Origin of the sequence: Allobranchiibius sp. GilTou38, assembly GCF_017565325.1 — a bacterium.
Taxonomy (GTDB): Bacteria; Actinomycetota; Actinomycetes; order Actinomycetales; family Dermatophilaceae; genus Allobranchiibius; species Allobranchiibius huperziae.
Genome location: NZ_JAGEKN010000007.1, coordinates 280,032 through 392,703 on the forward strand (window position 1 = coordinate 280,032; position 112,672 = coordinate 392,703).

110 protein-coding genes and 1 pseudogene (2 of these 111 only partly in view) are annotated in these 112,672 nt (G+C 69.4%); 57 read left to right on the forward strand and 54 right to left on the reverse strand.

Translation table 11 applies throughout. The features are described 5' to 3' along the window. From JOB34_RS10615 to JOB34_RS10625, 3 genes are all read right to left on the reverse strand, one after another. Nucleotides 1–228, reverse strand: partial view of a class I SAM-dependent methyltransferase gene (locus JOB34_RS10615; RefSeq protein ID WP_208052688.1) — the 5' end (the start) only. 483 nt of this gene lie to the left of the window's left edge; 228 of the gene's 711 nt are visible here — the first part of the coding sequence; the start codon lies at nucleotides 226–228; its stop codon lies beyond the left edge, outside the window. Continuing rightward, entirely contained in the window at nucleotides 225–1,475 is a 1,251-nt protein-coding gene (locus JOB34_RS10620; protein WP_208052689.1) for a glycosyltransferase family 4 protein, read from the reverse strand. Before JOB34_RS10620 ends, JOB34_RS10615 begins: the two co-directional genes overlap by 4 nt. 90 nt (nucleotides 1,476–1,565) lie before the next feature. Next, nucleotides 1,566–3,068, reverse strand: a complete 1,503-nt coding sequence (locus JOB34_RS10625) for an NAD(P)/FAD-dependent oxidoreductase (protein ID WP_279538908.1) — start codon at nucleotides 3,066–3,068, stop codon at nucleotides 1,566–1,568. A gap of 187 nt (nucleotides 3,069–3,255) precedes the next feature. Between JOB34_RS10625 and JOB34_RS10630 the strand changes: the two genes are divergently transcribed. Continuing rightward, on the forward strand, nucleotides 3,256–4,383 hold the full coding sequence (locus JOB34_RS10630; RefSeq protein WP_208052690.1) for a geranylgeranyl reductase family protein: 1,128 nt from the start codon (nucleotides 3,256–3,258) through the stop codon (nucleotides 4,381–4,383). A gap of 16 nt (nucleotides 4,384–4,399) precedes the next feature. Here JOB34_RS10630 and JOB34_RS10635 read toward each other — a convergent pair whose 3' ends face one another. After that, complete coding sequence (locus JOB34_RS10635) at nucleotides 4,400–5,077, reverse strand: alpha/beta fold hydrolase (protein ID WP_208052691.1); 678 nt, start codon at nucleotides 5,075–5,077, stop codon at nucleotides 4,400–4,402. Between the two features lie 113 nt (nucleotides 5,078–5,190). Between JOB34_RS10635 and JOB34_RS10640 the strand changes: the two genes are divergently transcribed. The 6 genes from JOB34_RS10640 (at nucleotide 5,191) to JOB34_RS10665 (ending at nucleotide 12,581) form a co-directional block, all read left to right on the forward strand. Next, the gene (locus JOB34_RS10640; protein WP_208052692.1) at nucleotides 5,191–5,871 is read left to right on the forward strand and encodes an NAD(P)-binding domain-containing protein; all 681 of its coding nucleotides are present in this window, start codon (nucleotides 5,191–5,193) and stop codon (nucleotides 5,869–5,871) included. A gap of 85 nt (nucleotides 5,872–5,956) precedes the next feature. Then, nucleotides 5,957–6,445, forward strand: coding sequence for a GNAT family N-acetyltransferase (locus JOB34_RS10645; RefSeq protein ID WP_208052693.1), 489 nt, complete (start codon nucleotides 5,957–5,959; stop codon nucleotides 6,443–6,445). Between the two features lie 153 nt (nucleotides 6,446–6,598). Beyond that, entirely contained in the window at nucleotides 6,599–8,086 is a 1,488-nt protein-coding gene (locus JOB34_RS10650; RefSeq protein ID WP_208052694.1) for an FAD-linked oxidase C-terminal domain-containing protein, read from the forward strand. Between the two features lie 6 nt (nucleotides 8,087–8,092). Beyond that, nucleotides 8,093–9,292 (forward strand): FAD-binding oxidoreductase, encoded by a 1,200-nt coding sequence (locus JOB34_RS10655; protein WP_208052695.1) that lies wholly within the window; start codon nucleotides 8,093–8,095, stop codon nucleotides 9,290–9,292. Between the two features lie 66 nt (nucleotides 9,293–9,358). Next, nucleotides 9,359–10,741, forward strand: coding sequence for a heterodisulfide reductase-related iron-sulfur binding cluster (locus tag JOB34_RS10660; protein ID WP_208052696.1), 1,383 nt, complete (start codon nucleotides 9,359–9,361; stop codon nucleotides 10,739–10,741). 58 nt (nucleotides 10,742–10,799) lie between these two features. Then, nucleotides 10,800–12,581, forward strand: coding sequence for an L-lactate permease (locus JOB34_RS10665; RefSeq protein ID WP_347813827.1), 1,782 nt, complete (start codon nucleotides 10,800–10,802; stop codon nucleotides 12,579–12,581). A 69-nt stretch (nucleotides 12,582–12,650) separates the two neighbouring features. Here the strand turns inward: JOB34_RS10665 and JOB34_RS10670 are convergent, their stop codons facing one another. Next, nucleotides 12,651–13,163, reverse strand: coding sequence for a GNAT family N-acetyltransferase (locus tag JOB34_RS10670; protein WP_208052698.1), 513 nt, complete (start codon nucleotides 13,161–13,163; stop codon nucleotides 12,651–12,653). 164 nt (nucleotides 13,164–13,327) lie between these two features. Between JOB34_RS10670 and JOB34_RS10675 the strand changes: the two genes are divergently transcribed. Then, the gene (locus JOB34_RS10675; RefSeq protein WP_208052699.1) at nucleotides 13,328–14,341 is read left to right on the forward strand and encodes a hypothetical protein; all 1,014 of its coding nucleotides are present in this window, start codon (nucleotides 13,328–13,330) and stop codon (nucleotides 14,339–14,341) included. Nucleotides 14,342–14,361: 20 nt separating this feature from the next. Here the strand turns inward: JOB34_RS10675 and JOB34_RS10680 are convergent, their stop codons facing one another. Beyond that, nucleotides 14,362–15,021: a Type 1 glutamine amidotransferase-like domain-containing protein gene (locus JOB34_RS10680; protein WP_208052700.1), complete on the reverse strand. Its 660-nt coding sequence runs from the start codon at nucleotides 15,019–15,021 to the stop codon at nucleotides 14,362–14,364. A gap of 155 nt (nucleotides 15,022–15,176) precedes the next feature. Then, on the reverse strand, nucleotides 15,177–16,115 hold the full coding sequence (locus tag JOB34_RS10685; RefSeq protein ID WP_243757985.1) for a zinc-binding dehydrogenase: 939 nt from the start codon (nucleotides 16,113–16,115) through the stop codon (nucleotides 15,177–15,179). A gap of 250 nt (nucleotides 16,116–16,365) precedes the next feature. Here JOB34_RS10685 and JOB34_RS10690 point away from each other — a divergent pair, with 250 nt between their 5' ends. Both JOB34_RS10690 and JOB34_RS10695 read left to right on the forward strand, forming a co-directional pair. Continuing rightward, nucleotides 16,366–16,764 (forward strand): MerR family transcriptional regulator, encoded by a 399-nt coding sequence (locus JOB34_RS10690; protein WP_347813828.1) that lies wholly within the window; start codon nucleotides 16,366–16,368, stop codon nucleotides 16,762–16,764. 60 nt (nucleotides 16,765–16,824) lie between these two features. Continuing rightward, a complete protein-coding gene (locus JOB34_RS10695; protein WP_208052703.1) occupies nucleotides 16,825–17,649 on the forward strand; it encodes an SDR family oxidoreductase in 825 nt (274 codons plus the stop codon). Between the two features lie 82 nt (nucleotides 17,650–17,731). Here the strand turns inward: JOB34_RS10695 and JOB34_RS10700 are convergent, their stop codons facing one another. Both JOB34_RS10700 and JOB34_RS10705 read right to left on the reverse strand, forming a co-directional pair. Next, on the reverse strand, nucleotides 17,732–19,129 hold the full coding sequence (locus tag JOB34_RS10700; protein WP_208052704.1) for a glucose-6-phosphate dehydrogenase: 1,398 nt from the start codon (nucleotides 19,127–19,129) through the stop codon (nucleotides 17,732–17,734). Between the two features lie 75 nt (nucleotides 19,130–19,204). Then, nucleotides 19,205–20,020: an alpha/beta hydrolase gene (locus JOB34_RS10705; protein ID WP_208052705.1), complete on the reverse strand. Its 816-nt coding sequence runs from the start codon at nucleotides 20,018–20,020 to the stop codon at nucleotides 19,205–19,207. 157 nt (nucleotides 20,021–20,177) lie between these two features. On the opposite strand from JOB34_RS10705, the gene JOB34_RS10710 reads away from it, so the two are divergent. The 4 genes from JOB34_RS10710 (at nucleotide 20,178) to JOB34_RS10725 (ending at nucleotide 24,807) form a co-directional block, all read left to right on the forward strand. Continuing rightward, nucleotides 20,178–21,200 (forward strand): ATP-dependent 6-phosphofructokinase, encoded by a 1,023-nt coding sequence (locus JOB34_RS10710; protein ID WP_208052706.1) that lies wholly within the window; start codon nucleotides 20,178–20,180, stop codon nucleotides 21,198–21,200. A 175-nt stretch (nucleotides 21,201–21,375) separates the two neighbouring features. Continuing rightward, complete coding sequence (locus tag JOB34_RS10715) at nucleotides 21,376–23,346, forward strand: S53 family peptidase (protein WP_208052707.1); 1,971 nt, start codon at nucleotides 21,376–21,378, stop codon at nucleotides 23,344–23,346. A 131-nt stretch (nucleotides 23,347–23,477) separates the two neighbouring features. Continuing rightward, nucleotides 23,478–24,047, forward strand: coding sequence for a dienelactone hydrolase family protein (locus tag JOB34_RS10720; RefSeq protein ID WP_208052708.1), 570 nt, complete (start codon nucleotides 23,478–23,480; stop codon nucleotides 24,045–24,047). A 73-nt stretch (nucleotides 24,048–24,120) separates the two neighbouring features. Beyond that, complete coding sequence (locus tag JOB34_RS10725; protein ID WP_208052709.1) at nucleotides 24,121–24,807, forward strand: hypothetical protein; 687 nt, start codon at nucleotides 24,121–24,123, stop codon at nucleotides 24,805–24,807. A gap of 94 nt (nucleotides 24,808–24,901) precedes the next feature. Here the strand turns inward: JOB34_RS10725 and JOB34_RS10730 are convergent, their stop codons facing one another. Then, nucleotides 24,902–25,501, reverse strand: a complete 600-nt coding sequence (locus JOB34_RS10730; RefSeq protein ID WP_208052710.1) for a GNAT family N-acetyltransferase — start codon at nucleotides 25,499–25,501, stop codon at nucleotides 24,902–24,904. 29 nt (nucleotides 25,502–25,530) lie between these two features. Further along, nucleotides 25,531–26,907 (reverse strand): FAD-dependent oxidoreductase, encoded by a 1,377-nt coding sequence (locus tag JOB34_RS10735; protein WP_208052711.1) that lies wholly within the window; start codon nucleotides 26,905–26,907, stop codon nucleotides 25,531–25,533. A 100-nt stretch (nucleotides 26,908–27,007) separates the two neighbouring features. On the opposite strand from JOB34_RS10735, the gene JOB34_RS10740 reads away from it, so the two are divergent. After that, complete coding sequence (locus tag JOB34_RS10740; protein WP_208052712.1) at nucleotides 27,008–27,331, forward strand: Lsr2 family protein; 324 nt, start codon at nucleotides 27,008–27,010, stop codon at nucleotides 27,329–27,331. 18 nt (nucleotides 27,332–27,349) lie between these two features. Here JOB34_RS10740 and JOB34_RS10745 read toward each other — a convergent pair whose 3' ends face one another. Then, nucleotides 27,350–27,946: a LysE/ArgO family amino acid transporter gene (locus JOB34_RS10745; RefSeq protein WP_208052713.1), complete on the reverse strand. Its 597-nt coding sequence runs from the start codon at nucleotides 27,944–27,946 to the stop codon at nucleotides 27,350–27,352. A 57-nt stretch (nucleotides 27,947–28,003) separates the two neighbouring features. Here JOB34_RS10745 and JOB34_RS10750 point away from each other — a divergent pair, with 57 nt between their 5' ends. Beyond that, nucleotides 28,004–28,642 carry a nucleoside/nucleotide kinase family protein gene (locus JOB34_RS10750; RefSeq protein ID WP_347813829.1) on the forward strand — a complete coding sequence of 213 codons (639 nt, stop codon included), beginning with the start codon at nucleotides 28,004–28,006 and terminating at the stop codon, nucleotides 28,640–28,642. 2 nt (nucleotides 28,643–28,644) lie between these two features. On the opposite strand, the gene JOB34_RS10755 is transcribed toward JOB34_RS10750, so the two are convergent. Next, the gene (locus JOB34_RS10755) at nucleotides 28,645–29,124 is read right to left on the reverse strand and encodes a nucleoside deaminase (RefSeq protein ID WP_208052714.1); all 480 of its coding nucleotides are present in this window, start codon (nucleotides 29,122–29,124) and stop codon (nucleotides 28,645–28,647) included. A gap of 1 nt (nucleotide 29,125) precedes the next feature. Further along, a complete protein-coding gene (locus JOB34_RS10760) occupies nucleotides 29,126–30,592 on the reverse strand; it encodes a cytosine permease (RefSeq protein ID WP_208052715.1) in 1,467 nt (488 codons plus the stop codon). A gap of 76 nt (nucleotides 30,593–30,668) precedes the next feature. Between JOB34_RS10760 and JOB34_RS10765 the strand changes: the two genes are divergently transcribed. Together JOB34_RS10765 and JOB34_RS10770 are read left to right on the forward strand one after the other, a co-directional pair. Next, the gene (locus JOB34_RS10765; protein ID WP_208052716.1) at nucleotides 30,669–31,451 is read left to right on the forward strand and encodes a PIG-L family deacetylase; all 783 of its coding nucleotides are present in this window, start codon (nucleotides 30,669–30,671) and stop codon (nucleotides 31,449–31,451) included. 142 nt (nucleotides 31,452–31,593) lie between these two features. Further along, the gene (locus tag JOB34_RS10770) at nucleotides 31,594–31,743 is read left to right on the forward strand and encodes a GPGG-motif small membrane protein (protein WP_179483287.1); all 150 of its coding nucleotides are present in this window, start codon (nucleotides 31,594–31,596) and stop codon (nucleotides 31,741–31,743) included. Nucleotides 31,744–31,831: 88 nt separating this feature from the next. Here the strand turns inward: JOB34_RS10770 and JOB34_RS10775 are convergent, their stop codons facing one another. Both JOB34_RS10775 and JOB34_RS10780 read right to left on the reverse strand, forming a co-directional pair. Next, a complete protein-coding gene (locus JOB34_RS10775) occupies nucleotides 31,832–32,656 on the reverse strand; it encodes a transglutaminase family protein (protein WP_208052717.1) in 825 nt (274 codons plus the stop codon). A gap of 126 nt (nucleotides 32,657–32,782) precedes the next feature. Beyond that, complete coding sequence (locus JOB34_RS10780; RefSeq protein WP_208052718.1) at nucleotides 32,783–34,372, reverse strand: MFS transporter; 1,590 nt, start codon at nucleotides 34,370–34,372, stop codon at nucleotides 32,783–32,785. Nucleotides 34,373–34,497: 125 nt separating this feature from the next. Here JOB34_RS10780 and JOB34_RS10785 point away from each other — a divergent pair, with 125 nt between their 5' ends. Then, nucleotides 34,498–35,076, forward strand: a complete 579-nt coding sequence (locus tag JOB34_RS10785) for a TetR/AcrR family transcriptional regulator (protein WP_208052719.1) — start codon at nucleotides 34,498–34,500, stop codon at nucleotides 35,074–35,076. Nucleotides 35,077–35,096: 20 nt separating this feature from the next. Beyond that, on the forward strand, nucleotides 35,097–35,825 hold the full coding sequence (locus tag JOB34_RS10790) for a peptidase E (RefSeq protein ID WP_208052720.1): 729 nt from the start codon (nucleotides 35,097–35,099) through the stop codon (nucleotides 35,823–35,825). A 121-nt stretch (nucleotides 35,826–35,946) separates the two neighbouring features. On the opposite strand, the gene JOB34_RS10795 is transcribed toward JOB34_RS10790, so the two are convergent. Together JOB34_RS10795 and JOB34_RS10800 are read right to left on the reverse strand one after the other, a co-directional pair. Next, entirely contained in the window at nucleotides 35,947–36,525 is a 579-nt protein-coding gene (locus JOB34_RS10795) for a HutD family protein (protein WP_208052721.1), read from the reverse strand. Nucleotides 36,526–36,601: 76 nt separating this feature from the next. Continuing rightward, nucleotides 36,602–37,183 (reverse strand): TetR/AcrR family transcriptional regulator, encoded by a 582-nt coding sequence (locus JOB34_RS10800; protein WP_208052722.1) that lies wholly within the window; start codon nucleotides 37,181–37,183, stop codon nucleotides 36,602–36,604. A 105-nt stretch (nucleotides 37,184–37,288) separates the two neighbouring features. Here JOB34_RS10800 and JOB34_RS10805 point away from each other — a divergent pair, with 105 nt between their 5' ends. Then, a complete protein-coding gene (locus tag JOB34_RS10805) occupies nucleotides 37,289–37,471 on the forward strand; it encodes a hypothetical protein (RefSeq protein WP_208052723.1) in 183 nt (60 codons plus the stop codon). Then, nucleotides 37,471–38,391, forward strand: a complete 921-nt coding sequence (locus JOB34_RS10810; protein ID WP_208052724.1) for an LLM class flavin-dependent oxidoreductase — start codon at nucleotides 37,471–37,473, stop codon at nucleotides 38,389–38,391. Before JOB34_RS10805 ends, JOB34_RS10810 begins: the two co-directional genes overlap by 1 nt. A gap of 11 nt (nucleotides 38,392–38,402) precedes the next feature. Here JOB34_RS10810 and JOB34_RS17880 read toward each other — a convergent pair whose 3' ends face one another. Continuing rightward, nucleotides 38,403–38,525, reverse strand: a complete 123-nt coding sequence (locus JOB34_RS17880) for a hypothetical protein (RefSeq protein WP_279538930.1) — start codon at nucleotides 38,523–38,525, stop codon at nucleotides 38,403–38,405. A gap of 79 nt (nucleotides 38,526–38,604) precedes the next feature. Then, nucleotides 38,605–38,904 (reverse strand): annotated as a pseudogene (locus tag JOB34_RS18125) (hypothetical protein); the annotation flags it as partial. A 77-nt stretch (nucleotides 38,905–38,981) separates the two neighbouring features. Here JOB34_RS18125 and JOB34_RS10820 point away from each other — a divergent pair. After that, nucleotides 38,982–39,938 carry an NADP-dependent oxidoreductase gene (locus JOB34_RS10820; RefSeq protein WP_208052725.1) on the forward strand — a complete coding sequence of 319 codons (957 nt, stop codon included), beginning with the start codon at nucleotides 38,982–38,984 and terminating at the stop codon, nucleotides 39,936–39,938. A 76-nt stretch (nucleotides 39,939–40,014) separates the two neighbouring features. Here the strand turns inward: JOB34_RS10820 and JOB34_RS10825 are convergent, their stop codons facing one another. Further along, complete coding sequence (locus JOB34_RS10825) at nucleotides 40,015–40,977, reverse strand: GDSL-type esterase/lipase family protein (protein ID WP_208052726.1); 963 nt, start codon at nucleotides 40,975–40,977, stop codon at nucleotides 40,015–40,017. 157 nt (nucleotides 40,978–41,134) lie between these two features. On the opposite strand from JOB34_RS10825, the gene JOB34_RS10830 reads away from it, so the two are divergent. After that, complete coding sequence (locus JOB34_RS10830) at nucleotides 41,135–41,641, forward strand: DUF1203 domain-containing protein (RefSeq protein ID WP_208052727.1); 507 nt, start codon at nucleotides 41,135–41,137, stop codon at nucleotides 41,639–41,641. After that, a complete protein-coding gene (locus JOB34_RS10835; RefSeq protein ID WP_243757920.1) occupies nucleotides 41,628–42,029 on the forward strand; it encodes a maleylpyruvate isomerase N-terminal domain-containing protein in 402 nt (133 codons plus the stop codon). Before JOB34_RS10830 ends, JOB34_RS10835 begins: the two co-directional genes overlap by 14 nt. Here JOB34_RS10835 and JOB34_RS10840 read toward each other — a convergent pair. Continuing rightward, on the reverse strand, nucleotides 42,022–42,357 hold the full coding sequence (locus JOB34_RS10840; protein ID WP_208052729.1) for a hypothetical protein: 336 nt from the start codon (nucleotides 42,355–42,357) through the stop codon (nucleotides 42,022–42,024). The genes JOB34_RS10835 and JOB34_RS10840 overlap by 8 nt on opposite strands. 91 nt (nucleotides 42,358–42,448) lie before the next feature. Here JOB34_RS10840 and JOB34_RS10845 point away from each other — a divergent pair, with 91 nt between their 5' ends. After that, entirely contained in the window at nucleotides 42,449–43,435 is a 987-nt protein-coding gene (locus JOB34_RS10845; RefSeq protein ID WP_208052730.1) for an aldo/keto reductase, read from the forward strand. Between the two features lie 141 nt (nucleotides 43,436–43,576). After that, a complete protein-coding gene (locus JOB34_RS10850) occupies nucleotides 43,577–44,983 on the forward strand; it encodes a hypothetical protein (RefSeq protein WP_208052731.1) in 1,407 nt (468 codons plus the stop codon). Between the two features lie 78 nt (nucleotides 44,984–45,061). Here JOB34_RS10850 and JOB34_RS10855 read toward each other — a convergent pair whose 3' ends face one another. Further along, nucleotides 45,062–45,967, reverse strand: a complete 906-nt coding sequence (locus JOB34_RS10855; protein ID WP_208052732.1) for an LLM class F420-dependent oxidoreductase — start codon at nucleotides 45,965–45,967, stop codon at nucleotides 45,062–45,064. 233 nt (nucleotides 45,968–46,200) lie between these two features. Between JOB34_RS10855 and JOB34_RS10860 the strand changes: the two genes are divergently transcribed. The 5 genes from JOB34_RS10860 to JOB34_RS10880 all read left to right on the forward strand — a co-directional run bounded on the left by JOB34_RS10860 (nucleotide 46,201) and on the right by JOB34_RS10880 (nucleotide 51,457). Beyond that, nucleotides 46,201–47,448 carry a GAF domain-containing protein gene (locus JOB34_RS10860; RefSeq protein ID WP_208052733.1) on the forward strand — a complete coding sequence of 416 codons (1,248 nt, stop codon included), beginning with the start codon at nucleotides 46,201–46,203 and terminating at the stop codon, nucleotides 47,446–47,448. Nucleotides 47,449–47,584: 136 nt separating this feature from the next. After that, nucleotides 47,585–49,108 carry an aldehyde dehydrogenase gene (gene adh / locus JOB34_RS10865; protein ID WP_179483304.1) on the forward strand — a complete coding sequence of 508 codons (1,524 nt, stop codon included), beginning with the start codon at nucleotides 47,585–47,587 and terminating at the stop codon, nucleotides 49,106–49,108. A 162-nt stretch (nucleotides 49,109–49,270) separates the two neighbouring features. Beyond that, nucleotides 49,271–49,606 carry a DUF779 domain-containing protein gene (locus tag JOB34_RS10870; protein WP_208052860.1) on the forward strand — a complete coding sequence of 112 codons (336 nt, stop codon included), beginning with the start codon at nucleotides 49,271–49,273 and terminating at the stop codon, nucleotides 49,604–49,606. Between the two features lie 45 nt (nucleotides 49,607–49,651). Further along, a complete protein-coding gene (locus JOB34_RS10875; RefSeq protein ID WP_208052734.1) occupies nucleotides 49,652–50,272 on the forward strand; it encodes a class I SAM-dependent methyltransferase in 621 nt (206 codons plus the stop codon). A 69-nt stretch (nucleotides 50,273–50,341) separates the two neighbouring features. Continuing rightward, on the forward strand, nucleotides 50,342–51,457 hold the full coding sequence (locus tag JOB34_RS10880; protein WP_347813830.1) for a YihY/virulence factor BrkB family protein: 1,116 nt from the start codon (nucleotides 50,342–50,344) through the stop codon (nucleotides 51,455–51,457). A gap of 59 nt (nucleotides 51,458–51,516) precedes the next feature. Here the strand turns inward: JOB34_RS10880 and JOB34_RS10885 are convergent, their stop codons facing one another. Next, the gene (locus JOB34_RS10885; RefSeq protein WP_208052736.1) at nucleotides 51,517–52,509 is read right to left on the reverse strand and encodes a TIGR03557 family F420-dependent LLM class oxidoreductase; all 993 of its coding nucleotides are present in this window, start codon (nucleotides 52,507–52,509) and stop codon (nucleotides 51,517–51,519) included. Nucleotides 52,510–52,640: 131 nt separating this feature from the next. On the opposite strand from JOB34_RS10885, the gene JOB34_RS10890 reads away from it, so the two are divergent. Further along, complete coding sequence (locus tag JOB34_RS10890) at nucleotides 52,641–53,078, forward strand: SRPBCC family protein (protein WP_208052737.1); 438 nt, start codon at nucleotides 52,641–52,643, stop codon at nucleotides 53,076–53,078. Nucleotides 53,079–53,131: 53 nt separating this feature from the next. Here the strand turns inward: JOB34_RS10890 and JOB34_RS10895 are convergent, their stop codons facing one another. The 4 genes from JOB34_RS10895 to JOB34_RS10910 form a co-directional block, all read right to left on the reverse strand. Beyond that, the gene (locus tag JOB34_RS10895) at nucleotides 53,132–53,704 is read right to left on the reverse strand and encodes a TIGR00730 family Rossman fold protein (protein WP_208052738.1); all 573 of its coding nucleotides are present in this window, start codon (nucleotides 53,702–53,704) and stop codon (nucleotides 53,132–53,134) included. An 82-nt stretch (nucleotides 53,705–53,786) separates the two neighbouring features. Beyond that, complete coding sequence (locus tag JOB34_RS10900) at nucleotides 53,787–54,689, reverse strand: oxidoreductase (protein ID WP_208052739.1); 903 nt, start codon at nucleotides 54,687–54,689, stop codon at nucleotides 53,787–53,789. Nucleotides 54,690–54,702: 13 nt separating this feature from the next. After that, the gene (locus JOB34_RS10905; protein WP_208052740.1) at nucleotides 54,703–55,461 is read right to left on the reverse strand and encodes a cupin domain-containing protein; all 759 of its coding nucleotides are present in this window, start codon (nucleotides 55,459–55,461) and stop codon (nucleotides 54,703–54,705) included. Nucleotides 55,462–55,658: 197 nt separating this feature from the next. Continuing rightward, entirely contained in the window at nucleotides 55,659–56,756 is a 1,098-nt protein-coding gene (locus JOB34_RS10910; protein WP_208052741.1) for a transferase, read from the reverse strand. A gap of 43 nt (nucleotides 56,757–56,799) precedes the next feature. Between JOB34_RS10910 and rfbC the strand changes: the two genes are divergently transcribed. Next, nucleotides 56,800–57,354: a dTDP-4-dehydrorhamnose 3,5-epimerase gene (rfbC, locus tag JOB34_RS10915; protein WP_208052742.1), complete on the forward strand. Its 555-nt coding sequence runs from the start codon at nucleotides 56,800–56,802 to the stop codon at nucleotides 57,352–57,354. A 19-nt stretch (nucleotides 57,355–57,373) separates the two neighbouring features. On the opposite strand, the gene JOB34_RS10920 is transcribed toward rfbC, so the two are convergent. The 4 genes from JOB34_RS10920 to JOB34_RS10935 are packed head-to-tail and all read right to left on the reverse strand — an operon-like array spanning nucleotide 57,374 to nucleotide 61,212. Beyond that, a complete protein-coding gene (locus tag JOB34_RS10920; RefSeq protein WP_208052743.1) occupies nucleotides 57,374–58,393 on the reverse strand; it encodes an SDR family oxidoreductase in 1,020 nt (339 codons plus the stop codon). Between the two features lie 43 nt (nucleotides 58,394–58,436). After that, nucleotides 58,437–59,090, reverse strand: a complete 654-nt coding sequence (locus tag JOB34_RS10925; protein WP_208052744.1) for a PIG-L family deacetylase — start codon at nucleotides 59,088–59,090, stop codon at nucleotides 58,437–58,439. Next, nucleotides 59,090–59,902, reverse strand: coding sequence for a glucose-1-phosphate cytidylyltransferase (locus JOB34_RS10930; protein ID WP_208052745.1), 813 nt, complete (start codon nucleotides 59,900–59,902; stop codon nucleotides 59,090–59,092). The genes JOB34_RS10925 and JOB34_RS10930 overlap by 1 nt, the downstream gene beginning before the upstream one ends. Continuing rightward, complete coding sequence (locus JOB34_RS10935; protein WP_208052746.1) at nucleotides 59,899–61,212, reverse strand: class I SAM-dependent methyltransferase; 1,314 nt, start codon at nucleotides 61,210–61,212, stop codon at nucleotides 59,899–59,901. Before JOB34_RS10935 ends, JOB34_RS10930 begins: the two co-directional genes overlap by 4 nt. Before the next feature lie 411 nt (nucleotides 61,213–61,623). Here JOB34_RS10935 and JOB34_RS10940 point away from each other — a divergent pair, with 411 nt between their 5' ends. Further along, nucleotides 61,624–62,502 carry a glycosyltransferase family 2 protein gene (locus JOB34_RS10940; protein WP_208052747.1) on the forward strand — a complete coding sequence of 293 codons (879 nt, stop codon included), beginning with the start codon at nucleotides 61,624–61,626 and terminating at the stop codon, nucleotides 62,500–62,502. Beyond that, nucleotides 62,499–63,521: a glycosyltransferase family 2 protein gene (locus JOB34_RS10945; protein WP_208052748.1), complete on the forward strand. Its 1,023-nt coding sequence runs from the start codon at nucleotides 62,499–62,501 to the stop codon at nucleotides 63,519–63,521. The genes JOB34_RS10940 and JOB34_RS10945 overlap by 4 nt, the downstream gene beginning before the upstream one ends. A 290-nt stretch (nucleotides 63,522–63,811) precedes the next feature. Here the strand turns inward: JOB34_RS10945 and alc are convergent, their stop codons facing one another. The 7 genes from alc to JOB34_RS10980 form a co-directional block, all read right to left on the reverse strand. Then, the gene (gene alc, locus JOB34_RS10950; protein WP_208052749.1) at nucleotides 63,812–64,879 is read right to left on the reverse strand and encodes an allantoicase; all 1,068 of its coding nucleotides are present in this window, start codon (nucleotides 64,877–64,879) and stop codon (nucleotides 63,812–63,814) included. Next, nucleotides 64,876–66,273 (reverse strand): allantoinase AllB, encoded by a 1,398-nt coding sequence (gene allB / locus JOB34_RS10955; protein ID WP_208052750.1) that lies wholly within the window; start codon nucleotides 66,271–66,273, stop codon nucleotides 64,876–64,878. The genes alc and allB overlap by 4 nt, the downstream gene beginning before the upstream one ends. 2 nt (nucleotides 66,274–66,275) lie before the next feature. After that, nucleotides 66,276–67,403, reverse strand: a complete 1,128-nt coding sequence (locus tag JOB34_RS10960; RefSeq protein ID WP_243757922.1) for a glycerate kinase — start codon at nucleotides 67,401–67,403, stop codon at nucleotides 66,276–66,278. Continuing rightward, nucleotides 67,403–69,184 (reverse strand): glyoxylate carboligase, encoded by a 1,782-nt coding sequence (gcl, locus tag JOB34_RS10965; protein WP_208052751.1) that lies wholly within the window; start codon nucleotides 69,182–69,184, stop codon nucleotides 67,403–67,405. The genes JOB34_RS10960 and gcl overlap by 1 nt, the downstream gene beginning before the upstream one ends. Beyond that, entirely contained in the window at nucleotides 69,181–70,065 is an 885-nt protein-coding gene (locus tag JOB34_RS10970) for a 2-hydroxy-3-oxopropionate reductase (RefSeq protein WP_208052752.1), read from the reverse strand. Before JOB34_RS10970 ends, gcl begins: the two co-directional genes overlap by 4 nt. Continuing rightward, nucleotides 70,062–70,925, reverse strand: a complete 864-nt coding sequence (locus tag JOB34_RS10975; RefSeq protein ID WP_208052753.1) for a TIM barrel protein — start codon at nucleotides 70,923–70,925, stop codon at nucleotides 70,062–70,064. The genes JOB34_RS10970 and JOB34_RS10975 overlap by 4 nt, the downstream gene beginning before the upstream one ends. Before the next feature lie 121 nt (nucleotides 70,926–71,046). Beyond that, complete coding sequence (locus tag JOB34_RS10980) at nucleotides 71,047–72,294, reverse strand: aldolase/citrate lyase family protein (protein WP_208052754.1); 1,248 nt, start codon at nucleotides 72,292–72,294, stop codon at nucleotides 71,047–71,049. A gap of 200 nt (nucleotides 72,295–72,494) precedes the next feature. On the opposite strand from JOB34_RS10980, the gene JOB34_RS10985 reads away from it, so the two are divergent. The 11 genes from JOB34_RS10985 to JOB34_RS11035 all read left to right on the forward strand — a co-directional run bounded on the left by JOB34_RS10985 (nucleotide 72,495) and on the right by JOB34_RS11035 (nucleotide 85,639). After that, nucleotides 72,495–73,259 carry an IclR family transcriptional regulator gene (locus tag JOB34_RS10985; RefSeq protein WP_179483327.1) on the forward strand — a complete coding sequence of 255 codons (765 nt, stop codon included), beginning with the start codon at nucleotides 72,495–72,497 and terminating at the stop codon, nucleotides 73,257–73,259. Nucleotides 73,260–73,397: 138 nt separating this feature from the next. After that, nucleotides 73,398–73,910, forward strand: a complete 513-nt coding sequence (gene uraD / locus JOB34_RS10990; protein WP_347813831.1) for a 2-oxo-4-hydroxy-4-carboxy-5-ureidoimidazoline decarboxylase — start codon at nucleotides 73,398–73,400, stop codon at nucleotides 73,908–73,910. After that, entirely contained in the window at nucleotides 73,907–74,242 is a 336-nt protein-coding gene (gene uraH / locus JOB34_RS10995) for a hydroxyisourate hydrolase (RefSeq protein ID WP_208052755.1), read from the forward strand. The genes uraD (JOB34_RS10990) and uraH overlap by 4 nt, the downstream gene beginning before the upstream one ends. A 7-nt stretch (nucleotides 74,243–74,249) precedes the next feature. Further along, nucleotides 74,250–75,152: a factor-independent urate hydroxylase gene (gene pucL / locus JOB34_RS11000; RefSeq protein WP_208052756.1), complete on the forward strand. Its 903-nt coding sequence runs from the start codon at nucleotides 74,250–74,252 to the stop codon at nucleotides 75,150–75,152. Nucleotides 75,153–75,378: 226 nt separating this feature from the next. Then, complete coding sequence (gene uraD, locus JOB34_RS11005; protein ID WP_208052757.1) at nucleotides 75,379–77,295, forward strand: 2-oxo-4-hydroxy-4-carboxy-5-ureidoimidazoline decarboxylase; 1,917 nt, start codon at nucleotides 75,379–75,381, stop codon at nucleotides 77,293–77,295. Between the two features lie 214 nt (nucleotides 77,296–77,509). Then, nucleotides 77,510–79,018, forward strand: a complete 1,509-nt coding sequence (locus tag JOB34_RS11010) for an FAD binding domain-containing protein (protein ID WP_208052758.1) — start codon at nucleotides 77,510–77,512, stop codon at nucleotides 79,016–79,018. After that, a complete protein-coding gene (gene xdhB, locus JOB34_RS11015) occupies nucleotides 79,015–81,468 on the forward strand; it encodes a xanthine dehydrogenase molybdopterin binding subunit (RefSeq protein ID WP_208052759.1) in 2,454 nt (817 codons plus the stop codon). The genes JOB34_RS11010 and xdhB overlap by 4 nt, the downstream gene beginning before the upstream one ends. Nucleotides 81,469–81,473: 5 nt before the next feature. Further along, nucleotides 81,474–82,307: a xanthine dehydrogenase accessory protein XdhC gene (gene xdhC, locus JOB34_RS11020; protein WP_208052760.1), complete on the forward strand. Its 834-nt coding sequence runs from the start codon at nucleotides 81,474–81,476 to the stop codon at nucleotides 82,305–82,307. Continuing rightward, complete coding sequence (locus JOB34_RS11025; protein WP_208052761.1) at nucleotides 82,304–83,581, forward strand: guanine deaminase; 1,278 nt, start codon at nucleotides 82,304–82,306, stop codon at nucleotides 83,579–83,581. Before xdhC ends, JOB34_RS11025 begins: the two co-directional genes overlap by 4 nt. Before the next feature lie 283 nt (nucleotides 83,582–83,864). Continuing rightward, nucleotides 83,865–84,680: a CHAP domain-containing protein gene (locus JOB34_RS11030; RefSeq protein ID WP_208052762.1), complete on the forward strand. Its 816-nt coding sequence runs from the start codon at nucleotides 83,865–83,867 to the stop codon at nucleotides 84,678–84,680. Nucleotides 84,681–84,697: 17 nt separating this feature from the next. Continuing rightward, nucleotides 84,698–85,639 carry a SpoIID/LytB domain-containing protein gene (locus tag JOB34_RS11035; protein WP_243757923.1) on the forward strand — a complete coding sequence of 314 codons (942 nt, stop codon included), beginning with the start codon at nucleotides 84,698–84,700 and terminating at the stop codon, nucleotides 85,637–85,639. A gap of 91 nt (nucleotides 85,640–85,730) precedes the next feature. On the opposite strand, the gene JOB34_RS11040 is transcribed toward JOB34_RS11035, so the two are convergent. From JOB34_RS11040 to JOB34_RS11050, 3 genes are all read right to left on the reverse strand, one after another. Next, nucleotides 85,731–86,252, reverse strand: coding sequence for an FBP domain-containing protein (locus JOB34_RS11040; RefSeq protein ID WP_208052763.1), 522 nt, complete (start codon nucleotides 86,250–86,252; stop codon nucleotides 85,731–85,733). Nucleotides 86,253–86,381: 129 nt separating this feature from the next. Next, nucleotides 86,382–87,239 (reverse strand): hypothetical protein, encoded by an 858-nt coding sequence (locus tag JOB34_RS11045; RefSeq protein WP_208052764.1) that lies wholly within the window; start codon nucleotides 87,237–87,239, stop codon nucleotides 86,382–86,384. 152 nt (nucleotides 87,240–87,391) lie between these two features. Continuing rightward, complete coding sequence (locus JOB34_RS11050; protein WP_208052765.1) at nucleotides 87,392–88,312, reverse strand: MBL fold metallo-hydrolase; 921 nt, start codon at nucleotides 88,310–88,312, stop codon at nucleotides 87,392–87,394. 160 nt (nucleotides 88,313–88,472) lie between these two features. Here JOB34_RS11050 and JOB34_RS11055 point away from each other — a divergent pair, with 160 nt between their 5' ends. Then, entirely contained in the window at nucleotides 88,473–90,134 is a 1,662-nt protein-coding gene (locus JOB34_RS11055) for an alkaline phosphatase family protein (protein WP_208052766.1), read from the forward strand. A gap of 88 nt (nucleotides 90,135–90,222) precedes the next feature. Here the strand turns inward: JOB34_RS11055 and JOB34_RS11060 are convergent, their stop codons facing one another. The 3 genes from JOB34_RS11060 to JOB34_RS11070 form a co-directional block, all read right to left on the reverse strand. Continuing rightward, nucleotides 90,223–91,818: a phospholipase D family protein gene (locus JOB34_RS11060; RefSeq protein WP_208052767.1), complete on the reverse strand. Its 1,596-nt coding sequence runs from the start codon at nucleotides 91,816–91,818 to the stop codon at nucleotides 90,223–90,225. 127 nt (nucleotides 91,819–91,945) lie between these two features. Then, nucleotides 91,946–93,040: a crosslink repair DNA glycosylase YcaQ family protein gene (locus JOB34_RS11065; protein WP_208052768.1), complete on the reverse strand. Its 1,095-nt coding sequence runs from the start codon at nucleotides 93,038–93,040 to the stop codon at nucleotides 91,946–91,948. Between the two features lie 33 nt (nucleotides 93,041–93,073). Continuing rightward, nucleotides 93,074–93,574 carry a DUF2853 family protein gene (locus JOB34_RS11070; RefSeq protein ID WP_208052769.1) on the reverse strand — a complete coding sequence of 167 codons (501 nt, stop codon included), beginning with the start codon at nucleotides 93,572–93,574 and terminating at the stop codon, nucleotides 93,074–93,076. A gap of 999 nt (nucleotides 93,575–94,573) precedes the next feature. Here JOB34_RS11070 and JOB34_RS11075 point away from each other — a divergent pair. Beyond that, complete coding sequence (locus JOB34_RS11075) at nucleotides 94,574–94,894, forward strand: hypothetical protein (RefSeq protein WP_208052770.1); 321 nt, start codon at nucleotides 94,574–94,576, stop codon at nucleotides 94,892–94,894. 18 nt (nucleotides 94,895–94,912) lie between these two features. Here the strand turns inward: JOB34_RS11075 and dnaB are convergent, their stop codons facing one another. The 3 genes from dnaB to JOB34_RS11090 form a co-directional block, all read right to left on the reverse strand. Then, entirely contained in the window at nucleotides 94,913–96,286 is a 1,374-nt protein-coding gene (dnaB, locus tag JOB34_RS11080) for a replicative DNA helicase (protein WP_208052771.1), read from the reverse strand. Between the two features lie 596 nt (nucleotides 96,287–96,882). Continuing rightward, nucleotides 96,883–97,851 carry an NlpC/P60 family protein gene (locus JOB34_RS17885; protein ID WP_279538910.1) on the reverse strand — a complete coding sequence of 323 codons (969 nt, stop codon included), beginning with the start codon at nucleotides 97,849–97,851 and terminating at the stop codon, nucleotides 96,883–96,885. Nucleotides 97,852–98,378: 527 nt separating this feature from the next. Further along, the gene (locus tag JOB34_RS11090; RefSeq protein ID WP_243757924.1) at nucleotides 98,379–99,095 is read right to left on the reverse strand and encodes a peptidoglycan-binding domain-containing protein; all 717 of its coding nucleotides are present in this window, start codon (nucleotides 99,093–99,095) and stop codon (nucleotides 98,379–98,381) included. 371 nt (nucleotides 99,096–99,466) lie between these two features. On the opposite strand from JOB34_RS11090, the gene JOB34_RS11095 reads away from it, so the two are divergent. Together JOB34_RS11095 and JOB34_RS11100 are read left to right on the forward strand one after the other, a co-directional pair. Continuing rightward, complete coding sequence (locus tag JOB34_RS11095) at nucleotides 99,467–100,795, forward strand: MATE family efflux transporter (protein ID WP_243757925.1); 1,329 nt, start codon at nucleotides 99,467–99,469, stop codon at nucleotides 100,793–100,795. Nucleotides 100,796–100,902: 107 nt separating this feature from the next. Then, nucleotides 100,903–101,481, forward strand: a complete 579-nt coding sequence (locus JOB34_RS11100; RefSeq protein WP_179483349.1) for a TerD family protein — start codon at nucleotides 100,903–100,905, stop codon at nucleotides 101,479–101,481. Between the two features lie 158 nt (nucleotides 101,482–101,639). Here JOB34_RS11100 and rplI read toward each other — a convergent pair whose 3' ends face one another. From rplI to JOB34_RS11125, 5 genes are all read right to left on the reverse strand, one after another. Next, nucleotides 101,640–102,089, reverse strand: coding sequence for a 50S ribosomal protein L9 (rplI, locus tag JOB34_RS11105; RefSeq protein ID WP_179483350.1), 450 nt, complete (start codon nucleotides 102,087–102,089; stop codon nucleotides 101,640–101,642). Between the two features lie 17 nt (nucleotides 102,090–102,106). Continuing rightward, the gene (gene rpsR, locus JOB34_RS11110; RefSeq protein ID WP_013494395.1) at nucleotides 102,107–102,343 is read right to left on the reverse strand and encodes a 30S ribosomal protein S18; all 237 of its coding nucleotides are present in this window, start codon (nucleotides 102,341–102,343) and stop codon (nucleotides 102,107–102,109) included. A 156-nt stretch (nucleotides 102,344–102,499) separates the two neighbouring features. Next, nucleotides 102,500–103,102, reverse strand: coding sequence for a single-stranded DNA-binding protein (locus tag JOB34_RS11115; protein WP_208052774.1), 603 nt, complete (start codon nucleotides 103,100–103,102; stop codon nucleotides 102,500–102,502). A gap of 47 nt (nucleotides 103,103–103,149) precedes the next feature. Continuing rightward, nucleotides 103,150–103,437, reverse strand: coding sequence for a 30S ribosomal protein S6 (rpsF, locus tag JOB34_RS11120; RefSeq protein ID WP_179483352.1), 288 nt, complete (start codon nucleotides 103,435–103,437; stop codon nucleotides 103,150–103,152). A gap of 215 nt (nucleotides 103,438–103,652) precedes the next feature. Continuing rightward, complete coding sequence (locus tag JOB34_RS11125) at nucleotides 103,653–104,996, reverse strand: hypothetical protein (protein ID WP_208052775.1); 1,344 nt, start codon at nucleotides 104,994–104,996, stop codon at nucleotides 103,653–103,655. A gap of 84 nt (nucleotides 104,997–105,080) precedes the next feature. Here JOB34_RS11125 and JOB34_RS11130 point away from each other — a divergent pair, with 84 nt between their 5' ends. From JOB34_RS11130 to JOB34_RS11140, 3 genes are all read left to right on the forward strand, one after another. Continuing rightward, on the forward strand, nucleotides 105,081–105,551 hold the full coding sequence (locus tag JOB34_RS11130) for a hypothetical protein (protein WP_208052776.1): 471 nt from the start codon (nucleotides 105,081–105,083) through the stop codon (nucleotides 105,549–105,551). An 80-nt stretch (nucleotides 105,552–105,631) separates the two neighbouring features. Continuing rightward, on the forward strand, nucleotides 105,632–106,342 hold the full coding sequence (gntA, locus tag JOB34_RS11135) for a guanitoxin biosynthesis heme-dependent pre-guanitoxin N-hydroxylase GntA (RefSeq protein WP_208052777.1): 711 nt from the start codon (nucleotides 105,632–105,634) through the stop codon (nucleotides 106,340–106,342). Beyond that, nucleotides 106,339–107,007 (forward strand): urea carboxylase-associated family protein, encoded by a 669-nt coding sequence (locus JOB34_RS11140; protein ID WP_179483355.1) that lies wholly within the window; start codon nucleotides 106,339–106,341, stop codon nucleotides 107,005–107,007. The genes gntA and JOB34_RS11140 overlap by 4 nt, the downstream gene beginning before the upstream one ends. A 93-nt stretch (nucleotides 107,008–107,100) precedes the next feature. On the opposite strand, the gene JOB34_RS11145 is transcribed toward JOB34_RS11140, so the two are convergent. Next, the gene (locus tag JOB34_RS11145; protein ID WP_208052778.1) at nucleotides 107,101–109,416 is read right to left on the reverse strand and encodes a transglycosylase domain-containing protein; all 2,316 of its coding nucleotides are present in this window, start codon (nucleotides 109,414–109,416) and stop codon (nucleotides 107,101–107,103) included. A gap of 154 nt (nucleotides 109,417–109,570) precedes the next feature. On the opposite strand from JOB34_RS11145, the gene JOB34_RS11150 reads away from it, so the two are divergent. The 3 genes in view from JOB34_RS11150 to JOB34_RS11160 are tightly spaced (at most 3 nt apart) and all read left to right on the forward strand, a layout consistent with a single transcriptional unit that may run on beyond the window. Next, nucleotides 109,571–110,551, forward strand: a complete 981-nt coding sequence (locus JOB34_RS11150) for an ATP-binding cassette domain-containing protein (RefSeq protein ID WP_208052779.1) — start codon at nucleotides 109,571–109,573, stop codon at nucleotides 110,549–110,551. Continuing rightward, on the forward strand, nucleotides 110,548–111,912 hold the full coding sequence (locus tag JOB34_RS11155) for an ABC transporter permease (protein ID WP_208052780.1): 1,365 nt from the start codon (nucleotides 110,548–110,550) through the stop codon (nucleotides 111,910–111,912). The genes JOB34_RS11150 and JOB34_RS11155 overlap by 4 nt, the downstream gene beginning before the upstream one ends. Nucleotides 111,913–111,915: 3 nt before the next feature. After that, nucleotides 111,916–112,672 carry the start of a bifunctional YncE family protein/alkaline phosphatase family protein gene (locus tag JOB34_RS11160; RefSeq protein ID WP_208052781.1) on the forward strand. It continues 2,054 nt past the right edge of the window, so the window shows 757 of its 2,811 coding nt (coding positions 1–757); it begins with the start codon at nucleotides 111,916–111,918; its stop codon lies off the right edge, out of view.

Genomic DNA, 112,672 nt, shown 5'->3' on the forward strand with positions numbered 1-112,672 from the left:
GTCACCGTGCTGCACCTCCGCGGATCCGCCCGGGCCGCCCTGGCCCTCGGCCTCCATGGCACCGAACATCGTCTTGACGTCCGCGAGATCGGACTCGTTCAGATCGAAGGCCGTGACCCGCGCGCCGCGGCGGTACGCCTCGTAGGAGTGACGGCCCTGGCCGCAGCCGACGTCGATGAACGACATCCCCGGCTGCACGTCGAAGGTCTCGAACCTGATCGTGATCATGCTGCATTCTCCTTGGCACGGGGGCTCGTCGCACGACGGGCCGCGCGCACCTGCTCGTAGACGTCCGCGGTGGCCTCGGCCACCGCGCGCCAGCTGTAGGTCGACACGGCCCGCGCGCGGCCGGCGGCACCCATCCGCGACCGCCGGTCCGGCGCTGCGAATACGTCGGCCAGCGCCCGCCCCAGCGCCGGCGCATCACCCGCCTCGACGAGCACTCCCGCGTCGGTGCCGACGAGCTCCGGCAGCGCCCCCACGCTGGACGCGACGATCGGCGTACCGCACGCCATCGCCTCGACCGCGGGCAGTGAGAACCCTTCGTACAGAGAGGGAATGGCATGCACCTCAGCGGAGGCGAGCAGCTCCGCGAGGTCGGCGTCGCTCAGGTCGTGGCGGAAGTGCACCCGGTCCAGCAGACCCGCCTTCGCCAGCGACGTGCTCGTGCGCTCCGATGCGCGCCCGACCACGACCAGCTCGCTCCAGGCCGCAGGGTCCACGCCGGCCAGGGCCCGGATCAGCACGTCGAGCCCCTTCAGCGGCACATCGGCGCTGGCGATGGTCACGATCCGACCTGTTACGCGCGGCTGGGACGGCGGGACGAAGGTGGCGACGTCGACGCCGACCGGCACCACGGCGAGACGTTCGGCGGGCACCTTGAAGTCCTGCTCGATGTCCGCGGCGGAGTTGTGAGAGACGGTCAGCAGGTGGGCGCTGCGTCGCGCGACCCTGGCCTGCATCTTCACGAAGCCGTACCAACGGCGCTTGGTCACCCGCTGCAGACCGCGCGCCGCCGCCAGCTCCAGTCGCCGGTCACGACTGATCGGGTGGTGGATGGTCGTGAGCAACGGCAGGCCGCGACGCTCCAGGTCGAGGATGCCGGGGGCCAGCGTCTGGTTGTCGTGCAGGATGTCGAACTCGCCGACCCGGTCCCGCAGCAGCCGAGAGAGGCGGGCGCCGAACATGCGCGGCTCGGGAAACCCGCTCGTGCACATCGTGAGGTACTCCAACACGTCCAGATCCGAATGGAATTCAGACGGCCGCGGGTGGTGGAACCGGTCCGGGTGCCGGTAGAGGTCCAGGCTCGGCACACACGTCAGCGTCACCCCGTGGTCGAGATCCGGGTAGGGCGGACCGCTGAAGACGTGCACGTCGTGGCCGAGCGCGACCAGCTCCCGAGACAGGTTGCGCACGTAGACGCCCTGGCCGCCGGAGTGCGGCTTGGAGCGGTACGACGAGAGCGCGACCCGCACGTCAGACCTTTGCCATCTGCCGGCTCCGCGCGCCCCACTCCGCTACGGCCGCGTGCTCGCTGCGCTCGCCCGCAACCTGCGCTGCGCGGGTCACGCTGCGCCGGAGGACGGGTGCAGGTCGCCGTTCGGGGTCCGCACGTCTCCCACCGCCACGTAGGTCATGTCCTGCGTCAGGTCGGCCCGCTTGGTGTCGCGGTTGTCCAGCACGTAGTTCTGCCGCAGGAACCACGGTCGCCGGTCGCCCTGCTTGGGGAAGTCGGCGATGGAGCGTTGCACGTAGCCCGACTGCAGGTCGATCGCCGGCCGGCTGCGCATCGCCTCGTGGGCGGTCGGATACCCGTACGCCGATCCGGACGTGCTGACGTGGTTGACGAACTTGCAGAAGTACTGGGCCGACAGGTCGGCCCGCAGCGTCCAGGACGCGTTCGTGTAGCCGATGCAGATCGCGGCGTTCGGCACGCCCTCGACCATCATCCCGCGGTAGATGTACCGCTCGCCGAAGTCGACCTTCTCGCCGTCGACCGTCAGCTGCGCGCCACCGGCCGCCAGCATGTTCAGCCCGGTGGCGGTGACGATGATGTCGGCGCGCAGCACCCGCCCGGACGACAGCTTGACGCCTTCGGGGGTCCACCGGTCGATGGTGTCGGTGACGATGTCGGCCGTGTGCTCCCGCAGCGCCCTGAAGAGGTCGCCGCGCGGGACCACACAGAGCCGCTCGTCCCATGGGTTGTACTTCGGCTGGAAATTCTCGATGCCGACGCCGCTGCCCTTGAGCTGGGACTCGGTCGCCTTGCGCAGCGCCTTCTTCGCCGTCTTCGGCATCCGGCGGCAGAACTGGTAGAAACCCTGCGTCGCCAGCACGTACCTCCAGCGGGTGATGCTGTGCGCGCGTTCGGCCGACAACCGCTTGCGCAGCTTGGCGGCCGAACCGTCGCGGTCCGGCTGGGCGATGACGTACGACGGGGAACGCTGCAGCATCGTGGGGCGCGCACCGAGCTCGACCAGCGAGGGCACGAGCGTCACCGCGGTCGCACCGGACCCGATGACGACGACGTCCTTGCCCTTCACGTCCAGGTCCTCGGGCCAGAACTGCGGGTGGACCACCTGCCCGGTGAAGTCCTCCCGGCCGGGAAATTCCGGCGTGTAGCCCTGCTCGTAGTTGTAGTAACCCGAGCACATGTAGACGAAGTTCGCGGTGACCTCGCGTGCGCCGCCCGCGGTCTGCACGGTGAGGGTCCAGACGGCGTCCTCGCTGCTCCAGTCCCCGTCGGTCAGCTTGGAGTCGTAGGAGATGTGCTCGTCGATGCCGTACTTGGCGGCCGTCGATTTCAGGTAGTCCAGGATGTCGGCCGCATCCGCGATCGACTTGTCACCGGTCCACGGCTCGAACGGGAAACCCAGGGTGTACATGTCCGAATCGGACCGCACGCCAGGGTATTTGAACAGGTCCCAGGTGCCTCCGAGCCCGTGCCGCGCCTCCAGGATGACGTAGTCCCTCCCGGGGCACATCGTCTGCAGCCGATACCCGGCATCGATCCCGGACAGACCGGCGCCGACCACGACGACGTCATAGTGATCCTTCAGGTCAGGCATCGATCCTCCACTACAGCTGTTGTGTAACTACCTGCCGGTAACCATATGGGACGAATACCGTCCGCGTCCGGGGTCGCCTCGCCATTCTGCCCGTCGCCGCCCGACGCCCGGCCCCGCGGCCGGGGGCGACCGACCCTCCCGCCGCCCGGACGCACGCAGCGCCCGCGCCGCCCGGCAGACTGACCCGATGCCGTACGACGTGATCGTGGTGGGCGCGGGGCCCGCCGGTTCCAGCGCCGCGCACGCAGCCGCCGATGCCGGGGCTCGGGTGCTGATCCTGGATCGGGCCACGTTCCCCCGCTACAAGACGTGCGGGGGCGGCCTCATCGGTCCCACGCTCGCGGCGCTTCCCCAGGACCTGCAGCTGCCGTCGCGCGCGGAGATCCACCGCGCGACGCTGACCCTCGCGGGCGGGCGTTGGGCCGACCGCCGCAGCGACCGCCGCCTGCTGCGCCTGGTCGATCGCGCGTCGTTCGATCACGCGCTGCTGCGCTCCGCCCAGGCCGCGGGGGCACAGACCCACGAGGGCGTGACCGTCACGGGCGTGGAACAGGACGAGGACCTGGTCACCCTGCAGACCTCGGAGGGTCCGCTCACTGCGCACTACGTCATCGGCGCGGACGGGTCGGCGAGCCGGGTGGCCCGGCACGTCGACGTACGGACGGACGGTGTCGACCTGGGCCTCGAGGTGGAGTTGGAGACGGGCGATCAGGCGCACCGGTGGGAGGGCCGCGTGCACCTGGACTGGGGCGCCGACCCCGGCACCTACGCCTGGGTCTTCCCCAAGGGCGACACTCTGACCGTCGGCGTCATCCAGTCACGAGGTCACGCCGCGGCGACGCGCGCCTATCTCGCGAGGTTCGTCACCGACATGGGCCTGTCGGGTCTGCGAGAGATCCAGTCGTCGGGCCACCTCACCCGATGTCGGACGGTGGATTCTCCGTTGTCACGCGGCCGCGTCCTCGTGGCGGGCGACGCCGCCGGCCTGCTCGAACCCTGGACCCGCGAGGGCATCTCGTACGCCGTCCGCTCCGGCCGGTTCGCCGGTCGAAGCGTCGGTGCCGACGGTGCGGACCCCGCGGCTGTGCGCGCGGCGTACGACGCGGCCGTCGAGAGCACACTGGCCCGCGAGATGGCGGCCGGGCGCATCGCGCTGCGGGCGTTCGAACGATCGCCGGCACTGATGCACCACATCGTCGCCCGCACCGGACGGGGCTGGCGGGAGTTCGGCCGTCTGACCGGCGGGGACGCAACGCTGGCCGACGCCCTCGAGCACCGTTCCGTCCGTTGGGGACTGCGCGCGGTCGGTCGCTGACACCTTCGGGCGGGCGTCAGATCCGGATGGCGGTCTCGCCGGCAAGCACGCGGCCGACCGTCCCGCTCGGCGATGTCCCGAGCAGCGTCGCCAGCGTGAAATCCGCTGCCAGCCGCTCGAATTCGCTTCCGTGGCGCAGCATCGCGTGCTTGCCGCCGGTGATGGTCACGTAGCCGATCTCCGCCGTACGCGCCATGGTGGCGGCGACGGCCGCCGAACTCGACGGCTTGGCCACCCGGTCGCGGGAGCCGTGCACGAAGAGGATCTGGCGCCCGGAGGCGTCGAGGCCGTGGGCGTCGTTCGGGTAGACCCAGGGCGCGAGCGCGACGATGCTGCGTACGCCGTCCGCGTCCGCCGACAGCAATGCCGCGCGGCCACCGAGGGAGTGTCCGATCAGGCAGATCGGGAGCTGCTCCCCGAATCGCTGGCGCAGCTGTTCCAGCGCCCATTGCACGTCCTGCACGGGAGTGTGCTGGGTGTCCCAGCCCCGGGACGAGTTCAGCAGGCGGAAGACGGCCAGGCGGCCGGAGCTCTCGCGAGCCACCCGCGCCGCGATGGGGATCATCCGAACGACGGAGAGCTGCGTCGGGCTGACCGCGACCTCGCCGCGCCGCGCGGCACCGCCGTGGAGCACGAGCACCAGCCCCGCGGGGTCCTGAGGGGCAGCGGTCTCGATCAGGCGTGGTTGCGGCACCACCTCATCCTCGCCTGCCCTGCGCGGCCGCCCGCAGCCACCGCCCGTGCAGCAGCCCGCCGGGGATGACCAGGCCCGGGAATATTCACCTTCCGGTGGAGCTTGCCGCCTTCATGACCACCATCGGATTCATCGGAAGCGGCAACATCGGCGGCACCGTCGCCCACCTGGCAGTCGACGCCGGCTACGACGTCGTCGTGTCCAACTCGCGTGGCCCTGAGACGCTGGCCGATCTGGTGCAGAGTCTCGGGCCCAAGGCCCGCGCCGCGACCTCGTCGGAAGCCGCAGCAGCCGGCGACATCGTCGTCGTCACCATCCCGCTCGGCAAGATCGAGCAGGTGCCCGCGCAGGCCCTGGCCGGCAAGGTCGTCATCGACACCTGCAACTACTACCCCGAGCGCGACGGTGCGATCGCAGCCCTCGATGAGAAACAGACCACGACCAGCGGGCTCGTCCAGCAGCACCTGGCGTCGGCGAAGGTCGTGAAGGCCTTCAACAACATCTTCTTCGGGCACCTCGGTTCGATGCAGCGCCCTCGCGGTGCTGCCGACCGCAACACGCTGATGATCGCCGGGGACGACGCCGCCGCCAAGCGGACGGTCTCCGACTTCATCGACGCGATCGGGTACGACGTCTTCGACACCGGCAGCCTCGCCGACAGCTGGCGCTTCCAGCGTGACCAGCCCGCGTACGCCGGTGCCTACGCGGAGGGCGGCGACTTCGACAAGCCCAAGCGCGCTGACCGTGCCGAGTTGCAGGGCCTGCTCGACCAGGCGGACGCAACGATCCGATAAGCCCGCCTGCCACACGTCGCCGGCAGTCCGAGGGTCTCCGTTCGGTGAGGCGATCTGGGCTGCCGGCCGGCGTACGTTGCTGCTGATGATCCGCGAGAGACGTCAGCAGGACCTCGACCTGCCGTGCGAGATCGCCGCGGCCCTGGACGTTGCCCCGAGTTCGATGTCGGGGACGGATCCCAGGGCCTGGTTGGAGCGGGACACCGTCGAGCTCGCGTGGGTCTACGATATGGCGCCGGTGCACGTCGCGCCGACGACGAACGTCGTGGGGCACATGCAGCTCTACCGCCCCACCGAGGCGTCGTCCACCTCTGCCCTGGCCGTGTGCGCCGGACGACCGGCCGGCGCACTACTGGCCATCGGCAGATTCCTCATCAAGCCGCAGGCCCACGACTACGGGATCGCCCGGCACCTGTTGAAGCAGTCGTGCTGCTACATCCAACGGCAGGGCAAGACCGCCGTGCTGGACCTGAACGCCAACAGCTATCTGACCGCCGAGTTCTGCGAGACGTACGGGTTCGTCGACCTTCCCTGCGAGGACCCGGCTGTCGCTCCGATGATCTACGTCGGCTGACTCGAGCCTCACGCGCTCGAGTCTGCTCTTGCGGCTTCGTTCTTCACCCGCGGCGGTCTTCTGTGAAAGTGTCGGTGTGATCCAGGTCACCGCACAGCATTCGCCTTCCGGCAAAGACTCTCCGTGCGGCGGAGAGCATTCGAGGAGCGCTCGATGAGTGTCACCGCTCAGACACAGCCGTCGCGGCAGGTCGCCGGCGCCCTGCGGTCGCAACTCGTGGCCGCCATCGGGGAGTCGGGTGTGATCACCGATCCCGGCGAACTCCGTACGTACGAATGTGACGGCCTGACCGGCTACCGCACGATCCCCGCCATGGTCGTTCTGCCGCGCTCCACTCAGGAGGTCGCCGCGGCCGTGACGCTGTGCGCGCAGCATGGCGTGCCGTTCGTCGCCCGCGGCGCCGGGACAGGGCTGTCCGGAGGAGCGCTCCCGGTGAGTGACGGCATCGTGATCGGGCTGTCCCGGATGCGCGAGGTCATCGGAATCGACCCCGGCAACGCGCGGATGACGGTGCAGCCCGGCGTCACCAACGCAGGCATCTCGGTGCTCGCATCCCCGTACGGGCTCTACTTCGCTCCCGACCCGTCGAGTCAGATCGTCTGCACCGTCGGAGGCAACGTCGCCGAGAACAGCGGCGGCGCGCACTGTCCCAAGTACGGATTCACCTCCAATCACGTGCTGGCGGTGACGTTCGTGACCCCCGACGGCAGCATCGTGCACCTCGGCGGCGACAACGCGGACTCCATCGGGCCTGACCTCCTCGGGGTGATCGTCGGCTCGGAGGGCACGATGGGCATCGTCACCGAGGTCACGGTCCGGTTGCTGCAGCGCCCCGAGTCGGTGCGCACGCTGGTCGCCGACTTCGCCTCGGTCGAGCAGGCCGGTCACGCCGTGGGCGACCTGGTCGCCGCCGGTGTCATCCCGGCCGCCGTGGAGATGCTGGACAACCTGGCGATTCAGGCGTGCGAGGAAGCCACCGGTGCCGGTTTCTCGCGTGACGCAGCTGCGGCCCTGGTCGTCGAGCTGGACGGTTTCGACACCGAGTGCGAAACCGACTTCGACACGGCCCGACGGGTGTGTGACTCCAACGGCGCGACGCACATCCGGGTGCCCGAGAGCGCCGACGAACGCGCGCTGATCTGGAAGGGCCGCAAAGCGGCGTTCGCGGCGATGGGCCGGATCAGCCCGGACTACTTCGTCCAGGACGGGGTCATCCCGCGCAGCAAGCTGGGTCCGGTCCTGACCCAGATCGCCGAGATGGCCGACGAGGCCGGACTGCGGGTGGCCAACGTCTTCCACGCCGGCGACGGCAACCTGCACCCGTTGGTGCTGTACGACGCACGCCACGAGGGTGAGGCCGACGAGGCGGAGCACCTTGCGACCGCGATCGTCGAACTGTGCGTCCGCACCGGAGGTTCGATCAGCGGCGAGCACGGAATCGGCGCGGACAAGGCCTGCTCGATGATGAAGATGTTCACCCCCGACGATCTGGCCGTGATGAAGCGGGTGCGCCAGGCGTTCGATCCCGACGGCATCTGTAATCCGGGCAAGATCTTTCCCACTCCTCGGCTGTGCGGCGAGTTGCCGGGGCCCTACCGCCCGCATCCGTTGGAAGCCGCCGGCGTCATCGGACGAGGGTGACCGCCGGTGAGTGAAACGGCTCAGAAGATCGCGCCCCACGACCTGGAGGAAGCCAGCAGAGTCCTGCGCAAGAGCGAATCCGACGGTCACACAGTGTTGTTCACCGGCGGCGGCACCAAGGCGCAATGGGGTGGGATCCCAGATCCGACGGACCTCCAGATCAGCACCGACCACCTGAACGTCCTCATCAGCCACCACCCCGGGGAGATGACAGCCGCGGTCGGCGCCGGCATGCCGCTGCAGACCTTGCAGACCCAGCTGGCGGAGGAAGGCCAGTGGCTGGCCCTGGACCCGGCCACCGAACGACACGGCGCGACCATCGGCGGGCTGCTCGCGACCGGCGATGCCGGACCGCGTCGGCTGCGGTTCGGGACGATGCGCGACCTCGCCATCGGCACGACCCTGCTGTTGGCCGACGGGACCATCGCGCACAGCGGCAGTCACGTCATCAAGAACGTCGCCGGATACGACCTCACCAAGTTGTTCTACGGCTCTCTCGGAAGCCTCGGACTCATCGGTGAGGTCATCGTGCGGCTGCATCCCCTGCCCGCGTCGAGCGCGACGGTGCTGGCGAGCGCCACCGCACACCAGGCCACTGTGGCCGCAGCGGCACTGAGGCGTTCCGGCGTGGAGCCCACCGCTGTGGAGTGGCTCGATCGTGCCGTTCCCGACGAGGACCCGATGCTGCTCGTCCGGGTCGACGGCAGCGCCGACGGTACGGCGGCGGGGTCGGCCCGGGTGGCGAAACTCCTGACCGACGAGGGTCTTTCGCCGCACGTCCTGGACCAGGACGAGGCCGACCGACGATGGGCGGCAGTGGCCGAAGCCGCGACCGGCGGACCGGACGACACCGTCGTACGGGCCGGGGCGTTGCCCGACACATCGCCGCAGCTCATCGAATCGCTGCATGCGATCGCCGACGAACACGGGGTGTCCGCCTCGGTCGCGAGCAGCACCGGGCTCGGGCTGCACACCGCGGTCCTGCGCGGCTCCGCGAGAGCACAGGCCGACGTCGCACGGCGGTGGCGCGACAGCGTCGAAACCCTGAGCGGCAGCTGCTCACTGCGATCTCGACCCGCTGCGGTCGCCGACCGGCTCGCCCCGTTCGGCACGCCACCGTCCTCCGCGGCGCTGCTGCGCGCGGTCAAACTGCAGTTCGACCCACTCGAACGATGCGCACCCGGGCGGTTCCGTGGCTGGTACTGAACCGTGTCCTGCGCCCGCCACCCCGGCGGTACGAACACCCACACCCGGCCCGAACGGACCCACGGCATGAGCGACCAGACAACGTCGTCGCACGACACCGCGCCTGCGGCAGCGCACCAGCAGCCCGACACCGCTCTGCAGGTCGAGGACCATGGGGACACGGGAGTCTTCGACGCCTTCCATCCGCCCACCGACGCGATGATCTCGGACTGCGTGCACTGCGGGTTCTGCCTTCCTGCCTGTCCGACGTACACCTTGTGGGGGGAGGAGATGGACTCCCCGCGCGGTCGCATCTACCTGATGAAGGCAGGCCGCGAGGGCACCGTGGAGATGGACGAGACCTTCACCGGCCACTTCGACGCGTGCCTGGGCTGTATGGCGTGCGTCAGCGCGTGCCCGAGCGGGGTGAAGTACGACCAGCTGTTGGAGGCGGTGCGGCCTCAGATCGAGCGCAACTACTCCCGCGACCGCAGCGACCGGCTGTTCCGCGCCGCGATCTTCTCCCTCTTCCCCTACCCGAACCGGCTGCGAGCCGCCGCGGTGCTCGGCACCCTGTATCAACGCTCCCTGCGCAAGCCACTGCACAGGTCGGGGCTCCTGGAGAAATTACCCGGCCGGCTGCGGGCCCTCGAGGCGCTGTTGCCGCCGATGGCTCTGCGGGACATCCGGACCCGCCTCGACGAGCACACCCCAGCGGTCGGTGCGACGCGTCATCGGGTGGCGATGCTCACCGGGTGCGCTCAGCAGGTGTTCTTCTCCGAGGTGAACGCCGCCACCGCACGCGTGCTCGCAGCGGAAGGCTGCGACGTCCTCGCGCCGGCGGACCAGACGTGCTGCGGTGCCCTCTCGGTGCACGCGGGACGGGAGCCAGAAGCCCTCGAGCGTGCCCGCGCGCTGATCGACCGGTTCCTTGCTCTCGAGATCGACAGCATCGTGGTCAACGTGGCCGGCTGCGGCTCGACCATGAAGGACTACGGCGCGTTGTTGCGCGACGACCCGCAGTACGCCGAGAAGGCCGCGCGCTTCTCCGCCAAGGTCCGGGACATCAACGAGCTGTTGGACGAGCTGGGCTCGGTCGCGGCCCGTCACCCGATCCCGGGCCGCGTCGCCTACCACGACGCGTGCCACCTCTCCCACGCCCAGCAGATCCGGTCGCAGCCACGCGCCGTGCTCGGCACGATCCCGCAACTGCAGGTCCTCAACATCCCCGAGACGGACCTGTGCTGCGGGTCCGCAGGGATCTACAACCTCGTACAACCCGAACCCGCCGAGGAGCTGGGCCGCCGCAAGGTAGCGAACATCGTCAGCGTCGAGCCGGACATGATCGCCACCGCGAATCCCGGGTGCTTGTTGCAGATCCGGCGATACCTCGACCCCGCCGTCAAGCTCTACCACCCCGTCCAACTCGTGGATTTCTCCATTCGCGGGATCAACCCCCTGGCGCCCTAGGACCGCCGGACTCACCGGTACGCCGTCGCTCGTCCCGTCTGGTTCCCCGCACCCGGAGGTGTCCACCTTGTACGACCAGATCTTCGATCCCGTCCATCACTCCCTCGGCCTGTCAGCGATCTTCGCGGCGCTGCCGCTGCTCACGGTGTTCGTGCTGCTCGCCGTGTTCAAGCTGCCCGCCCAGTGGGCCGCCCTGATCGCCCTGGCCGTGTCCATCGTCGTTGCCATCGCCGTGTACTCGATGCCCGTGGGGCAGACGTTCTCCGCGGCCGGGGAGGGCGCCGCGTTCGGCCTCTTCCCGATCATGTGGATCGTGGTCAACGCGATCTGGGTCTACACGATGTCGGTGACGACGGGGCACTTCGACGTGCTGCGGCGTTCCTTCGCCACCGTGTCCCCGGACCAGCGGATCCAGGCGATCCTCATCGCGTTCTGCTTCGGCGCCCTGCTGGAGGCGCTCGCCGGTTTCGGCACCCCCGTCGCCATCACATCGGTCATGCTGCTCGCGCTCGGCTTCTCCAAGCTCAAGGCGGCGACGGTGGCCCTGGTGGCGAACACCGCTCCGGTCGCCTTCGGTGCGATCGCCGTGCCGATCACCACGCTCGCGAAGATCAGCAACCTGCCCGAGCAGGACCTGGCCTCCGTCGTCGGGCGTCAGACCCCGGTGCTGGCGATCTTCGTCCCCTTGGCCCTGGTCTTCATGGTCGATGGCAGGCGCGGACTCAAGCAGACCTGGCCGGTCGCTCTCCTCGGCGGTGCCATCTTCGGGCTGCTGCAGTTCCTCTGCTCCAACTACATCTCGATCCCGCTCACCGACATCGTCGCGTCGCTCGGCTCGGCGATGGCTGTCGTACTGCTCGTGCGCGTGTGGCAGCCGCGTGAGGTGCTCGCTGCAGACGGCATGAGCGAGGAGGACGTGCAGACCCATCTCGCGGCGGCGACGGCGTCTGCGCATGCGGTGGAGTTGGGCGGCGGCCGAGGTGCCGGTGCGGACCGGTCATCCACGACCTCGGGGGCACGCCAGACCGCATCTGCTGCCGCGGGTGGGCCGGACGGAGGATCGGATGCGGCCGGCATGCCGGATGGGACGGCGTCCGATTCCCGCGGCGACATCTTCCGGGCGTACGCGCCGTACCTGATCATCATCGTCGTCTTCGCGGTCGCCCAGATCGGGTTCGTCACGAAGTTGCTGGCCAAGGGCGCCACCACGTTCGCCTGGCCCGGGTTGCACATCCGGACACCGGCCGGGAAGACCCCGTCCGCCGTCACGTTCGCCTTCGCCTGGCTCCCCGCCGCCGGCACGCTGCTGCTGATCTCCGGGCTGCTCACGATGATCGTGCTCGGGGTGAGGCCCGCGGCGGCAGCGCGTGACTACCTCAAGACCCTGGATCAGCTCAAATGGGCGATCCTGACCGTCGCCGGCGTGCTGGCCCTCGCCTACGTGATGAACCTGTCCGGGCAGACCATCACGATCGGCCGGTGGATGGCCGGCGCCGGCGGGGTGTTCGCCCTCCTGGCGCCCATCCTCGGGTGGCTCGGCGTCGCGGTCACCGGATCCGACACCTCCTCCAACGCCCTCTTCGGCACGCTGCAGGTCTCCGCCGCGCAACAGGCGCACCTGTCACCGACCCTGATGGCGGCAGCTAACAGTTCGGGCGGCGTCCTGGGCAAGATGATCTCTCCGCAGAACCTGGCCATCGCCGCCGCATCGGTGGGCCTGGCCGGACAGGAGGGTGTCATCCTGCGCAGGATCCTCGGGTGGACGGTCGGCTTCCTGCTCTTCATGTGCCTGCTCGTCTATCTGCAGTCCACGAGCGTGCTGTCGTGGATGCTTCCGTGATCTGAGTCGGCGCCGACGGCGAGCAGGGAAGCAGCAGGCTGGGCCACGGCTCCTACGCGCGCCGCCTGGTCAGAGGACGACCTCGAAGAGATGGAGGTCGCCGTCGGCGCCGATCCGCGTGAACCCTGCGTGCTCGAGCGTTCGCCGCGAAGCGACGTTGGCCTTGTCCGTATCGGCGACGACACGCGTGAGCCCGTGCTCGCGCGCGAGGGCAACGAGAGACCGAGCGGCTTCGGCCGCATAGCCGTGTCCTCGGGCAGAGGGCGCGAGGCCGTATCCGATCTCGCCGCAACCGTTCTCAGGCCGTCCCTTGAAACCGGCGCCGCCGATCGCCTGCCCGTCCGAGACTCGAATGACCACGTAGTGACCGAAGGGCCGTTGGTCACCATGCGCGGCGGTGGCGCGCAGGAACATAGTGGCGCCGATGACGTCGCCGTCGAAGGGGAAGTCCCCCGCCCAGGACTCCTCAGGGTCCGGTCGACCCGCGACGATGCGTTCTGCTTCGGCGGTGTCGACGGGATGCAGGATGAGGCGCTCGGTGTGCAGGTCGGTCACCGGGACAGGGAACCAGACGTCTGTCACCACCGCCACCGGATTGCGGTCCCGGTGACGCATGCTCGGTGGCGCGATCCGCGCGCTGCGGAGACCGTCCCGTTCACCGGAACCATCACCCCCACGTCCGATGCGCCCTCGGTTCCGAACACCGTGCGTGGCGGCGCCACGTGGCGACGCGCAGGAGGTTGCTGATGCGTGTTCAGAAGTCTTCGGTCACCCCGCCGGCGGGCGCCGCGACATCGGACGGCGGCGAGGCGGCCACCGACATGTCGTGGCGGCTCCCGCTGGTGCGATGGCGCAGGATATTGCTCTGGGCTCTGGGGTCGTTGTGGCTGTTGGATGCCGCACTGCAGTACCAGCCGTACATGTTCACCGGTGCGTTCCCTCGCGAGGTGATCCGACCCACCGCCGAGGGCAACCCAGGTTGGGTCCATAGCCCGGTCGAGTGGTCAGCCACCCTCATGGCCCATCACATCGTGGTGCTGAACGCCGTGTTCGCCACCGTCCAACTGCTCATCGCGCTGGGTCTGTTCTGGCACCGCACGGTCAAGCCGGCATTGTCCGCCTCGATCGTGTGGGCGCTGCTGGTCTGGTGGCTCGGCGAAGGCCTCGGCGGGATCCTGACCGGGCCGGTGTCGCCCCTGGTCGGTCTACCCGGCGCCGTCGTGCTCTACGCCGTGATCGCGGCCCTCCTGTGGCCGCCGACCCACCCTGCGGTGCACAGCCGGCGGCCACCGATCAGCGTCGCTACGAGCAGCCCACTCCGCGCGGCCGCGACCGGGGTCTGGCTGCTCCTTTGGCTCGGTTTCGCCGTCGAGGCGCTCCTTCCTGCCGACCGTGCCCCGGGCGCCGTCCACGACCTGCTTGCGGGACTGAGCGACGGCGAACCCCACTGGATCGCCGACATCGACGCATGGGCCGCGCGTTCCGCTATCGGGCACGACACGGGGATCTCGATCATCCTTGCGGCATGTTGCGTTCTGATCGCGCTCAGGGTCCTTGCTCCCCCCGCCCTGGCCCGAGCCGGTGTAGCCCTGGCGATCCTGCTGTCGATGGGCATCTGGGTGGTCGCCCAAGACTTCGGTGGGATCGCGACAGGACAGGGCACCGACCCCAACAGCGGCCTGGTCCTGGCGGTACTCGCGCTGTGCTTCTGGCCGATCCACCTCACCGCACGTGACATCAGACCCGCTACGTCGGAGTGAGCACGTGAGCCGCGCTTCGGTCAAGCCCCTACCAGCTCCCATCGACCCTCTGAGATCACCTCGACGGCGCCGTCGACGACTCTTATAGCTGTCTGGTCGTCGATGGCGTAGGTCGGAGACGACAGCCGGCCGGCCCACCGCTCGATCTCTGCGAGGGCGGCATCGGGCATATCCGGGTGGTCGAGGTGCGGGTAGATCGCGAACTGGACCAGTCCGATTGCCTCAGCGACCCCGACAGGCTCGTCACGGCCGTCGTAGTCGTCCCCGACCGCGCCGACGGCGACGCTTCCACCGCTCACGCCCACGTAGACGCTGTCGAGCGACGGCAGGAGGTCTGCCAGCCCGGATCGACGCATCCACCTGCAGAGGAACATCGGATCGCCGCCGCCGACCAGCAGGGCGTCGGTCTCGCGCAGCCGCGGGACCCAGTTCTCCGATCGGACGGTCGGCAACACGCTGAGCTCGAGTACCCCCAGCGACTTCCACCCCAACCCGGACAAGGGACTCGTGGCGGTTCCGTCGATCAGCCTCAAAGCCAGGTCCGGACCGTCAGGGAAGCTGTATGCGGCCGTGGGAATGAGGAGTGCGCTGCACTCGGAGATCGGCTTGCCCAACAGGTCCACCAAGGCGTTGCGGAGGCTCGCATTGGTGATTCCGCACGATGTGAGCAACAGCTTCATCGCGTCTCCTCTGCCCGTCGGGACACACCACCATCGGAAAGCCTAGGCGGTTCCTGACGCAGCGCACCGCGCCGGGATGCAGGCGATCAACCATCCCTCACCGGCACCAGGGAACGGATGCACTCATCCACCTTCTCGGTCGCGTGGTGGCCCGATCAGCGGTGCAGGTGCAGCACAGCCTTGCCGGTGAACGTCCGGTTCATCAGGCCGTGCGCGATGTCGCCGATGTCCTCCCAGCTGCCTTCGGCCTCGATCGGGATGCGCAGTCGCCGGTCGGCGACCAGCTCGGCGAGCAGCCGCAGGTCCTCGCTGGCAGGTCGGATCAGCAGCTCGTTGTACATCCGCAGGCCGTAGAGAGTGCCGCCGCCGACAGCCAGGAACTCCTGCAGGTCCAGTTCGACGTGCGCAGACACCGACCAGCCGAAGGAGACGCACGTGCCGCCGGGCACCAGCATCCCCATGGCGTCCGCGAGCGCAGCCCCACCCAGCGACTCCACGATGAGGTCGTAGGGGCCGAACGCACGTGCAGCGGAGAGGTCGTCACCCACGACGACCTCGTCAGCACCGAGATCCCGGACGACGGTCTCGTGGCGCGGCTGCCGGGAGGTTCCGACGACGAACGCGCCGCTGCTCGTGGCGAGTTGATGGGCGAACAGGCCGACACCGCCGGTCGAACCGGTGATCAGCACCCGCTTGCCCAGGAGCGATCCACCCCTCTCCACCGCCCGGTGGGCGGTGAGTCCGGCGGTCGGCAACGTCGATGCCTGTGCGAAGGACACTGCGTCGGGCAACTCGGCCAGTCGATCGGTGGCGATGGCTACCTGCTCGGCCCATGCTCCGGAGTCGAGCAGACCGACGACGCGGCTGCCCGCCGTGGGCCCGGTGCCGTCCGCGGCCGCGGCGATCACCGTTCCCGCGAGGTCGTGCCCGGGCCGCCAGCCGGCCTCGGCGACCTGCGCGGCGAGCAGGTCACCGCGGTTCAGCGAGGTCGCTTCGACCTGAACCAGAGCTTGGTGCGGGCCCGGTTCGGGCCGGTCGACCTCGGCAACGCCGAGCCGCTGCCTGAGATCGGGGTCGACGACGATCGCGCGCATTGAACTCACGACTGTTCCTCTTCCGTGAGGGCCTGACCACGCTGTCGGTGGCCTGCGATGTCAGAGCACCGGAACCGGGTCTCATCGCGTATCCATCACGCTAAAATCTAGAGCGCGCTCTAAGTCAAGAGCTGACCTCGCACGAGCGGTCGACGGTGCCTCGAGCACGAGTCGGCACGCGGACGGGATGAACATGGGCAGTCAGCCTCGGCAAGACCTCGATTCCCCCACCGCGAGGCCGGACGACGGGGTGTCCATCGCTGAGGCCGCCCGCCTCAGCGGCGTCAGCGTGCACACCCTGCGCTACTACGAGCGCTCCGGAATGATGCCGACGACGCCGATGCGCACCAGCGGCGGGACGCGGCGGTACGGAGGCGCTGAACTCGAGTGGATCCACACGTGCAGGAAGCTGCGGAGCCTCGGCATGTCGACGGACCTCATCCGCCGCTACGTCGACCTCGTGCGTGCCGGGCCGGGCAACGAGGCCGACCGTCTGCACCTGCTCGAGGCACAGCGCGAGCGCGTGCTGGCTCAGCAAGCCCAGTTGTCGATGGACCTGGAGATGATCAACGGCAAGATCCAGGCATATCGCGAGCGCCTCGAGCAGGGATCGGCCGACAAGATCTGGTCCGTTCCACGTGAACCATGAGATGCGGCGGCGACCGGGCGTGTCGCGGGGGCCGCGTGCACGGGCGGCAGGATGGCCGGTATGACGAATTCTGAACCGTCCACACCGCCCCGCCGCGGCGTCCTGGTCACCGGAGCATCGCGCGGGGTCGGCGCCGAGGTGGCGCGCGTCTTCGCGTCCGTGTGTGGCGACCGAGTCGCCGTGCACTACCGCTCCTCACGCGCCGAGGCCGAGGCCGTGGCCGCCGGACTCGAAGGCGACGGGCACACCGTGGTGCAGGGCGACCTGGCCGACCCGCAGCAGGTCGAGCGACTGGTCGGGGAGGCCGCCGCAGCTCTCGGGCGGATCGATGTGCTGGTGAACAATGCCGCGCTGTTCGCCGAGGACCCGTCCACGCAGGGCAGGCGACTGGACCTGAGCGTCGAACACTCGTCATACGAGGACTGGGTGCAGGGATGGCGCCGCACGACCGACGTCAACCTGCTGGGCACGGCCAACGTCACCTATCTCGTGGCGCGACACATGATGGAGGTCGATCCCGCTCACGACCTGCCCAGGGGGCGCATCGTCACGGTCGGGTCGCGGGGTGCCTACCGGGGTGAGCCGCAGGTGCCGGCCTACGGCGCGAGCAAGGCCGGGGTGCATGCGATGACCCAGTCGCTCGCCGTCGCGTTGGCACCCCACGGGATCGGGTGCGTCGGCATCGCACCCGGATTCATCGCCACCGACATGGGAGCAGCCGTGCTCGATGGACCGCAGGGCGATGCCGTACGCGCCCAGAGTCCCTTCGGCCGGGTGGCCACCCCACAAGAGGTCGCGGCTGCGGTCATGACGCTGGCCGAGCCGGGCGCTGAATGGGCCTCGGGCGCGATCGTCGACTTCAACGGCGCCTCGTACCTGCGCTGACCCGCGAACCGGTGGCGTCGAGGACTCGCCCCGGCCGGGAACGTGATTCTTCGGCCGAACGTCGGCCCGCAGCTGATGCGCCTCAGCCGATGACCGAGTCCGAGGGCAGCCAGTTCTCCGGACCGGCGGAGCCGGCGGCGTAGTCCTCCAGCGGCACCCGGTCCTTCGCCCACGCCTTGAGGACGGGATCCATGATGTGCCAACCCAACTCGGCTGCGTCGGCGCGGACGGAGAGCAACGGGTTGCCGTCGAGGATGTCGCGCAACACCTCTCCGTACGCCTGCATGCGGGCGGCCGTCAGGTCGGCGTTCAGCACCTTCTGCTCCAAACCGAGCGGATCGCCCTCGGCGTTCATCGTCAGTTCCAGGGAGACCGCACCGGGCTTGAGGTTGATCACCAGCCTGTCCGCCTGCGCGTCCCCGTTGAACCCCTCGGGGACGTGATCCACAGGACGGAAGTAGCAGACGATCTGCTTGCGGGCAGCGCCGAGCGCCTTGCCGCTGCGCAGCGTGATGGGCACACCGGCCCACCGGCTGTTGCGCACCTCGAGCTTGACCTGGGCGAGGGTCTCGGTGCCGTTCTTGGGATCCACTCCGTCCTCGTCGACGTACGACGGGATCTTCTTGCCGTCCAGGGTGCCGGCGGTGTAGCGGGCGCGTCGCGTGGCGCGCTTGGGCGAGTCCTGCCACAGGTGAGTGGCACGCAGCACCTGCGCCTTGAGGTCGGCCAGCTCCTGCGGGTGCAGTTGGGCGATGGGCTCCATCGCGAAGATGGACATCACCTGCAACAGGTGGCTCTGCAACATGTCGCGCAACGCGCCCGCGGTGTCGTAGTAGCCCGCGCGGCCCTCCAGTGCCAGTGCCTCGTCGTAGAGGATCTCCACACGCTCGATGTGCTCGGAGCTCCAGATCGGGCCCATCACCCGGTTGGCGAACCGCAGACCCACGAGGTTCAGCACGGTCGCGGTGCCCATGAAGTGGTCGATGCGGAAGATCTGGTCCTCCGCCACCACCCGGTGCAGCTGCGCGTTGAGCGCCCGCGCGCTCTTCTCGTCCTCGCCGAACGGCTTCTCCAGCGCGAGCCGCAGGTCCGCCGGCACGTCCAGCTTCTCCAACAGCGCGCAGATCTTGATCGACACGGCCGGCGGCAGCGCGAAGTAGATGACGACCGGCCCATCGGAGCATTGTTCAAGCAACCACTTGAGGTGATCGCCCTGCGTCGCGTCAGCGGTCAGCCAGCGAGCCGACTTCACGACCTGGTCGGTACGCCGCTTGGTGACACCGGTCTCCTGGAACGCCGTCCGGATCCGACGGTGCCACTCGGCGTCGTCCAGCCCGGTGCGGCCGACTCCGAAGAGTTCGACCTTCCGGTCCGGCTCGATGTGCAGCAGACTCCCGAGTCCGGGCAGCAGCAGTCGCTGGGTCAGGTCGCCGCTGGCGCCGAGGATGAGCAGGGTTACGGGATCGTCCGTGGTGGCCATGCCGTCAGCATTCCACGCCGCCCGGCCGAGCACGTGCGACCTCGCACATGCCCGTCGTACGAGCCGCGGCCGGGCTCAGCCCGGGACGGACGACAATTGCCGTACGCCTACCCGTGCGGTGGTCTCGCGGATGACGCTCGCGATCAGCTCGGGGTGGTCGACCATCGGCACGTGGCCACAGTCCGGCAACGGCACGTGGGTGACGCTGGGCAGCTTTCGCGCGGCGCGGCCGGCCTGCCGTGGAAGCAGCAGCCGGTCCTTCTCACCCCACGCGATAGTGCTCGGCACGAGCGGAATCTGCTTGTAGGACAAACCGATCCCTCGGATGAAGCAGGGCCAGAACCCCTTCGCCCGGCGCAGGTTGTACGTGTCGCCGATCGCCTCCTCGGTGCTGAGGTGCTCCGGGTGCACGTAGAGCGAGCGCATCGAGATCGCCCGCAGCCGCTCGTTGCCGCAGACGGCCTCGATGACCGGACCGGGCGCGTAGGACGACACCTTCAGCGCGAGCAGATTCACCGCGAGGAGTCCGAGCTCCGCCTTGGACCAGAACCCGGCGGGCGAGAACGCCGCGCAGCTCTGCACGCTGCCGCGTGCCGCCAGCTCCAGTGCCAGGATCCCGCCCAGGGAGTTGCCGGCCACGTGCGGCTGAGTCACCGCCAGTTCCCGCAGCAGTTCCTCGACCTGATCGGCGTAGCTCGTGATCGTGTAGCCCGCCGGCTTGCCCGGAGCGGGCGACCTGCCGTGCCCGGGAAGGTCGATGTTGATCACGTCGAAGTCGGACGCCAGCAGTTCGGGCACCCGATTCCACGCCTCCCGGCGGTGCCCGATGCCGTGGATCAGCACGATGGGTTCACCGGATCCGGTGCGCGAATACGAGATGGTGCTGGTCATCGTCACTCCTCGCCTGGGGGCCGTCAGCGCGACCTTACCTTGGAGTAACTTGCGGCGAAACGGTTTGGCACGATCCGATGACCCTCTGAGAACGACGACGAGCCGCGGCCCGTCGTCACGCCCGTACGTGCCCTCACCAGAAACGAGCAGTGAGTCCGTGACCATCGGCATCCTGACCAGCGGCGGCGACTGCCCCGGCCTCAACGCAGTGATCCGCGGTGCGGTCATCAAGGGCGATCGCATCTACCAGGAGAGGTTCGTCGGCGTCCGGGACGGATGGCGGGGCATCGTCGAGGACGATGTCGCCGACCTGCCGCGCCACGACGTACGCGGCCTGTCCCGCCAGGGCGGCACCATCCTCGGCACCTCGCGCACCAACCCGTTCGAGCACGGCGGGTCCGAGCGGGTGCGCGAGGTCATGCAGCGACACTCCATGAACGCGTTGATCGCGATCGGCGGCGAGGGCACCCTGACCGCCGCGCGTCGCCTGTCCGACGACGGGCTCCCGGTCGTCGGCGTCCCCAAGACCATCGACAACGACCTGTCCGCCACCGACTACACCTTCGGCTTCGACACCGCCGTGGCGATCGCGACCGAGTCGATCGACCGGCTGCGCACGACCGCGGAGTCGCACCACCGCTGCATGGTGGTCGAGGTGATGGGCCGGCACGTGGGATGGATCGCACTGCACGCCGGGCTCGCGTCCGGGGCCCACGCGGTACTGATCCCGGAGATCCCGGTGTCGCTGGACCAGGTGTGCGAGTGGGTGCGCAGCGCCCAATCCCGAGGTCGCGCACCGGTCGTCGTGGTCGCGGAAGGATTCATCCCGGCCGGCGAGGAGCGTGCGACCGCGCCGCGGGGACTGGACGCCTTCGGCCGGCCGCGCCTCGGCGGCATCGGGGAGACGATCGCCCCGATGATCGAGGAGCAGACCGGCATCGAGACACGCACGGCACGCCTCGGCCACCTGCAGCGCGGTGGGGTGCCGACTGCGTACGACCGGGTGCTCGCAACGCGGTTCGGGGCGGCTGCGATCGACGCCGTCATCGCCGAGCGGTGGGGGTCGATGGTGTCGCTGTCCGGAGAATCGATCGTGCATGTCGACCTGCACGCGGCGACCACGGTGTTGAAGACCGTCCCGCGCGAGCGGTGGGACGAAGCGGCGATCCTATTCGGCTGATACGCCCCCGCGTCGCGAATCCGACTGATTCACAGCAGAAATTGCGGATCAAGGGTAAATATCCAGTCAATCTTCTGTCTACCCGTTGCGGTTCCTGTGCACGTGTGTCCAAGGTGAACCATCCTCTCGCGTCGGCTCAAACAGGGTCCGCGAGCATGTTTCCGGAAGGATCCACATGAAAAAGGCACTCACCGTAGCGGGGGCGGTGGCACTCGCCGCCGGCGCCGCCACCAGCGTGATCCCGACCTCCGCGGCCGCCCAGCCGTCCGCAGCACGCAAGGTCGTCGCCCGTTCCGTCGCCTCACCGGGCAAGGTGATCGGCTCGCCCAGCGCGAGCGCCGCTTCGACATTCATCGTCACACTGCAACCGCGCAACGCGGCTGGACTGCAGTCGTTCGTACGCGCGGTCTCCGACCCCTCGAGCGCGTCGTACCGCAAGTTCATCACCCCCGGCCAGTACGCCGCGCGGTACTCCGCGACCTCCGCGGAGGTCGCCCAGGTGACGGCGTGGCTGCGCAGCCAGGGCCTCAAGCCCGGCAAGGTGTCCCCGACCCGCACGTTCATCACGGTGAGCGGTTCCACCTCCGCGGTGCAGAAGGCCTTCGCGACCAAGATCCACTCGTACAAGACCGGCGCGCGCACCTTCACCGCGCCGGCGACCTCCGTCACCGTCCCCGCGAACCTCGCCGGGTCGATCGCGGGCGTCGTCGGCCTGGACCAGTCGCGACTGCTGCACACCACCAACGTGCGCCCGGATACCACGTCCAAGAAGGCGACCCCCAACCTCAAGTCGTTGGGTGCCACGACCTCCGCGAAGTCCGGCACCAGTGACGCCTGCTCCGCGTACTACGGGCAGTACACGCTGCCCTACATCCCGGCGGGCAAGGCTCCACTGAACAAGAAGCTCCCCGGCTCGATGTGCGGCTACACCCCGCAGCAGATGCAGGCCGCACGTGGCATCAACAAGGTGAAGTCCACCGGCAAGGGCATGAAGGTCGGCATCACGCTGTGGTGCAACGACCCGCGGATCTTCAACGACACCAACACCTGGGCGGGTGACCTCGGCTACCAGAAGCTGAAGTCCAGCCAGTACCAGGTGCTGGCACCGGCGGGCGGCTACAACTCCGACTACTGCGACAACACCGACTCCGGCGGCGTCAACGTCGAGCAGGCTCTGGATGTGCAGTCGATCCACGGCGCCGCCCCGGACGCCAACATCGTCTACTCGGCGGCGGCCGCGCCACTGGACGACTCGCTCCTCACCGCGCTGCACGCCCTGGTGGACGGCAACAAGGTCGACGTCATCACCGACTCCTGGGGTGGCAGCGAGACCAACGACGCGGCGACGAACGACGCGTACAGCTCGGTCTTCATGCAGGCCGCGGCGCAGGGCATCCCGGTGCTCTTCTCCTCCGGCGACGAGGGCGACAACACGAATGGCAACCAGAAGGTGACCCCGCCGAGTCCGGACTACCCGGCCGCCAACCCGTGGGTCACGGCCGTCGGCGGAACGTCGCTCGGCACGTCCAACGTCTCCGGTTCGAAGGTCGGCTGGGAGCAGGGCTGGAACACCGAGCGCAGCATCCTGTCCAACGACACCTGGGGTTCGTGGACCTACCGGTACGGCGGTGGCGGTGGCACGAGCAACTACCACGCGCAGCCCTACTACCAGCAGGGCGTGGTCCCGACCCGCTTCGCCGGAGTCGACCCGCACCGGGTCTACCCCGACCTGGCCGGCGCGGCCGACCCCTACACCGGATACCTGATCGGGTACCACGACGGATCGACGGCTTCGGGTGACTTCACCCTCAGCAAGATCGGCGGGACCAGCTGGTCCTCGCCGTGGACCGCCGGCACCCTCGCGCTGGCCGGGAAGCGACTGGGCTTCCTGAACCCGAAGATCTACGGTGCGGGCCACGCCGGCCTCACCGACATCGCGGGCAACCAGCTCACGCACGGCTTCGAGCTGAAGGCCAACTTCGTCAACAAGACGACGGGTGCGATCTACCAGGCACTGACCACGGTGAGCGTCAACTCCCAGAACCTCGAGGACCAGACGCTGACCTCGGACACGGGATACGACAACCTGACCGGGTTCGGTGTGCCGACGTCGACCAAGGCGTTCCTGGCAGCACTGCTGAAGTAGCACGACCTGCGATCGGTCGATCGCATCAGACGGGGGCTCCGGTATGCCGGGGCCTCCGTCCTGTGCGTCCGGACGCGTCTCATCCGGCCCGGTCACCCGATCTCTCGACCCACCGATGAGAGGGTGGCCCGATGGCCGAGATCCTGCTGCTCCACTCCGCTCTCGGGCTGCGCCCCGCCGTCGGGGAGTACGCCGACCTGTTGCGCGCCGGCGGACACGTCGTACGGACCCCGGACTTCTACGACGGACACGTCTTCAACGTCCAGGCCGAAGGCATCGCCTATCGCGAAGAGGTGGGCGGCAGAACGTTGCTCGCGCGGGTGACGGACCAGCTGGGCGACCTGCCGGACGATGCCGTGCTGGCCGGGTTCTCGCTCGGCGCGGCATTCGCGCAGCATCTGAGTGCCGCCCGTCCGGCGGCGCGCGCGACGATCCTGCTGCACGCGGTCGGGCCGGTGCGCGGCGACTGGCCGGGGATGCCGGTGCAGGTGCACCGGTACGCGTCCGACCCGATCATAAAGGAGAGCGACGTGGTCGCCCTCGGCGCCGCCGTACGCGCCTCGGGAGCATCCTTCGAGGACGTGGTGGTCCCCGGCAGCGGGCACCTCTTCACCGATCTCGGGGTCACCGACGGCGACCGCGACGCGCGCGACCGCAGTGTCCGCCACGTGCTGGATCTCCTGGCCAGCCTCGACGCCTGAATCCATCAGACCGGGGCCTGATGCAGCGGCTGACGCGCCGATGGCGTTCGGACGACATGGCAGAGTGAGTCGCATGTCCATCTTCGATCGGATCTTCGGCCGTTCCCCGGCACCGCGCGCCGATCCGGCGACCGGCCCTGCGATGACGGATCCGACGACGCCGCAACCGACTGCGGCGCACGGCGATGGCGATGGCGATGGCGATCAGCGTGCGATCGAGCGCTACCAGTACCTGCTTCGGACGGCACCGCCGGACAAGATCGAGCAGGCACACCAAGAGGCATTCGCCCAGCTGACCCCGCAGCAACGCCAACAGGTCCTGCAGACCCTCAGCGAGGCCTCACCCGCTGACCGACCGCAGAGCGACTCGGCGGCCGACCTGGCCCGCAGCGCGACCCGGGTCGAGATGCAGCGCCCGGGAAGCCTGACGCAGATCTTCGGCGGCCGCGGTATGGGAATGGGCGGCGGTATGGGGATGGGCATCGGCGGCATGCTGCTGACGTCGGTGGCCGGCTCGTTCATCGGGTCCGCCATCGCCCAGGAGATGTTCGACGACAACGGCGACGGCGGCAACGGCGACGCACAGAACTCCGACGACCAGCAGCAGGACAACTCCGCCCAGGACACCGGCTCCGACAACTCCGGCGCGGATCAGGCCGCCGTCGCCGACGACGGCTCCGCCGGCTATGACGGGGGAGATGTCGGCGGCGGTTTCGACGCCGGTTTCGACGGGGGAGACGTCGGCGGCGGCGACTTCTAGCGAACCGATGGGGAGGCTGAGACAGGCGTGCGGGGTGCTCCGCGCCCGCTGCCGCTGACGTCAGCCGCGGTCACGGTCGTCGCACTGCCTCCTCCTACGACGACTCGTGGCGTGTGTGCTGACCGGTCGGGCCGCCCGCCGAGACCCACGCGCCCAAGGGCTCAGACGGCCGCTCCTCCTCGGCCGTCGTGCGAGCCACCACCTCGAAACCCCGGGCGCGGTAGTTGGCCAGGGCGTGCGGGCCGTCGAGGTCGCAGGTGTGCAGCCAGACGCGGCCGGTCGCCGGCAGGGCGTGCCGCTCGGGCAAGGTCCACCCGGCCTCGATCGCGTACGTGAGCAGCGCGCGGCCGAGGCCGTGTCCGACGGCGTGCGTGAGCAGCCCGAAGTGCAGGATCTCCACCGAGGTGGCGCCGGCCTCGACCACCGGTGCCAGCTGCACGTACCCGGCCGGCGCGCCGTCGGCGTACAGCACGTGCAGCTCGGCGCCGGGCCGAGACAACTCCTCGGCCCACTGCTCGCGCGTCCACTCCAACCGGTCGGTCCAGCGCCACGGGCCGCCCACGACGGCGTAGAGCCAGCGCGCGAATTCCGGTGTCGTGGTGGCGACCCGGTCGATCCGGGCGCCCGGCGGCAGCTCGACGGCGCGCGCCGGAGGCCGGATGGTCATCTGCAGCGTCGTCGTGGTCACCAGCACCCAGCGAGAATACGACCGGGATCCGTGGGTCAGGGCTTGCGGGAGACCACGTCGGCCACCCGAGCGATCGCCGAGGACCTCCCTGTCGCGAGCTCTCGCTGGTCGGCCCGCCGGTACGCCGCGTACAGGCCGCGAACACCCAGCCACCGCAACGGTTCCGGCTCCCAGCGCTGCACCGTGCGGTTGACCCAGGGCAGCCGGGTGCGCTCGGTGTCCTCGCCGGTCACCAGCTCAGCGAGCGTGCGCCCGCCGAGCGACGCCGCGGTGACTCCGTGCCCGACGTATCCACCGCTGTACCCCGAACCCGTCGAGGCGTCGTACGACACGGTCGCCGACCAGTCCCGCGGCACGCCCAGCACCCCGGACCACGCGTGCGCGACGGGCACGTCCCGGGTGGCCGGCAGCAGCCGGTGCAACGCCGCGGCCAGCTGGGTGACGGTGGTCTCGTGGGTGGTGCCGTCGTTGTCGGTCCGCGACCCGTAGCGGTAGGGGACGCCCCTGCCACCGATCGCGATCCGGTCGTCGGCGGTGCGTTGGGCGTAGATGTAGACGTGCGCCTCGTCGCCCAGCACCTCGCGGCCCTCCCACCCGATTTGCGCCCACACCTCGGCCGGGATCGGGTCGGTCGCGATCATCGAGGAGTTCATCGGCAGCCAGGTGCGCCGCTCCCCCGGCAGTCCCGCGGTGAAGCCCTCGGTGCACCGCAGCACGTGCTGAGCGCGGACCGTGCCGTGGTCGGTGTGCACGGCGTGCGGCGCGATGGAGGTCACGGCGGTGTCCTCCACGATCGAGACCCCCAGCTGCTCCACCGTCCGCGCCAGCCCTTCGATGAGCTTCGCGGGATGGATCCGGGCGCAGTGCGGGGTCCAGATCGCCGCCCGCACCCCGTCGATCGCGATACGGGCGAACGCCTGTGTCGCGTCCAGCCATTCGTCGTCGGGGACCTGCCAGCCGCGGTCCTCGTCGTAGGCCGCCCGCAACCGGCCGGTCTGAGCCGGCGTGGTCGCCACGGTCAGCTCCCCGCCCTTGACGACGTCCGCGTCGATGTCCGACTCGGCGCACACCGCGATCACCTCGTCGACCTGACGGCGCAGCTCGGCCTCGAAGTCGATCACGCCCGTCCGTCCCGTGGGGCCCTTCGCGAGGACGGCGCGCGACCCCGGGAGCGCGGCGGTGAGCCATCCGCCGTTGCGGCCTGAGGCGCCGAATCCGGCGAATTCCCGCTCGACCACGACCACGTCGAGGGAGGGGCGGATCTGCTTGAGGTAGAACGCCGCCCACAGACCCGTGTATCCGGCGCCGACGATGCAGACGTCCGCGTCACGATCGCCGTCGAGTGCAGGGCGCCGCACCGGCGGGCCGCCGAGAGTGGACCACCAGTGAGAGACCGCGCCGTTGACCGTCATTCACCAAGCCTGCCAGGTCGAATGCCCGAGATGTCGACGGTCCCGCGCGGAGCGGGCCGAGGTCCCAGGTTCGCGACCGGGCGACTGCGATGATCCCGGCATGACGCAGCGTGTGGTGACCGTGTTGGAGGACGACCTCGACGGCGGTCCGGCGGTGGAGACGGTCCGGTTCGGTCTGGACGGTGTGACATACGAGATCGATGTGTCGAAGGCTCACGCTGAGCAGCTGCGGTCGACCCTGGGGACGTGGCGTGAGCGTGCCCGTCGCGCGGGGACGACGCACCCCGCGGTCCCGCGCCAGGTGGAGACCCCGGTCGACCCTCGCGCCGTGCGCGCCTGGGCCACGTCGCGAGATCTTCCTCTTCCCTCCAAGGGCCGCATCCCCGATGCCGTCGTCGAGCAGTTCCGCGCCGCCGGGAACTGAGCCGGCTCGTCCGACGCCTCAGCTCGTCACCAGGACGACGGCGATCACGATCATGGTGATCCCGATCAGCACGTCGAGCACCTGCCAGGTGCGCGGCCGCACGAGCCAGCGTGCGCTGGCGGCAGCGCCGTACCCGATGGAGCAGAACCACACGACGCTCGCGAGGACCGCACCGCCCGCGAACCACCAACGCCCCTGCAATCCCTGCTGATTGGCGATGTTGCCGAGCATCAGGACGGTGTCGAGATAGACGTGCGGGTTGAGGAAGGTGAGGGCGAGGGTGGTCGCGACCACCGATCGCGCTCCGGACAGGACCACCGGTCCGAGCCCGGAGGGGTGCCGCGCCGCGAGCAGCGAGCGCACGCCGAACCACAGCAGGTACGCCGCGCCCGCGAACTTCAGCAGCGTCAGCACCGTCGGGTGCGAGGCGACGAGAGCGCCCACCCCACCGACCCCTGCCGCGATGAGCACGGCGTCGCTCAGGGCGCAGATGGTGACGACGACCGCGACGTGGTCGCGCGCGAGCCCCTGGCGTAGCACGTACGCGTTCTGTGCTCCGATCGCGACGATCAGCGACAGGCCGGTCGCGAAACCGGTGAGCGCCGACGTCAACATGAGGCGATCAGCGTACGAGCGACCGATCCGGCCATCGGACACCCCTAGCCTGTCCGGGTGAGCACATCGGTGCGCCTCGAGCACGCCTGGGACAGGCTGCGACCGCGACTGGACGCGGGCCGCATCGTCCTCGGCATCACCGGCCCTCCCGCTGCCGGCAAGTCGACGGTCGCCGAACAAGTGCACGGCTGGTCGATCGCGGCCGGGATCCCGGCGGTCGTCGTGCCGATGGACGGCTACCACTTGGCGCAGGCCGTGCTCGACGCCCGCAGCTGGGCCGACGTCAAGGGCGCTCCGCACACCTTCGACGCGGCGGGCTATGCCGATCTCCTCCGCCGGGTGCGGACCCAGGCGGCGAGCGACTCGACGGTGTGGGCGCCCCGGTTCGACCGCTCCCTCGAGGACCCGATCGCCGGAGCCATCGCCGTCGCACCCGACGACAGACTGATCATCACGGAGGGCAACTACCTTCTGCTGGAGCAGGACCCGTGGCGCGCGGTGCGAGCGTGCCTCGACGAGTGCTGGTACCTGGAGCTGCCGGACGGCGTACGCCGCGAGCGCCTGACCCGCCGCCACCAGGACTTCGGGCGCTCCCCGCAGGAGGCAGCGCACCGGGCACTCGGCACGGACGAGGTCAATGCCCGGCTCGTCGCCGCGTCGCGCCGGGCCGCCGACGTCGTCATACGCGCCGACTGAGCTCAGTCGGCGCCGATGTCCTCGTGCCACAGCGCCGGGTGAGCGGCGATGAAGTCGGTCATGAGCCCGACGCACTCCGGATCGTCGAGCAGCACCACCTCGACACCGTGCTCGGCCAGCCAGTCGTGGCCGCCGTGGAAGGTGCGAGCCTCCCCGATCACGACCCGGGAGATGCCGAACTGCCGCACCAGGCCGCTGCAGAACCAGCACGGCGACAGCGTCGTCACCATCGTCGTGCCGCGGTAGGTGGACTGCCGTCCGGCGGCCTTGAACGCCGCCGTCTCCCCGTGCATCGACGGGTCGCCGTCCTGGACGCGCCGGTTATGACCGCGCCCGAGCACCGAGCCGTCCGCCGCGACGAGTGCCGCGCCGATGGGTATGCCGCCCTCCGCCAGCCCGAGCCGCGCCTCGGCGACGGCGATCCGCAGCAGTTCCCGATCATCCCCGCGGGTGGCCCGCGGGTCGACCCCGCCTGCGCTCACCTCAGGCTGCCGGCGCGGGCTCGGTGTCGACCGGCCGCACGTCGGCACGCGGCTGTCCGGCCATGGCCTTGTAGAGCACGCCGTAGATGACGGCCGCGATCAGGAAGCCGACCACCGGGGTGATGTCGCCGACCACCGGGTGGTGCTTGGGGATCGGTCCGAGGTACTTGGTCTGGTTGGAGAACAGGAAGATCGACACGGCTCCGCCGACGAACATCGCGATGGGACCCGCCCAGTTGCCGTGCCCGCGGTCCAGGACCAGGGCGTTGATGTCCTGGCCCCGACGCAGCAGCCGGTCCAGCAGCACGACGCCCAGCCACGGGGCGATCCAGTAGGAGATGATCAGCAGGAAGTTCTCGTACTTGCTCCCGGCGTCGTCCAGACCGAAGTAGGCGAGCACGAAACCCGCGACGCCGAAGACCATGGCCACGACCATCCGGGCACGGTGCACCGGCAGCCGTACCCCGAGCGCCAGCGCCGACATCGCGCCGGAATAGATGTTGAGCGCGTTGGCCGCCACGGCGCCGACGGCGATGCCGAGCAGAGTCAGCTTGCCGAGCCAGGTGGGGAACATGCTGGTGTAAACGCCGGGGTCGACGGCGGGCTTCGCGACGACGAACACCATGGCGGCGCCCGCGCACTCCAGGACGACGCAGGACAGGAAGACGCCGAGTCCGGCGTACCCGCCGGTCCGCGCGCGGTTGACGGAGCGCGGCAGGTAGCGGGTGTAGTCCGACGCGTACGGGTTCCAGCCGCACGCGTACCCGAATGCCGCAGCCGCCTCGATCAGGAACGCGCCGGTGACAGACAACGGCGGGAAGAGGGTCTTGCCGGTGCGCAGCTCACTCAGGTGGGACGTGCTGAGGTCCGCTTTGTGGAAGGCGATGACCGCGCCGATCACGAAGACGACGGCGAGAGCCGGAAGCACGAACTTCTCGAAGCTGTGCACGAGGTTGTGCCCGAACGCCGCGACCGTCAGCTGCGCGGCGACGATGATCAGCAGGCACAGCCATCGGGGGATGCCGCCTGCGAGGGCGTGCAGCGCCAGCGCGCCGCTGACGCTGTTGACGGCGAACCAGCCGACACCGGCGACCAGCGCGTTCAGGCCCGCCGGGAGGATGTTGCCGATCCAGCCGAATCCCGAGCGGCTGAGCACCATCTGGGCCAGCCCGCTCAGCGGCCCCCAGCTGGACAGCACGCCGTGTGTGGCCGACCCTAGGGCGGTACCCACCACGATCGCCGCCGCCGCCTGCCAGAACGACAGACCGAAGAAGAGGGGACCGATGATGCCCACGGCGATCGTCGCGAACTCGAGGTTGGGAGAGGTCCACGTCCACAGCATCTGCAGGGGACGGCCGTGCCGTTCGCTGTCCGGGATGTACTCCACACCCCCTGGTTCGAGGGCGACGGTCTTGCTCCCGTAGTGCTCCTCGGCGATGGGGTTGGCGACAGTGCTGGATGCGCTCACGGGGCCAGTCTGGCGCCTCGGGGTGGTGGCCATGGTTTCGCCGACGTAAATCCTGGGCGATCGGCATACTCACGGGGTGAGCACACTGGTTTTCCTGCACGCCCACCCCGACGACGAGGCCAGCTCCACCTCCGGCAGCATCGCCCGCGCGGTGCACGACGGGCATCGCGTCGTGGTCGTCTTCGCCACCAACGGTGACCACGGCGAGGCCGCGGAGGATCTCGCCGAGGGCGAGACGGTGCCGATGCGGCGGCACCGCGAGGCAGCCGAGTCCGGGCGGGTGCTCGGCGTCGATCGGATCGAATGGCTCGGCTACGCCGACTCCGGGATGACCGGGTGGGCGCAGAACGACGCCGAGGGCGCGTTCGCGCGAGCGGACGTCGAGGAGGCCGCCGCCAAGGTCGCGCGGATCCTCGACGACGAGGACGCCGACATCCTGATCGGCTACGACTGGCACGGGGCGTACGGCCACCCCGACCACGTACGGGTGCACCACGTCGCGCACCGGGCCGCGGCCCTCGCACGCCGTACCCCGCGAGCGTTCGAGGTCACCATGAACAGGGACGCGATGCGCGCGCTGATGGCGCACGCTCCGGAGGGTCAGGGTTTCGACGTCGACGGGCCGATGGACGACGGCAACCCGATGGGTCTACCGGAGAGCGAGATCCACTGGGACGTCGACGTGTCCGACTATCTGGAGGTGAAACGGGCGTCGATGCAGGCTCATGCGAGCCAGGTGAGCGACATCGGGATGTTCATGGCGATGTCGCCGGAGGTGTTCGCGGGATCGTTCGGGCACGAGTACTACGTCGAACCGGGCCGGCCCGCCGGGATGACGCAGGGGTGGCCGTTCGCCTGACCGTCGCCACAGGCGGGCGCAGGCGGTGCTCAGCGCACCGGCACGGCATCCACCGGGAGATGAATTCCTGGGTATAGCCTGACAATTCGCGTCTCAGACGCGCGCGGGCAACCGTGTCGCGACAAGCAAAGGAGCAAGTGTCGTGGGCTTTCTGTTGTGGATCCTGGCCGTCATCCTGGTGATCGCCGGCATCGTGGTCCTTCTCAAGGGCAGCATCATCCTGGGCATCGTGCTCATCGTGGTCGGCCTCGCCGTAGGACCCGGCGGCTGGAGCGTCCTCAGCAAGCGCTGACCGTTCCTCGTGCCGAGTGGCATACATATGTTTCCGGTGCACCCCCTGGGAGTGCGCCACTGGAGACATAGGTATGCCACTCGGTGTTTCAGGCTTGTGTATCTCTGCTCTCTTGTGCAGTGACGCTCATCATCTGCAGCCACGGAGCGCCGTACGTCGTCACGAGAGCCACGTCGGCGGCGTCCCGGCCGCGGCCGATCACCACGCGGCCCTTGCGGGTGCGGTCGTGCCGCGCGTCGAAGTCCCACCACCGGTCCCCCAGCCAGACCTGGGTCCAGGCGTGGAAGTCCATCGGCGCAGGATTGATCGGCGCGTCCATGTCCGGCATGTACCCGAAGACGTAGCGCGCGGGGATGTTCAGCGCGCGGCAGAAGGTGATCAGCAGGTGCGCGAAGTCGCGGCACACGCCTTGCCCGGTCGTCCACGCGTCCACCGACGTCGACAGCGAGTTGGTGGATCCGATGGTGTACGTGAGGTATTCGTGCACGTAGGTGCACAGCGCCGACACCCGGCCGTATCCGCGAGGGTGGTTGCCGAACTGCCGCCACGCGTGGGTGCCGAGCACGTCTGGCTGGCAGAAGCGGCTGGAGATCGTGTACTGCAGCACCTCATCCGGCAGGTGCTCCGGAGAGATCTCGGGCGCGTCGGTGTCGACGTCCTCCGGTGCGTCGGGCACCTCGGCACGCACCGCGTACTCGAACGTGGTGATGCCCTGCGGCAGGACGAGCCGGGTGCAGGTGTTGCCGAACGCGTCACGGAAGTCATGACTGTCCACCGCCGCGGAGTTGGTCCACGACTCCCCCGAGAGGGTGACCTTCGCATTGTCGGTCGGCTTCACCTGGAAGACCGCCGCCGTCGGCGCCAGTGAGGAGTAACGGAAGGTGCACCCCAGGTCGAGCGTGCGGGTGTTCATCGTTGTGGTCGTCCTCGCTCGAGCAGGGGCACGGTGACAGCGAACGCTACCGGCAGGAGCACGCAGAACCGCCGCGCACCCTGGAGTGGGTGCGCGGCGGCTCGACTCCCCCGTATGTCGGCTGCGTCAGTCGGTGACCGCAGCAGCCCGGTCGCGTTCGGCGACCTCGGCCTCGGCGAGCACCAGCTCGTCCGCTTCGGGCAGCTGGGGCCGACGCATCACGGTCAGCACCAGCAGGAACGCGACGATCAGCAGGCCGCCCGCGACCACGAACCCACGGTCCGCACCGCGCACGAAGACCTCGAGTGCGGCGCGCCCCGCGGAGGAGGTCTCCGCCGGGCCCTTGCCCGCGGTGGCGAAGACGCTCACCAGCACCGCGAGCCCGAGGGCGCCGCCGAGCTGCTGGGTCACGCTCACCAGGCCGGACGCCACCGAGGTGTCCTTGGGCTCGACGCCGGCGATACCGGCGGTGGTGAGCGGCACGAACGCGATGCCGTTGCCCAGTCCGAAGACCACCAGAGCGGGCACCATCGTGGCGTAGGTGCTGCCGACGTCCAGGATCGACATCCAGGTCAGGCCGATGCCCGAGAGCAGCAGACCCGTCGAGGCGATCGCCTTGGTGGAGAAGCGCTGAGCGAAGACCCGCGAGACGAGCTGTGAGGCCAGGAAGACCGATACCGGGATGGGCAGGAACGCCAGCCCGGACTCCCACGGGGTCCAGCCGAGCACGATCTGCATGAACTGGCTCATGAAGAAGAACGTGCCCATCGAGCCCGCGACGAGCAGGGTGCGGGCGACGTACGCGACCGAGCGGTCCCGGTGCGCGAAGAGGTGCAGCGGGGTGATCGGCGCCTTGGCGCTGCGCTCGACCAGGATGAAGGCGGCCATCATCACCAGGCCGACGGCGAACGACGCGAGCGTGCGAGTGTCGCTCCACCCGTCGGAGGCGGCGCGGATGAAGCCGTAGACGAGGGTCGACATACCGGCCGTGACCAGCACGGCACCGGCGACGTCCACGGAGCCCTTGGTCATCTTGGAGATCGGCAGGGCCCGGATTCCGAGCGCAAGCACGACGATGCCGATGGGCACGTTGACGAAGAAGACCCAGCGCCAGGAGGCGACCGAGGTGAGCACGCCGCCGGCGATCAGGCCGATGGCCGCGCCGCTCGCGGAGACGACGGTGTAGAGGCCGATCGCGCGGGTCTGCTCACGGCCCGGCTTGACGCTCGACATCAGGATCGCGAGCGCGGAGGGCGCGAGCAGGGCCGCACCGACGCCCTGCAGGCCGCGAGCGGCGAGCAGCAGGGCGGAGTCCTGGGCGATGCCGCCGAGGAAGGACGCCAGGGTGAAGATCGCGAGTCCCGCGAGAAACGCGCGACGCCGGCCGAAGAGATCGCCGGCGCGGGCGCCCAGCAGCAGCAGGCCACCGAAGGCGAGCGTGTAGGCGTTCACCACCCAGGACAGGTTGGCGGGGTTCATCTTGAGCTGGGTCTGGATGTCCGGCAGCGCGATGTTCACGATCGCGGCGTCGAGGACGATCATCAGCTGGGTCACGAGGACCACGACCATGATGAGTCCAGGGTTGGCAGGGCGCGCAGAACGGTCGGCGGAGCGGCGGCCCCACCGGCCGCGGCTGCGAGCGCCGACGGGCGCGGTGGTCGACGTGCCGCCCGGGGCGGACTGCGTCGAGGATGACGGCGAGGTGGTGAGTGCCATGGAGTGGTCCTAAGAGTCAGAGGAGTAGTACCCTCGTACTGGAAACGGAGAAGAACTCCGCTTGCACGACTATACGGAGGGTTCCTCCGGTTGTGCAAGTGGGTCGGCAAGAGAAGGTGAATCACGTGTCCGTTACGGCGAAGAAGCCGCTGCGCGCCGATGCCGCACGCAACCGTCGGCTGCTGATCGACACCGCCGCTGACGCATTCGCGGCGAACGGCGTCGATGTCCCCCTCGATGACATTGCGCGGACCGCCGGGGTCGGCATCGGCACCCTCTACCGCCACTTCCCCACCCGCGAGGACCTCGTCCTCGCCGTCTATGCCGCTCGCGTCGACGACCTGGCGCAGCGCTCGGATGAGCTTGCAAGGCGCCCGGATTCGGGTGAGGCCCTGCATGAGTGGATGCGCGAGTTCGTCGACTTCTACGCCGTCAAGCGCGGCATCATCCACCTGCTGCGCTCGATGATGAACACCAACTACGAGCCGTTCGAGGCAATCCGCGCGAAGCTGCTGCACTCCGCCGACGTGGTCCTCGCCCCTGCCATCGCGGCGGGCGTGATCCGCGCGGACACCAGCGCGACCGAGCTCACCCGCGCACTCGGCGGGATCTGCCTGGCGAGCACCCAGCCAGACGCCGACCAGGTGTCGATGAACCTGGTCGACCTCATCTACGACGGTCTGCGCTACGGCACCAGGGCCTGAGCAGTCGGCATACTCGGCGGGTGACCACCGACGAGCCGACGATCCTCGCGACCTCCGGCGGCCTGCGGCCCGGTGAGCGCACGTACTTCGAGTTCACCCCGCTCACCCAGTACGCCGTCGACCTCGCCGGTGTGGCAGGGCGCGCTCCGCGGGTCTGCACCGTCACCACGGCGGGCGGGGACGCGGCGCACGTCATGCACGGGCTCGCCGAGGCGGGGCGTATCGCCGGATACGACCACACCAATCTGCAGCTCTTCGGGATGCCCAACGTCGCGGACGTCGAAGCCCATCTCCTCTCCCAGGACGTCATCTGGGTGATGGGCGGCTCGGTCGTCAACCTGCTGGCCGTCTGGCGGGCGCACGGACTCGACGCGATCCTGCACCGCGCATGGCAGGCAGGCGTCGTCCTCACAGGGGTGAGCGCCGGGTCGATCTGCTGGTATCAGGGCGGTACGACGGATTCGTTCGGACCGCAGCTCGCGCCGGTGACCGACGGGCTGGCCTTCCTGCCCTACGGCAACGGTGTGCACTACGACAGCGAGGAGCGGCGCCGTCCCCTGATCCACCGCCTGGTCGCCGACGGCACGCTGGGCCCGACCCACTGCACCGACGACGGGGTCGGACTTCTCTACCGCGGAACGGAACTCGTCGAGGCGGTCGCCGAGAGCGGTGCGGGCGCGTACGTCGTGCACCGCGACGGCGACACGGTGCGTGAGGATGCCCTGGACGTACGCCGCCTGCCCGCCTGAGCGGGCGGGTCGCAGGTGACAGTGCGGCCGTGCCGAGGTGCGCTGCGCACAACGGCACCGCCCGGTCCCTCGCGGGCGCGGGCGGCCCACCCGAGCGTCCACGACGACACCGCGTGGGCCCTTAGGTCATCGCGATGCGCACCACCGCCACCGTGGCGTCGCCATCGACCGTGACGTCATCGCCCAGCGCAGCGACCAGGCTGTCAAGCGGTGGGAGGTGGAACGCGTGATCGCCTGTCCGTACCGCGGTTTTGCCGTCCAAAACCACGATCGTGAGCATGGTCGAGGCACCTGCGGCGAACGTGACGGATCCGTCGACGGACACGGTTTCCAGGCTGCTGGTCGCCCGCCCGCGACCCGTCATGACATTGAGGTCGTAGCCGTTCGCGTGCAGCGCGCGCACGGCGTCCTCACCGCGGAACGAGACCACCTCGCGGCGGGGCACCGTGACCGGGTCGTCGCCGACCACCAGCGATAGAGGACCGTCGCCGAGATTCATGAGCCGCCTGTCCACACCCGACAGCGCTGAGAAGTCGGACGCCGCCGCGATGGTCGCGATGCTGAGGCGCCAGACGAGCGCGCCGTCCGTCGTGCGGTACGCGGCGAGCTCACGGGTCTCCCCCAGACCGTTCGCCCACCGGGAGACCTGCAGGTCCTCGAACCGAAGGATCCGCGCCGCCCCGCCTTCAGCCGCTGTCACCGTTCCTCATCCCAGCTGATGGACGTGCCCGGTGTCCTCATCCGCCCAGGATGGCCTAGGGCCGCACGCGTGCGGGTCAGGTACGCGACGAGCGTCGTAGCCCGGTGATGAGCAGGCCGACCATCCGGTGGGCGTCGTACGTCGTGTCGGCGCCCCGCTCGACGCCGATGCAGAGGTTGCCGGTGGCGTGCATGAGCGTGAGGGCGTCGACGTCGCTGCGTGTCTCGCCTGCCTGAGTCGCCGCATCGAGCAGCGAGGCGCAGGCCGGGACGAGCCGGTCGAGGAAGTAAGCATGAAGCGAGTCGAAACTCGCCTCCTCCGACCGCAGCGCACCGGCCAGTCCGTGCTTGGTGACGAGGAAGTCCACGAACCCGTCCATCCATGCCGCGAGGGCGTCTGCGGGCGAATCGAGATCGGCGAGCAGCCGCGGCGCGGCGTCCACGAGCGCCTCGATCTGGTGACGGTAGACACCGATGACCAGGTCTGCGCGGGTCGGGAAATGCCGGTAGATCGTGCCCATCCCGACGCCGGCCTCCGCGGCGATCGCCCGGACGGGGGCATCGACGCCGCGCGCCACGAAGACCGCGGCGGCCGCGTCGAGCAGCGTCTGCTCGTTCCGGCGCGCGTCCGCACGCTTGCGCACGGTCGACGACGTCACCTCGTCGCTTACCTCGATCTCCGCCTCCCCCTCACAAACGGAACATAGCTCCGTATAGTGTCGGAGCAACGTTCCGTTTCCATCATGCCACCAGAGGAGATGCTCATGCGGTACCGCCCACTCGGCCGGACCGGTGTCCAGGTCAGCGCCCTGTCGCTCGGTGCGATGAACTTCGGCGCGAACGGTCGTACGACGCAGGAGAATGCGTCCGCGATCCTCGACGCCGCGCTCGAGGTGGGGATCGACACCCGCCCGTCCATCGCCGATGCCTCGCTGCGGCGCCGCTGATGGCCACCGCAGCACGACCGAGCTTCGGGATCATGACCCCGCCGATGAACGTCGGCTACGACGACCTCCTCCGGGTGTGGCGCGAGGCCGACGACATCCCCGCGGTCGAACACGCGTGGCTGTTCGACCACCTCATGCCCATCGGGGGTGACCTGGACGGCCCGATCTTCGAGGGGTGGACGCTGCTGTCAGCGCTCGCCGCGCAGACCAGCCGCCTGCGACTCGGCCTGATGGTCACGAGCAACCGGTTCCGGCCGCCGGCGGTGCTGGCGAAGATCGCGACCACCGTCGACATCGTCTCCGGCGGCCGACTCGACTTCGGCATCGGCGCCGGATCGCGGCCGAGCGTCCCGATCGCCCGGCGCGAGTACGTGGCTCACGGGCTGCCGTACCACGACTCGGCCCACGCGGTCGGCAGTCTGGCCGAGGCGTGCACGATCATCCGGCAGCTGTGGACGCAGGACGCCCCGTTCGATTTCGACGGCGCCTACCACCACCTGGAGGGCGCGTTCGGCAACCCCAAGCCCGTGCAACGGCCGGGACCGCCCATCGTCATCGGCGGTCGAGCGATCGCGACCCTTTGCGTCGTGGCGGAGCACGCCGACATCTGGAACATCCCGGGCGGAGACATCGCCGATGCGCGCGACCGCAGCGCGATGCTCGACCGGTTCTGTGCCGAGATCGGCCGGGATCCCGCCGCGATCACCCGCTCGATCTTCCTGCCTGTCTCCCTCGATCGACCGCAGTCCACCCGCGCCGGGGTCACCGAGGCGCTCGATGCAGGGTTCACGCACATCGTCCTCGGGCTCGGTGCGCCGTACGGCGACGGCATCGTGCGGCGGGTGGTCGAGGAGATCATCGGGGACTTCGCTCCAGGCGGCTCGGACGGCTCAGCACAGGATCAGGGCAGCGGCCGGTAGAGCACACGTAGTCAGACGCGGCCGCGGGTCGGGGACTCGAACGCGCCGGGGACGGTGCCGATGGTCACGAATCCCAGGTCGGCGTACAGCCGCTCTGCGGCCTCGTTCCCCTCGACGACCGCGTTGAACTGCATCCCCCGCGAACCCGGTCACGGTCGCCCACCGCAGAGTGTCCTGCACCAGGGCCCGGCCCACGCCTCGGCCCCGAGCTGAACGCGCGACCATGAAACTGCCGCTGGCGATGTGGTGACCCGGCCCCGGCCGATTCGCGTACATGTTCGCGGTGCCGAGGACGCGACCGCCCGAACGCGCCACCGTCGTCCGCCCGGGAGGTCCCACGATCCACATCGAACGCGCCTCGCGTTCGGACATCGCGGGGTCGTAGGCGAACATCTCCCGCTCCAGGGCGACCTCGTGAACGATGGGCCACACCTGCTCCCAGTCCCGGGTCGTGAACGTCTCGATCTGCGGCGAAGAGGTCACGGCCCCAGCCAAGCCTCGAGCGAGGACCATCGCCAGGTGTTCTCGAGAGGACGCTCCAGGACACGCCCGGCCGAGGCGGCCGCGCCGACCAGGGCTTGAATGAAGACATGACAGACAACGCGCAGCACACCGCCCAGCACTGGGTCGCCACGGACTACGGCGATCTCGACGTGCTGCGGTTGGAGGAGACCGACGTGCCCCCACCCGCCGAGGGCGAGGTCACCATCGACGTACGGGCCGCCGGGATGAACCCGGCCGACTACAAACACATCGCCCGCAGCGGCGACCGGGATGCGTTGCCGGTGGCCATCGGCTACGAGGTCGCCGGCGTCATCTCGGCGTTAGGACCGAACACTCGGATCGCTTCCGGCGCCGGGGCCGTCGGGGATGAGGTGCTCGCCTTCCGGGTCGCGGGCGGCTACGCGTCGAGTATCACGGTCCCTGCCCGCGACGTCTTCGCAAAACCAACCGGACTCTCGTTTCCCGAGGCTGCCAACCTGCTGCTCGCCGGGACGACGGCATCGGAGATGTTGCATGTCACGGGAGTCGCGAAAGGCGACACCGTCGTGGTGCACGGTGCGTCCGGAGCCGTCGGGGTCAGCCTGCTGCAGCAGGCGCGACTGATCGGCGCGCGCGTGATCGGCACCGCGGGCGAGAAGAGCTTCGACACCGTGCGGCGGTTCGACGGCATCCCGGTCGCCTACGGCGAAGGGCTGCAGGAGCGCGTGCGCGACCTGGCCCCCGAGGGCATCGCCGCAGCGCTCGACTGTGTCGGCACCGATGAGGCCGTCGATGTCTCGTTGGTCCTCGTCGAGGACCGGGATCGCATCGTCACCATCGCCGCCTTCGGCCGCGCCGAGCAGGACGGCATCCGTGTCATCGGCGGAGCCATGCCGGCGAGCGCGGCATACCGGGACGGGGTGCGCGCGCACCTCATTCGACTCGCGGGCGAGGGCGATCTGGTCGTGCCCATGGCAGACACCTACCCGCTGCGCGACGCGCTCCGAGCGCTCGAACTGCTCAAGTCCGGGCACCCGGGCGGCAAATTGGCGCTGCTGCCCTGAGGCGGCGTGCGTTCGCCACAGGGCCGGGCCGTGAGCCGCGACTGGCGGCGTACGGTCCGGCCCCGCAACGGGTCGCTCAGCGGTAGGACTTCTTGACGCTCGCCTCGACGGTGTGGGCCAGCACGTCCTGGCCGGCGACGCTGGGGTGCACCCCGCAGCCGCTCTGGGCGCCGCTCGACGTCGCAGTCTGGTGCGGGAACAGCTGCGTCAGCAGACCTGCCGCGCAGCTGTCTCCACCGGAGTGCAGTGCGGCGTTCTGGAACGCGGCGTACCCGTCGGCGATCCGGACGCCGTACGGCTTGGCAGCCGTGTCCATGACCTGGTTGAGCGCCACGCTGCCCGCGCTCGCGGTGGCCGAGGAATAGTTCGTCGAGTAGTAGTTCACGATCACGATCTGGCCGGAGTAGCGCGCCTGCTGCCGCAGGGTGGACAGGATCGTGCTCACGTTCTTGCTGATCCCGGCGAGCGTGGCCGCCAACGCCGTACCGGTGCAGGTGCCGCTGTGCTGCGCCTGGCACAGGAACGCGTCGTTCGCGCCGATGCCGAGCGTCACCAGGCGGGTGTTGTGGTGCTTCTTCAGGAAGTCCACCGCGAAGGTCAGCTGGCTCTCGGTCTTGCTGCGGTAGGTCACGTGCAGCGGGAAGTTGGTGCGGTATCCGGCGGGCGTTTCGCACGCGTAGCTCGGGGTGGCCGTGTTGATGAGACTGCCGGAGGTCTCACCCGGGCACGTGGCATTCGTGACCCGCACCCCGAGCGCGGTGCCGACCTCCTCGGGGTAACCGACGAAGCTCGTGGGGTCCAGGTAGTTCGGCGGCGGGAAGGTCGTGGGCTCGCGGTAGCCGAAGGCAACCGAGTCACCCAGGGCCAGATAATCCGAGCCCGGCACGACGGGCCGCTGGTGCGAGGAGCCCCAGTGGGCCGGTTGAGCCGGGTGTGCCGTCGCCGCGAGGGACGGCACGGCGACCCCCACGCTCAGCGCCGCCGTCGCGGTCAGAGCGAGGATGTTCCGCCGAGAATGCCGAAGGACTGGAACGCGCATGAATGCCTACTCTCCGTAGAACCGATGTGCCCCGAACCGTTTCGGAAAGTAGCACGGCCACCTGCCTGGACAGCCCCGAACCGGCGACTTCCGGACCCTGAACGCAATGTCGATTTCCCGCCAGCGCAGCTCCCGTCCGGCTGCGACAGTGGGACACATGGACGCCGCTACCGACCTGCTCGTGCAGGCCATCGACCGCACCCGCCTGGACGAGGTGCGCCGCAACGATGCGGACGGGCACGGCAACCAGGTGGCCCCGTTCGCCGCCACCGGACAGGGCGAGCCCCTGCGCTGCTGCCTGCGCTACGCCGAGCCAGGAGAGCACATCGCCCTCGTCTCGTACGCGCCGTTCGACCATCCGTCGGTATGGACCGAGGTCGGGCCCGTCTACATCCACGCCGCGTCCTGCGGCGGCTATCCGACGTCCGGGCGGCTTCCCGCGCAGCTGTCGACCGGTCCTCGACTGCTGCGCACCTACCGCGCGGACGACACCATGAACTACGAGCACAACACGGTCGTGCCGGACCAGGTCGCGCTCGAGCCGATCATCCGGCGACTGTTGTCGCACGCGGATGTCGCGACGGTGCACGTGCGCAACCTCGACTCGCAGTGCTTCATGTACGCGGTCGGCGCGGATCACGCTTCGGCAGATGATTCGGCGTGAGGACGCAGAACGCGGAGAGCTATCTGCAGGCCGCAGCCTCGGTGGTCGACCTGGTCGGGCGGGTCGGGCCCTCGGCGACGATCCCGCAGCGGGGTTCGGCGCACTCGTGGACCAGGTGGGCGCCGAGCTCGCCTCGGCCGACCCGGCCGCGGTGATCACGACCATTGCCGGCGGGATGACCGTCGACACCTACCTTCCGACCCGCACGTTCGAGCTGGTGGTGCACGGCCTCGACATATGCGCCGCGGCCGACCTGCCGACCACCTTCACACCGGCATCGCTGAACGAGACGTGCGCGTTGGCCGGTCGCATCGCGGCCCGCGCCGGCCGCGGCCCGCCCCGCAGAACGACGGGGGCGGAGGCGGAGTCTCACGCTCCACTCACGTGAGCCACGACCTGACGGATGTCCTCGAGATGGTGCTGCCCCTCGTGTGCGGCCTTGCGGACCAGCCACGGAGCGGTGCGGCTCTCACCGGGCAGCCGCGTGACGCGCCGATCCCAGTGCTCGGTCCGGTCCGCGCCACTTCCTCGCGGAACCCTGTGGCGGTCGCCTGCAGCTCCGCGATCACCGCGTCGAGGTCGTTGCAGCGAAACCTGCGGGCCCGCAGATCGTTCAGCATCGGCTCCAGCATCGGCTCCAGCACCGGCTCGTCCTCGGTACGCGCGCGGTGCAGCCGGATCGTGTACGCGGCGCACACGTCACGCAGGTGACACACGAACTCCGTGACCGACCACAGCCCCGGCCCCGGTCCGCCGGGGGCCTGCAGCCCGGTCGCGCAACGGCGCCACCGGGGCTAGCGTCGATGCATGGAACATCGCGAACTGGGAACGCAGGGTCTGCGGGTCGGCGCCATCGGCCTCGGCACGATGGGTATGACGATGGCGTACGGCGCCGGCGACGAGCCGGGCGGCACGGCCACCATCCACCGGGCGCACCAGTTGGGGGTCACCCTGCTGGACACCGCCGAGTTGTACGGCGGCGGCACCGGCAGCAACGAGAAGATCGTCGGCGCGGCGGTGCGCGACTTCCGCGACGAGATGGTGCTGGCCACGAAGTTCGGGTTCGTCCTGCCCCGCACCAACGACGGCGGGCGCGAGTTCGACAGCCGCCCGGAGCACATCCGGGAGGTCGCGGACAACAGCCTGCGCTACCTGCAGACCGACCACATCGACGTGCTCTACCAGCACCGCCCCGACCCGGACGTCCCCATGGAGGACGTCGCCGGGGCCGTCAAGGAACTCATCGACGCGGGCAAGGTCCGCTACTTCGGCCTGAGCGAGGCGGGCCCGGAGCAGATCCGCGCCGCGCACGCCGTGCAACCCGTCTCGGTGCTGCAGACGGAGTACTCCATCTTCGAGCGCGCGGTCGAGGCCGAGGTGCTTCCGGCCGTGCGCGAGCTGGGGATCGGCTTCGTCGCGTACTCACCGCTCGGTCGCGGCTTCCTCACCTCCACGGTGAAACCGGCCGCGGAGTACCCCAAGGACGACATGCGCAGCTGGGACGACCGCTGGCAGCCGGGCAACTACGAGAAGAACGTCGAGGCGATCCACCAGCTGACCGACCTAGCCCGCGAGAAGGGCGCCACCGTGACACAGCTGGCCCTCGCCTGGCTGCTCGCCCAGGGCGAGGACATCGTCCCGATCCCCGGCACCCGCAGCCCCGAGCGGCTGGCGGAGAACGTCGCCGCGGCCGACCTCACGCTCAGCACCGCCGACCTGGAGCGGGTGGCGCAGATCCTGCCGAGGGGCGCATACGGGAGCCGCTACCCCGCGGAGATGATGCCCCGCTGGTGACCCCGCGGCGTCCGTCGGGCAGCTGACCGGACGAGCACCGCAAGTCCCTACCCCGATTCGGGCTGCCGAAGCACCTGCAGACGCTAGGTTTCGGCACGGATCGCCACGGCGGCGGTCCGCACTCGGGGGAAGGACCCACACGTGTCACGCAGAATCGCAGCACCGCTCCTCGCCATCGCGCTCGCAGGCTCCGCCTGGGCCGCAGCACCGACGTCAGCGCACGCCGCGACGCCCGGAGCGATGGGCACCTACCACCCCAGCACCACGGCGCGCGTCGCCGACACCCAGTCCGGCTGGGGCGGCAGGACCGGCTACGTCTCCAGCAAGAACTCGGTCACCTACACCGTCACCGGGAGGAACGGCATCCCGTCGACCGGGGTGTCCGCCGTCGTGGTCCAGCTGACGGCGTTCGACCAGCACGGCAACGGCGCGTTCGTCGCCTACGCCGCGGGCACGTCGCGCCCGGCCGCTGTCAGCTTCGCGTACGGCGGTCGCAGCACCCAGGTCGGCAGGGTGACCGTGCCCGTGAGCTCGACCGGCCGGATCTCCGTGGCGGGCGCGGGCGCGTACCAGGCTCACCTGCGCATCGACGTCGTCGGCTGGTACGCATCCTCATCGTCGACGGCGGCCGCCGGCGGGCTCTACCTGCCGAGCGACCTCGAGCTCACCGACGACACGAGGATGTCCGGCGCCCGTCTGCAACCGGGCGACCAGCTCGAGGAGGACCTGGAGATCGGGTTCGGTTCGGACGACCCGAACTTCCAGGCACCCACGGTGGTCGCGCTCGACCTCAACATCAGCGCCCTCAGCCCGAGCGGCACCGGCGGCCTCACCGCGTGGAGCGGCACCGGTCGCCGGCCCTACGTGCCGTCGCTCGAGTTCGGCAACCACGACTCGGTCAGCAGCTCGGTGATCGTGCCGGTCACGTTGGTCAGCAGCCAGTCCGAGGGCGGCGGCACCGTCGCGACGTACAAGTTCGTCGTCGGCGCGTTCGGAGGCTCGACCGACGTGGCGCTGTCCATCGGCGGGTTCTACGACCAGGGCCGGGACGCCTTCGGCGCGGCCTACCGACCCACGGCACCTCAACTCGCGGTCAACACGGTCACCGGCCTCGGGATCACGAAGGGTCGCCTCGGCGCGGACAGCGCGCGGCTGGCGACGCTGCCGTCCTCGGCGATCGACGACGGCACCGTCGCGGTCAACATGACCACGGCCGCGGTCGCCCCGACCGCCGGCACCTGGGTGGCCCAGACCACCGACCTGCTGAACACACGCAGCACCAGCATCATCAACACCCTTGCCGGTGCTACCCGTTCGGGCACCCTCACCGCCGAACTCGACTCTGCGATGAACAGCGATCTCCCGCAGGTGGGCTTCTACAACGGCAAGGGCAGCATCGACGTGCAGGCCTGGACGTACGGCCGGTTCGACTTCACCGACGACGGCGTCGTGGGTGCGAAGAGCCTGTCCGCTCGGCAACTCGCCAAGCGCGTCCTGTCGCAGCGGCCGACGATGCGCCTCACGCACAAGGTCATCCGGGCGCACTGACCTCCCGCGTACGGCGACCGGCCGGCACCCGCACCCCGTGAAGGTGAGGGTCCGGCCGGTCGTGTCGTCGGGCGCAGGTCAGAGAGGCTCGACCTGACGGACGACCTCGGCCAGCAGCGGGTAAACGGCCGGGTCGTTGTTGTCGGCCATTCCGACGATCGCCACATCGGTGCCGATCTCGGCGAGTGCGCCGAGCTTGTCGACGGCCTGCGCGACGGTCATCGCCGGGCCGCCACGCTCGCGCTCCTCACCACCGCGCTCCGACAGCGAGAGCTGGGTGATGACGGTCTTGGTGATGTCCTCATAGGGACGACCGAGACGCTCGCAGTGCGCGGCGAGCACGTCGTACTTCGCGCGCACCCCCTCGGGACCGAGGTCGAAGATGTTGCACGCGTCGGCGTACTGCGCCACCATCCGCAGCGTCTTCCTCTCTCCGCTGCCGCCCAGCATGATCGGCGGGTGGGGTCGGCTGATCGACTGCGGCACGTTGAGCGGGCGCTCCAGCTGGTAGTGCCGTCCGGCGTACGCCGTCTCGTCTCCGGCCCACATCTGCAGCGCGATCTGCAGGGTCTCCTCCAGCCGCTCGAAGCGCTCCTTCATCGGTGGGAACGGCACACCGAGGCCGCGGTGCTCCTGCTCGTTCCACGCGGCGCCGATGCCGAGCAGCGCGCGGCCGCCGGACAGCACGTCGAGGGTCGTGACGGTCTTCACCAGCAGGCCCGGGTGGCGGTAGGTCACGCCGGTCACGAGAGTGCCCAGCGAGATCCGCGAGGTCTGCCCCGCGAGGAACGCCAGGGTCGCGTAGCCCTCGAGCATGTCCAGCTCGGGCGGCCCGATCATCTCGATCTGGAAGAAGTGGTCCATCACCCACAGACTGGAGAGGCCGGCGTCCTCGGAGTCCCGCGCGATCCGACCGAGCGTCGGAGCGATGGATTCGGGGGCACCCGGCCAGGAGAAGTACGGCACTTGCTGTCCGATGCGCATCACCCCATCCTGCACCTCCCGTCAGCGCGCGGGTACGCGCGCCGGAAGGCACCGATGGCATCCGCCGTTGTCCGTGCCAGGGGGCGCGGCGACGCGTATCGTGGAATTTCCGCCGTCCTGGAAGCTGCCCGATGGTCCGCACTGCCGCGCCCACGCCCTTCGTCGATGGCACGCGCTCCGAGGTCGTATCGGCCGACCCGCGGCGCTCCACGGCCCAGCTGCCATGAGTGACCATGTCCGACCGTGACCGGCGCGACCGGCTCCGCGGCGTGGCGGAGGCGCGCGACCGTTTCGTCAGCACCGGTGAGACTCCCGAGGGTCTGCGGCCCGTCGTACGCAGCTCCTGGCAACGCAGCATTCGTGAAGGGCTGGATCCCGACCACTCCAGTCCACCCGTCGACCTGCTCGACGACGACCTTGAGGCCTGGCGGGCGGGCCACCCGCTCGCGGACGCGATGCCGATCATCCGCCGCCTGCTCGTCGACGACGCCCGCGAAGCGGGGATGCTCGTCGCGGTGAGCGACGCGGCGGGGCGCCTGATGTGGGTCGAGGGACCGACCGCGCTGCGCCGCCGGGCCGAGGGCATCCACTTCGTCGAAGGCGCCCTCTGGTCCGAGGCGGCGGCCGGCACCAACGCGCCCGGCACGGCCCTCGCCCTGGACCAGCCGTTGCAGATCTTCGCGGCCGAGCACCTGGCCAGGCCGGTCACCGCGTGGAGCTGCTCGGCGGCTCCGATCCACGACCCGGACACCGGCGCGGTGCTCGGCGCGCTCGATCTGACCGGTGGGGACGACGTAGCGGCGCCGCACACCCTGACCATCGTGAAGGCGACCGTCGCGGCCGTCGAGAGCGAGTTGCGCCTGCACCGACTCACTCGCGCCTCGGATCGTCAAGGCGCCGGGATGCTGCTCCGGTCGCTCGGTCGCGAGAGCGGCGGAGCGCTCGAGGGCGGCCACGGCATCACCCGGATGTCCGGACGGCACACCGAACTGCTGGTCCTGCTGGGCCAGACGCGCGACGGCATCTCCGGCGATCGCCTGGCGGTCGAGTTGAGCAGCGACGACCACGCCGCGGTCACCGTGCGCGCGGAGTTGTCGAGGCTGCGCACCGCGCTCGCGCCGCTCACGTTGACCTCACGTCCCTACCGGCTCGACCCCCACCTGGTGACCGACGTCGAACAGGTCCAGGACCTGCTGCGCGGGCACCGGATCGCCGCCGCACTCGATCTCTACCGCGGCCCGCTGCTGCCCACGTCCGATGCACCCGGCATCTGCCGGCTGCGCGACCAGCTGCACCGGCAGGTACGCGACGCGCTGATCCGCGCCGGCGACCCCGACCTGCTCCTGCGGTTCGCCGACACCGCTCACGGGTACGACGACGAGCAGGTCTGGCGTGCGGTGCGCGATTGCCTGCACCCCGGCTCTCCCCGCCACGACGGCGTCCGCGCACACCTCGCGCGGTTGGACCGAGAGCTCGGCTGAGGCCGGTCGCAGAACGCTCGACGACCCCCACATCGCGGGCACAGCCGGTGCAACGTTCGCGCAACGTGTCTGTGATTAGCGTCACAGGCAAGTCTGGCCAGAGCCAGACGCACAGCACCTTCGGATGGAGATGTCGATGAGCACGTACGCGCAGCCGGGGCAGGACGGTAGCCCCACCACCTACAAGAGCCGCTACGACAACTGGATCGGCGGCGAGTGGGTCGCCCCGGTCAAGGGCCAGTACTTCGAGAACCCCTCTCCCGTCACCGGCAAGACGTTCTGTGAGGTCGCCCAGTCCACGGCGGAGGACATCGACCTGGCACTGGACGCCGCCCACAAGGCCGCCCCCGCATGGGGCAAGACCTCGGTGGCCGAACGTGCGGCGGTCCTCAACCGGATCGCCGACCGCATCGAGCAGAACCTGGAGATGCTCGCGGTCGGGGAGACCTGGGACAACGGCAAGCCGGTGCGCGAGACGATGGCCGCCGACCTGCCGCTGGCGGTCGATCACTTCCGCTACTTCGCCGGTGCCATCCGCGCGCAGGAGGGCCACCTGTCCCAGATCGACGAGGACACCGTGGCCTACCACTTCCACGAGCCGCTCGGCGTCGTCGGGCAGATCATCCCGTGGAACTTCCCGCTGCTGATGGCGACCTGGAAGCTGGCGCCCGCGCTGGCCGCCGGCAACGCCGTCGTCCTCAAGCCCGCCGAGCAGACGCCGGCCTCGATCATGCTGCTCATGGAGCTGATCGCCGACCTGCTCCCGCCGGGCGTCCTCAACGTCGTCAACGGCTTCGGCGTCGAGGCGGGCAAGCCGCTCGCCAGCTCCAGCCGGATCCGCAAGATCGCCTTCACGGGTGAGACGACGACCGGCCGGCTGATCGCCCAGTACGCGAGCCAGAACCTGATCCCGGCCACCCTCGAGCTCGGTGGCAAGAGCCCCAACGTCTTCTTCGACGACGTGATGAGCGCCGACGACGCGTTCCAGGACAAGGCGCTCGAAGGGTTCGCGATGTTCGCGCTCAACCAGGGCGAGGTCTGCACCTGTCCGAGCCGCGCGCTGATCCAGAACAGCATCTACGACCCGTTCCTGTCGGCCGCGACCGAGCGCACCAAGAAGATCCAGCAGGGCAACCCCCTCGACACCGACACGATGATCGGTGCGCAGGCGAGCAATGACCAGCTGGAGAAGATCCTGTCCTACATCGACATCGGCACCCAGGAGGGCGCCCGGATCATCACCGGTGGCGAGCGCGTCGACCTGGGCGGAGACCTGTCGGGCGGCTACTACGTCGCTCCGACGATCTTCGAGGGCACCAACAAGATGCGCATCTTCCAGGAGGAGATCTTCGGACCCGTCGTCTCGGTCACGAAGTTCAACGACTACGACGACGCCATCAGCATCGCCAACGACACCCTCTACGGGCTCGGGGCGGGCGTCTGGTCGCGCGACACCAACACGGCGTACCGCGCCGGTCGCGACATCCAGGCCGGCCGGGTGTGGACGAACTGCTACCACGCCTACCCGGCGCACGCCGCGTTCGGCGGTTACAAGTCCTCGGGCATCGGCCGGGAGAACCACCTGATGATGCTCGACCACTACCAGCAGACCAAGAACCTGCTGGTGTCCTACTCCCAGAACGCGCAGGGCTTCTTCTAAACCGCCCCGTACGACGGAGTCGGCGCAACGCCGTCTCCTGCAACACTTCGCGGGGACCCCGCAAAGGGTCCCCGCGAAGTCGGCGAAAGGTGCACCGTGTCGATCGAAGAAAGTGCTTCCGAGGTACGTGAACAGGTCGCGGTCACACCGGCTGCCGCCGAGATGATCCGTGACCTGCGCGAACGCAACGGGCCACTGATGTTCCACCAGTCCGGCGGCTGCTGCGACGGATCGGCACCGATGTGCTATCCCGACGGCGACTTGATCCTGGGCGAGAACGACGTGCACCTCGGTGATCTCGACGTCGGCGAGGGCGACCCGGTGGCGGTGTGGATGACGCGCGAGCAGTACGGGGCGTGGAAGCACACCCACATCACCATCGACCTCGTGAAGGGCCGGGGTGCGGGCTTCTCCCTGGAGGCGCCGACCGGGCATCGATTCCTCATCCGCTCCCGCCTCATGCCTACCCCCACCGACACCACCGCCTGCCCCATCTGAGGAGAGGTCACGGCGTCGTCGCAGGCGCCTGGCAGGCTGCGCGATATGCATGCACACCGCACCACGCGCTGGGAATCGTCGGACCATCGCGACTACGGGCGCACGTTCGCCGACCTGCGCTCCAGCGGCGCGGACATCACCGGCGAAGCGCGGCTGGCTGACGTCATCGCACCTCGGCACGCGAGGATCCTCGACGCCGGCAGCGGGATGGGCCGGATAGGGGCTGCTCTGCAGGATCGTGGTCACGACGTCGTCGGCGTCGATCTCGACCCTGCCCTGCTGGAGCAGTCCCGCGAGAGTTACCCCCATCTACCCGTCGTCGAAGCCCGGCTCGACGAGTTGACCCCCGAAATCCTTGAGGCAGAGGGTCATCCGACCACGTACGACGTGATCGTGTGCGTCGGGAACGTGATGATCCTGCTCGCACCCGACACCGAGCCGCAGGTGCTGGGACGTCTGCGCGCTCTGTTGGCGCCGGAAGGCCGCATGCTCGTCGGCTTCCACCTGCAGGCGAAGCCGCGCAGTTCACGCACCTACCCGGCGCAGGACTTCATCGCCGATGTTCAGGCAGCCGGGCTGCGCGTCGAAGCCCGCTTCGCGTCGTACGACCTGCTGCCGAGCAGCGAGGAGGCCGACTACGCCGTGTTCCTCCTGCGCGCCCTCTAGGGCCGAGGAAACGACCCGGTTCGCCGGTACGCCGTCCGCACGCTCATGATCCTCCGTCACCATAGGGGTGTGACGGATGCTGGCTCGACGCCGACGAAGGAGCCGAGTCGGCGCACGCTCTGGCTCGACGATTTCCAACGCCGACACCGGATCGCGGGTTTCCCCATCGCTGTCGTCTACAAGTTCTTCGACGACTCGGGCAGCTATCTCGCGGCGCTGATGACCTACTACGGTTTCGTCTCGCTCTTCCCGCTGCTGCTATTGCTCAGCACGGTCCTCAGCTTCGTGCTGCGGCACTACCCGCAGCTGCAACAGGAGATCGTCAACTCCGCCGCCGGGCAGTTCCCGATCGTGGGCAAGCAGTTGCAGGACCCCAAGCGGCTCAGCGGCAGCCTGGGCGGAGTGCTGGCCGGACTGGCGATCGCCATCTACGGCGGGCTGGGCATCGGGCAGGCCGTCCAGTACGCGATGAACACCGCATGGGCGGTGCCGCGCAACGAGCGACCCGATCCCTTCTCGGGTCGATTGCGCAGCCTCCTGCTCATCGGCGTCACCGCGCTCGTGCTGCTCGCAGCCACGGCCGCCTCCGCGATCGTGGGCCTCATCAACGGTCAGTGGTGGGTGCTGATCATGCATTGGGCACTGCCCCTGGCGCTGGACACGCTCCTCTTCATCCCCATCTATCGCCACGGAGCGTCGCGGAAGTTGAAGATCCGGCAGGTGCTGCCAGGAGCACTCATCGCAGCCGTCGCGCTCACTCTGTTGCAGACCTACGGCGTCCGCTACGTCAGCCGGGTGGTGGATCACGCGAAGAACAGCGAGACCAACGTCATCTTCGCGACGGTGCTCGGGCTGCTGGCGTTCATCTACCTGGCCAGCGTCATCACGGTCTTCTGCACCGAGATCAATGTCGTGATCGACAAGAAGCTCTACCCCCGGGCCCTGCTCACGCCGTTCACCGACAACGTGCAACTGACCGGCGGCGACCGGCGCACCTACGTCGCGTTGGCGAAGGCACAGCGGCACAAGGGATTCGAGAAGATCGACGTCACCTTCGACCAGCCGCCACCGTCGGAGCCGGGCGCTGCGGCCGACTCCGGTGCCGACGCCCACACCGACCGGCAGGACAGCCCCACGGAGCCCATGCCGGAACGGCCCGTCGAAGAACGACGGTGGCTCAGGTAGGTCCGGGAGACACAGGACGACCTGTGGCTCTCGGACTCACCTGAGTCACGGTCACGATCTCAGCCGGCGGCTGCGCGCAGCTTCTCCAGCAGCGGACCGGCCGCCTCGTCGAGGAACCGCTGCTGCAGTTCGTCGCCGACCTGTACGACCGCCACGTCGGTGAAACCGGCCTCCCAGAACGGCGCGACCTTCTCGACCAGCTCGTCGAGATCCGGGCCGCAGGGGATGGTGTCGGCGACGTCCTCGGGACGCACGAACTTCGACGCCCCCGCGAAACCGGACGTCGTGGGCAGATCGGAGTTGACCGCCCATCCCCCCGCGAACCAACGGAACTGCTCGTGCGCAGCCTTCATCGCCTCCTCCTTGCTCGAGGGGTGCCATGAGATCGGAATTTGGCCGATGGCCCTGGCACCGCTGCCGATCGCCGCCACATCGTCCAGCCCGTTCCAGGCCTTCACCAGCTCGGCATCGGGCTCCGTCGCGATGAGGTGGTCCGCGAGCGGGGCGAACCGCGCGATTGCCTTGGGGCCGCCCGCGGCGACGGCGATCGGGACGCCGCCGTCGGGAGCGTCCCAGATCCGTGCGGAATCGACCCGGAAGTACTCGCCGTCGTAGGTCACCAGGTCGCCCCCGTGCAGCTCGCGGATGATCTCGACGGCCTCGGACAGCATGTCCTGGCGCTGGTCGATCGGGGGCCAGCCCTCGCCGGTGACGTGCTCGTTCAGGTTCTCCCCCGAACCGAGCCCGAGGGTGAACCGCCCGTCGGCCAGGATCTGCAGTGTCGCGGCCTTCTGCGCAACCACGGCCGGGTGGTAACGCTGGATCGGGCAGGTCACGTACGTCATCAACTCGACGCGGCTCGTAGCGTGCGCGACCGCGCCGAGCACCGTCCAGGCGTACGGCGCGTGCCCCTGCGCCGCCAGCCAGGGCGAGTAGTGATCGCTGCTGACCTCGAAATCGAAACCGGCGTCCTCGGCCGCCTGCGCGTAGCGCACCAGCTCCTTGGGTCCGCTCTGCTCGGTCATGAGGGTGTATCCGAAGTGGGTCGTCATGCACTCACCCTCGCACCCGACCCGGTGCGCGCGCAGCCCCCGGCGGAGGCGTCGCACATGGCCTGGGTCGACGTTCGTAGAGTGAGGAGACCACGGCCCCGGCCGCCACCGCTCTCACAGCAAGGACAGCCATGGTCCACGTCATCCGCACCTTCGAGGTGCAGGTCAATCCGTCCGTCGCGATCGAGTACCTCAAGGACTTCGCGCACGCCGAGCAGTGGGACCCCGGCACCGTCTCGTGCACCCGCATCGGGGTCGACACCGATCCGGTGCAGGTCGGCTCCCGCTGGCACAACGTGTCCAAGCTGATCGCCATCAAGACCGAGCTGGAGTACGAGCTCGTGCAGATCGAGCCGCAGCGGGTGGTCTTCGTGGGCACGAACAAGACCGCCACCTCGCGCGACGACATCAGGGTCGAGCCGTCGACGACCGGCGCCAAGGTCACCTACGAGGCGACGGTCACCTTCAACGGGCTCGCGAAGATCAGCGAGCCGGTGATGAATCTGATCTTCCTGAAGCTGGCCAAGGACACCGTGCGCGACCTGACCAAGACCCTCGAGACCCTCTGATCCACGCGATCGTCAGCGGTTCTCTGACTAGGTCGCCACAGAACCGCTGACGATCAGGGCGCAGGGGGCGACCAGCGCTGCGCGACGGGCTTCCAGCGGGCGATCCCGGCCAGCAGGGCGTCAGGGTCATCGACCTGGATCAACTTCTCCGCGATCTCGGCCCGCAGGAATCCGGCGTCGACCATCGAGGTGACGAGGGTGCGCATCGGCGCCCAGAAGTCCTCGACGTCGTACAAGGCGACGGGCTTGGCGTGGATGCCGAGCTGCAGCCAGGTCCACACCTCGAAGAACTCCTCCATGGTGCCGATCCCACCGGGGAGTGCGACGAACGCGTCGGCCAGCTGCGCCATCCGGGCCTTGCGCTCGTGCATGGTCTCGACGACCTCGAGGTGGCTGAGCGCGCCGTGCGCGACCTCGGCGTCCGCCAGGGACCGTGGGATGACGCCGATGACGTCGCCGCCCGCCTGCAGCGCGGCGTCCGCGACGACGCCCATCAGGCCGACGTGACCGCCGCCGTAGACGATGCCCACCCGCCGCTGCGCCAGGTGGGTCGCGAGCGCGGCCGCGGCATCGGCGTACGCCGGATCGTTGCCGGGTGAGGAACCGATGAAGATCGCTACGCGCATCCCGCCACGCTAACCCGCTCCCGTCGAGGGGTGCGGATCTCCTCGAGGGGTGGGCTCATACGTCCACCTCTCGACGACGTCCCTACCCCTCGACGGGGAAGGGGATGCCGGTCAGCTCCTCGCTCACCGACCACAACCGTGCGGCCAGACTCTCGTCGCGCGCGAATCGACTCTGCTTCGCCTCGCCCACGGGGCCGCGCACCTCACCTGGCCCCTTCGGCCCGGTGTAGGTCCCCGGTGCGGCATCGGTGGCGGCGTAGAGCACCGGCCGCGCCCCACCCGCCCCACCGGGAAGCACCACCCGCATGAGGATCGGGAGCACATGGCGCACGACGGGGTTGTGGCCCAAGCCGTCCGGATCGGCGACCAGGCCCGTAGAGGCGACACCGGGGTGCGCCGCGGTCGAGGTGAGAGCCAGACCGGCCCGGTCGGCGCGTCGCTGCAGCTCCAGCGCGAAGAGCAGGTTGGCGAGCTTGGACTGCCCGTACGCCGTGCCGGGCACGTAGGTCTGCGGCGGGTTGCCCTCCAGCACGGCGTCGGTCCCGCGGAAGTGGGCGATGGAGGACACCGTCGTCACTCGCGGCGCGGCCGCCTGCAGCAGTCGCGGCAGCAGCAGCGCGGTCAAGGCGAAGTGCCCCAGATGGTTGGTGCCGAACTGCAGTTCGTGACCGTCGACCGTCTCGCGGTAGCGCGGCGGCTCCATCAATCCGGCGTTGTTGACCAGCAGATCCAGCGGCTCCTCGATGCCTTCCGCGAACGCACGTACCGACGCCAAGGACGCCAGGTCCAGGTGTGCGACCCGGACGTCGCCCTTCATCCCCTCGGCGGCCGCGCGTCCGGAGTCGACGTCGCGTACGGCGAGCACCACCCGCGCGCCGTGTTCGGCGAGCTGGGCGGCTTCGTGCCGACCGATACCAGAGTTCGCGCCGGTGACGACCGCGGTACGTCCTGACAGGTCGCCGATCTGGCGAGGGTTCCATCCCATGCCCGTCAGGGTGTCACTCCCTCTGCACGAACCAGATGGCACGCGCCGGCTCGTTGCCGGAATTGTGGAAACGGTGCGGAATGCTGGAGTCGAAGGAGATCGAGTCGGTCGGGCCGAGGACGTGCGTCTCGAACCCCAGCGTGAGGGTCAACTCACCGCTCAGGACGTAGCCGTAGTCCATGCCGTCGTGTCGACTCATCTTCGTGCCGGTGGTCGAGGTGCCGCCGACCTCGTAGGTGACGAGCAGGAACTCGGCGGGGGTGGACGGGGCCGACGAGAGCTGCTCCCAGACCACGCCGGTCTCCAGCGCCAACCGACGACGTGCCCCGGCGTGCACGACGAGGCCGTCCGCGTCGTTCCGCCGGCGTACGTCGTCGTCATCCGCCGGAGGCGAGGTGCGTGCGGCGCGCTCTCGGTCGACATCCTGCGATCCGGCCAGATGGGGCGCCTCGGGAGGCTCCGTCCGGGCCGGCGCATCGAGTGCGATGCACGCCGCGAACAGCTCGTCGAACGTCACGGCGAGGGCGTCGCAGATGGCCACGAGCGTGGCGACCGAGGGCTGGGACTTGCCGTTCTCCAGCTGGGAGATGAACGACGCCGACACGCCCAACTGCCGGGCGAGCTCGCGCAGCGACAGTCCCCTGGCCGTCCGGTGCGAGCGCACCCCGATGCCGACGCCTTGGAACGCCACGCGCGGCACCGCGCTCGGCGCAGGATCGGGCGAGAAGGTGTCCGGGCCGACCTCGGACTCCTCGGGCAACACGCCTGTCACGACACTCCCCTCACCGGGTGTTGGAGCGTGGCCTGACTGCGATCACCGGCCGTCCTCATCGGACGTCGGCGCCCCCGTGTTCTCGGTGATTCCGCAGTACGCGCACGCTGTACCACCAGTGTGCTCCCGCGAACCGCGCGATGCCCGCAGATTGGCCTGAATTGGCGGTCCTGAAGACGTGCGGTGCCCGATCGGTGTCACGACGATGGCGGCTCGCCGGGTCGCCATCGTCCAGCAAGCCCCGGGAAGGAGCGCTGCACCTCCGGAAGCAGGTCCGGCAGGAAGAGCAGTACGTCGTCCGGATCGGCGTGCAGCAGTTCGTCGGGAGAGACAATCGGGATATCCGTGCCCGGCATCCGGCGCCCCTGCTTGCGCTCGCCCGCGTCCGCGACCGCCGGGAGCAGCGTCGCGTCCACCCGAGCCGCCGCGAGCAGACCCGCAGCGCGGGATGCTGCTCCGTAGCCGAGGACTGTCCGCCCGGCGGCGCGCCGGTCCGCCAGATCCCCCCGCAGCCACGCGATGTGTCGATCGACCTGGCCCTGCAGCCTGGCGAGCACCGCAGGATCAGACATCCCCGATGCCCGGTCCCGCTCGGCGAGCAGCGAGACCGACCGGTGCACCGGGTACCCGTCCGTCGTGCGCATCACGGCCAGCAGCACGGTGCCGCCGTAGAGGTCGAAGTCCCACGCTCGCACCGCCTCCAGGCCCTGCTGGGCGAGCAAGGGCTGCAGCGACAAGAGGCTGTAGTAGCCGAAGTGACCGTGCCGCAACGCGTTCCACGCGCCCTGGCTCACGATGCTGTCCAACGACTGGTACTGCAGCAGCAGCACTCCACCCGGTGCGAGCCGCTCGACGCGCCGCCGTATGCCGACCGCCTGGTCACGTTCGTGCATGATCCCGAAGCTGTCGACGATCACGCCCGCCACTCCGTCGGCGACCACCGTCGGGCCGTACGCCGCGGCGTCCTGCAGCCAGCTTCCGCCGTGCGGCGACGGGAACTCACCCACGCTCCTACGGCCATCGAGCAGACCTGCGGCGGCGACCTGCGCCAGGGCTTCCCTGGCCTGCAGCACCAGGGCCTGCGGTTCGAGACCCCGCGGCTCCTCGGTGCTCGTGTCGTCATCGGCGAGCTGGGCGAGGTGGCAGTCGGCGCAGCACCACATCGACAACGCGAACCGGGGGTCGGGGCCCGGGTCGTCCGCGGGCGGGAAGTGATCAGCCGCGGGCTGCTCGCCGAGGTCGAGAATCGTCGTGCCGCGCCGGCCGCCGCACGCCCGGCACCTGTGTCCCGTCATCAGATCTCCTTCGCGCTCGACACCGACGCGCTTGAATGACTCCGTGCGCGTGACGTCCTTCGATCTGCCCGGCCCGGTGCTCTTCACGCCCGAGCCGCACTTCGACGCGCGCGGCTTCTTCACCCGCACCTTCGACACCCAGATCGCGGCCGAGCACGGACTGGACCCGGCAGCGTTCATCCAGGACTCCCAGTCGCGCTCGTCGCGCGGCGTCATCCGTGGCATGCACGGCCGTTCCGGCGCCGGGGAGGGCAAGCTGGTGCGCTGCGCGCACGGCGCGATCCTCGACGTACTGGTCGACATCCGCACCGGTTCGGCCGCCTTCGGAGAGCAGGTCAGCGTCCGCCTGGACGACGAGACCTTCGCCCACCTCTACGTCCCGCCAGGTTTCCTGCACGGCTTCCAGGTCCTCGGCGAGGTGGCCGATGTCTGCTACCGCATCGACCGCGCACACGACCCGAGCGAGGACCTGGCCGTCCGCTACGACGACCCGGACCTGGCGATCGACTGGCCGGTGCCGGTCGGCACGATGAGCGAGCGCGACCTGTCCGCAGGGACCTTCGCGGAGCTGCAGATCCTGCTCAAGACACGCGAATGAGACTGAGGGCACGTCGCATTCACCTCGGCCGGAAGTCCGCGTCGAGCAGGCCGGCCTCCTGTTTGCGCTGCAGCACCGCGAGCCGCACGAAGTCGCCGTCGAACCCCTCCCGGGTGAGCGGAGCCGATCGGTATGCCGCCGCGAGCTCGCGCGCCCCGTCGGCGATCGACCACGTCGCCTCGTAACCGGGCAACGCCGCCCGGATCGCGCTGAAGTCGACCCGGTAGGACCGCGGATCCGATCCCGTCTCCCCGGTGATGTCCAACTCCGAGCCGGGCACCGCACGCTGCGCCTCCTGCGCGATCTGCGCGACGGTGGCGTTGTTCATCTCGGCGCCGACGTTGAACGCCATGGCGTGCACCGCCTCCCGCGGGGCGGTGAGGCAGCGGGAGAACGCCTCGGCGATGTCCCGGGCGTGCACCAAAGGACGCCAGGGCGTGCCGTCGGACATCACCAGCACCCGTCCGCTCAGCATCGCGTGGCCGACGAGGTTGTTCAGCACGATGTCCGCACGCAGTCGCGGCGAGGCGCCGAACGCAGTCGCGTTGCGCAGGAAGACCGGTTCGAACTCGCCGTCGGCCAGGTCATGCACGTCGCTCTCGACCCGCACCTTGGACTCGGCGTACGGCGTCACCGGACGCATCGGCGAGTCCTCCGTCACGGCGTCGGCACCGGCCGCGCCGTAGACCGAGCACGTGGAGGCGTAGAGGAAGCGGCGCACGCCGGCCTCCTTCGCGGCCTTCGCCAGACGCACCGACGCGTGATGGTTGATGTCGTGGGTGATCTGCGGCTCGAGGGCCCCCAGCGGGTCGTTGGACAGCGCGGCCAGATGGATGACGGCCTCGAATCCCTCCAGGTCGCCCGGCGCCACGTCGCGGATGTCCTTCGCGATCGTCGGCGGATCCGTCGGCGCCGGGCCGAGCACCCTGTCGGCGTACAGCCCGGTGTCGTACCCGACGACGTCGTGGCCCGCCGCCTGCAGGAGGGGGACCATCACCGAGCCGAGGTACCCCTGGTTACCGGTCACTAGCAGTCTCAACGTCAACCGTCCTTCGTCGTCGCGGGAAGCGGTGCGCGGCCGTTCACCGGCTGCGTCCGATCCCCAGGGTGGTCTTGGGTGCGACGAACGCCTCGGCGTACGGCGCGTGGCACTGCACCCCGCGGACACGGGCCAGGCCGAGGAACGCCTCATCGTCGAACCAGTCGTGATGCGCCTGGCTGGGGTAGCTCTCCTGGATCACTGCGAGCTTCGCGCGCATCGTGGCGCGATCCAACGGCTGGTACGCGGTGACGGCAGGAAGGTCGCTCTCCCACTTCAGGATCTCGTAGTGCAGGACCAGGTGGTCCCGGAAGACGGTCGGCGCGATCTCGCCGACCGCACGGTGATCCTGATGGGCGTCGGCGATCTGGGGCGCGAGGACGAGTCCGCCCGCGCCGGACTCGCGGGCCGCGACGATCGCGTCCTTGGCCACGTCGAAGTAGGAGGGCACCCGGCCGTCGGGCAGGTCGAGCACGGTGAGACGCAGATCGGCCTGGGGGCACATCCGGTGGAACGCAGCGCGTTCCTCGGCCTCGCGCGGGCCACCCCCGCCGGTGAGGACCACGGCATCGACCCGCAGGTCGGGCCGGGCGGCCGCGAGCAGGAGGATCGTGCCGCCCGCCCCGATCGCGAGGTCGTCACAATGCGCGGCGAGGAGCACGACCCGATCGATCGGGCCGGTCGTGAGCTCGAGCATCAACTGGTCCTGGGGTGCGACGCGGGCTTGCCCGGATCGGAGCCGTTCCACAGGGCCCACGGAGCATCGTGGGTGTCCCAGGCGTGATCGAGTTCGGCACGCTCCTTGAAGGTGTCGGCCGGCTTCCAGTACCCCGAGTAGGGGTAGGCGAGCAGCCGGCCCTGCCCGAGCAGGGCCTCGAAGACGTCGCCGACCAGGTCGCCGTTGACCGGCAGGTGGTCGAACACCGCCTGCGTGAGCACGAAGTAGCCGCCGTTCTCCCAGATCGACATCACGCCGACCTGCTCCAGGTCGCGCACCCGGTGCTGCTCGTCGAACTGCACCACATGGAACGAGGACTGGGGCGGGACCGCGAGCAGCGCTGCGGCACACTCGGTTCCCTTGAACTCATCGATCATCGCGTCGAGCGGCAGGTTGGTGAGGACGTCGGCGTAGTTGGCGAGGAAGACCTCGTCGCCCTCCAGGTGGGGACGCACCCGGCGCAGGCGCTCGCCGATCGGTGAGTTGAGCCCGGTGTTGACGAAGGTGATCGTCCAGTCGGCGATGTCGGTGTCGAGCAGCTGCACCTTCCCGTCCCGCAGGACGAAGTCGTTGGAGGCGGTCTCCTCGTAGTGCAGGAAGTAGTCCTTGATCTGGTCGGCCCCGTAGCCCAGGCAGAGGATGAACTCGGTGTGGCCGAAGTGCGCGTAGTAGCGCATCACGTGCCAGATGATCGGCCGCGGGCCGACCAGGTGCATGGGCTTGGTGAGGACGTCGTCGGTGCTGCCACGCATCCGCATCCCGTACCCGCCGCAGAAGAGGACGACCTTCATGCCTGCACCCCCGTCGTGCGCGCCATGTCGACCTGCCCAGACGGATCGGACGAGCCTGACGGGTCGAGCACGGTCAGTTCCGGCAGCGCGAACACGAGCCGCCCGCCCCACTGCGCGACGTGCGCGAGCGAGGAGGTCAGCTCGGTGCGCAGGTTCCAGGGCATCACGAGCACCAGGTCGGGTCGGTCGGCGTCCAGGTACTCCGGCGGATGGATCGGGATGCGGGTGCCGGGAGTGAACCGGCTGTGCTTGTACGGGTTGCGGTCCACGGTGTAGGCGAGCAGGTCCGGACGGATGCCGCAGTAGTTCAGCAGGGTGTTGCCCTTGCCCGGTGCGCCGTAACCGGCCACCCGCAACCCATCGCGCGCGGCGTCGAGCAGGAAGCGCAACAGATCCTGTCGGATCGCGGCCGTGCGCGTCGCGAGTGCGTCGTACCCGGCCGGATCGTGAAGTCCTGCTTCCTGCTCCACCGCCAGGATCCGCGCCACGGCATCGGACGGCTCGCCGCTCACCGAGGCCGGCCGTGCCCAGATGCGCAGCGACCCGCCGTGCGTCGGGATCAATTCCGCGTCGACGACGGCCAGGCCTGCGGTCGCGAGTGCCCGCGTCGCCGAGAGCAGCGTGTAGTACTGGAAGTGCTCGTGGTAGATCGTGTCGAACTGCGCGTACTGCACCAGATTGAGCGCGTGGTGCACCTCGATCGACACCGTTCCGTCGTCGGCCACCAGCCCGCGCAGGGCGCGGGTGAAGCCGAGCAGGTCGGGGATGTGCGCATAGACGTTGTTGGCGACCACGAGGTCGGCCGGGCCGTGCTCGCGACGCACCTGCGCCGCGACCTGCTCGTCCAGGAAGTCCGTGCGGGTCGGCACGCCCCGGTCGCGCGCCGCCGCACCGACGTTGACCGACGGTTCGATGCCCAGACAGGGCACGGATCCCAGGAAGTGCTGCAGCAGGTACCCGTCGTTGGAGGCGACCTCGACCACGAAGGAGTCGCCTGTGAGCCCCAGCCGATCTTTGGCCTGCTGCACGTAGGAGCGCGCGTGCTCGACCCATGAGTCGGAGTAGGACGAGAAGTAGGCGTAGTCGGTGAAGGTCTCATCCGGGGTGATGAGCGCTGGGATCTGCAGCAGCAGGCACTGCTCGCACAAACGCAGGTGCAGCGGGTACGTCGGCTCCGGACGATCCAGTTCGTCGGTGGTCAGGAACGACTCGCACGGCGGCGTCGCCCCAAGGTCGAGCACGCTGCGCAACCTGGTGCTGCCGCACAGACGGCAGGCTGAGGGCGCCGAGTCGGTGAGCTGCTCCTGCATGGCGATCCGTGTCCCCCTCGTCGGTAGCGGGCGTCGCGCGCGGGCGCGCCAGACACCCGGCTGAGCAGGCCGGGGCGACTGCGCGAGCGCTGGTGCCGACTCTAGGCCCGAGGACGGCTTCATACGGGGGAAACGACTAACTGCTAAGTGCTACTCAACGCTGTCCAGCAGGTGTAAAGCGTTGGTAAAGACTCCGTAATGGCATGGCCCTCGTGGTGGCAAGTTACGTGCTGTCAAGTAGTTGCACGACCCAATATTGACGCTTCATCACTGGGAACTCAACGGTTCGATCCGCTATACAAGTCCAAGATTCAAGCAATGGGGGGTATCGTCCTCACAGAGTCCGCCCGCACCGAAGAAGCACCGCATTCACACTTGCTCAGCATCATTACGTCACCGGGGAAAGCACTCATGTATCGCAACTCGCCACGTTCGCTCGCCGAGGGTTCCATCTTCGAGCAGCGCACCTTGGAAACCGAACGAGGCCGTGCCAGCCGGCAACCGACGATCACCGTGGTCGTGCCCGCGAAGAACGAGGCCGACAACCTGCGAGCCGTGCTGCCGACGTTGCCTCCCGTACATGAGGTCATCCTCGTGGACGGCGATTCGACGGACGGCACCGTCGAGGTCGCACGCCAGGTCATGCCCGACATCAAGGTCGTCAAGCAGACGCGCAAGGGCAAGGGGAACGCCCTCGCGTGCGGTTTCAAGGCTGCCACCGGCGACATCATCGTCATGTTCGACGCCGACGGATCGGCCGACGCCCGGGAGATCCCGGCGTACGTCGACGCGCTCATCAACGGCGCCGACTTCGCCAAGGGCAGCCGTTTCATCAGGGGCGGCGGCAGTGACGACATCACCCTCCTGCGGCATGTGGGCGCCACCGGGCTGCACGTCCTGGTCAATCTGACGTTCGGCCAGCGCTTCAGCGACCTGTGCTACGGCTACAACGCGTTCTGGACCGAGCTGGTGCCGGCGCTCGGCCTGCCCGACATCGACGCGCCCGTCCCGCCCGGCGAGATGATCTGGGGCGACGGCTTCGAGATCGAGACCGTGATCAACCTGAGGATGGTCGGCGCCGGGGTCCAGATCCGCGAGGTGCCGAGCATCGAGCGTCCCCGCATCCACGGCGAGAGCAACCTGCGCACCTTCAAGGACGGGTTCCGGGTGTTGCGCACGATCGTGTCCGAGCGACAGAGGGCCACCGCGCTGCGGCGTCGTGGCGCGACCGTCCTGACGACGACGACCGCTCCTGCCGAGCAGGTCCGCCGGCCCAGCATCAGCGCGTGAGGACCATCGCGGAGCCGACGTTCTCGGTCATCGTCTGCGCATACACCGAACGGCGATGGCAGGACCTGTGCGAGAGCGTCCAGTCGGTGCTCGAGCAGACCCTGCCCCCGATCCAGCTGCTGGTGGTCGTGGATCACAACGACGTGCTGCTGCATAAAGCGCGTCAGCGGTTCGGGGCCCTGAAGCCCGATCACATGGCGATCTCGATCGTCGCCAACGCCCACCTGCCCGGCCTGTCCGGTGCTCGCAACACCGGAATCGAAGCCGCCCACGGTGAGGTCCTGGCCTTCCTCGACGACGACGCCACCGCCGACCCGCGGTGGCTGGAATCGATGGTCGCGCACTACGCCGACGACCATGTGATGGGCGTCGGCGGATCGGCCCAGCCGTTGTGGCCGGTGGGTGTCCGCCGGCCCGCCACACTGCCTGCGCCACGCGGCGGTGAACGTGGCGAGTTGGACTGGGTCATCGGGTGCACCTACGAAGGTCTCCCGGCCGACGCGGCCACGGTGCGCAACCTGATGGGGTGCAACATGTCGATGCGCGCCGAGGTCTTCGGGCAGGTCGGGATGTTCAGTGAGGATCTCGGCAGGATCGGTCGGACCCCGCTGGGGTGCGAGGAGACCGAGATGTGCATCCGTATCGCGCAGTCGGTGCCCAATTCCTCCTTCGTCTTCGAGCCCCGCGCGCGAGCCGCCCACCGGGTGAGCCCGGATCGGCTGACTTGGTCCTACCTGTTCTCCCGGTGCTACGCCGAGGGCGTGTCCAAGGCCGCAGTGTCCCGGATGGTCGGGCAGGACGCGGCTCTGGCGTCCGAACGCCGCTACGTCGCCGCTGTGCTCCCGCGTGCGGTGCTGCGCGAACTGTTCAACGTCAGTCCGCGCCATCTGCTCGGCGCGGGAGCGATCCTCGCCGGCACAGCGACGACGGTGGCCGGTTACGTGCGTGGCAAGGCGGCGAACTACACCCCCACCACGACGCGACCTGCTCCGGCCGACACCGCCGTACCCGCCGCCTGACCCGACGTCATCGGCGGCCGGTCCACCACCAGCGCTGAACGATCTCCACCGGCCCCTTCGGCTCCGCGGGGCGGAAGCGCAGGCACCCGCACTCCCGACGGAACGCGCAGTCGGTGCCACGCCGCAGGTGCTCGTGCGAATCGAACGTATGCCCGCACATGCATCCTCGTTGTGCATCGACGTTCGGTGCCATGGCAGCAATTTTATGGTGTGGACCTCCCAGGGTGGGCACGGACCTCCCCTCGACGCGTGAATCGCGGGGACTCCCGGGGGTGCTCGACGTCACACACTTACTGTGCCATCACACCGCCGGCATTGCGCCACCGCGCGCCGATGTCGGACCGGCCACGATCGGTCAGCGGTCCCCACAACCGCACCCGCGCCATCCCACCGTCCGGGAAGACCTCGAGCCGGGCCGCGGCGATATCCGGGCTGTTCTGTCCCTCCAGGCCATCCATGCCATCCATGCCATCCATGCCATCCATGGCCGAAACCCGGAACCGGTGACGGGTGTCCGGCTGCAGGCGCGTGCGGGGCAGGATCTCGACCTGCTGGCCGTCGACCGAGGTGCCGGTGAGACGCGCCCACCCCGGCGCGTTGCCGACGAAGTGCCGCGTGTCGAGTTCGACGATGCGGACGGCGCCCGGTCCGGCGAGCGCGAACTGCACCCAGTCGTGGCCGTCGTCGCGCCGGCGGGAGGTCTCCCACCCCTCGCCCATCGAGCGTGCCTCGCCGGGCATGATGAGGTTGGCCGGCGCCGAGTAGAACATGTTCGAGCAGTCGGTGACCTTGCCGCCGAGTTCGACGGCCACCAGGTCGACCTGACCCTGCGCCACCAGACGAGGGTCGGGCACGATCTCACCGTGCACCCGCAGGCGCGCGATGCCGCCGTCCGGGTGCATCCGCAGCCGCACGTGCGACACCAGGCGACGCTGCGACACCGTGAACGGATTGACGCTGTCCCCTTCGACCGGCTGCACCCCGACCAGCTCGAACCAGTCGGCGTCGGAGAGCTCGTCGGGCGCGGGGTAGCCGTCGATGTACGCGCCCTGCAGCGACACCTGCGGCGGGTAGTTGCCCGTGAAGAACGAGGTGTCGACCAGGACGCCGTGCACGATGCCCGGCGAGCCGAGCCGGATCACGGCCCAGTCGATCCCGGGCTGGCGGCGACGCCGGGTCTCCCACCCGTCGTACACCTGACCCTTGTTGCCGAAGGTGAAACTGGCGTACGCCGGGGCGTCCGCCTTGATGAGGTTCTCCTTCTCGGCGAACAGCTCGTCGCTGGCCGCCACCACCCCTGCTCCCAGACGGCGCGAGGCCAGGTCGGGCAGTCGGGTGAAGTCCGGGGCGTCGTTCATGGCGTCTCCTTGGGGTCGTGCTCACGGCTCGTTGCGATGTGGGTCGGGGCAGGGGTGTCGCTGCGGACGAGGAAGCGGCCGGCCGCGTGTGCTGTGCTCGCCTCGCGCCCTCCTAGCCAGGTACGCCGGGCGGCCCCGCGCAGGGTGATCCCGTCGTACGCCGTGAGCTTGTTCTTGTGGTGCAACCGCCGGGCGTCGACGGTCAGGCTCTCCTCCGGTGCGAAGGCGACCAGATCGGCACGTCGGCCGACGTCGATGCCGCCCTGCTCGGTGAGGCCCACGACGGCGGCCGGCCTCGTACTCATCCAGTCGACGACGCGCGCCAGCTCGATCCCCCGCTCACGGGCGCCCGTCCAGACGGCCCGCAGGGCGACCTCGACGGATGCGACGCCGCCCCACGCGGTGCCGAGGTCTCCGGAGTCGAGCTGTTTGAGGTCCACCGTGCAGGGGGAATGGTCGCTCACGACCATGTCGATCGTGCCGTCACTCAGTCCCTCCCAGAGCTCGTCGCGATTGCTCTCGCCACGGATCGGGGGGCAGCACTTGTGCGCGGTGGAGCCGTCGCGGATGGTCTCCGCGGCGAAGGTCAGATAGTGCGGGCACGTCTCGACGGTCAACGGCAGACCCTCCGCCTTGGCGGCTCGCAGCTCATCGAGGGCGGCGGCGCTCGACAGGTGCAGGATGTGCGCACGGGCGCCCGTGCGGCGAACGGCCTCGATGACGGTGCGGATCGCGGACACCTCGCTGGAGTCCGGGCGGGAGGCGACGAAGTCGGAGTACTGCCGACCGCGGGCCTGCGGAGCCGCCGCGATCACGTCCGGATCCTCGGCATGCACGATCATCAGCGCACCGAGCTCGGCGACGCGCTGCATGTACTGCACCAGTTCGCTGCTCGACAGTGGCGCAAACTCCGGCACCCCGGAATCGATCAGGAAGCACTTGAAGCCGAACACCCCGGCGTCGTGCAGCGGCCCGAGCTGGTCGAGATTGCCCGGGACCGCGCCGCCCCAGAACCCGACGTCCATGAAGCACTGACCACGCGCCGCGTCCTGCTTGACCCGCAATGCCTGCAGCGTGGTCGTGGGCGGCAGGCTGTTGAGCGGCATGTCCAGCAACGTGGTGGTCCCGCCGCTGAGGGCGGCACTCGTCGCGGACGCGAAGCCCTCCCAGTCGGTGCGGCCGGGCTCGTTGACATGCACATGCGTGTCGACGATCCCCGGCACCAGCACCTCGTCGTCGGCCAACCGGATGCGTTCGCCGCTCCAGTCGGCGTGGGCGTCGAGGGTCCCGACCGCGGCGATGGTCCCGGCGCGGACACCGACGACGGCCGGCCGCTCGACCCCGGCGACGACGGCCCGGGATGCCACGAAGATCTGATCGAATGCCTCGGGCATGGTCAGCGGGTCCTTTCCAGCACGTCGGTGAGCAGCGCCACGGCGCTGCGTTCCAGCAGCGGTCCGGCGTCCTTGATACAGGTCGCGACGTCGGGCTCGATGTCCGTGAGCGCGTAGGCCGCGTCGATACCGGCGAGATGCAGCTCCTCCGGTGAGACCGTCACCCGCCCGGCGACGGCATGCACGGGGATGCCGGCCGTCCGTCCCGCGTTCGCCACCCCCATCGGCGTCTTCCCGCGCAGACTCTGCGCGTCGAGGGATCCCTCCCCCGTGATCACCAGATCGGCTCCGCGCAGCGACTCGGTGAACGAGGTGATCTCCAGGAGCGTCTCGATGCCGGACCTCAGCCGGGCGCCGAGCAGCAGGGCGGCGTATCCCGTTCCGCCGGCGGCCCCCGCGCCCGGACGACGTGCGAGCGTGCGGTCACCCAGCGACGCGAAGTGTGCGAGCGCGTCGTTCAGGACGCGCACCTGGTCGGGGTCGGCGCCCTTCTGCGGGCCGTACACGGCAGCGGCACCGTGCTCACCCGTCAGCGGATTGTCCACGTCGCAGGCGAGTTCGAGACGGACCCCGGCCAGGCGCGCGCGCGCCGCGGTCAGGTCGACCCGGCGTACGTCGATCAACGCGCCGCCGCCGGGGCCGACAGGACGTCCGGCGGCGTCCAGGATGCTTGCGCCGAGCGCCGACAGCATCCCGGCACCACCATCGGTGCTGGCACTGCCACCGACGCCGACCACCAGGCGACCGCACCCGGCGTCCAGAGCCGCGCCCATCACCTGTCCGAGGCCCCGGGTCGACGACGTCATGGGCGCCGCCGCACCGCTCGGGAGCAGTTGCAGGCCGCAGGAGTTGGCCAGTTCCACCACGCAGGTGACGCCGCTTCGATCCGCGAGCATCGCGTACCTCGCCTCGACCGGTGCACCGGTGGGTCCGTCCACGGTGACCGTGCGGGACTCGAAACCCGCGTCGATCGCGGCATCGACCGTGCCGTCGCCGCCGTCGGCCACCGGTGCGGTGACGACCTCGATCGAGGGATCCACCGACCGCAGGCCCGCGGCGATGCGGGCCGCGGCGTCCCGAGCGGTCAGCGAGCCCTTGAACTTGTCGACGGCGACGACGATGCGCATCATCAGTCCAGCAACGCCACGACCGCACCGGGGGCGTCCTCGCCCCGGGCGGCCAGCTCTTCGAACTCCACGATGTTGTCCAGTTCGGTACCCATCGACACGTTGGTCACGCGCTCCAGGATGACCTCCACGACGACCGGCACGCGGAATTCGTCGCGAAGTTTCTTTGCGTCCTCCAGCGCGTCCCGGATGGCGTCCGGTTCGGTCACGCGGATGGCCTTGCAGCCCAGTCCTTCCGCGACTCGGACGTGATCGACGCCGTAGCCCTTCACAGTCGCGTCCGCACCCTCCTCGGCGTTGATGTTGTCGAAGGCGAGCTGGACGCAGTAGTCCATGTCGAAGCCGCGCTGACTCTGCCGGATCAGGCCGAGGTAGGCGTTGTTCACCACGACGTGGATGTAGGGGATGTTGAACTGCGCGCCCACGGCCAGCTCCTCCAGCAGGAATTGGAAGTCGTAGTCGCCCGAGAGCGCGACGACGTTGGCGTCCGGGCTCGCCGTGGCCACCCCGAGTGCCGCCGGGAGCGTCCAGCCGAGCGGACCGGCCTGCCCGGCGTTGATCCAGTGCCGGGGGTGGTAGACGTGCAGCAGCTGCGCTGCCTGGATCTGCGAGAGCCCGATCGTCGAGACGTACGTCGCGTCGGTCCCGAACGCGGCGTTCATCTCCTGGTAGACCCGCTGCGGCTTGATCGGCACCACGTCGAAATTGGTCTTGCGGTGCAACCGGCCGCGACGTTCGCGGCACTCCTGCGCCCAGGCCGATCGGTCGGGCAGCCGGCTCCCCTGCCCGACCTCGACCAGGCGACGCAGTGCGGCGCCCGCGTCCGAGACCACGCCGTAGTCGGGAGCGAAGACGCGGCCGATCTGGGTGGGCTCGATGTCGACGTGAACGAAGGTGCGCCCGGCGGTGTAGGTGTCGATGCCGCCGGTGTGCCTGTTGGCCCACCGGTTGCCGATGCCGAGCACGAAGTCCGCGGCGAGCAGGGTCTCGTTGCCGTAGCGGTGCGACGTCTGCAGACCGACCATCCCGGCCATCAGGGGGTGGTCGTCGGGGATGGCGCCCCACCCCATGAGGGTGGGGATGACGGGGATGCCGGTGAGCTCGGCGAACGTCACCAGGTCCTCGGCCGCGTCGGCCGTGACGATGCCACCGCCCGCGACGATCACCGGACGCTCGGCGGCGGCCAGCATGTCGAGGATCCGCTGCGCCTGGGCGGCTGTGGCCTCGGGCCGGGCCACCGTCAGCGGCTCGTAGGTGTCGATGTCGAAGTCGATCTGCGCCATCTGCACGTCGATCGGCAGGTCGATCAGCACGGGCCCGGGACGCCCCGATCGCATCAGGTGGAAGGCCTTGCTGAAGGTTCCGGGCACCTGGCCCGCCTCCATCACCGTGACGGCCCACTTGGCCACCGGTGCGGCGATCGCGGCGATGTCGACCGCCTGGAAGTCCTCCTTGTGCAGCTTGGCCACCGGTGCCTGACCGGTGATCGCGAGCATCGGGACGGAGTCGGCGGAGGCGGAGTACAGCCCGGTGATCATGTCGGTGCCGGCCGGCCCCGACGTCCCCACGCAGACGCCGATGTTGCCGGCGGCCGCGCGGGTGTAGCCCTCGGCCATGTGCGAGGCGGCCTCGACGTGTCGGGCCAGCACGTGCCTGATCCCGCCGTGGTCGCGGACCGCGCTGTAGAACGGGTTGATGGCGGCGCCGGGCAGCCCGAACAGCTGTGTCGCGCCCTCCTTCTCCAGGATGAGTACGGCGGCGTCGACCGCCCGCATGATCGTCACTTGGAACCTCCGGAGAGTCGTTCGACACCCTGCAGCAGCGCCGAGTGGTCCAGGCCGCCACCGCCGCACGCGCGCACCGAGGCGACCAGCTGAGCCGCGAGCGCGCCGAGCGGCAGCACGACCCCGGCCTCCCGCGCGGCGGAGGTGACGATGCCCAGGTCCTTGTGGTGCAGGTCGATCCGGAATCCCGGCGCGAAGCTGCGGGTCGTCATGTTGTCGCGCTTCTGCTCGAGTACGGCGCTGCCCGCCAGGCCGCCGCCGAGCACGTCGAGCGCGGCCTTCGTGTCGACGCCGTACGCCTCGAGGAAGACCAGGGCCTCGGCGACAGCCTCGATGTTGATCGCCACGATGAGCTGATTGGCGGCCTTGACGGTCTGACCGGCGCCGGAGGGGCCGACGTGGACGACGGTCTTCCCGACGACGTCGAGCAGCGGCTGCGCGGACTCGAAGTCCTGAGCGGAGCCGCCGACCATGATCGACAGCGCGGCGCTCTTGGCGCCCGCCTCGCCGCCGGAGACGGGTGCGTCGATGATCCGGAAACCCCGAGCCGTGGCGGCCGAGGCGAGCTCGGCCGTGACGTCCGGGCGGATCGAGGAGAAGTCGATGATCAGCGCACCGGACGCAGCGGAGTCGAAGACCCCGCCCTCGTCCTGCAGCACCGATGCGACCTGCGGACTGTCCGGCACCATCACCGCGACGACCTCCGCGTCGCGGACCGCCTCGGCGGCCGATCCGGCGGCGCGGCCACCCGCGGCCACGAGGGCCGCCGCCTTGTCCGGCGAGGGGTCGAAGCCGGTCACCTGGTGGCCGGCCTCCTGAAGATGAACCGCCATCGGGCTGCCCATGATGCCCAGGCCGATGAAGGCGATGCGCGTGCTCATACGGTGCTCCTGTCGTTGGTCTCGCGGACGTTGTCGGCGCCGGTCGCGCCTCGTTCGCCCCTCGGCAGCCAGCCGTCCAGGCCGGCTTCGGTGGTGGAGGCGGTCTTGTACTCCAGCGCCACGTAGCCGCGGTATCCCGCGTCCTGCAGCCGGCGTACGTACCCCGCCAGGTCCAGCCGACCGGTGCCCGGTTCACCACGCCCGGGATCGTCGGCGATCTGCACGTGGCCGACGCGGTCGCCGTACTCCCGGACTACCGCGTCGAGGTCGTCGCCGTTCGCCGCGAGGTGGTAGAGGTCGCAGAGGAACTGCACGTTCTGAACGCCGGTCTCCCGGTGGACCCGGTCGATGACGGCGAACACGTCGGCCGCGGTCTTGAGGGGGTAATCCGGACACCCGCTCACCGGCTCCAGGAGTACGACGCCGCCGATCTCGGCAACCGCCGTGGCCGCCGTCGCGAGTGCCCGGACGCCGGCCGCGTCGCTCGCGGCGACGTCGGCACCGGGCACGCGGTTGCCGTAGAGGGCGTTGAACGCGCGGCATCCGCTCCGGCGGCCGAGCTCGACGACGACCGGGATGTTGGCCAGGAACTCCTGTTGGCGTTCAACCCAGCTGACCAGGCCGCGCTCGCCGCCCGGCATGTCGCCGGCGAAGAAGTTCAGGCCGATGAGCCGCACGCCGGCGTCTTGCACGGCACGGATGAAGTCGTCCTGCTCCTTCTGGGTCGGCGTCGCCGTCTCCCACGGCCACCAGCACTCGATGGCGTCGAAGCCGGCGGCCCGCGCCGCGGCGGGACGCTGCAGGAAGGGGATCTCGGTGAACAGGATCGAGATGTTCACCGCGTACCGGGTCGAAGTCACCGTCGTTCTCCTTGTTCCGCATCATGGAAGTTGTATTCCGCGATTCAGAATAGCCGGAGGAACGTGCATCCGTAAACCCCTTCGGCCTGAAGGCCCCTCTCTGCCGCGAACCGCCGCGAAATCAGCGGGTGAGGTCGACCAGCTGCTCGACCGAGAGACCGGCCAGCTCCTGCACCTCGCTCGCGTCCACCGCACCGCAGCGGACGCCACGCAACAACGCCGAGGCGAGCATCCGCGCGGTGGCCGGCTCGTCCAGCACGCCGCCCTCGACCCGCCCGACGTACGCCGCGAGCCTGGCCGCCGCCGGGCGCAGGGCCTCGCGGAAGAACAGGTAGGTGGCGACGTAGCGGGAGACCAAGTGACCTGGGCACATGTCCCAGCCCTGGTAGATGCCCCACCGCAGCGATCGCAGCACCAGACTCGTGTGCAGCGCCCAGGTCGCGCCGGCCGCCTCGGCCGAGGAGAAGTCCACGACGTTCGTGGCACCGTCCGACACGGTCACCCCGGTCTGGGCGGCGGCGACCTGCATGACGGCCTTGGCGTGGTCGGCGACCGGGTGGTCGGGTGCCTGGTACGGCGCGGCGACGCCGAGGCCCGCGCTGTAGTCGAACGTGCCGTAGACGAGGCTCGTCGCGCGCCGACCGGACGCATGCACCATCGTCGCCACCGTCGCAGTGCCGTCCGCCGCCAGGATCGCCTGCGCGGTCTCGATCTGGATCTCGAATCCGATCGAGCGGGCGGGAAGGCCGAGCGTGACCTCGATCCGTTCCAGCGCCAGCGCCATCGCCCGCACCTGGTCGACGGACGTGACCTTGGGCAGCGTGAGGGTGAGCCCGTCCGGCACCCGACCCTCCGTGCAGGTCTGCTCGAGGAACCGCGCCAGGGTGCGTACCCCGCGTTCGCGGGTCGGCGCTTCGAACGCCTTGAAGCGGATCCCCCACCACGCGGGGCGTGTGCCGTCAGCACGCTGGCTCTCGTACGCCGCGAGCGTGCGTGCGAGATCGTCGTCCTCGACGCCCTCGGCACGTCGGCCGTAACCGTCCTCGAAGTCGACCCGCAGATCCTCGATGGGCTCGCGGGCGAGCTTGGCTCGCACCCGGTCGTAGACGTCGGCGAGCCGCTCGGGTGCCAGCCCGGTGGCGCCCGCGAGTGCGTCGGCGGTCGGCGCGTAGTCGTCGAGCAGCCGCAGGGCCTCCCGACCCCAGGCCTGCGGCGTGCCGGCGTCGTACCGATCGGCGGGCACGTAGACGGTGTGCACGGGTACGCGATCCACCCGGTCCCCGGGGTAGCCCGCCGTCAGGTCCCGGTCGGCGCCCGCGAGCAGATGATCCAGCTCGGCGATCAGGTCTTCGGTGGCGTCATCGGCCATCGGTCTCTCCTCCAGATCATTTTGGAAGATAAATTTCGTATGCCGGAACGTAGCAGCTGATACCGCCCGGCGGGGACGAGCACCAACTACGCTTGGGACCCGAATCGGCGGTCGCACGATCCCGCGCCGATCCACCGTGTGCGTCCGACGTCGAGCGTGACAGCGTCGCACCGATCTCGCACCACACCCGAGGAGAGTTCATGGCTGACGGCGGCAGAAGCGGTGGCGTGCAGTCGGTGGGACGTGCCCTGGACATCCTGGAGGCCATCGACGCCGCAGGCGGTGAGATGGCCCTGGTCGAGATGAGCAACGTCTCCGGCCTGCCGATGCCGACCATTCACCGGATCGTGCGCACCCTGGCGGATCGCGGGTACCTGCGACAGCTGCCCGACCGCCGGTACGCGCTCGGCTCGCGGCTGATCCCGCTGGGCGCGACCGCGCTGATCGCGTTCGGCTCCCGCAGCGCGCCCGAGTTGAGCCGCATCGTGCAGGAGTTCGGCGAGACCGCCAACCTCGCGACGCTCGACAGCGACCAGCTCGTCTACGTGGGGCAGGTGCCGTCGCCGCGTGCGCTGCGGATGTTCACCGACCTGGGCCGGCACGTCCCGCCCCACTGCCGCGCCGCAGGCAAGGCGCTGTTGGCGCAGCTGCCCGATGAGGAGGTCCTCGCGATCCTGGGGCGCGCCGGCATGCCCGCGATGACCGACAAGACCATCACCGATCCCGACGTGATGCTCACCGAGCTGGCCCGCATCCGCAAGAACGGGTACGCCACCGAAGACGGCGAGATGGAGCTCGGGGTGACCTGCATCGCCGTCGCCGTGCCCAGCGCCACCGCCCTGATGTCGGTCTCGATGTCCGCGCCGTCCAGCCGGATCACCGGCGCGGTGCGCAAACGCGCGATCCCGTTCCTGCAGGACGTCGCCGCGCGCCTCGCGAGCGACCTCGACAGCGCCACCGCGTAGCGGCAGCGAGCGGCGAGAGCGGGCGGCGCTGACCGGGCACGATGCCCACCGCCGTTCGCACCAGCTCTTGACGGGCGACGTGACGAGTGTCATATTCCTTATCGCGGAATCCATATTTCGCATGACGAAAGAGACCACGTGACCGACATTCACTCGCTCCCGGCAGGGGTCTTCGACGACCTCGCGGCCGACCGCGCGTCCGATCTGCTGCGGACGTGTTGTGCAGCGCCGAGTTGGGTGCACCGAATGGTGCAGGGCCGCCCGTACGGCGATCGTGACCGCCTGCTCAGTGCCTCCGACACCGCCTTCACAGCCCTGACCGAGCAGGATGTGGCGGACGCCCTCGCCGACCACCCTCGGATCGGCGAGCGCCCGGCCGGCTCCTCCGCGTCCGGGCACTTCTCCCGGGCCGAGCAGGCTTCGGTCACCGATGCCGACGACCAGGTCCGACACGACCTCCTGCAGGGAAACCGCGCCTACGAGCAGCGCTTCGACCGGGTCTTCCTCATCCGCGCCGCCGGTCGCACGCCGGCCGAGATCCTCGCCGAGCTGCACCGCAGGATGGACAACGACGAGCAGACCGAGCTCGCCGAGGTCATCGAGCAACTGCGGATGATCACCCGTCTGCGCCTGGAGGCGATGGTCCGATGAGCACCCTGTCCACCCACGTGCTGGACGCCGTACGCGGTGTGCCGGCAGCCGGCATCCCCGTCGAGGCCTTCGCACGCGGCACCGAGAGCGACTGGCACCGCATCGGATCGGGGATCACCGACGACGACGGCCGCGTCACGAGCCTTGCCGACACCCCGCTCGACCCGGGCACCCACCGCCTCGTCTTCGTGACCGGCGACTATTTCGCCGCGCACGACGTCGAGGCGTTCTACCCCGAGGTCTGCATCACCTTCGTCGTCACCGACGAACGGCACTACCACGTGCCCGTCCTACTCAGTCCGTTCGCCTATTCGACCTACCGAGGGAGCTGAACCACCCATGTCCTACGTCTTGGGTCACAACCAGTACGGCAAGGCCGAGGTGCACGTCGTGCGTGTCTTCCGCGAGAGCCGCGAGAGCCGCCACGACATCGTCGACTACAACGTCAGCGTGGCGCTGAGCGGTGATTTCGCCGACGCGCACATCACCGGAGACCAGGCCAACGTCCTCACCACCGACGCGTGCAAGAACACCGTCAACGCGTTCGCGAAGGAGGCCGGTGACGCGGTCCGCGCGCCGGAGTCCTTCGCGGTCGCGCTCGCCGACCACTTCGTCGACGACGTGCCCCAGGTCGCATCGGCCACGATCACCGTCGAGACCTTCCCCTGGCAACGGATCGGCGATCAACCGCATGCGTTCCGCCGTGTCGACGACTACGTGCGCACGGTGACGGTCCGTCGGGGCAACGACGGCGACCGGCCGGCCAGCGTCGTCAGTGGCCTCACGGGGTACGTCGTCCTGAAGACCACCGATTCGGAGTTCCACGGCTTCTACCAGGATCGCTACACCACCCTGCAGCCCACCAACGACCGCGTGATGGCGACCGCCGTGACGGCGCGGTGGGCGCACGAGTCGAACGAGAACGCCGACTGGAACGGCGCCTTCGACACCGTCGTCGACGCGCTCACGACCGCCTTCGCCGACTCCTACAGCTACGCGCTGCAGCAGACGATCTGGGAGATGGGCCAGAAGGCCCTCGACGCCGCGCCCGGCGTCGCCGAGATCCGGCTCAGCTGCCCCAACAAGCACCACTTCGTCATCGACCTGTCACCGTTCGATCTCTCGAACGACAACGAGGTCTTCCACGCCGACGACCGGCCGTACGGCCTGATCGAGGCCACCGTGAAGCGCTCGGCCGATGTCGACATGTCAGCTGCCTATGACCCCGGGCAGGCCTGGTAACAGGTCTGCCCAGTCCCGGGGCGCCGATCGCGCCGTACAGCCGGGACACCCCGATCTGGCACGAAAACCCCTGTGCCAGCGGCGATTCCAAGTGACAGCCCGACGCGTCCACCCCGCGTCCGCTGGTGCCGACAAATCCTTGACGTGACCTGAGTCACTGTCTAGCATTTCGCATCACGGAATATAAGTTACGTCTAGCGGAATATAAGCAGTCCAAGGAGCACCGATGACCGCAACAGCCGCACCCGCCTCCACCCGCCCACCCGTTCACCCGGTCGACGAGGTCCTGCCCGCACCGCAGCTGGCGATCTACGGCATCCAGCACGTTCTGGCCTTCTACGCCGGAGCGGTGATCGTCCCGATCCTGCTCGCGAGCGCCATCAAGCTGAGCACGCCGGACCTCATCCATCTGATCAACGCCGACCTGTTCACCTGCGGCATCGCCAGCATCATCCAGTCGATCGGCTTCTGGAAGGTCGGCGTCAGACTGCCCCTGCTGCAGGGGGTGACCTTCACCGCGGTGGCGCCGATGATCTCGATCGGCGTCAGTCACGGCGGTGGCGTCAACGGCCTGCTCTACATCTACGGCTCGGTGCTCATCGCCGGCCTCTTCACGCTGGCGATCGCTCCGTTCTTCGGCAAGTTGATCCGATTCTTCCCGCCGGTCGTGACCGGCTCGGTCATCACCATCATCGGTCTGTCGCTGCTGCCGGTCGCTGCCGGCGACGCGGTGATGAACCCGCTCACCGGCAGATCCGAGCCCAGCAACGGTCGGTGGATCCTCTACGCGATCGGCACCGTGCTGCTGATCGTCGCGATTCAGCGCATCTTCCGCGGTTTCATCGCCACGGTCGCCGTCCTCATCGGGTTGATCGTCGGCACGGTGATCGCCTGGAGCCTGGGCGACGCCAAGTTCAGCGACGTCGGCAGCTCCCACATCGTCGGAGTCACCACGCCGTTCCACTTCGGCACGCCGAAGTTCGCGGTGGCCGCCATCATCTCGATGATCATCGTCATGCTCATCACCGCGGTGGAGACCACCGGCGACGTCTTCGCGACCGGCGAGATCGTCGAGAAGCGGGTGGGCGGCGAGGACGTCACCCGCGCGCTCCGTGCCGACGGTCTCGCCACCGTGATCGGCGGTGTCCTCAACTCCTTCCCCTACACCTGCTTCGCCGAGAACGTCGGTCTGGTGCGCCTGACCCGGATCAAGAGCCGGTACGTCGTCGCCGCCGCCGGCGGGTTCATGATCATCCTGGGCCTGCTGCCCAAGGCCGGCGCCATCGTGGCCGGCATCCCGTCACCGGTGCTGGGCGGCGCGGGTCTGGCGATGTTCGCCACGGTCGCGGTCGTCGGCATCCAGACCCTGACGAAGGTGGACTTCAACGACCACCGCAACGTCATCATCGTCGCGAGCAGCCTGGGGCTGGCGACCTTCGTCACCGCGCAACCGGACGTCGCCAAGTCGCTGCCCGATTCGCTGCAGGTCTTCCTGGGCAGCGGCATCACGATCGGCAGCATCGCCGCGTTCGTCCTCTACATCGTCTTCTTCCACCTCGGATCGGGTCTCGGCCCGGCCGTGGCAGGCGCCCCGGGGCACCTGGTGCGCCTCGAGCAGGTGAACGAGATGACGCAGGAGGAGTTCGTGCAGACCTTCGGCAGCCTTTTCCAGGGTCCGTCGTGGATGGTCGAGCGCGCCTTCGGGCAGCGACCGTTCAGCGACAGTCGGGACCTGCGCCAGGCGTTCCAGGAGGCACTCTTCGCCGCGACGTCGGCCGAGCAGGTCGAACTGGTCAACGCCTACCCGCGCCTCGGGCAGGCTCTGGGAGGTGACGCCCCCGTGGAGTCGCTGGAGGACCAGGGCACCCGCGGCCTGACCCACCTGGGCGAGCAGGACCAGTCCGACCTCGACGAGCTCACCGCGGCGTACGAGGAACAGTTCGGCTTCCCGCTGGTCATCTGCGTGCGCGACGAGGGAAGTTTCGACGACCTCATCCGCCACGGCTGGGTCCGGATGCGCAACTCCTCGGTGCAGGAGCACAACATCGCGCTGGTCGAGATCGCCAAGATCGCCGGCTACCGCTTCGACCGCCTCGTGGCGGACGCGAACCCGATCAACTCGGCGCGCGTCCGCGCGTACTGACCGTGGTCGGGGCAGGGATGACGTACGTCGTGCCGGGCGCAGATCACGTCGGTGATGCCCCCCGGGACACCGGTCGGCGTCCTGGCGATGTGTCTACACTCACACCAGCGAAGGGCCTGTTCTGCATGGATAACCGGGCCCGTGTACTGCCGTCGAACCATGCTTTGCCAGATCATGGCAAGAGCCTTCGCGACCACGCAGTCAGGAGCCGGTGATGACGAACTCCCCTTCGCAGAGCCCACAGATCACCGTCAACGGGACCCGCCGGTCCCTGGCCCGGACCCCCTCCTATCTCAGCCTGCTGGACTATCTGCGCGGGCAGGGTCTGACCGGCGCGAAGGAGGGGTGCGCCGAGGGCGAGTGCGGCGCCTGCTCGGTGCTCGTGTCCCGGCCGGACGGTGCGGGTTCGTCCTGGGTCGCGGTGAACGCGTGCCTGCCGCCGGCCGTCGGGTACGACGGCCAGGAGATCGTGACGGCCGAAGGTCTCGGCGGGAGCGACGGACTGCACCCCGTGCAAGAGGAGATGGCCCACCGCGGGGGCTCCCAGTGCGGTTACTGCACACCGGGATTCGTGTGCAGCATGGCCGCCGAGTACTACCGCGCGGATCGCGCGCCGGCGGCGCACGACGCCGACTCGGCGACCTCTTCGACGACCGTCGCGATGGACACCGGCGCCGAGACCTCCACCGATCACGAGCACGGCCCGAACGGCTTCGACCTGCACGCGCTCTCGGGGAACCTGTGCCGGTGCACCGGGTACCGCCCGATCCGCGACGCCGCGTACGCCCTGGGCCGGCCGTCGGCACAGGACCCCCTCGCGCACCGCCGCAGTGAACCGGCGCCCGAGGCCGTCCCGACCCGCGTCACCGACGGGGTGCACGAGTTCGTCCGCCCGTCCACGCTGCACGAGGCCATGACCCTGCTGGGCGACGACCGGGAGACCCGGCTGGTCGCGGGATCCACCGACTGGGGGGTCGCCGCCAACCTGCTGATGGCGCGCTCACCCGTGCTGGTGGCCATCGACCGGCTCCATGAGCTGCGTGAGCTGCACGAGGGCCCCGACCACGTAGAGATCGGCGCCGCGCTCACCCTCTCCGAGATCGAACGACGCCTCGACGGCCGCGTGCCGTTGCTGGCCGAGCTCTTCCCGCAGTTCGCCTCCCGTCTGATCCGCAACGGAGCCACCCTGGGGGGCAACCTCGGCACCGGTTCGCCCATCGGCGACAGCCCTCCGGTCCTGCTGGCCCTGGAATCACAACTGGTGCTCGCCAGCACCCGGGGTGAGCGGGTCGTGCCGCTGGCCGACTACTTCACGGGGTACCGGCGGACGATCCGGGACAGCGACGAGCTGATCAAGGCCGTCCGGATCCCGTTGCCGCTGGCCGCGTCCGCGGCGTTCCACAAGATCGCCAAACGCCGGTTCGACGACATCTCCAGCGTGGCCGTGGCGTTCGCTGTCGACATCGAGGACGGCGTCGTACGCCGCGCACGGATCGGGCTCGGCGGCGTCGCCGCGACGCCGCTGCGCGCCTACGAGACCGAGGCCGCCCTGGAGGGCCGGCCGTGGACCCTGCAGACCGCGCAGGCTGCAGCCCGGGTGCTCGGCGCGACCGGCACACCCATGGACGACCACCGGGCCAGCAGCCGGTACCGCGCGGCGATGCTGCGTACGGCGCTGCTCAAATTCCACTCGCAGACCGCGACGCAGGAGGTCGACGCATGAGCTCACTCTCCGAACGTCCCGCCACTCCTGTTGTCGGGCACCCGATTCCGCACGAGGCTGCCGACCTACACGTGACGGGGAGGGCGCTCTACACCGACGATCTCGTCGGCCGCACGAAGGACTGCCTGCACGCCTGGCCGGTGCAGGCCCCGCACGCGCATGCCGCGGTCACCCGGATCGACACCTCTCCGGCGCTCGACGTCGACGGCGTCGTCCGGGTGCTCACGGCCGACGACGTGCCGGGCGTCAACGACGCGGGGGTGAAGCACGACGAGCCGCTCTTCCCGACGGAGGCCATGTTCTACGGCCACGCCATCGTGTGGGTGCTGGGCGAGACCCTCGAGGCCGCCCGGCTGGGTGCCGCGGCCATCGAGATCGACTACGAACCGCTCCCCTCGCTGATGACGGCTCGGGAGGCGATCGCCGCCGAGGCCTTCCAGGGCGCCCAGCCCCACATGGAGCGGGGCGACATCGATCGGGGGCTGCAGGACGCCGCGCACGTCTTCCACGGCGAGTTCGAGTTCAAGGGTCAGGAGCACTTCTACCTGGAGACCCACTGCGCCCTGGCCATGGTCGACGAGAACGGTCAGATCTTCGTACAGAGCAGCACCCAGCACCCGAGCGAGACGCAGGAGATCGTCGCCCACGTCCTCGGTCTGCACTCTCACGAGGTGACCGTCCAGTGCCTGCGGATGGGCGGCGGCTTCGGCGGCAAGGAGATGCAGCCGCACGGTCTCGCGGCGATCGCCGCTCTGGGTTCCGTCCTCACCGGGCGCCCGGTGCGCTTGCGCCTGAACCGCACCCTCGACATGTCCATGACCGGTAAGCGGCACGGTTTCCATACCCAGTGGCGGGTCGGCTTCGACGCCGACGGTTCGCTCGTCGCGCTGGACGCGACGCTCACCGCCGACGGTGGCTGGAGCCTGGACCTGTCCGAACCGGTGCTCGCGCGGGCGGTCTGCCATATCGACAACGCGTACTGGATCCCCAACGTGCGGGTCAACGGTCGCATCGCCCGGACCAACAAGACCTCGCAGACGGCGTTCCGCGGGTTCGGGGGGCCTCAGGGGATGCTGGTGATCGAGGACATCCTCGGCCGGTGCGCCCCGCTGCTCGGCAAGGACCCGGCCGACCTGCGCCGACAGAACCTCTACGGCCCGGACCAGACCACACCGTACGGTCAGCCGGTCCGACAGTGGGACCGGCTGGAACGCGCCTGGGAGCAGGTGGTCACCGACGGCGACATCACACGACGGCAGCAGGAGGTCGCCCGTTTCAACGCGACGCACGCCGACTTCAAGCGGGGACTCGCGCTGACGCCGGTGAAGTTCGGCATCTCCTTCAACCTCACGGCCTTCAACCAGGGCGGCGCGCTCGTGCTGGTTTACAAGGACGGATCGGTGCTCATCAACCACGGTGGCACGGAGATGGGCCAGGGCCTGCACACCAAGATGCTGCAGGTCGCCGCGACCGCGCTCGGCGTACCCCTGACCACCATCCGACTCGCTCCCACACGGACCGACAAGGTGCCCAACACCTCTGCCACCGCTGCCAGTTCGGGTGCCGACCTCAACGGTGGCGCCATCAAGAACGCGTGCGAGCAGATCAAGGAGCGGCTCACCCAGGTCGCCTCCCAGCACTTCGGTGTGAGCCCGGCCGACATCCGGTTCGAGGACGGGGTGGTGTCGGCGATCGGGAGCAGAGCCGAGCCGATGCTGTGGGCCGATCTGACCCAGCGCGCGTACTTCCAGCGCGTGCAGCTGTCGGCGGCCGGTTACTACCGCACCGAGGGGCTGCACTGGGACTCCTCGATCATGCAGGGCGAGCCGTTCAAGTACTTCGCCAACGGCGTGGCCGCGACCGAGGTCGAGGTCGACGGTTTCACCGGCGCGTACCGCACGCGGCGCGTCGACATCGTGCACGACGTGGGAGAGAGCCTCTCTCCGCTGGTCGACATCGGGCAGATCGAAGGCGGCTTCGTCCAGGGCGCCGGTTGGATGACGCTCGAGGAGTTGGTCTGGGACGAGAGCGACCGGCCGACCCGCGGCAAGTTGGCGACGCAGGCTGCCAGCACCTACAAGCTGCCGAGCTTCTCGGAGATGCCCGAGGTCTTCAACGTGGCGCTGCTGCAGCAGGCCCACGAGGAAGGTGCGGTCTACGGCTCCAAGGCCGTGGGCGAACCCCCGCTCATGCTCGCTTTCAGCGTGCGCGAGGCACTGCGCCAGGCCGCCGCCGCATTCGGTGCGCCCGGCGGGAGCGTCGAGCTCGGATTGCCCGCGACACCCGAGGCGGTCTTCTGGGCGATCGAGGACGCCCGATCCGGTCGCACCGACGGCGGCGTGGAACGCGGCTCGCGCGCCCAACAGCACGTGCCGGACCAACCGGGTCCCGATGCGCACCCGATGCACCCGCGCTCCGAAGAGCTCGCGAGCGAACCGGCCAAGGCCTGATCGCGATGCATTGGATCGACGCCATCGCACGCTTACGCGCCGGGAGAGAGCCCGGCGTCCTCGTGACGCTCACCTCCGTGCGCGGTCACGCCCCTCGCGAGGCCGGCGCCAAGATGGTGGTGTGCGCCGCAGAGGAGTTCGGCACCATCGGAGGTGGCAACCTCGAGGCCACTGCGGTGGCCCGCGCCCATGCCATGCTCGCCGACGGTGCCCGATCGCCGCAGTCGTTGGAGCTGGCGCTCAATGAGCGCGCGCCGGTGCAGCACGGCACACAGTGCTGCGGTGGCGAGGTGCAGATGCTGTTCGAGCCGCTGCCGGTGGTTGCGTCCGTCGCGATCTTCGGGATGGGCCATGTCGGTGTGGAGCTGTCGCGCATCCTCTCCCGGCAGGACCTGGAGCTGCACCTGGTCGACTCGCGCGCGGCCTACGCCGTGCCCAGACTTCCTGCTGTGTACGACGATTCGCCGGCCACGCTCCACTGGCACCACTCACCGGTGCCCGAACTGGTGCTCGGTCAGGTACCGGCCGGCACCCACGTGCTGGTGATGACGCACGACCACGCCGAGGACGCGGCCCTGTGCGACACCGCGCTGCGCTGCACCCACCTGGGCTCGATCGGACTGATCGGATCGTCGGCCAAATGGCGCCGCTTCGAGAAGCGGCTACTCGAGGAGGGCCACTCGCCCGAGTCGCTGACGCGAATCACCTGCCCGGTCGGGATCCCCGACCTGGTCGGCAAGGAGCCGGCGACGATCGCGGTGTCGGTCGCCGCCGCGCTGCTACAGACCGTGGCGGCCGAGGCTGCTGCCGCCCACCCCACCTCGAGGACGCGCACGTGACGCTCTACCGGGCCACCGTGCTCGACACCCCCCAAGATCCGTTCGCCGGTGGCCGGCTGCGCGCCGAGCAGGACGGTGGACTGCTCGTCCGCGACGGCACGATCCTCGCCCGCGGCGGTTTCGCGCAGCTGCGGCGGGACCACCCGGGCGAGCCCATCGAGACCCTCGACGGGGGACTACTGCTCCCCGGCTTCGTCGACACCCACGTGCACTACCCGCAGGTGCGTGCCATCGGCGGCCTCGGCATGCCGCTGCTGGACTGGTTGCAGCGCTGCGCGCTGCCGGAGGAGGCCCGACTGGCCGACCCGTCGTACGCCGTGGCGACCGCCGACGACTTCGTGCGATCACTGGTGCGCTCCGGCACCACGAGCGCGCTGGTCTTCGGCGCGCACTTCGCTCCCGCCGTCGACGCACTCTTCAGCCGGGCGGCCGCGACCGGACTGCGCATCACCAGCGGGCTGGTGCTGAGCGACCGGATCCTGCGCGATGACCTCCTGACCTCGGCCGACGTCGCTCTGGAGCAGAGCCGCGCCCTGGCGGAGAGGTGGCACGGCAGGGGTCGGGCGAGGTACGCCGTGACCCCGCGGTTCTCCCTCTCCTGCGGCGACGATCTCCTCTCGGTGTGCGGTGAGCTGCTCGATGAGATTCCAGGCAGCTGGATGACCACCCACGTCAACGAGAACACCGTCGAAGTTGCACAGGTGGAGGAATTCTTCGGCACCAGCTACGTCGGCAGTTACGACAAACACGGACTCGTCGGCCGCAGGAGCGTCCTCGCGCACAACGTGCACGCCACCGATGAGGAGCTGCGGTTGCTCGCCGATCACGGCGCGGGGGTCGCGCACTGCCCGACCAGCAACTCCTCCCTCGGCAGCGGGAGCTTCCCGCTCCGGCGGCATCTGGAGCACGGCGTACCCGTGGCCCTCGGCACCGACGTGGGTGGGGGCACCGGTTTCTCGATGTTCAAGGAGGCGCTGCAGGCGTACTTCATGCAGCAGCTGCTCGGCGCGGACGGCGTGCCGCTCACGGCGGCACATCTGCTGCACCTGGCGACCTCGGCCGGCGCCGCCATGCTCGGCCTGGACGACGTCGGCGACCTGTCCGTCGGCAAACGCTTCGACGCGGTGTGGCTACGCGGCGCGGACGACGGCGCATTGCAGGTGAACCTGCGCAACGCGCTCGACCCCGACAACGCACTGGCGAAGGCGTTCGCCCTGGGGACCGACGCCGACGTGGCGGGAGTCTGGATCGACGGCGAGCGCGTCACCGACTGACTTTCGCCCTGCACATCGGGGCACATCCGCCCCGCCGTGCGCCCTGCACATCGGGGCACATCCGCCCCGCCGTGCATGTCCGAATCCAAGCTCTCATCGACTGTCAGGGAAACCTGGCGTTGTCAGATCTGACCGGTGTCTGCGCAGGTCAGAGGCCTGCCCGGTGGCCTCGCTGTCAGGGGACACCCGATGCCTACCGGACACCCGCACCTCTCCCGCACGGTGATTGCAGGCGACGGCTCCGCTCCGGGGCGCGCCCCACACCACCACGGAGGGACATCTGATGAGGAACCTGCACAAGACCCTGACCCTGGCCGGCGTCGCGGTCGCGATCGCCACCCCGACCCTGGCGTGCGCGAGCCCGGCCCAGGCGGCGTCGCGGGACGGCAAGTGCAACACCGGCGAGTTCTGCCTCTACTTCAACAGCAACGAGAGTGGGTCGGTCTCCGACTTCACCGGCCCGATCGCCGATTACGGCGCGACGCAGCCCAGCTGCTACGTCTTTAAGGGAGCCGGCAACGGCAAGGGCAAGTGCGTCAAGAACAACGCCGCGTCGGTCTGGAACCGCACCGGCAAGACGATGCGGGTCTACTTCAACAGCAACTACGGGGGCGCGTCACAGTCCTTCGCGGCCGGCGCAAAGGGAAATCTGAACGCCACGCTGAAGAACAACAACGCCTCCCACGGCGCGCCGAGCACCTCGACCGGCGCGCAGACCCCGCGCAACGACTACGACGGCAACCCGCGCGGCTTCGCCCAGGACAACTGCACGGCGTTCGCGGCGTACCGGATCGCCAGCCGGCTGCACACGCCGAAGTTCAACAACTACTGGAAGGGCGTGCACTGGGGCGACGCCGGCAACTGGGACAACGCCGCCCGCGCGGCCGGAGTGAAGGTCGACAAGACGCCGAAGGTGGGCGCCATCGCGGTCAATGACGTGCACAAGGTCGGGCACGTCGCGTACGTCAACAAGGTGTACTCCGACGGGTCGTTCGACGTGGAGGAATACAACTGGAACAACAAGCTGCGCTACGGCACCCGCTCGCACGTGCGGGTCAACAGCGGCCAGGCCTCCTTCCAGTGGATGCTCCACTTCTAGGCCGCTGAGGACATCTCATGAAGAAGACCTCACGCACGGCACTCGCCGCGATCGCCGGTACGACGATGGTCCTGGGCGGCGGGATGGCCCTGTCCTCCCCCGCCCACGCGGCCTCGCGCAACGGCAGCTGCGACAGCGGCGACTTCTGTTACTACTTCAACAGCAACCAGAAGGGATCGGTGTCGGACTTCACCACCTCGCTGGACGACTACGGCACCACCCAACCCACCTGCTACGAGTTCAAGGGCGCCGGCACCGGGAAGGGCAGGTGCGTCAAGAACAACGCGGCATCGGTCTGGAATCGCAGCGGGCACACGGTGCGGGTGTACTTCAACAGCAACTACGCGGGCGCGTACCAGGACTTCAAGACGGGCACGAAGGGCAACCTCAAGCCAGGGCTGAAGAACAACGACGCATCCCACCAGTTCCTGCGCAGCGCACCGCCGGTGACCGGGTGCAAGACCGACGGCACGGACACCAAGCTGCCGAGCTCGATCCTGGTCTACCGGACCGGGAGCGGGCGGGTGGAGCGGGTGGCGTTCAAGACGTACGTCAAGAACGTGCTACCCAACGAGTGGGTCTCCAGCTGGCACTCGGCCTCGTTGAAGTCCGGCGCCATCGCGGTGAAGAGCTTCGGCTGGTACTTCGCGCTGCACTCGGAGTCCAAGACCCCGAGCGGTCACTGCTACGACGTCCGCGACGACACCGGGAGCCAGGTGTACCGGCCCGGTTCGGCGACGGCCGCGACCAACAGCGCGGTCGATGCGACCTGGGGCACCAGGATGACCCGCAGCGGCAAGATCCTGCAGGCGCACTACTGCTCCTCGCCGTCCGTCTGCAGCGCCTGGGTCGCCGGTGACTGGATGTCTCAGGACGGCTCAGAGAGCATGGCCGCGAAGGGAGACAGCTACAGCTCGATCCTGCGGCACTACTACCGCGACATCGCGCTCACGTCCTGACACCGACGTCGCAGGCGCCCACCGTGGTCGGTACGCCGACCGCGGTGGGCGCACCGGTGCCTCGCCGCCGGGACGTGGCAGGACGACGGCCTCACTCGGGCTCGTCCTCGTCGCTCTCGCTGCACACGTTCGCCGCGAACCGGGCGGATCGCTCCTGCAGACCCTGTATCCGCCGCTTGATCAGCGCGGCGCGGTCCACCGGATCGTCGCTGCCGACCTCTTCGATGCTCGGCGTGCGCCGCACGTTGCGCGAGCACCGGAAGTCCGCGCAGATCAAGGTCCCGACGGTGTTGCCGCGCCTGCCGAGGGCGCCGGCGCGCCGGGCGACGTACATGTGGGCGTCCTCGGTGGCGGCGATGTCCTGGCACCATGCGCACATCGCCTTGCGGCGCACGGCGGAGCGGGGCGCAGTGCGCAGCACGATCCCTACCGGCCCCTCGCCCGTGGGGAGCACGACGTAGGACATCTGGGGGCGCTTGGCATCGGTCCAGCCCAGGTAGTCCAGGCGCTCCCAGTCCAGGGGCTCGAGGTCAGGCAGGGTCGCCTGGGCGACCTCGCGTCGGGAGGCGTTGACGAACGACGCACGCAGGTCGGTCTCGGTGAGGGGGTGCATGAGGATGGCGTCCGGTAGGGAGCAGGGGCGCGGCTGACGTCGGTCAGGCCGCCCGTCACCTTCGCACGACGCCGGCCGAGGCGCACATCGATTTTCGCCTCGGTGCGTGTGCACGACCCGCAAGCCTGCTCAGCCTTGATCGCCGACGGTGTCACGGTCGTCAGGTGCGTCAGCGAGGTCGGACTCCGCCTGCTCCCGCAGCCGCAGGATGAGCGCACGGGTGTCGCCGAGCAGCAACTCTGCTCGACCGACCGGGGTGAGGCGGTCGAACTCGAAGCCGTCGGGGAACGAGCTGCAGCTCCAGTCGCTGCGGGTGCCCCACTCCGAGCGGGCGGCGTGGTCGCCCGCCAGGAACCGTGCCACGGCGTTGCCCTGCTCGCTCAGATAGTTCCTGAGCGAGAGCGCGTCGAGCACCTCCCGTTGCGTGAGTTTCTTGGCGCCGAACAGCCCGTTGGCGTGCCCGATGGCCCAGCAGGCCGCACCGACGAGCACCGCGGCGGACCACCCTGCCGCGCGCGGGAAGGGACCCTCGAGCACGAGCAGGACGGCGCGTCGCAGGGCGACGGTCGTCTCGGCGTCGAAGCAGCTCCGGGCGACCTCGCCGACCAGCTCCTCGATCCGCTCGTCCGCCTCGCTCAAGGGACGCGTGGCCATGACCCAGGGGTCACCGTCGGCGACAAGGGGAACGTCGTCGAGAGCGGCCAGCGCTGCCTCACCACCGACGAACCCTGCGAGCAGGTCCAGCTTGCGCCGGGCGTTCCGGGCCGGCGTGGGTTGCAAGCGCCCTCGCTCGAACCGGTCGTACGGGTCGTCGTACGTCGGGTAGGCCTCCGGCCAGGTGACCGGAAGGTCGGGCAGGAGCGTCTCGTGGCACTCGTGCACGACCCGCCCGTCGAGCAGGGTGAGATAGGTGACCAGGGAACTGGTCGGACCCGGCGGGCCGGCTCGTCGCGGTGCGGTGGGGTACGGCAGGACGTTCTCACTCATGTTGGCCCCTGTTCGAAGATCGGATCCTGCGACGGTAGAGAGCACGCGACCGGCGCAGGAGGCTTTCTGCGCCGGGTGTGGAAAACCCACGCCGCCCGGGGTGGATGCGGACGGGACCAGGTGGTCGTGCCCGGTGTCGGGACGTCTCGCCGTCAGCCGGTACCGCGGATGCGACGCGCGGCCGTTACAAGCCCCATCCGCAGGATCGGCCCACGACACGGACCGATCCACAGATGCATCGGCTCGCCGCGCACCACTCCGCTACGTCCGGCCGCGTCGTATGCCAGATCTCGCAGTCGCCGCAGATCGGACACCGTCAACGGCAGGGGTCGCTCGTCCTCGTGGAGTCGCGTGCCGACCGGGTGCTGCCCGCCGTCGGCCCCGAACTCGATGTGGCCGCCCAGGATCGTCTCGGCTCCGGCACGCTCGGCCAGCGCCAGCATCCGGTCGAGGGAGTCCTGCAGCGCCCGCAGGTCCTGCACGTAGAGGCGACCTGAGTAGGCCGTGTCGCCGCTCAGGAGGAGCCCGCGCGACGGGTCGGCGACGACGATCGACCGGGCGTCGTGCCCCGGGATCCCGGACACCAGCAGCTCACGATCGCCGAGGTCGAAGGACGCGACACCGCCGGGCCACGGATCGATCCCGAAGTACGACCGCACCGAGTCCTGGTCGACCCCGACGACCGTGACCCCCTCGCGACCGGCGAACTGGCCGTCACCACGGACGTGGTCGCCGTGGCCGTGGGAGTGGGCCACCACCAGTTCGTAATCGGTGTGGCCGTGGCGCGCGACCCAGTCGTCGACCAGCGCGCTGACCGTCGGCTGCAGCGGCATCTGCTCGACGTCGGCGACGTTGCCGGTGTCGAGCAGCAGAGCCCGGCGCGTGCCGAGGAGCAGGTACAGGAAGGGCGCCTCCCAGGTGGCGCGCATCGACTGCCGCAGCACGAACGTCGCGTCGTCGACGCGCCGTACCTGCAGGACCGGTCCGGGATCCGCACCACGCCGGCTCCCCCGGATCCACGGCCGATCGAGAGGCTCGTCGTCCAGAAGCACCTGCGGGGGCAAGGTCGGCATCGTCGAACCCTCCCACGGGGGCCGCCGGATCGTCAGCGGCTCCACGGCGAGGGGTCTTCGTCTGCGGTTCACGTGGAGTTCGCCGTCTTCGAAGGGAGCTCTCAGTTTGGACCGATGGGCTGGATAGGTCCTCGGGAACCGTTCTGCCAGAGAGAGATCCATGAACTTTCGAACTCGCCCTGCCGCCGTCGCTGTGGCCACCGCCGCCGCTCTCGCCGCGGGAGGCGCCGCGGCGTACGCGGCACCGGGTCACGCGCCCGCGCCGCATGCCCAGAAGCACGTGCTCCTGCTGTCCGTCGACGGTCTGCACCAGAGCGACCTGCAGTGGTACGTCGCGCACCATCCGGCATCCGCACTTGCGCGGCTCGTCGACTCCGGCACGTCGTACACGCACGCGAGGACGCCGTTCCCGTCGGACTCCTTCCCGGGTCTGGTCGGTCAGCTGACCGGTGGCGACCCGCGCACGACGGGCGTCTACTACGACGTCACCTACAACCACGCGCTGTTGCCGGCGGGTACGACGCACTGCAAGGGTGCCGCGCGCGGTGCGGCCGTCAACTTCGACGAGACGATCGACAAGGACTCCACCCGCCTGGACGCGGGTCAGGGCCTCGCGGGTCTGCCGGGCTCGATCCTGAACATGACCGGTCACCCGAGCACGCTGATCAACCAGGCCGCGCTGCCGGTCGACCCGGCGACCTGCAAACCGGTGCAGCCCAACCAGTATCTCGAGGTCAACACCGTCTTCGACGTGCTGCACCGCGACAAGCTGCGCACGGCGTGGTCGGACAAGCATCCGGCGTACAGCATCCTGCAGGGCAGGAACGGCAACTCGATCGATGACCTCTTCACCCCGGAGATCAACAGCGACGCCCCGGCCGGCGGTGACTGGACCACCGACAACGCGTCGACACAGCAGTACGACCACTACAAGACCGAAGCGGTCCTCAACGAGATCAACGGCTTCGACCACTCGGGCAAGCACCGGGTCGGCACGCCCGCGCTCTTCGGGATGAACTTCCAGTCCGTCTCCACCGCGCAGAAGCTGCCGAAGTCCGACGGTCTGGCCGGCGGCTACCTCCCGGGCACCCGCACCCCCGGCCCGCTGCTCAGCAAGGCGCTGAACTTCGTCGACACCGAGGTCGGTTCCCTGGTCACGCGCCTGCAGACGGACGGCCTGGCCTCGAGCACGACCGTCATACTCTCGGCCAAGCACGGCCAGTCGCCGATCGATCCGACGCAGCTGACCCGGATCGACGACGGCCCGATCATCGACGGTATCGACAAGGCATGGGCGGCACACCACCCCCAGAACACGTCATTGGTGGCTCAGAGCCTCGACGACGACGGCATGCTGCTGTGGCTGTCGGACCGCTCGGCGGCCGCGACGGCGTTCGTCAAGGCGTACCTGCTCGCCCACCCCGCGACGGGCAACACCGTCACGGGCGGGTCGCGCACGCTCCCGTCCTCGGGCCTGACCGCGGCGTACGCCGGTGCCGGCTCGGCCGCGTACTTCGGTGTCCCGCAGAGCGACCCGCGGCACCCTGACGTGCTGGGCATCGCCCACCAGGGTGTCGTCTACACCGGCGGCACCAAGAAGATCGCCGAGCACGGCGGCGCCTCGGGTGACGACCGCGACGTCCCGCTGATCGTGGCGTCCGCGGCCGAGAAGGGCCGCGGTCGCTCGGTCGGCTCCCAGGTCGAGACCACCCAGATCGCGCCCACGATCCTGACGGTCCTCGGCCTCAACCCCCGTCAGCTGCAGGCAGTGGACATCGAGCACACGCGAGTGCTGCCCGGCATCCGCCACCACCGCGACTGATCCGGTTCGGCGAGGCGGTCACCGGCGGCACCCAGCGTGCCCGCCGGTGACCGCTTGGTCGTCGCGGGTCCATCGAGGCCGTGTCCGGTCAGAAGCGCCGGGCATAGCGCATCCGCAACGGGCGTCCGTCCGGGTCGTAGACGACCCGGTAGAGCGGTGTCGCCCAGGCCAGGGTGCGGCGCGTCAGGTGCGGTCGCCGATAGGGCCGCAGCCTTCCCGGTGGCCGGTCTCCGACGGCACCTGCGTCGTGCCACGCCTGCAGGCGTGCGGCACTCGCGGCGAACGCCTCGAACGCTCGCGACGGATCGATCAGGTCGGTGTCGTCGTCCAGGTCCAGGTGCTCGCGACCGAGCTCGAGTCGCAACGAGCGGGCGAACGCGCGGGCACCGTGACCGAAGCGGTCGAGCATGTGCGGCTCGCGGGTGTCGCGAGCATCGTCCACGACCGCGCACGCCAACTCCGAGTCGTGCGTCCAGGACCTGCGGTTGATGTTGTCCGAACCGACGCTGGCCCACACATCGTCGACGACGCAGACCTTCGCGTGCACGTACACCGGCGTCCCGGCCGGATTCTCGACGCCGTAGACGGCCACGCGGTCCGGAGCCGCGTCGTACAGCGTGTTCAGCGCCGCCTGCCGTCCCACCAGGTTCGGCGGCATCGACAGCCGTCCGTCCTGGTCGGGGTAGTGCGGGATCACCGCGATGAGGTGCAGCGACGGTCTGCTGCGCAGCGCCTCCGCGAAAGGGGCGACGATCTCGGAGTTCCAGAGGTACTGGTCCTCGACGTAGATGATCCGCTCGGCCCGCCGAACGGCCTTGGTGTAGGCACGCGCCACACTGCGCTCGCCCTCGGGAGCGAACGGATAGCCGGGGTGCCGGTTGCCGTAGGTGCGGGTCACCTGGATGTTCGCACTGCCCCGCGGTCCGGGGTCGGGCTGCTGGGTGGGCAGTGGGCCGGCCGTGCGGGTGTCGTGACGTAACCGCTCGCTCAGCACGTTGACCGGGTTGCGGCTGAGCGGGGCCGGGTCCTCCCAGCGCTCGCGGAAGGTGGCCTCCACGTCAGCCACCGCCGGACCGTGCACCATCAGCTGGATGTCGTGCCAGGGTGGACGCTCGCCGTAGACCGCCGCCATCGGCTGCTTCTGCGGATCACCCTCGTGCCGTGCGTCGTCGCGTCTGCTGTGGCACAGGTCGATGCCGCCGACGAAGGCGACGTCGAGCTCGGGACGGTCGAGGTGACGCAGTACGACGAACTTCTGGTGGTGGGACGCGCCCGGGCGCACCCTCATATCGAGGAGGCATTCGCCCCCCGCGGCCTCGATCTCCTCACCGAGGTGGCGGTTCTGCTGTTCGCTGAACGAGAGCTTGTCCAGGTGCGAACGCCAGACCAGCCCCTTGACCACGACCCCTCGACCGGCCGCCTCGGAGAGGGCTGTCGTGACCTCGAGACCGTGCTCGTCGAGACGCTGATCGGGGTCGCCGCGCCAGTCGGTGAACATCACCAGGTCACCCGGGCGCATCTGGACGAGACAACTCACCAGCCGGTCGAAGTACGTCGCCCCGTGAACGAGAGGAACCACCTCGTTCCCCGACGTCCACGCCAGACCGTCGGCATGGCGACGGTCCAGACGGGTTGCGGGATTGCCGCGCTCAGTAGGGCTGAGGAACCACTCGGCGACATCCATCGCCCCATCCAACAGTGCCGCTGGGGTGCGGTGTGCCATCCGGGCCGAACCCGCCGAGACCTGCAGACCTGCAGGAAGAGCTCGTCGAGGGCAGCACCGCGGCGTACGCCGGCGCACTGCACGCCGGTCAGAGCGTCTGCACCCTCAGCCGGCTGCCGAGTACTGCGGACAAAGACTGTGCCGCCTTCCGGAGTGACGCCGTGGCGCCGGCCGACTCGCCATCGAGCCACCGCACCCGCACGGTGTCGCCGGCGCGCTCCCACGTGCCGCTGAACCTTCCACCGATCAGCACCGTATTGGCTCCTCGGGTAGCAAGGACCCGGTGCTTCGGCGGCACGACGTGCGTGTCCGACGTGCCCGCACCCATGACCCACTGGTCGTAGCCCGGCAGGAGGACCACGTCGCGGGTCGGCGTGGCACTCACGATGTCCGCCGCGTGCTCGGTCAGGCACAGCGCCGCGTCACCGTCGATGACCAGTTCGGTCAGCTCGTCCGCCATGTCTTCTATCCAGCGCGCCAGCCTCCTGCGCCCCGCGCTGAGCCCCTGCGCCAGCCAGTGGTCGATGTGGTCGCGCGTCGCGGGCCCGTACGCCGCGAGGTAGGCCCGGATCGCCGACGGTCCCGCGTCGTCGAGGTCTCCGAGCCCACGCCACGTCGGAATCGAATCGAACGAGCGGAAGGTCGCGGCCCCGTCACGCGAGGGCGCGAAACACAGGTCGCCCTGCCAGCAGAAGGGTTTGAGGAAGGTGTGCGACCGGTCCTCGAAGGCCTGCCGCAGGTGCCGGTGCGCCGGGTCCTTCGCCACCGCCTGCGCCAGTTCGTGCTGGCTGAGCGGCCCGTCGCTCAGCGCCTCGCGCACGGCGGCCCGCAGGCGCGGCCAGTCGCCAGGCTCCAGACCGTAGAACGTGCGCCAACTCGCAAGCTCCCATTGCCGGCCGGCACCACGTACGGACATGTGCACCGCGGCGTTGTCGGGCGTCATGAGATGCGTGGCGCCCCGGAAGGCGTAGACGCAGACGACCCGGCCGGCGGCGATGGCGGCGTCGACATCACCCTTCTCGGAATCACCGACGCGTAGTCGGATGGCGGTCGACGCATCCCCGAGCCACGCGGGCACCGCCACGAGGCGCCCCACCACGTCCTCGACCGACCCCGCCGGATCGGCTATCAGGTGGTGACGCCGCAGGCGCCAGCCCAGGGCCGCGGCCCAACTCGACGCCACCGCTGACGCGAGATGCGAAGGGGCCCTGGAGTGTCAGCTCTTGAAGACGTCGAGCTTGTCGAACTTCTCCGCCAGCAGGTAGTACACCGCCAGGCGCGGGTTGGCCTTGCCGTCCTTCATCTGGGCCAGCACGTCCTTGATCGCCGCGTCGAGTTCGGCGTCGCTCTGCTTCAGGCCGAGCTTCTTCTTGAGGAAGTTCTCTCGGACGGTCTTGAGCTCGGCGGGGTCGCTGGCCGACACCAGCGACGCATCGCGGTTGCTGAGAACGAGGCGATAGGTCGAGGCCATCTTGTCGATGATCTCTTTGTCGGCATGCGGTGCGTAGGCGTGAACGCTTTCGTGAGCAGTGGCCACAGCAATTCCTCCATTGAAAGAGACCTGGTTCCTTCTTTGTGAGAGTAGCGCTGTTCCTGCTGCGCCGACATAGCTGCGATGGAAGTGCTGGTGGCTGTGCAGCGCCTGGATCCGCGCTGGTCGCACGGTGGTTCCCAGGCGATTCCGTTGCGCAGGCGCCGGTGCGATCAGTGCTTTCACGCAGCCGAGAGCGGAACCGGCATACCGCCGCCCGACAGGCGGCCCGGGAGACCCGGCAGTCACCCGGGCAGCCGTCAATTCTGCGTAGGAATGACGTCAAAGGTCCGTCAGTGACCGCTCCGGCGGCACGTTCGTTCCTAACGTCGATCGCATGGGCGATACGACCTGTCGAACGATCACTCATGCCTCCATCGCGGCGCCCGCCACGGCCGCGAGGCTGCTCACCGACGGCTTCACGATGGTCCGGTACGACCATGGTTTCCGTTACGACGCGGGAGTCTTCGACATCGACTCGACGCTGTCACCCGATGACCTCATCGCCCTCGTGCACCGGCAGGCGCGCTGCTGGGGACGCAGCACGGTGTGGTGGCACGGTGTCGGCCCGGCGACCGGGCCGACCGCCCTGCGGGACGCCCTCGTCGCCGTCGGCGGCGTGGTGGTGCAGCACACGGTTCTGGAGCGAGAGCTGATGCGGCGCGGCCAGGCAGGCGTGCCGGACCCACTGCTGGCGTCACGCTGTTGCACGCCGGCGCGCTGCCCTCGTTCGCCGCCTGCTGGCACTCGAGCAGCACGAGGACAACGACCGGGATCTCTCCCGTCACCATTGCGTCTCGATCCATCCGTCGGAGACGCACGTCCTCGCGCGGCTGCAGGGCAAACCCGCAGGCCCCGCGGCCGTGTCGTTCGCCGGCGGCGACGAGGCGAAGAGCCCCCCATGCGGACGACCCTGCGCTGAGTCGGGCCGCAAGCGTCCGACGGGTCGACGCACCGACCCGCAGAGACCGTCGACCGACGCCGCGACTGACATGAACGGCAAACCGGGAATCTATGGCGGCGTGGCGCCATCAGCGGGACTATCTGAAGCATTTCCCAGTCACCGGACGAAGGATCCGCCATGGCAAACCAACAGAGTGACGCACCCGGCCACGCCGCCCCTCCCCACCTCGATCCGACTCCCAGCCTGCATCCCCATGACGTCTACGTGCGGGCCTACGACCGTTGGGTCGGCGATCACCTCGAGCACGTACGCGCGTACTTCCGGCAGGCAGAATCCGACACCTCGCCCATGACCAAAAGAAACAGGCGGAACTGCTGAAGTACCTCAAGGACGAGTCGAAAGGCATCCAGGCCGACGAGGAAGAGGTCAACAAGCGTCTTGAGTCGGACAAGGCCAAGCTGGAGCACGCCAGCGGCCAGGAAGCCAAGGACCTCGACGACGATATCGAAGAGATGGGAAAGAAGTCCGCAGAACTGACCGACGCCAACAACACGATCCAGAACCGGATCCGCGAAGTCGGTGCGATGCACCCCGCCCACTGAGCGGTCAGAATTCCTGGCTCAGAATTCTTTGGCCATGTTGGTGAATCGGCTGTAGTGACCTTGGAATGCCAGCCCGATGGTGTCGGTGGGTCCGTTGCGGTGCTTGGCCACGATCAGGTCGGCTTCGCCTGGGCGCTCGGAGTCGCGATTGAAGGCGTCGTCGCGGTGCAGCAGGATCACCATGTCAGCGTCCTGCTCGATCGATCCGGACTCGCGCAGGTCGCTCATCATCGGCTTCTTGTCGGTGCGCTGCTCCGGGCCACGGTTCAACTGCGAGATGGCGATGACCGGTACGCCGAGCTCCTTGGCGAGCAGCTTCAGCGCACGGGAGAACTCCGAGACCTCCTGCTGGCGTGACTCCACGCGCTTGCCGCTGCTCATGAGCTGCAGGTAGTCGATGACCACGAGCCGCAGGTCCTCGCGCTCACGCAGCCGCCGGCACTTGGAGCGGATCTCCATCAGCGACATGTTGGGCGAGTCGTCGATGAAGAGCGGCGCCTCGGCGATCCGCCCCATCGTGGACGCCATCTTGGTCCAGTCCTCTTCGCGCATCGAACCCTTGCGCATGTGCTGCAGCTGGATGTTCGCCTCCGCCGACAGCAACCGCATGGTGATCTCCGAGCGGCTCATCTCCAGGCTGAAGACGATCGAGGTCAGCCCGTTCTTGATGGACGCGGCCCGAGCTATATCGAGGCCCAACGTGCTCTTACCGACAGCAGGCCTCGCGGCGACGACGATCATCTGACCGGCGTGCAGGCCGTTGGTGAGCTGGTCCAGTTCGGTGAACCCGGTCGGTACGCCGGTCATCTGACCGGCGGTGCTGCTCGCCGCCTCGATCTCGTCGGCGGTCTCCTCGATGACGTCGCCGAGCCGGACGTAGTCCTCCTTGTCCTTGGACCCGGTGACCTTGAAGATCTCCGCCTGCGCCTCGTTGATGACGTCGACGACGGACCCGCCGCCGCTGGCGTAGCCCATCTGAGTGATCCGCGTGCCCGCCTCGACGAGCCGCCGCAGCACAGCCCGCTCGGCGACGATCGTGGCGTAGTAGCCGGCGTTCGCCGCGGTGGGCACCGACTGGATCAGTTCGTGCAGGTAGGCCTGTCCGCCGATCCGGGCGAGATCGCCTCGCTTGCCCAGCTCGTCGGCGACGGTGATCGCATCGGCTGGCTCACCTCGGCCGTAGAGATCGATGACGGCTTCGTAGATGGCCTCGTGAGCGGGCCGGTAGAAATCGACCCCGCGGACGGCTTCGGCCGCATCGGCGATCGCGTCCTTGCTGAGCATCATGCCGCCGAGCACGGACTGCTCGGCGTGCACGTCCTGCGGGGGGAGCAACGGGTCGCGCGACCCACCGCCGAACGCACCTTCGAGTTCAGCGATCGACACGCGCATCCCCTTCTCTTTCGGACATACGTCGCACTCCATCACCGAGCACCGACAACGCAACAGAACGAATGGGACAGACAGAACAGGCAAGCCGTACAAGACACCCACGTGACGGGCGCCGGCCGACTGCCCGTGCGCGCACCCGCCCGCTGCGAGAGCGGGAGGGCAGACGGCCGCTGCCAGGTGACCGGCGTGACATGTGACGGGCGAACGCCGTTCGGCAGCGGCTGCGTGGACACCGTAGAACCCCGGAGGGGGAGACGCCAAAGTGTTGTTCACCTGCCCTTGGGACAACTTGTGGGAAAGCTGGGGAAACTGCCGAAAGGCTGTGTGCACAGGGTGTGGATAACGGTGTGGAAACTCGTCGTGGAGTTGCGTCAAACAGCCCTGACCTGCATGAATGTCGTCCACCGGGTGTGGACGAAAAGTATTTTCAGGGGCGTCCGCATGCTGGCGAGCGCTCCTGGTGCGGTGTTCAGACCGCCCGGAACGCCGCCCTGAGCATCCCGTGCAGGCGTCCGCACGGCATGCATGCAGAAGCGGCCGCGCACACCCGAAGGTGTGCGCGGCCGCGTCTGGTGCTGCGAGCGGTCCTGCGACCGTCAGCGCAGGGTGCCGAAGTTCGAGACGTTGATGTAGGTCTGGATCCGCACGACCGCGCCGGGGTAGGGCGCCGCGATCATCTGGCCGTTCCCGAGGTAGATCCCCACGTGGTAGGCCGGCGATCCGAAGAACACCAGGTCCCCGGGCAGCGGCGAGGACGTGGAGCGCATGTAGGCCTGCTGCGCGGCCGCCGTCCGCGGCAGGGTCAGGCCGGCGTGAGAGTAGGCGTACTGCGTCAGCCCCGAGCAGTCGAAGCCGGCCGGAGTGGAGCCTCCGTAGACGTAGGGCACGCCGAGGTACTGCTTGGCGATGCTGATGACCTGCGAGAGCTTCGCGGTCGTCGTGGTCGACGACCCACCGCCAGAACCACCGCTGACCGGGGCCGTCGTCCCGGGAGGGGTGAGGCTGAGGCCACAGGGCATCCCGCCGAGGGCGCCCCAGGTGGCGCGACCCACGACCCCGCGCCCGTCGGCGGTGATCCCGTACCGGGACTGGAAGCTCTGCACCGAGCTCAGGGTGTGCGGGCCGAAGTCGCCGTCCGCGGTGACGCCGAGCCTGCTCTGCAACGCCGCCACCAGGGAGCCGGAGGCGCCGTACCGCACCACCTTGACGGTGCAGGTGGGGGCCGGAGCCGTGCCGGTGGAGGGGAAGCCACCGAGCTTGGCCCACGTCAGCGGGCCGACGATGCCGTCCGTGGCCAGACCGTGGCGTCCCTGGAAGGTCTTCACCGCCATCAGCGTGCGCGGGCCGAAGTCGCCGTCGGCGGTCACGCCGAGACGCTGCTGGGCGATCTTCACCAGGGACCCGCTCGAACCGACCTTCAGGACGACGACCCGTGCGCTGGACGTCGCCGCCATGGCCGGCGCCGACAGAGCGACTCCGCCGACGATGGCCGCAGTGCCGAGCGCGACGCCCCCGACCACGACGGTGCTGCGCGGTGTCAGGACCGGTCCGACCTTGGCAGTCATTCCCGGGCGGTGCCTCATGTGGCGCGGGCTGGTTGTCGTCGTCATCGGAGCCTCTCGGTGGCGTCGGGCCGCGACGGGCTGTAGAGCCCATCGCGGGTACACGGCAGTTCGGTACGCGATGTCGCTCGTCGTCCGCGGTCACGGCCCCGACCGCGACAAGAGGACTATGCCTGGCGTGTGGCCAATGTGAAAGGTGGGATTTCTGCGACTCGCCGCGCAGATGGTTGACAGGAGAAATTGCACGCTTGTGACTTACATCATTGTGTTTTCAACGGGATTCGCGCGATTCCGGGATATTCGCCGTCCCTCCCGGCCATGAAGCCACAGGCAGGTCATTGAATGTTCGAACAACATGCCGAATAAATTTCGATATCGATGCAAGTCCACTATGTGAGACGGTCCTTGACTACCGCGTCCATGAATAGTGCGGACTGAATGATGCAAAGAATTCGCCGGGGACGTGATGAAGGCCCGGCCCCCGAAAGGGCCGGGCCTTCATCAGGTCCCGAAACAGATCTCCGAGGAGATCAGACGCGACCGAAGTAGTGCGAGCCCCAGATCGCGTGCACGTGGATGCGCGTGCCCGGCTTGGCGGAGTCGATCATGTTGTTGCCGCCGACGTAGATGCCGACGTGGTGCGCCGGGTAGCCGTAGAAGACCAGGTCGCCGGGCCGCGGCGACGACACGCGCCGGGTCGCGTTCGCCTGGGCGGCGGCGGTGCGGGGCAGGCTGTGCCCGACCTGGCGGTAGACGTACGACGTGAAACCGGAGCAGTCGAAGCCGCGCGGCGTCGAGCCACCGTAGACGTAGGGCACGCCGGTGTACCGCTCGGCGATCGAGACGACCCGCGAACCGGAGGCCGACGGCTGGGGCGCGGTCGACGCGCTGCCGGGGAAGCCACCGAGTGCGCGCCAGGTCTGCGGGCCGACGTAACCGTCACGCGCGAGGTGCTTGATGCGCTGGAAGTTCTTGACAGCGTGCAGCGTGCGCGCATCGAAGCGGGAGGTCTGCGGGATGTGCAGACGCTTCTGCACGACCTTGACGTAGTAGCCGGTCGAGCCCGTGTGCAGGACGACCACGTGGGCGCTCGACGCCGATGCGGTCGAGGCGGTGGTGAGCTCGGTCGCGACCAGGCCCGGCACGACGACCGCAGCGCCGATGCCGACCGCGGCGCCACGGCGACCGACGGAGGACAGGAAGCGGTGGGGCTCGTGCTTGAGATGGCGAGGGGTGTAGGAACCCATGAGGACGTAATCCTTCGACAGTCGGAGACAGGCTGAGACAGCTGACCGGACACGTCCGCGCGGTAGTGCACGGGGAGCCCGACGTACCGCGGTCAGAACCCCCGTGCTGGTCCGCGACGGGATGACTATGCCCTAGTTCAAGGCTTCACCAAATTCACTCCGCAGAATGTTCTCGGCCTCTATCGCCGTAGACAGCGGCGAGGCCCCCAGGTCGCCCCGTGACCATTCCGTGACCGATCCCCGGAATGACGGGGCAGGACGCGGTTCGAGACACCGCCTGCCATGCTTGCAGATTCCGTCCGGTCGATGAGATCGGGCTGTCCCACATGGTGGACATGGCTATCGAGCTTCCCCCCTCTAGCCTGTCCCGCATGGAGCGCAGCGACACCCGGACGATTTTGGGTCTCGCCGTTCCCGCTCTCCTGTCCCTGATCGCCGAACCACTCTTCCTGCTGGCGGACTCCGCCATCGTGGGGCATCTCGGCGTCGCGCCGCTCGCGGGTCTCGGGGTGGCCAGCGCGGCGCTGCTCACCGCGGCCAACGTCTTCGTCTTCCTCGCGTACGGCACGACCTCCCTCGTCGCGCGGTGGGTGGGCGCCGGCCGGCAGGGCGATGCGCTGGGCGCGGGCGTCGATGGGATGTGGCTCGCGATCGGGGTGGGAGTCGTGACCGCCGTCCTGGTGGCCCTCTTCGCGACTCCCGTGTGCCGGGTCTTCGGCGCCGGTGGCGAGGTGCTGGCGCAGGCTGCCGTCTACCTGCGCATCAGCGCTCTCGGCCTGCCGGCCATGCTGCTGGCCCTCGCGGCCACGGGAGTGCTGCGCGGGTTCCAGAACACCGTCACGCCGCTGGTCGCCACCACCGTGGGGTTCGCGGCCAACCTCGCGCTCAACCTCTTCCTGGTCTACGGCGTGCACCTGGGCATCGCGGGCTCGGCCTACGGCACCGTCACCGCCCAGTGGGGCATGGCCACGGGACTGGCCGCAGTCGTCCTGCGGCGCGCGACGGCCGAGGGGGCCTCCCTCGTTCCACGACCGAACGGGGTCCTGCGGTCGGCCCGTCACGGCGTACCTCTGCTCGTGCGCACCGTCGCGCTGCGCGCCGTTCTGCTTCTCACCACCTGGGACGCCACGGCGCTCGGCGACATCCCCCTGGCGGCACACCAGGTCGCGATGACGGTCTTCGGCTTCCTCAGCTTCGTCCTCGACGCGCTCGCGATCGCCGCGCAGTCCCTCACCGGCACGGCGCTCGGGGCCGGTGACACCGCGCTGGTGCGCTCCCGCACCCGATTGATGCTGGGCTGGAGCCTGGGCGCCGGATGTGTGGTGGGTGTGCTGCTCGGACTCATCCACACGGTGCTGCCGCAGGTGTTCACGCCGGACGCCGGCGTACGCGGCGCGCTGGCCGCCGCGCTGCTGGTCATCGCACTTCTGGCACCGGTCGCAGGGGTCGTCTTCGTACTCGACGGGGTGCTCATCGGCGCCGGTGACGGACGAGCGCTGGCGGTGGTGCAGACCGTGCTGCTTCTCCTCTACGCACCGGTGGCGATCGTGCTCCACGCGCACGCCGCCGACCTCGCACGGCACGGAGCCCGCACATCGGTCGTCGCGCTGTGGTGTGCCTTCGCGACCTACATGATCGCTCGAATGGCTCTGCTACTGCTGCGTTCTCGCTCGGATCGGTGGCTGGTGCCGGGCGCGTGACAGCACGTGGGCGCACGCATCCGAGCTACCGCCTGGGGCACTCGGGAAGGACGGCTAGTGTGACGTCTTCCACACGGGTCGTGACACAGCAAGGAGTAGCACCGACGATGTCGATCTCACTGAACAAGGGCGGGGCGATCTCGCTCGCCAAGGAAGCTCCGACCCTGACCACCGCCATCGCCGGGCTGGGATGGGACCCGCGCACCACGACCGGTGCCGAATTCGACCTGGATGCCTCCGTCATGGTGTGCGACGCGAGCGGTCGCTGCATCGACGACTCGTGGTTCGTCTTCTACGGACAACTCCGCTCGCCAGGCGACGCCGTGGTGCACCAGGGCGACAACCGCACGGGCGAGGGCGAGGGCGACGACGAGGTCATCACGGTCGAGCTGCCCGCGCTCCCGCCGAATGCCGCCAAGCTGGTCTTCGTCGTGTCCATCCACGAGGCGGAGGCGCGAGGCCAGAACTTCGGACAGGTGCAGAACGCGTTCATCCGGATGGTCGACGCCAAGACAGACCGGGAGATCGTGCGCTACGACCTCGCCGAGGACTACTCCACCGAGACCGCCATGCTCTTCGGCGAGTTGGTCCGCGAAGGCGGCGACTGGCAGTTCCGGGCCACCGGGCAGGGGTATGCCGGTGGATTGGCCGCGGTCATCCGCAGCTTCGGCCTCACGGTGGCCTGAGGCGGCTTCACCTCCCGCGACCGCTCCCAGGTCGCCCACGGCGATACTCGAAGGCCGCGGGGCCCTGACGCGCGCGCATACCGGCAGTATCCGAGTCGCTTGACGAAGAAGGCCCCGGGACAAAGTCCCGGGGCCTTCTCCTCATGCTGCGTGCGGCGTCACTTCGACGCGACGACGTCCAGCTTCAGGTCGGCCTGCACCTCGGGGTGCAGGCGGACCTGCACGGCGTGGGCGCCGAGCGACCGGATCGGGGTCGTCACCTGGATGGTGCGGCGGTCGACGGTACCGGCACCGGCGGCCTGCACCGCGTCGGCGATGTCACCGCTGGTGACGGCGCCGTACAACCGGCCGGAGCCGCCTGCGCGGACCGGCAGGGTGACGGTGGCGGACTCCAGGCGCACCTTGAGTGCCTGGGCGTCCTCGAGGTTCTTGACCGCGCGGGTGGCGCGGGCACGAGTGATCGACTCGACCTGCTTCTGGCCGCCCTTGGTCCACTGGGTGGCGAAGCCACGCGGGAGGAGGTAGTTGCGGCCGTAGCCGTCCTTGACCTCCACCACGTCGCCTGCGGCACCGAGCTGGGGTACTTCGTGGGTCAGGATGAGCTTCATGTCTGGTCCCTTTCCGCTCAGCGTGCCGAGCTGGAGTAGGGCAGCAACGCCATCTCACGGGCGTTCTTGACGGCCGTGGCGATGAGGCGCTGCTCCTGGACGGACACACCGGTCACCCGACGCGCGCGGATCTTGCCGCGGTCGCTGATGAACTTGCGCAGCAGCGCAGTGTCCTTGTAGTCGATGTTCTCGACCTTCGCCGCCTTGAGCGGGTTGGCCTTCTTCTTGGGCTTGCGAACTACGGGCTTAGCCACCGTGGTGCTCTCCTTCGTGAGAGCCCGAAACGCGTCTGCGCTCGGGATGGATAGTGATCAATGAACTGGTCACGACGACTGGTCGAGACCGGAGACCTCGTGGGATGCCGTGGGGCGTCCCACGCGGATGAGAAGCAGAGAACGAAGTGGGGTGACCTAGAAAGGCGGCTCGTCGTACGACGGGCCGGTGTTCCAGCCGCCGCCCTGACCGCCCTGGCCGCCTGCCGGCGCGGAGTTGCCCGCGCCCGCGTTGCCGCCCTGGCCGCCACCCGTGGCCCACGGGTCGTTGGCCGGGGCACCGCCGCCTGAGGCACCGCCCTGTCCACCGAATCCGCCACCGGCGTTGCCGCCCTGGCCGCCGCCGGCGTTGCCGCCGAAGCCGCCACCACCACCGCGCTGGGTCTTGTTGACCTTCGCCGTGGCGTACCGCAGCGACGGACCGACCTCTTCGACGTCCAACTCCACCACGGTGCGCTTCTCGCCCTCCTTGGTGTCGAAGGAGCGCGACTTCAGCCGTCCCGAGACCAGCACCCGCGAACCGCGGGTGAGGGACTCGGCGACGTTCTCCGCCGCGTCACGCCAGACCGAGCAGCGCATGAACAGCGTTTCGCCGTCCTTCCACTCGTTGCTCTGCCGGTCGAACTGCCGCGGCGTGGAGGCCACGGTGAAGTTCGCGACGGCAGCCCCCGAGGGGGTGAAGCGCAGCTCGGGGTCCTGCGTGAGGTTCCCGATGATTGTGATGACGGTGTCGCCAGCCATGGTGTGGTTCCCTGCTTCCTGTCTAGCTTCTCGAGTGCGAAGAGTCGTCAGGCGTCGACGCGCAGGAGCTTGGTGCGCAGGATCGACTCGTTCAGGCCGAGCTGGCGGTCCAGCTCCTTGGCCGTCGCGGATTCGGCCGTCATGGTGACGACGGCGTAGATGCCTTCGGACTTCTTCGTGATGTCGTAGGCCAGGCGGCGACGACCCCAGATGTCGAGGTTGTCGACCTTGCCACCGTCCTTGGTGACGACGGTGAGGAACTTCTCCAGCGAGGGCTGGACAGTGCGCTCATCGAGTTCGGGATCGAGGATGATCATCAATTCGTACTGACGCATGAATGAACCCACCTCCTTCGGTCTCAAGCGGTCACGGTCTCTCCGTGACAGGAGGGTTGCAGCGTCGTCGTCACATCACCGGTGGCCGCGCCAGCTGGCGAGACCGGTCGGTGTCACCCACCAAGGACCTACCTGGCACGCCACTGTGCCCGAAGGCACCGACAGGCGTGCGCGTTTGTCCACAGGGGGTGTGAAGTGACGAACAGCAGCCGAGTCTAGGCGGGAGTGCTGCTCGCGCGGAAATCCGCGCCGTCGCGGGCCGCGGGGCGGCGTACGACGGGGCGCATCCGGTCGTCCACATCCTCGGCCGACTCCCACGCCGCGGCCGCCAGACCGGCGTACGCCACCAGCCGGATCACGCAGAACACCGCGTAGCCGGCGGGTGCCAGCGCCTTGCCCGGGTTGGAGGAGACGCCGGCGTACATCCAGACCATCACGAAGTAGACGACCTCGACCATCGCCCAGACCAGATGCTCGCGCCACCGCAGCGCGCAGATCGCGATCAGTGGAAGCACCCACAACGATGCCTGCAGCGGGAAGGACCGGCCGGTGACCAGCACGATGACCAGCATCATCAGCGCGAGCGGTCCGAGCCGCGCCGGAGCACGCATGCTCACGCGCAGCATCCCGGCGAGCAGCGCCGCGAGCCAGCCGAGCAGCGCGACCACCGTCAGCGCGGTCGGCGGAATCGTCACGTGCAGGATCGCCGAGACCAGCCACGGCGAGCCGTACGACGCCGTCGCCGAACCCCACGCGCGGTAGGGCGCCAGCGGGTCGCCTCCGACCGCGACCGCCGCGAGCAGGAAGAACACCGCGGTCGCAGCGGCGGCGGCCAGTAGCCGGACCGCCTCGGAGGTCCGCCGCTCGCGGGTGGCGAGCAGCACGATCGCCGCGATGATGATCAGCGGGTAGGTGCGCGCCATCACGGCGGCCCCGAGCAGCGCGCCGGCCGCGAGCGGCATCCGACGCATCCAGAGCGCCATCCCGATGGTCGCGAGCGCCACCCCGAGGATGTCCAGCGACAACAGGGACGCTGTGATCAGCACCGGGCTGAGGGCGACGTGCGCGGCCTGCCAGGGCGAGTCGCGCAGCATGGACGCGGTGGCGATGGTGGTCGCGGCGACGAGCGCGGTGATGACGACCGCGCAGATCGCGTAGTAGATCTGCTGCTGGTGCAGGACGGTGCCGCCGCCGGGCACCAGGTGCTGCAGACCCCAGGTGACGAACGCGGTGATGACCGGTTGCGTGTGACCCGGCCCGCCGGTGCTCCACGGCGTGGCGGCGGACTGCCCCCCGACGCCGACCGGCAGGTCGGAGTAACAGCCGCGCCAGAACGCCGCAGGCGCACCCCAGCCCATCCGTTCGCAGTGGTTCTTCTGCAGCACGCCGAGCGCGATCAGGACGCTGGCCAGCGACGAGAGCACCCCGCCGACGTACAGCCAGCTGCGGGCACCAGCGCGAGCGAACCGGCCGACCGGGCCGCCGATGACCTCGGTCGCGGCCGCAGCGACACCGTCGCCTCGGCTGGGCGTGACGAGTCGTCGCGCGTCGTCGGGCATGGCGGGAAGAGTACGCGCGCCGACTCGACGAATGGCGTGAGATGTCGCTTCCGGATGGTCGCGGGGCCGATCCACCCTCTGCAAATGACATCTAGGGCTCACGACGAACGACGGCGCGACTCGGGCAGACTCGACCGGGTGACCGTCACCGCACCCGGCGCCGCCTTCCTCGCGGCCACCGCGCTGCACGCCGGATTCCAGGCGACGGTGACGGTCCTGGTCTACCCGGCTCTGGCGCGAATCCCCGCCGATCAGTGGGCCGTCGAGCACGACCGTCACAGCCGCCGCATCACGCCGCTGGTCGGGGTCGTCTACCTCGCCCTCGCCGGCGCCACCGTCTGGATGCTGGTGGCCGACCGGGGTCCGTGGACGTACGCCGGCGCACTGTTGGCGCTGGCCGTCGCCGTGGTCACGGGTGTGGGGGCGGCGCCTGTGCACGGACGGTTGTCGCGTGCCGACCCCGTGCTGATCGCGCGCCTTCTCGTGATCGACCGGGTCCGCGCAGTCCTCGGTGTGCTGCTGCTGGCCTGTGCGTGCGGTGCGGCGTTCGGCTGACGTCGTACGCGCGAGTCAACTCAGGTGAATGCGGGTACGGCACGGTGGTGCCTATGACACCCCGCCCGCCGATGAGGCGCATGAAGAGCCTGAGCACCCTGCTCGGCAGCTCCGCCCGCCGCGATCTGGAGTCCGGCCCCGACGACGGCGTCGTGCGGGCGCTGACCGAGATGGTGATGCATCCGGAGTACCCGTGCCTCGGCGCGCGGTCGGTGTTCCGTCGGGACACCGCGTCCGTCGTGGTGCTGGACGAGATGGAGCACGCCGACGACCTGGCGACCCTGGCCGACGCCCTGCGGACCTTCGCCGCCCGGACGAAGGACGCGACCGATTTCGTCTCCCTCATCGCGGCGTTCCGTTCGCCGGTCGTGACCAGCGAGGCGCAGTTCGAGAAGCTGCTGTGGGGTGTGCTGCAGACCCTGCACGACGGGGACGACCAGCCGTGGACGGAGGGAGTGTCCGACGATCCGGCCCAGCCGCACTTCGCGTTCAGCCACGCCGGCACCGCGTTCTTCATCGTGGGCCTGCACCCTGCCGCGTCGCGCATCGCCCGGCGGGCGCCGTTGCCGATGCTGGTGTTCAACCTGCACGCACAGTTCGAACGCCTCCGCGAGGAGGGCGGATTCGACCGGATGCGCACCGCCATCCGCACTCGTGACACCCGCCTGCAGGGCGGGGTCAACCCGATGGCCGAGGACCACGGCGACAGTTCGGAGGCACGTCAGTACTCCGGGCGCGCCGTCGACGACGACTGGAAGCCCCCGTTCGAGGCCCGTGAGGACGACGCATGACCGACCCCCGCAGACCCCGCACTCCGCGGGCGCCGACCCCGCCACGCCCGTACGGCGGCGACGCCGCGTCACCCGCGCCGGGCTGGACCCGGCTGCCCCCGCAGACCGGGTTGCTGGTGCCCGTCGCGGCGGGGCAGACGCTGCAGATCGTCGACCCGTGCGGCGAACAGGTCGCCGACCTCTACCTGGTGACCGCCGCCGATCCGGAGGAATGCCTCTCGGCCGGGCGCACGGTCGACTACAACAACACCCTCTACGTCAGCACCGGCGACCGGCTGTGGAGCAACCGCAGCACCGTGCTCGCCACGATCGTGGAGGACTCCGTCGGGATCCACGACCTGACGCTCACGCCGTGCAGCCAGCAGACGTTCGACGTGCTCTACCCGGAGTTCGGCGGGGCGCCGCACCCCAGCTGCTTCCAGAACCTGTGCGACGCGCTCGGGCCGGCGGGTGTCTCACCGGACCGCATCGGCACCACGATGAACGTCTTCATGGACGTGTGGACCAGCGAGGACGGCGAGCTGCACATCGACCCGCCGCCGACGCGTCCCGGCGACGGTTTCGCCATCCGCGCCGAGGTCGACCTGCTCGCCGGGGTCACCGCCTGCTCGGCGGAGAAGTCCAACAACGGCCACTGCACCCCGATCGACGTCCGCGTCAGCTGACCGCCGGTGAAGTCGCGCCCCTGCGCTGAGATCCGGTTTCACGCCGGTCCGAGTCCGCTCGAACCCTCTCGAATCGGGATCTCAGCGCGGCGGTCAGCCGCTGGACGGCGTGGCGGGCGAGCTCGGTGAGGGCACGGCCCGGGTAGGTGGCAGCACCGGCGTCGGCGGACTGGTGGGTCGCCGTGTCGGCGGAGTGGTCCGCGTGCTCGTCGGGGGTGTGGACGTGGAGGGCGGGGTGGTCCTCGTCGAGCTGGGGGGCGGCGTCGTCGTGGTCGACGTTGGGGGCGGAGTCGTGGACGGGGGCGCCGTGCTCGTCGATGTCGAGGTGCTCGTCGGCGGCGCGGACGTCGTGGTCGTGCTGGTCGGGGGCGGCGTCGTGGTCGACGACGTCGGGATGTTGTCCGCCGACCCGCCGTTGGTGGCCTTCGGCAGCTGAGTGATCGGCTGACCCTGCAAGGCGAGCGTCATGTAGTCCTTCCAGATCTGCGTCGGCACCACCCCGCCGTAGAACTGCTGTCCCGCCTTGGCGAGCGAACTATTGGTCCCGCCGTCACCGGCGTACATGCCCACGGAGGTCGTCAGCTGGCCGGGGGTGAACCCGGTAAACCATGCGGACCGGAACTTGCCGCCCGATCCGACGGTGCCCGTCTTGCCCGCTGCGGGGCGACCGAAGTCGCGCAATGTCGCGTGCGCGCTACCTGTCGGGTAGGTGATCGGGCCGGCCATGGCGCTCGCAACGTTGTCGGCGATGTCCTTGGAGACCACCTGGGTGCTGTCCGGGTGCGCGGTATAGCTGTACCCACCCTGCTCACTGGTGACCTTCTGCACGAAGTACGGCGACGCGCGCTTCCCGCCCGCGTTGATGGTGTTGTACGCGTTCGCCATGTCGATGACGTGCACGTCCGCCACCCCCAGCGTGTCCACCGGTGTCGGGTTGTTCATGTTCGGGTCGGTCGCCGGGATGCCGAGCTGCTTGGCCGCGGCGAGCGTCTTGCCGCTTCCCATCCGGACGTTGAGCCGCACGAACGCCGTGTTGACCGAGTCGGCGAGCGCGGTGCGCAGGTTGATCAGGCCGAAGGTCTCGCCACGGTCGTTGGTGATGGGCTTGGACACGCCCGGCAGGCGCAGATTGTTGGCTCCACTGACCTGGGTGTTGAGGCCTATCCCCTCTTCCTGAGCGGCGGTGAGGGCGAACACCTTGAAACTCGAACCGCCGGGTACGGCCGCCTGCTGGGCGGAGTTGAACTGGGTCTTCTGATAGTCAGATCCGCCGTACATCGCGACGACGGCGCCGTCGGGCTTCTGCGAGATCAACCCGGCATGCACCTGGTCGGTGCTCGCGGTCTGCGCGCTGACGCTGTTCTTGACCGCCTGCACCGCCGCTGCCTGGTCGTTCTTGTCGATCGTGCTGGTGATCCGCAGCCCGCTGCGGCCGATGTCCTGACCGCTCAGCTTCAGCTTGGTCGAGAGCTCGTTCTCGATGGCCGCGAGCAGATACCCGGTCGAGCCGGTCCGGGTGTTCACCGGTTTGGGCGACTTGAACGTCGGGAAGGTCTGCGCGGACGCCTGGGCCCGGGTGAGCCAGCCCTTCTTGACCATGCCGTCGAAGACGTAGGCCATCCGCGCGGCCGCGCGAGCCTGGGAGTCGGCGCCGTTGGCCGGGTCGAAGTACGCCGGTGCGTTGATGACCGACGCCAGGAAGGCGCCCTGGTTGAGCGTCAACTTGTCGGAGTCGACGCCGAAATACGCCTGCGACGCCGACTGGATGCCGTAGGCGTTGCGCCCGAAGTAGATGGTGTTGAGGTAATCGGTCAGGATCTGCTGCTTGGTGTACTTCTGGTCGATCTTGATCGAGATCATGATCTCCTTGACCTTGCGGGAGACCGTGCGGTTCTGGGTCAGGAAGTAGTTCTTGACGTACTGCTGCGTGATGGTCGAACCGCCCTGCTGGGAGCCGCCACGCGCGTCGGCCCACGCCGCCCGCAGGATGCCGGACGGCGAGACGCCCTTGTTGTCGTAGAAGTTGCGGTCCTCGGCCGACAGGAACGCGTACTGCACCTGCTCAGGCACCTGGTCCAGCCGCACGTTCTGGCGGTTGACCGGTCCGATCCGACCGAGTTCGGTCTTGCCGTCGCTGTAGTAGACGACGGCCACCTGGCGGCCGGCCTGCTGGTCCGGCTGCGGGATCTGAGTGCGCTGGTAGATGACCACGAGCGCGATCACACCGATGAGGAAGAGCGCGAAGAGCCCGACGATCGTGCGGGTGACGACCTTGAAGAACAGACCGTGCCCACGACGACGCCCACCAGGACCCCGCGGCGCGCGCGCCGACCCCCCGCCGGTCTGCCGCCCTTCCTGACCCCGCGCGGAGTCACCGTCCACCGGGCCGACCGGTCCCTCATCGCTCACCGGTGCAGGGTAGCCCGCGGGGCTAAGTAGCAGGTGTGGGCCGGGATCCGGCCGCCGGCCGGGCAGAGTTCACCGGTTGTTCGCACTGTCGTCGCGCCCTGATCGCTCTAGATGCCTAGGTTTTCCATGCATCGACGACACGGAGAGTCAGGCCATGGAGACGACCGCAGCGCGGGCGCGCGGCATCACGCAGACCTTCGGGGACGTGATCGCCCTGGACAGCGTCGACCTCGACATCCTGCACGGCCAGGTGCACGGCCTGGTGGGCCCGAACGGCGCCGGCAAGACCACCCTGCTCGGGCTGCTGCTCGGACTAGCCGTGCCCGACGCGGGCACCCTGCAGATCCTGGGTACGCCGGTCGGGCGCGTTCTCGGCGTACCGGACGGGGTAGCCGGGTTCGTCGACGGCCCCGGCCTCTACCCGGCGCTCACCGCCCGGGCGAACCTCGCCGCGCTCGCACGTCTGCGCGGATACGGCGCCTCGGCGACACGCCGGGTCGAGGAGTCCCTCGAACAGGTCGGGCTGATCGACGTCGCCGACGACCGGCTGCGCGGGTTCTCCCTCGGTATGCGCCAGCGCCTCGGCCTGGCCGCCGCCCTGCTCACCGAGCCCCGGCTGCTCGTCCTGGACGAGCCTGCCAACGGCCTGGACCCAGCCGGCAAACGTCATGTCCACCGGGTGCTCGCGGGCCTCGCGGACCAGGGCACGGCCGTGGTCGTCTCCAGTCACCGGATGGACGACCTGGCCGCGCTCTGCGCCGAAGTGAGCATCCTGCGCGCCGGTCGCATGGTGTTCACCGGCCCGGTCGCCAAGCTCGCGACGGAGAGCGGGCCGCTGGATCACCGCGTGGCGACCTCCGACCCGGCGCAGGCTCGACGGATCGCCGCGCAGCTGTCCGGGCTGCAGATCGTGCAGTCGGACGCCGGCTCCCGGTACGACGACGCGCTCGTCGTCCGCGCATCCGTCCCGACGGTCGACGAGCTGGTCGTCCGGCTCGTCGCGGCCGGCGTCGCCGTGCGCGAGTTGGGGCCGGTCGTGCCGCCTCTGGAAGCGGCGTTCCTCGCCCTCACGGGCCTGCACGACACCGACGATACCGACCGCGGCGACCACCCGAGCGGAGCGGAGGACCGATGACCACTGCGACACAGCGGGTACGGGCAGAGGCGACGACGCGCACCCGACCCGCCCGGCTCGCCGGCGTCTACCGGTTCGAGCTGGTGAAGCTCCTGGCCCAGTGGCGCACCCGGATCGTGCTCGCCGCCTGTTGGCTGCTGCCGGGGATCTTCGTCGCGGCCGCGACCCACGCGAGCTCGCAGCCCACCGACACCGTCTTCGGCCGCTGGATGCTCGCGACCGGCTGGGCCGGTGCGCTGGTGGTCCTCAGCTTCTGCTGCACGTGGGCGCTGCCGCTGCTCACCGCGCTGGTCGCCGGGGACGTCTTCGCCACCGAGGACCGCCTCGGCACCTGGCGCCACCTGCTGATCGCCGTACGGTCACCGCACCGGATCTTCGCCGCGAAGGCGCTCTCCAGCATCACCGTGATCGCTGCGATGGTGGCCGGACTCGCCGCCTCGAGCATCGCCGGCGGCCTCGCCGCCGTCGGCGATCACCCCCTCGTCGGCCTGGACGGGCGCTCCCTCGAGCCCGGGCACGCCGCACGGCTGGTGCTGCTCGCCTGGGCCTGCGCGAGCGTGGCCACCCTGGCCTTCGCGGCCGTCGGGCTGCTCGGCTCCGTCGCCCTCGGGCGGTCCCCGATGGGTCTGCTGGTGCCGGCCCTGCTCGCCCTCCTCCTGCAACTGGTGCAGCTCCTGCCGCTGCCCGTCGCCGTGCGCATGGCGCTCCCCAGCGAGGCCTTCCTCGCCTGGCGTGGCCTCTTCACCACCCCGGCCCAGACCGGACCGCTGGTGGTCGGGCTCGTCGTCAGCCTCGTCTGGACCCTCGTGGCGACCGCGCTCGCATACCTGCTGTTCGTCCGTCGCGACTTCACCGACCTGGCGTACGACGGGGCCGGACGTCGCGCACTGCTCACCGGAGCGCTCCCGCTCGTCGTGGTCACCGCGCTGAGCGTCGGCGTCATCGCCGCGGTGACACCGGCGAGCGGATCCGGCATCGAACGCACGAAGCTCGAGCACTCGCTCGCGACGTCGTACGCGCACCTCTACCGGCTGCAGGCCCGCGAGCTGCACCGGCCCGATGTGACCGAGGCCCAGCTGCGGACCGCCGCCTCGTGCGACAAGGGCGGCTCCCTGGTGCAGGACAGCGGCCCCGGCAACGACTGGCGCTGCGTGGTCACGTGGCACATCCCGGGAGCGGTCGCGGTCGGCTCGGCGACCTACCAGCTCGACGTGACCGCCGACGGGCGTTACGTCGCCGACGGCGACGGACCCAAAGAGGTCAACGGCTACTTCCCGGTGCGCACCGCCACCGGCGACTCGCCCAATCCGCTCTGGCAGGTCGACGGTCTCGTCGACCTGCTCTCCTCCTCGAAGGGCTGAACAATGCAGGTCATCCGCAACCGGCGCACCGTCACGCGCTCACGCTCCCTCACCCTGGGCCTCACCGGCCGACAACTTCGGCTCGCCGGCGCCACCGCCACCGTCCTCACGGTTGCTGGCGGCGGATTCGCGTACGCCAACACCACCGTCTTCGGCGACCACCAGGTGGGTTCGCAGAGCTCCAAGGGCATCCAGATCTCCGACGACCAGGTGATCAAGCCCATCGGCGATCGTCTCCTCACCACGGACGGCAAGTACATGGGGTCGACCGTCAGCCCCGACAAGCGCTTCGTCGCCGCGACCAGCACCGACAAGAACGTCGTGCTGCAGATCGTGGACCTGTCCACCTACAAGGTGATCTGGCGGGTGGGCAAGGCCGCCGGCGTCGACCAGAAGCTCAGCGACGGCACGGTCGGCCAGGAGGGCCCGACGTACTCCCCCGACGGCAAGTTCCTCTGGCTACCCCAGAAGGACGGCCTGACGCGTTTCCCCGTGAACGCCGACGGCACCCTCGGCACGCCGACCTCGGTCCCGCTGGCCAAGGTTGGCACCAAGTCCGCCCTGCCGGGCAAGGCGACCTACTCCGCCGACGGCTCGACCCTCTACGTCCCGGTCAACGGACAGAACACCGTCGTGGCCCTCGACCCGGCGACCGGCGCGGTGCAGAAGACCTGGGCCGTGGGCATCGCACCGCGCGAGATCGCCCTGGCCGGCGGGAAGCTCTACGTCAGCAACGAGGGCGGTCGCACGGCGCGCCCCG

Bases quoted from the DNA above. Each gene is read 5' to 3' on its own strand.
- JOB34_RS10625 (WP_279538908.1), bottom strand. From the start codon at position 3,068: ATGCCTGACCTGAAGGATCACTATGACGTCGTCGTGGTCGGCGCCGGT.
- JOB34_RS10630 (WP_208052690.1), top strand. From the start codon at position 3,256: ATGCCGTACGACGTGATCGTGGTGGGCGCGGGGCCCGCCGGTTCCAGC.
- JOB34_RS10640 (WP_208052692.1), top strand. From the start codon at position 5,191: ATGACCACCATCGGATTCATCGGAAGCGGCAACATCGGCGGCACCGTC.
- JOB34_RS10645 (WP_208052693.1), top strand. From the start codon at position 5,957: ATGATCCGCGAGAGACGTCAGCAGGACCTCGACCTGCCGTGCGAGATC.
- JOB34_RS10650 (WP_208052694.1), top strand. From the start codon at position 6,599: ATGAGTGTCACCGCTCAGACACAGCCGTCGCGGCAGGTCGCCGGCGCC.
- JOB34_RS10660 (WP_208052696.1), top strand. From the start codon at position 9,359: ATGAGCGACCAGACAACGTCGTCGCACGACACCGCGCCTGCGGCAGCG.
- JOB34_RS10675 (WP_208052699.1), top strand. From the start codon at position 13,328: ATGCGTGTTCAGAAGTCTTCGGTCACCCCGCCGGCGGGCGCCGCGACA.
- JOB34_RS10680 (WP_208052700.1), bottom strand. From the start codon at position 15,021: ATGAAGCTGTTGCTCACATCGTGCGGAATCACCAATGCGAGCCTCCGC.
- JOB34_RS10685 (WP_243757985.1), bottom strand. From the start codon at position 16,115: ATGCGCGCGATCGTCGTCGACCCCGATCTCAGGCAGCGGCTCGGCGTT.
- JOB34_RS10695 (WP_208052703.1), top strand. From the start codon at position 16,825: ATGACGAATTCTGAACCGTCCACACCGCCCCGCCGCGGCGTCCTGGTC.
- JOB34_RS10700 (WP_208052704.1), bottom strand. From the start codon at position 19,129: ATGGCCACCACGGACGATCCCGTAACCCTGCTCATCCTCGGCGCCAGC.
- JOB34_RS10705 (WP_208052705.1), bottom strand. From the start codon at position 20,020: ATGACCAGCACCATCTCGTATTCGCGCACCGGATCCGGTGAACCCATC.
- JOB34_RS10715 (WP_208052707.1), top strand. From the start codon at position 21,376: ATGAAAAAGGCACTCACCGTAGCGGGGGCGGTGGCACTCGCCGCCGGC.
- JOB34_RS10720 (WP_208052708.1), top strand. From the start codon at position 23,478: ATGGCCGAGATCCTGCTGCTCCACTCCGCTCTCGGGCTGCGCCCCGCC.
- JOB34_RS10725 (WP_208052709.1), top strand. From the start codon at position 24,121: ATGTCCATCTTCGATCGGATCTTCGGCCGTTCCCCGGCACCGCGCGCC.
- JOB34_RS10735 (WP_208052711.1), bottom strand. From the start codon at position 26,907: ATGACGGTCAACGGCGCGGTCTCTCACTGGTGGTCCACTCTCGGCGGC.
- JOB34_RS10740 (WP_208052712.1), top strand. From the start codon at position 27,008: ATGACGCAGCGTGTGGTGACCGTGTTGGAGGACGACCTCGACGGCGGT.
- JOB34_RS10745 (WP_208052713.1), bottom strand. From the start codon at position 27,946: ATGTTGACGTCGGCGCTCACCGGTTTCGCGACCGGCCTGTCGCTGATC.
- JOB34_RS10775 (WP_208052717.1), bottom strand. From the start codon at position 32,656: ATGAACACCCGCACGCTCGACCTGGGGTGCACCTTCCGTTACTCCTCA.
- JOB34_RS10780 (WP_208052718.1), bottom strand. From the start codon at position 34,372: ATGGCACTCACCACCTCGCCGTCATCCTCGACGCAGTCCGCCCCGGGC.
- JOB34_RS10805 (WP_208052723.1), top strand. From the start codon at position 37,289: ATGCGGTACCGCCCACTCGGCCGGACCGGTGTCCAGGTCAGCGCCCTG.
- JOB34_RS10810 (WP_208052724.1), top strand. From the start codon at position 37,471: ATGGCCACCGCAGCACGACCGAGCTTCGGGATCATGACCCCGCCGATG.
- JOB34_RS17880 (WP_279538930.1), bottom strand. From the start codon at position 38,525: ATGCAGTTCAACGCGGTCGTCGAGGGGAACGAGGCCGCAGAGCGGCTG.
- JOB34_RS10820 (WP_208052725.1), top strand. From the start codon at position 38,982: ATGACAGACAACGCGCAGCACACCGCCCAGCACTGGGTCGCCACGGAC.
- JOB34_RS10825 (WP_208052726.1), bottom strand. From the start codon at position 40,977: ATGCGCGTTCCAGTCCTTCGGCATTCTCGGCGGAACATCCTCGCTCTG.
- JOB34_RS10830 (WP_208052727.1), top strand. From the start codon at position 41,135: ATGGACGCCGCTACCGACCTGCTCGTGCAGGCCATCGACCGCACCCGC.
- JOB34_RS10835 (WP_243757920.1), top strand. From the start codon at position 41,628: ATGATTCGGCGTGAGGACGCAGAACGCGGAGAGCTATCTGCAGGCCGC.
- JOB34_RS10845 (WP_208052730.1), top strand. From the start codon at position 42,449: ATGGAACATCGCGAACTGGGAACGCAGGGTCTGCGGGTCGGCGCCATC.
- JOB34_RS10855 (WP_208052732.1), bottom strand. From the start codon at position 45,967: ATGCGCATCGGACAGCAAGTGCCGTACTTCTCCTGGCCGGGTGCCCCC.
- JOB34_RS10860 (WP_208052733.1), top strand. From the start codon at position 46,201: ATGTCCGACCGTGACCGGCGCGACCGGCTCCGCGGCGTGGCGGAGGCG.
- adh (WP_179483304.1), top strand. From the start codon at position 47,585: ATGAGCACGTACGCGCAGCCGGGGCAGGACGGTAGCCCCACCACCTAC.
- JOB34_RS10870 (WP_208052860.1), top strand. From the start codon at position 49,271: ATGATCCGTGACCTGCGCGAACGCAACGGGCCACTGATGTTCCACCAG.
- JOB34_RS10875 (WP_208052734.1), top strand. From the start codon at position 49,652: ATGCATGCACACCGCACCACGCGCTGGGAATCGTCGGACCATCGCGAC.
- JOB34_RS10885 (WP_208052736.1), bottom strand. From the start codon at position 52,509: ATGACGACCCACTTCGGATACACCCTCATGACCGAGCAGAGCGGACCC.
- JOB34_RS10890 (WP_208052737.1), top strand. From the start codon at position 52,641: ATGGTCCACGTCATCCGCACCTTCGAGGTGCAGGTCAATCCGTCCGTC.
- JOB34_RS10895 (WP_208052738.1), bottom strand. From the start codon at position 53,704: ATGCGCGTAGCGATCTTCATCGGTTCCTCACCCGGCAACGATCCGGCG.
- JOB34_RS10900 (WP_208052739.1), bottom strand. From the start codon at position 54,689: ATGGGATGGAACCCTCGCCAGATCGGCGACCTGTCAGGACGTACCGCG.
- JOB34_RS10910 (WP_208052741.1), bottom strand. From the start codon at position 56,756: ATGACGGGACACAGGTGCCGGGCGTGCGGCGGCCGGCGCGGCACGACG.
- JOB34_RS10925 (WP_208052744.1), bottom strand. From the start codon at position 59,090: ATGCTCGAGCTCACGACCGGCCCGATCGATCGGGTCGTGCTCCTCGCC.
- JOB34_RS10930 (WP_208052745.1), bottom strand. From the start codon at position 59,902: ATGAAGGTCGTCCTCTTCTGCGGCGGGTACGGGATGCGGATGCGTGGC.
- JOB34_RS10935 (WP_208052746.1), bottom strand. From the start codon at position 61,212: ATGCAGGAGCAGCTCACCGACTCGGCGCCCTCAGCCTGCCGTCTGTGC.
- JOB34_RS10940 (WP_208052747.1), top strand. From the start codon at position 61,624: ATGTATCGCAACTCGCCACGTTCGCTCGCCGAGGGTTCCATCTTCGAG.
- alc (WP_208052749.1), bottom strand. From the start codon at position 64,879: ATGAACGACGCCCCGGACTTCACCCGACTGCCCGACCTGGCCTCGCGC.
- allB (WP_208052750.1), bottom strand. From the start codon at position 66,273: ATGCCCGAGGCATTCGATCAGATCTTCGTGGCATCCCGGGCCGTCGTC.
- JOB34_RS10960 (WP_243757922.1), bottom strand. From the start codon at position 67,403: ATGATGCGCATCGTCGTCGCCGTCGACAAGTTCAAGGGCTCGCTGACC.
- JOB34_RS10970 (WP_208052752.1), bottom strand. From the start codon at position 70,065: ATGAGCACGCGCATCGCCTTCATCGGCCTGGGCATCATGGGCAGCCCG.
- JOB34_RS10980 (WP_208052754.1), bottom strand. From the start codon at position 72,294: ATGGCCGATGACGCCACCGAAGACCTGATCGCCGAGCTGGATCATCTG.
- JOB34_RS10985 (WP_179483327.1), top strand. From the start codon at position 72,495: ATGGCTGACGGCGGCAGAAGCGGTGGCGTGCAGTCGGTGGGACGTGCC.
- uraH (WP_208052755.1), top strand. From the start codon at position 73,907: ATGAGCACCCTGTCCACCCACGTGCTGGACGCCGTACGCGGTGTGCCG.
- pucL (WP_208052756.1), top strand. From the start codon at position 74,250: ATGTCCTACGTCTTGGGTCACAACCAGTACGGCAAGGCCGAGGTGCAC.
- uraD (WP_208052757.1), top strand. From the start codon at position 75,379: ATGACCGCAACAGCCGCACCCGCCTCCACCCGCCCACCCGTTCACCCG.
- JOB34_RS11010 (WP_208052758.1), top strand. From the start codon at position 77,510: ATGACGAACTCCCCTTCGCAGAGCCCACAGATCACCGTCAACGGGACC.
- xdhB (WP_208052759.1), top strand. From the start codon at position 79,015: ATGAGCTCACTCTCCGAACGTCCCGCCACTCCTGTTGTCGGGCACCCG.
- xdhC (WP_208052760.1), top strand. From the start codon at position 81,474: ATGCATTGGATCGACGCCATCGCACGCTTACGCGCCGGGAGAGAGCCC.
- JOB34_RS11030 (WP_208052762.1), top strand. From the start codon at position 83,865: ATGAGGAACCTGCACAAGACCCTGACCCTGGCCGGCGTCGCGGTCGCG.
- JOB34_RS11035 (WP_243757923.1), top strand. From the start codon at position 84,698: ATGAAGAAGACCTCACGCACGGCACTCGCCGCGATCGCCGGTACGACG.
- JOB34_RS11040 (WP_208052763.1), bottom strand. From the start codon at position 86,252: ATGCACCCCCTCACCGAGACCGACCTGCGTGCGTCGTTCGTCAACGCC.
- JOB34_RS11045 (WP_208052764.1), bottom strand. From the start codon at position 87,239: ATGAGTGAGAACGTCCTGCCGTACCCCACCGCACCGCGACGAGCCGGC.
- JOB34_RS11050 (WP_208052765.1), bottom strand. From the start codon at position 88,312: ATGCCGACCTTGCCCCCGCAGGTGCTTCTGGACGACGAGCCTCTCGAT.
- JOB34_RS11055 (WP_208052766.1), top strand. From the start codon at position 88,473: ATGAACTTTCGAACTCGCCCTGCCGCCGTCGCTGTGGCCACCGCCGCC.
- JOB34_RS11060 (WP_208052767.1), bottom strand. From the start codon at position 91,818: ATGGATGTCGCCGAGTGGTTCCTCAGCCCTACTGAGCGCGGCAATCCC.
- dnaB (WP_208052771.1), bottom strand. From the start codon at position 96,286: ATGCGCGTGTCGATCGCTGAACTCGAAGGTGCGTTCGGCGGTGGGTCG.
- JOB34_RS17885 (WP_279538910.1), bottom strand. From the start codon at position 97,851: ATGACTGCCAAGGTCGGACCGGTCCTGACACCGCGCAGCACCGTCGTG.
- JOB34_RS11090 (WP_243757924.1), bottom strand. From the start codon at position 99,095: ATGGGTTCCTACACCCCTCGCCATCTCAAGCACGAGCCCCACCGCTTC.
- JOB34_RS11095 (WP_243757925.1), top strand. From the start codon at position 99,467: ATGGAGCGCAGCGACACCCGGACGATTTTGGGTCTCGCCGTTCCCGCT.
- JOB34_RS11100 (WP_179483349.1), top strand. From the start codon at position 100,903: ATGTCGATCTCACTGAACAAGGGCGGGGCGATCTCGCTCGCCAAGGAA.
- rplI (WP_179483350.1), bottom strand. From the start codon at position 102,089: ATGAAGCTCATCCTGACCCACGAAGTACCCCAGCTCGGTGCCGCAGGC.
- JOB34_RS11115 (WP_208052774.1), bottom strand. From the start codon at position 103,102: ATGGCTGGCGACACCGTCATCACAATCATCGGGAACCTCACGCAGGAC.
- rpsF (WP_179483352.1), bottom strand. From the start codon at position 103,437: ATGCGTCAGTACGAATTGATGATCATCCTCGATCCCGAACTCGATGAG.
- JOB34_RS11125 (WP_208052775.1), bottom strand. From the start codon at position 104,996: ATGCCCGACGACGCGCGACGACTCGTCACGCCCAGCCGAGGCGACGGT.
- JOB34_RS11130 (WP_208052776.1), top strand. From the start codon at position 105,081: ATGACATCTAGGGCTCACGACGAACGACGGCGCGACTCGGGCAGACTC.
- gntA (WP_208052777.1), top strand. From the start codon at position 105,632: ATGAAGAGCCTGAGCACCCTGCTCGGCAGCTCCGCCCGCCGCGATCTG.
- JOB34_RS11140 (WP_179483355.1), top strand. From the start codon at position 106,339: ATGACCGACCCCCGCAGACCCCGCACTCCGCGGGCGCCGACCCCGCCA.
- JOB34_RS11150 (WP_208052779.1), top strand. From the start codon at position 109,571: ATGGAGACGACCGCAGCGCGGGCGCGCGGCATCACGCAGACCTTCGGG.
- JOB34_RS11155 (WP_208052780.1), top strand. From the start codon at position 110,548: ATGACCACTGCGACACAGCGGGTACGGGCAGAGGCGACGACGCGCACC.